At 67.1% G+C, this 112,905-nt stretch carries 104 protein-coding genes and 2 pseudogenes (1 of these 106 only partly in view); 48 read left to right on the forward strand and 58 right to left on the reverse strand.

Going from position 1 to position 112,905, the window contains the following annotated elements; genetic code table 11:
- Window positions 1-222: hypothetical protein (locus AC1DK4_RS12410; protein WP_477131558.1), on the reverse strand; the 222-nt coding region annotated here is incomplete at its 3' end.
- A 71-nt stretch (window positions 223-293) separates the two neighbouring features.
- Between AC1DK4_RS12410 and AC1DK4_RS12415 the strand changes: the two are divergent.
- Window positions 294-566 (forward strand): annotated as a pseudogene (locus tag AC1DK4_RS12415) (DUF1177 family protein); the annotation flags it as partial.
- Between the two features lie 139 nt (window positions 567-705).
- Window positions 706-1,386, forward strand: a complete 681-nt coding sequence (locus tag AC1DK4_RS12420) for a hypothetical protein (protein ID WP_441617308.1) — start codon at window positions 706-708, stop codon at window positions 1,384-1,386.
- 13 nt (window positions 1,387-1,399) lie between these two features.
- Here the strand turns inward: AC1DK4_RS12420 and AC1DK4_RS12425 are convergent, their stop codons facing one another.
- A complete protein-coding gene (locus tag AC1DK4_RS12425; protein ID WP_441617381.1) occupies window positions 1,400-2,362 on the reverse strand; it encodes a DedA family protein/thiosulfate sulfurtransferase GlpE in 963 nt (320 codons plus the stop codon).
- 201 nt (window positions 2,363-2,563) lie between these two features.
- A complete protein-coding gene (locus AC1DK4_RS12430) occupies window positions 2,564-2,908 on the reverse strand; it encodes a hypothetical protein (RefSeq protein ID WP_441617306.1) in 345 nt (114 codons plus the stop codon).
- Window positions 2,909-3,205: 297 nt separating this feature from the next.
- Between AC1DK4_RS12430 and AC1DK4_RS12435 the strand changes: the two genes are divergently transcribed.
- Both AC1DK4_RS12435 and AC1DK4_RS12440 read left to right on the forward strand, forming a co-directional pair.
- The gene (locus tag AC1DK4_RS12435; protein ID WP_441650108.1) at window positions 3,206-3,730 is read left to right on the forward strand and encodes a cupin domain-containing protein; all 525 of its coding nucleotides are present in this window, start codon (window positions 3,206-3,208) and stop codon (window positions 3,728-3,730) included.
- A gap of 132 nt (window positions 3,731-3,862) precedes the next feature.
- Window positions 3,863-4,219: a DUF1304 domain-containing protein gene (locus AC1DK4_RS12440; RefSeq protein ID WP_441617302.1), complete on the forward strand. Its 357-nt coding sequence runs from the start codon at window positions 3,863-3,865 to the stop codon at window positions 4,217-4,219.
- A 4-nt stretch (window positions 4,220-4,223) separates the two neighbouring features.
- Here AC1DK4_RS12440 and AC1DK4_RS12445 read toward each other — a convergent pair whose 3' ends face one another.
- Window positions 4,224-4,730, reverse strand: coding sequence for a hypothetical protein (locus AC1DK4_RS12445; RefSeq protein WP_441650107.1), 507 nt, complete (start codon window positions 4,728-4,730; stop codon window positions 4,224-4,226).
- A 322-nt stretch (window positions 4,731-5,052) separates the two neighbouring features.
- Between AC1DK4_RS12445 and AC1DK4_RS12450 the strand changes: the two genes are divergently transcribed.
- Entirely contained in the window at window positions 5,053-5,901 is an 849-nt protein-coding gene (locus AC1DK4_RS12450; protein WP_441617298.1) for an IclR family transcriptional regulator domain-containing protein, read from the forward strand.
- A 15-nt stretch (window positions 5,902-5,916) separates the two neighbouring features.
- Here the strand turns inward: AC1DK4_RS12450 and AC1DK4_RS12455 are convergent, their stop codons facing one another.
- The 3 genes from AC1DK4_RS12455 to AC1DK4_RS12465 form a co-directional block, all read right to left on the reverse strand.
- Window positions 5,917-7,053 carry an NAD(P)/FAD-dependent oxidoreductase gene (locus AC1DK4_RS12455; RefSeq protein ID WP_441650106.1) on the reverse strand — a complete coding sequence of 379 codons (1,137 nt, stop codon included), beginning with the start codon at window positions 7,051-7,053 and terminating at the stop codon, window positions 5,917-5,919.
- A 27-nt stretch (window positions 7,054-7,080) separates the two neighbouring features.
- On the reverse strand, window positions 7,081-7,830 hold the full coding sequence (locus tag AC1DK4_RS12460; RefSeq protein WP_441617294.1) for a flagellar brake protein: 750 nt from the start codon (window positions 7,828-7,830) through the stop codon (window positions 7,081-7,083).
- A 204-nt stretch (window positions 7,831-8,034) separates the two neighbouring features.
- Entirely contained in the window at window positions 8,035-9,000 is a 966-nt protein-coding gene (locus tag AC1DK4_RS12465) for a LysR substrate-binding domain-containing protein (RefSeq protein ID WP_441650105.1), read from the reverse strand.
- A 180-nt stretch (window positions 9,001-9,180) separates the two neighbouring features.
- Here AC1DK4_RS12465 and AC1DK4_RS12470 point away from each other — a divergent pair, with 180 nt between their 5' ends.
- Entirely contained in the window at window positions 9,181-9,819 is a 639-nt protein-coding gene (locus AC1DK4_RS12470) for a LysE family translocator (RefSeq protein ID WP_441650104.1), read from the forward strand.
- Between the two features lie 21 nt (window positions 9,820-9,840).
- On the opposite strand, the gene thpR is transcribed toward AC1DK4_RS12470, so the two are convergent.
- Window positions 9,841-10,422 carry an RNA 2',3'-cyclic phosphodiesterase gene (thpR, locus tag AC1DK4_RS12475; protein ID WP_441650103.1) on the reverse strand — a complete coding sequence of 194 codons (582 nt, stop codon included), beginning with the start codon at window positions 10,420-10,422 and terminating at the stop codon, window positions 9,841-9,843.
- 36 nt (window positions 10,423-10,458) lie between these two features.
- Window positions 10,459-11,373 (reverse strand): 2OG-Fe(II) oxygenase, encoded by a 915-nt coding sequence (locus AC1DK4_RS12480; protein ID WP_441650102.1) that lies wholly within the window; start codon window positions 11,371-11,373, stop codon window positions 10,459-10,461.
- A 362-nt stretch (window positions 11,374-11,735) separates the two neighbouring features.
- On the opposite strand from AC1DK4_RS12480, the gene AC1DK4_RS12485 reads away from it, so the two are divergent.
- From AC1DK4_RS12485 to AC1DK4_RS12495, 3 genes are all read left to right on the forward strand, one after another.
- Entirely contained in the window at window positions 11,736-13,970 is a 2,235-nt protein-coding gene (locus AC1DK4_RS12485) for an alkaline phosphatase family protein (RefSeq protein ID WP_441650101.1), read from the forward strand.
- An 89-nt stretch (window positions 13,971-14,059) separates the two neighbouring features.
- Entirely contained in the window at window positions 14,060-15,421 is a 1,362-nt protein-coding gene (locus AC1DK4_RS12490) for a cytochrome-c peroxidase (RefSeq protein WP_441650100.1), read from the forward strand.
- Window positions 15,418-16,065, forward strand: coding sequence for a hypothetical protein (locus AC1DK4_RS12495; RefSeq protein WP_441650099.1), 648 nt, complete (start codon window positions 15,418-15,420; stop codon window positions 16,063-16,065). The genes AC1DK4_RS12490 and AC1DK4_RS12495 overlap by 4 nt, the downstream gene beginning before the upstream one ends.
- Before the next feature lie 49 nt (window positions 16,066-16,114).
- Here AC1DK4_RS12495 and AC1DK4_RS12500 read toward each other — a convergent pair whose 3' ends face one another.
- From AC1DK4_RS12500 to AC1DK4_RS12510, 3 genes are all read right to left on the reverse strand, one after another.
- A complete protein-coding gene (locus AC1DK4_RS12500; RefSeq protein ID WP_441650098.1) occupies window positions 16,115-17,581 on the reverse strand; it encodes a mechanosensitive ion channel family protein in 1,467 nt (488 codons plus the stop codon).
- A 175-nt stretch (window positions 17,582-17,756) separates the two neighbouring features.
- A complete protein-coding gene (locus tag AC1DK4_RS12505) occupies window positions 17,757-18,293 on the reverse strand; it encodes a methylated-DNA--[protein]-cysteine S-methyltransferase (RefSeq protein WP_441617278.1) in 537 nt (178 codons plus the stop codon).
- Window positions 18,290-19,765: an AlkA N-terminal domain-containing protein gene (locus AC1DK4_RS12510; RefSeq protein ID WP_441650111.1), complete on the reverse strand. Its 1,476-nt coding sequence runs from the start codon at window positions 19,763-19,765 to the stop codon at window positions 18,290-18,292. The genes AC1DK4_RS12505 and AC1DK4_RS12510 overlap by 4 nt, the downstream gene beginning before the upstream one ends.
- Window positions 19,766-19,994: 229 nt before the next feature.
- On the opposite strand from AC1DK4_RS12510, the gene AC1DK4_RS12515 reads away from it, so the two are divergent.
- The 4 genes and pseudogenes from AC1DK4_RS12515 (at window position 19,995) to AC1DK4_RS12530 (ending at window position 25,152) form a co-directional block, all read left to right on the forward strand.
- The gene (locus AC1DK4_RS12515) at window positions 19,995-22,832 is read left to right on the forward strand and encodes a M16 family metallopeptidase (RefSeq protein WP_441650097.1); all 2,838 of its coding nucleotides are present in this window, start codon (window positions 19,995-19,997) and stop codon (window positions 22,830-22,832) included.
- A gap of 147 nt (window positions 22,833-22,979) precedes the next feature.
- Complete coding sequence (locus AC1DK4_RS12520; protein WP_441617274.1) at window positions 22,980-23,405, forward strand: PHA-granule associated protein 4; 426 nt, start codon at window positions 22,980-22,982, stop codon at window positions 23,403-23,405.
- Between the two features lie 159 nt (window positions 23,406-23,564).
- Window positions 23,565-23,681, forward strand: a pseudogene (locus tag AC1DK4_RS12525) (Lrp/AsnC ligand binding domain-containing protein); the annotation flags it as partial.
- A 160-nt stretch (window positions 23,682-23,841) separates the two neighbouring features.
- On the forward strand, window positions 23,842-25,152 hold the full coding sequence (locus AC1DK4_RS12530) for an MFS family transporter (protein ID WP_441643344.1): 1,311 nt from the start codon (window positions 23,842-23,844) through the stop codon (window positions 25,150-25,152).
- Between the two features lie 69 nt (window positions 25,153-25,221).
- Here AC1DK4_RS12530 and AC1DK4_RS12535 read toward each other — a convergent pair whose 3' ends face one another.
- The 4 genes from AC1DK4_RS12535 to AC1DK4_RS12550 form a co-directional block, all read right to left on the reverse strand.
- Entirely contained in the window at window positions 25,222-26,037 is an 816-nt protein-coding gene (locus AC1DK4_RS12535; RefSeq protein ID WP_441650096.1) for an ImmA/IrrE family metallo-endopeptidase, read from the reverse strand.
- Window positions 26,038-26,229: 192 nt separating this feature from the next.
- On the reverse strand, window positions 26,230-27,387 hold the full coding sequence (locus tag AC1DK4_RS12540) for an acyl-CoA dehydrogenase family protein (protein WP_477131559.1): 1,158 nt from the start codon (window positions 27,385-27,387) through the stop codon (window positions 26,230-26,232).
- A 95-nt stretch (window positions 27,388-27,482) separates the two neighbouring features.
- Window positions 27,483-27,614, reverse strand: a complete 132-nt coding sequence (locus AC1DK4_RS12545) for a hypothetical protein (RefSeq protein ID WP_477131560.1) — start codon at window positions 27,612-27,614, stop codon at window positions 27,483-27,485.
- Between the two features lie 222 nt (window positions 27,615-27,836).
- Window positions 27,837-28,157, reverse strand: a complete 321-nt coding sequence (locus tag AC1DK4_RS12550; RefSeq protein WP_441617265.1) for an H-NS histone family protein — start codon at window positions 28,155-28,157, stop codon at window positions 27,837-27,839.
- 197 nt (window positions 28,158-28,354) lie between these two features.
- On the opposite strand from AC1DK4_RS12550, the gene AC1DK4_RS12555 reads away from it, so the two are divergent.
- The 4 genes from AC1DK4_RS12555 (at window position 28,355) to AC1DK4_RS12570 (ending at window position 32,251) form a co-directional block, all read left to right on the forward strand.
- Complete coding sequence (locus AC1DK4_RS12555) at window positions 28,355-28,747, forward strand: hypothetical protein (protein WP_441650094.1); 393 nt, start codon at window positions 28,355-28,357, stop codon at window positions 28,745-28,747.
- A gap of 281 nt (window positions 28,748-29,028) precedes the next feature.
- Window positions 29,029-30,570 (forward strand): phospholipase D family protein, encoded by a 1,542-nt coding sequence (locus AC1DK4_RS12560; protein ID WP_477131571.1) that lies wholly within the window; start codon window positions 29,029-29,031, stop codon window positions 30,568-30,570.
- 121 nt (window positions 30,571-30,691) lie between these two features.
- Window positions 30,692-31,654 (forward strand): LysR family transcriptional regulator, encoded by a 963-nt coding sequence (locus AC1DK4_RS12565; protein ID WP_441650093.1) that lies wholly within the window; start codon window positions 30,692-30,694, stop codon window positions 31,652-31,654.
- A 123-nt stretch (window positions 31,655-31,777) separates the two neighbouring features.
- A complete protein-coding gene (locus AC1DK4_RS12570; protein WP_441617259.1) occupies window positions 31,778-32,251 on the forward strand; it encodes an aminoacyl-tRNA deacylase in 474 nt (157 codons plus the stop codon).
- A 72-nt stretch (window positions 32,252-32,323) separates the two neighbouring features.
- Here the strand turns inward: AC1DK4_RS12570 and AC1DK4_RS12575 are convergent, their stop codons facing one another.
- The 13 genes from AC1DK4_RS12575 to AC1DK4_RS12635 form a co-directional block, all read right to left on the reverse strand.
- On the reverse strand, window positions 32,324-33,322 hold the full coding sequence (locus AC1DK4_RS12575; protein ID WP_477115657.1) for a Bug family tripartite tricarboxylate transporter substrate binding protein: 999 nt from the start codon (window positions 33,320-33,322) through the stop codon (window positions 32,324-32,326).
- Between the two features lie 488 nt (window positions 33,323-33,810).
- The gene (locus tag AC1DK4_RS12580; RefSeq protein ID WP_441650091.1) at window positions 33,811-34,740 is read right to left on the reverse strand and encodes a DMT family transporter; all 930 of its coding nucleotides are present in this window, start codon (window positions 34,738-34,740) and stop codon (window positions 33,811-33,813) included.
- Window positions 34,737-35,981, reverse strand: coding sequence for a Zn-dependent hydrolase (locus AC1DK4_RS12585; protein ID WP_441650090.1), 1,245 nt, complete (start codon window positions 35,979-35,981; stop codon window positions 34,737-34,739). The genes AC1DK4_RS12580 and AC1DK4_RS12585 overlap by 4 nt, the downstream gene beginning before the upstream one ends.
- A 22-nt stretch (window positions 35,982-36,003) precedes the next feature.
- A complete protein-coding gene (locus AC1DK4_RS12590; protein WP_441650089.1) occupies window positions 36,004-37,077 on the reverse strand; it encodes a histone deacetylase family protein in 1,074 nt (357 codons plus the stop codon).
- A 108-nt stretch (window positions 37,078-37,185) separates the two neighbouring features.
- The gene (locus AC1DK4_RS12595) at window positions 37,186-38,916 is read right to left on the reverse strand and encodes a thiamine pyrophosphate-binding protein (protein WP_441650088.1); all 1,731 of its coding nucleotides are present in this window, start codon (window positions 38,914-38,916) and stop codon (window positions 37,186-37,188) included.
- Window positions 38,913-39,200 (reverse strand): cupin domain-containing protein, encoded by a 288-nt coding sequence (locus tag AC1DK4_RS12600; RefSeq protein ID WP_441617248.1) that lies wholly within the window; start codon window positions 39,198-39,200, stop codon window positions 38,913-38,915. The genes AC1DK4_RS12595 and AC1DK4_RS12600 overlap by 4 nt, the downstream gene beginning before the upstream one ends.
- Before the next feature lie 43 nt (window positions 39,201-39,243).
- Window positions 39,244-40,710 carry an NAD-dependent succinate-semialdehyde dehydrogenase gene (locus AC1DK4_RS12605; protein ID WP_441650087.1) on the reverse strand — a complete coding sequence of 489 codons (1,467 nt, stop codon included), beginning with the start codon at window positions 40,708-40,710 and terminating at the stop codon, window positions 39,244-39,246.
- A 47-nt stretch (window positions 40,711-40,757) separates the two neighbouring features.
- A complete protein-coding gene (locus AC1DK4_RS12610; protein ID WP_441617244.1) occupies window positions 40,758-42,020 on the reverse strand; it encodes a 4-aminobutyrate--2-oxoglutarate transaminase in 1,263 nt (420 codons plus the stop codon).
- A gap of 53 nt (window positions 42,021-42,073) precedes the next feature.
- Window positions 42,074-43,738 (reverse strand): ABC transporter ATP-binding protein, encoded by a 1,665-nt coding sequence (locus AC1DK4_RS12615; protein ID WP_477131561.1) that lies wholly within the window; start codon window positions 43,736-43,738, stop codon window positions 42,074-42,076.
- A gap of 8 nt (window positions 43,739-43,746) precedes the next feature.
- Entirely contained in the window at window positions 43,747-44,586 is an 840-nt protein-coding gene (locus tag AC1DK4_RS12620) for an ABC transporter permease (RefSeq protein ID WP_441650085.1), read from the reverse strand.
- Complete coding sequence (locus AC1DK4_RS12625; RefSeq protein ID WP_441617238.1) at window positions 44,583-45,587, reverse strand: ABC transporter permease; 1,005 nt, start codon at window positions 45,585-45,587, stop codon at window positions 44,583-44,585. Before AC1DK4_RS12625 ends, AC1DK4_RS12620 begins: the two co-directional genes overlap by 4 nt.
- A gap of 142 nt (window positions 45,588-45,729) precedes the next feature.
- Window positions 45,730-47,346 carry an ABC transporter substrate-binding protein gene (locus AC1DK4_RS12630; RefSeq protein ID WP_441650084.1) on the reverse strand — a complete coding sequence of 539 codons (1,617 nt, stop codon included), beginning with the start codon at window positions 47,344-47,346 and terminating at the stop codon, window positions 45,730-45,732.
- Window positions 47,347-47,575: 229 nt separating this feature from the next.
- Window positions 47,576-48,919 (reverse strand): ArgE/DapE family deacylase, encoded by a 1,344-nt coding sequence (locus tag AC1DK4_RS12635; protein WP_441650083.1) that lies wholly within the window; start codon window positions 48,917-48,919, stop codon window positions 47,576-47,578.
- A gap of 176 nt (window positions 48,920-49,095) precedes the next feature.
- Between AC1DK4_RS12635 and pdxR the strand changes: the two genes are divergently transcribed.
- The 3 genes from pdxR (at window position 49,096) to AC1DK4_RS12650 (ending at window position 53,338) form a co-directional block, all read left to right on the forward strand.
- The gene (pdxR, locus tag AC1DK4_RS12640) at window positions 49,096-50,694 is read left to right on the forward strand and encodes a MocR-like pyridoxine biosynthesis transcription factor PdxR (protein WP_441650082.1); all 1,599 of its coding nucleotides are present in this window, start codon (window positions 49,096-49,098) and stop codon (window positions 50,692-50,694) included.
- Window positions 50,695-51,097: 403 nt separating this feature from the next.
- A complete protein-coding gene (locus AC1DK4_RS12645; RefSeq protein WP_441650081.1) occupies window positions 51,098-51,811 on the forward strand; it encodes an alpha/beta hydrolase family protein in 714 nt (237 codons plus the stop codon).
- Window positions 51,812-51,916: 105 nt separating this feature from the next.
- Complete coding sequence (locus tag AC1DK4_RS12650; protein ID WP_441650080.1) at window positions 51,917-53,338, forward strand: FAD-binding oxidoreductase; 1,422 nt, start codon at window positions 51,917-51,919, stop codon at window positions 53,336-53,338.
- A gap of 33 nt (window positions 53,339-53,371) precedes the next feature.
- Here the strand turns inward: AC1DK4_RS12650 and eutC are convergent, their stop codons facing one another.
- Window positions 53,372-54,160 carry an ethanolamine ammonia-lyase subunit EutC gene (eutC, locus tag AC1DK4_RS12655; RefSeq protein WP_477131562.1) on the reverse strand — a complete coding sequence of 263 codons (789 nt, stop codon included), beginning with the start codon at window positions 54,158-54,160 and terminating at the stop codon, window positions 53,372-53,374.
- A gap of 65 nt (window positions 54,161-54,225) precedes the next feature.
- Window positions 54,226-55,608: an ethanolamine ammonia-lyase subunit EutB gene (locus AC1DK4_RS12660; protein ID WP_441650306.1), complete on the reverse strand. Its 1,383-nt coding sequence runs from the start codon at window positions 55,606-55,608 to the stop codon at window positions 54,226-54,228.
- Between the two features lie 529 nt (window positions 55,609-56,137).
- On the opposite strand from AC1DK4_RS12660, the gene AC1DK4_RS12665 reads away from it, so the two are divergent.
- Complete coding sequence (locus AC1DK4_RS12665) at window positions 56,138-57,175, forward strand: AI-2E family transporter (protein WP_441650307.1); 1,038 nt, start codon at window positions 56,138-56,140, stop codon at window positions 57,173-57,175.
- A 50-nt stretch (window positions 57,176-57,225) separates the two neighbouring features.
- On the opposite strand, the gene AC1DK4_RS12670 is transcribed toward AC1DK4_RS12665, so the two are convergent.
- A complete protein-coding gene (locus tag AC1DK4_RS12670) occupies window positions 57,226-57,918 on the reverse strand; it encodes a FadR/GntR family transcriptional regulator (protein ID WP_441650308.1) in 693 nt (230 codons plus the stop codon).
- Window positions 57,919-58,085: 167 nt separating this feature from the next.
- On the opposite strand from AC1DK4_RS12670, the gene AC1DK4_RS12675 reads away from it, so the two are divergent.
- The 4 genes from AC1DK4_RS12675 to AC1DK4_RS12690 all read left to right on the forward strand — a co-directional run bounded on the left by AC1DK4_RS12675 (window position 58,086) and on the right by AC1DK4_RS12690 (window position 62,986).
- Window positions 58,086-58,880: a (Fe-S)-binding protein gene (locus AC1DK4_RS12675; RefSeq protein WP_441650309.1), complete on the forward strand. Its 795-nt coding sequence runs from the start codon at window positions 58,086-58,088 to the stop codon at window positions 58,878-58,880.
- Complete coding sequence (locus tag AC1DK4_RS12680) at window positions 58,877-59,590, forward strand: LutC/YkgG family protein (protein ID WP_441617214.1); 714 nt, start codon at window positions 58,877-58,879, stop codon at window positions 59,588-59,590. Before AC1DK4_RS12675 ends, AC1DK4_RS12680 begins: the two co-directional genes overlap by 4 nt.
- Complete coding sequence (locus AC1DK4_RS12685; protein ID WP_441650310.1) at window positions 59,587-61,077, forward strand: LutB/LldF family L-lactate oxidation iron-sulfur protein; 1,491 nt, start codon at window positions 59,587-59,589, stop codon at window positions 61,075-61,077. The genes AC1DK4_RS12680 and AC1DK4_RS12685 overlap by 4 nt, the downstream gene beginning before the upstream one ends.
- A 184-nt stretch (window positions 61,078-61,261) precedes the next feature.
- Window positions 61,262-62,986 (forward strand): lactate permease LctP family transporter, encoded by a 1,725-nt coding sequence (locus AC1DK4_RS12690; protein ID WP_477131563.1) that lies wholly within the window; start codon window positions 61,262-61,264, stop codon window positions 62,984-62,986.
- Window positions 62,987-63,147: 161 nt separating this feature from the next.
- Here the strand turns inward: AC1DK4_RS12690 and AC1DK4_RS12695 are convergent, their stop codons facing one another.
- The 4 genes from AC1DK4_RS12695 to AC1DK4_RS12710 form a co-directional block, all read right to left on the reverse strand.
- Window positions 63,148-64,299: a CaiB/BaiF CoA transferase family protein gene (locus AC1DK4_RS12695; protein WP_441617208.1), complete on the reverse strand. Its 1,152-nt coding sequence runs from the start codon at window positions 64,297-64,299 to the stop codon at window positions 63,148-63,150.
- 78 nt (window positions 64,300-64,377) lie between these two features.
- On the reverse strand, window positions 64,378-64,827 hold the full coding sequence (locus tag AC1DK4_RS12700) for a PaaI family thioesterase (protein ID WP_441617206.1): 450 nt from the start codon (window positions 64,825-64,827) through the stop codon (window positions 64,378-64,380).
- Between the two features lie 219 nt (window positions 64,828-65,046).
- Complete coding sequence (locus AC1DK4_RS12705; RefSeq protein WP_441617204.1) at window positions 65,047-66,027, reverse strand: Bug family tripartite tricarboxylate transporter substrate binding protein; 981 nt, start codon at window positions 66,025-66,027, stop codon at window positions 65,047-65,049.
- 221 nt (window positions 66,028-66,248) lie between these two features.
- On the reverse strand, window positions 66,249-68,075 hold the full coding sequence (locus AC1DK4_RS12710; protein WP_477131564.1) for an acyl-CoA dehydrogenase family protein: 1,827 nt from the start codon (window positions 68,073-68,075) through the stop codon (window positions 66,249-66,251).
- Between the two features lie 294 nt (window positions 68,076-68,369).
- On the opposite strand from AC1DK4_RS12710, the gene AC1DK4_RS12715 reads away from it, so the two are divergent.
- The 10 genes from AC1DK4_RS12715 to AC1DK4_RS12760 all read left to right on the forward strand — a co-directional run bounded on the left by AC1DK4_RS12715 (window position 68,370) and on the right by AC1DK4_RS12760 (window position 76,680).
- On the forward strand, window positions 68,370-69,245 hold the full coding sequence (locus tag AC1DK4_RS12715; RefSeq protein ID WP_441617200.1) for a LysR family transcriptional regulator: 876 nt from the start codon (window positions 68,370-68,372) through the stop codon (window positions 69,243-69,245).
- Window positions 69,246-69,451: 206 nt separating this feature from the next.
- Window positions 69,452-70,735: a tyrosine-type recombinase/integrase gene (locus AC1DK4_RS12720; protein WP_477115649.1), complete on the forward strand. Its 1,284-nt coding sequence runs from the start codon at window positions 69,452-69,454 to the stop codon at window positions 70,733-70,735.
- On the forward strand, window positions 70,732-71,319 hold the full coding sequence (locus AC1DK4_RS12725; RefSeq protein WP_477115648.1) for a helix-turn-helix domain-containing protein: 588 nt from the start codon (window positions 70,732-70,734) through the stop codon (window positions 71,317-71,319). The genes AC1DK4_RS12720 and AC1DK4_RS12725 overlap by 4 nt, the downstream gene beginning before the upstream one ends.
- A 236-nt stretch (window positions 71,320-71,555) precedes the next feature.
- The gene (locus AC1DK4_RS12730) at window positions 71,556-71,873 is read left to right on the forward strand and encodes a hypothetical protein (protein WP_477115647.1); all 318 of its coding nucleotides are present in this window, start codon (window positions 71,556-71,558) and stop codon (window positions 71,871-71,873) included.
- 373 nt (window positions 71,874-72,246) lie between these two features.
- A complete protein-coding gene (locus AC1DK4_RS12735; RefSeq protein WP_477115646.1) occupies window positions 72,247-72,540 on the forward strand; it encodes a hypothetical protein in 294 nt (97 codons plus the stop codon).
- On the forward strand, window positions 72,537-72,767 hold the full coding sequence (locus tag AC1DK4_RS12740) for a hypothetical protein (protein ID WP_477115645.1): 231 nt from the start codon (window positions 72,537-72,539) through the stop codon (window positions 72,765-72,767). Before AC1DK4_RS12735 ends, AC1DK4_RS12740 begins: the two co-directional genes overlap by 4 nt.
- The gene (locus tag AC1DK4_RS12745; protein ID WP_477115644.1) at window positions 72,764-73,225 is read left to right on the forward strand and encodes a hypothetical protein; all 462 of its coding nucleotides are present in this window, start codon (window positions 72,764-72,766) and stop codon (window positions 73,223-73,225) included. The genes AC1DK4_RS12740 and AC1DK4_RS12745 overlap by 4 nt, the downstream gene beginning before the upstream one ends.
- 243 nt (window positions 73,226-73,468) lie before the next feature.
- Complete coding sequence (locus tag AC1DK4_RS12750; protein WP_477131565.1) at window positions 73,469-74,863, forward strand: primase-helicase family protein; 1,395 nt, start codon at window positions 73,469-73,471, stop codon at window positions 74,861-74,863.
- Window positions 74,864-75,061: 198 nt separating this feature from the next.
- The gene (locus tag AC1DK4_RS12755; protein WP_477131566.1) at window positions 75,062-75,682 is read left to right on the forward strand and encodes a hypothetical protein; all 621 of its coding nucleotides are present in this window, start codon (window positions 75,062-75,064) and stop codon (window positions 75,680-75,682) included.
- A 365-nt stretch (window positions 75,683-76,047) separates the two neighbouring features.
- The gene (locus AC1DK4_RS12760; protein ID WP_477115641.1) at window positions 76,048-76,680 is read left to right on the forward strand and encodes a recombinase family protein; all 633 of its coding nucleotides are present in this window, start codon (window positions 76,048-76,050) and stop codon (window positions 76,678-76,680) included.
- Between the two features lie 649 nt (window positions 76,681-77,329).
- Here AC1DK4_RS12760 and AC1DK4_RS12765 read toward each other — a convergent pair.
- The 5 genes from AC1DK4_RS12765 to AC1DK4_RS12785 form a co-directional block, all read right to left on the reverse strand.
- On the reverse strand, window positions 77,330-77,914 hold the full coding sequence (locus AC1DK4_RS12765; RefSeq protein ID WP_441650315.1) for an abortive infection family protein: 585 nt from the start codon (window positions 77,912-77,914) through the stop codon (window positions 77,330-77,332).
- Window positions 77,915-78,108: 194 nt separating this feature from the next.
- A complete protein-coding gene (locus AC1DK4_RS12770; RefSeq protein ID WP_441650316.1) occupies window positions 78,109-79,812 on the reverse strand; it encodes an ATP-dependent nuclease in 1,704 nt (567 codons plus the stop codon).
- Between the two features lie 138 nt (window positions 79,813-79,950).
- Entirely contained in the window at window positions 79,951-80,787 is an 837-nt protein-coding gene (locus tag AC1DK4_RS12775; RefSeq protein ID WP_441650317.1) for a DUF4393 domain-containing protein, read from the reverse strand.
- A 114-nt stretch (window positions 80,788-80,901) separates the two neighbouring features.
- Entirely contained in the window at window positions 80,902-81,246 is a 345-nt protein-coding gene (locus tag AC1DK4_RS12780; protein ID WP_441650318.1) for a hypothetical protein, read from the reverse strand.
- Between the two features lie 411 nt (window positions 81,247-81,657).
- A complete protein-coding gene (locus AC1DK4_RS12785) occupies window positions 81,658-81,957 on the reverse strand; it encodes an antibiotic biosynthesis monooxygenase family protein (RefSeq protein WP_441617198.1) in 300 nt (99 codons plus the stop codon).
- A 302-nt stretch (window positions 81,958-82,259) separates the two neighbouring features.
- On the opposite strand from AC1DK4_RS12785, the gene AC1DK4_RS12790 reads away from it, so the two are divergent.
- The 4 genes from AC1DK4_RS12790 (at window position 82,260) to leuA (ending at window position 87,263) form a co-directional block, all read left to right on the forward strand.
- Window positions 82,260-82,565, forward strand: a complete 306-nt coding sequence (locus tag AC1DK4_RS12790) for a FeoA family protein (protein WP_441617196.1) — start codon at window positions 82,260-82,262, stop codon at window positions 82,563-82,565.
- Between the two features lie 19 nt (window positions 82,566-82,584).
- Window positions 82,585-84,456: a ferrous iron transport protein B gene (gene feoB / locus AC1DK4_RS12795; protein ID WP_441617194.1), complete on the forward strand. Its 1,872-nt coding sequence runs from the start codon at window positions 82,585-82,587 to the stop codon at window positions 84,454-84,456.
- Between the two features lie 18 nt (window positions 84,457-84,474).
- Window positions 84,475-84,789 (forward strand): DUF6587 family protein, encoded by a 315-nt coding sequence (locus AC1DK4_RS12800; protein ID WP_441643341.1) that lies wholly within the window; start codon window positions 84,475-84,477, stop codon window positions 84,787-84,789.
- Between the two features lie 776 nt (window positions 84,790-85,565).
- Window positions 85,566-87,263 carry a 2-isopropylmalate synthase gene (leuA, locus tag AC1DK4_RS12805; protein WP_441617375.1) on the forward strand — a complete coding sequence of 566 codons (1,698 nt, stop codon included), beginning with the start codon at window positions 85,566-85,568 and terminating at the stop codon, window positions 87,261-87,263.
- 187 nt (window positions 87,264-87,450) lie between these two features.
- Here the strand turns inward: leuA and AC1DK4_RS12810 are convergent, their stop codons facing one another.
- A complete protein-coding gene (locus tag AC1DK4_RS12810; protein ID WP_441617190.1) occupies window positions 87,451-87,618 on the reverse strand; it encodes a hypothetical protein in 168 nt (55 codons plus the stop codon).
- On the opposite strand from AC1DK4_RS12810, the gene AC1DK4_RS12815 reads away from it, so the two are divergent.
- Window positions 87,617-88,267, forward strand: a complete 651-nt coding sequence (locus tag AC1DK4_RS12815; RefSeq protein WP_441617188.1) for an OmpW/AlkL family protein — start codon at window positions 87,617-87,619, stop codon at window positions 88,265-88,267. The two genes, AC1DK4_RS12810 and AC1DK4_RS12815, sit on opposite strands and share 2 nt — an antisense overlap.
- Window positions 88,268-88,422: 155 nt before the next feature.
- On the opposite strand, the gene AC1DK4_RS12820 is transcribed toward AC1DK4_RS12815, so the two are convergent.
- Entirely contained in the window at window positions 88,423-89,919 is a 1,497-nt protein-coding gene (locus tag AC1DK4_RS12820; RefSeq protein ID WP_441617186.1) for an AMP nucleosidase, read from the reverse strand.
- A gap of 172 nt (window positions 89,920-90,091) precedes the next feature.
- Between AC1DK4_RS12820 and AC1DK4_RS12825 the strand changes: the two genes are divergently transcribed.
- Both AC1DK4_RS12825 and AC1DK4_RS12830 read left to right on the forward strand, forming a co-directional pair.
- Window positions 90,092-90,481 (forward strand): GNAT family N-acetyltransferase, encoded by a 390-nt coding sequence (locus tag AC1DK4_RS12825; RefSeq protein ID WP_420997467.1) that lies wholly within the window; start codon window positions 90,092-90,094, stop codon window positions 90,479-90,481.
- A 30-nt stretch (window positions 90,482-90,511) separates the two neighbouring features.
- Window positions 90,512-90,946, forward strand: coding sequence for an EamA family transporter (locus tag AC1DK4_RS12830; RefSeq protein WP_441617183.1), 435 nt, complete (start codon window positions 90,512-90,514; stop codon window positions 90,944-90,946).
- A 25-nt stretch (window positions 90,947-90,971) separates the two neighbouring features.
- Here the strand turns inward: AC1DK4_RS12830 and AC1DK4_RS12835 are convergent, their stop codons facing one another.
- The 4 genes from AC1DK4_RS12835 to AC1DK4_RS12850 all read right to left on the reverse strand — a co-directional run bounded on the left by AC1DK4_RS12835 (window position 90,972) and on the right by AC1DK4_RS12850 (window position 95,052).
- Window positions 90,972-91,982, reverse strand: coding sequence for an MBL fold metallo-hydrolase (locus AC1DK4_RS12835; protein ID WP_441617181.1), 1,011 nt, complete (start codon window positions 91,980-91,982; stop codon window positions 90,972-90,974).
- Window positions 91,983-92,216: 234 nt separating this feature from the next.
- Complete coding sequence (locus tag AC1DK4_RS12840) at window positions 92,217-93,203, reverse strand: Bug family tripartite tricarboxylate transporter substrate binding protein (protein WP_441617179.1); 987 nt, start codon at window positions 93,201-93,203, stop codon at window positions 92,217-92,219.
- Window positions 93,204-93,313: 110 nt separating this feature from the next.
- On the reverse strand, window positions 93,314-93,676 hold the full coding sequence (locus AC1DK4_RS12845; protein ID WP_441617177.1) for an AtuA-related protein: 363 nt from the start codon (window positions 93,674-93,676) through the stop codon (window positions 93,314-93,316).
- Window positions 93,673-95,052, reverse strand: a complete 1,380-nt coding sequence (locus AC1DK4_RS12850; RefSeq protein ID WP_477131567.1) for an acyclic terpene utilization AtuA family protein — start codon at window positions 95,050-95,052, stop codon at window positions 93,673-93,675. The genes AC1DK4_RS12845 and AC1DK4_RS12850 overlap by 4 nt, the downstream gene beginning before the upstream one ends.
- Before the next feature lie 259 nt (window positions 95,053-95,311).
- Between AC1DK4_RS12850 and AC1DK4_RS12855 the strand changes: the two genes are divergently transcribed.
- Complete coding sequence (locus tag AC1DK4_RS12855; protein WP_441617173.1) at window positions 95,312-96,208, forward strand: LysR family transcriptional regulator; 897 nt, start codon at window positions 95,312-95,314, stop codon at window positions 96,206-96,208.
- Between the two features lie 14 nt (window positions 96,209-96,222).
- Here the strand turns inward: AC1DK4_RS12855 and AC1DK4_RS12860 are convergent, their stop codons facing one another.
- The 8 genes from AC1DK4_RS12860 to AC1DK4_RS12895 all read right to left on the reverse strand — a co-directional run bounded on the left by AC1DK4_RS12860 (window position 96,223) and on the right by AC1DK4_RS12895 (window position 105,093).
- A complete protein-coding gene (locus tag AC1DK4_RS12860) occupies window positions 96,223-97,026 on the reverse strand; it encodes an SDR family oxidoreductase (RefSeq protein WP_441617172.1) in 804 nt (267 codons plus the stop codon).
- A 66-nt stretch (window positions 97,027-97,092) separates the two neighbouring features.
- Complete coding sequence (locus AC1DK4_RS12865) at window positions 97,093-98,229, reverse strand: ABC transporter substrate-binding protein (protein WP_441617170.1); 1,137 nt, start codon at window positions 98,227-98,229, stop codon at window positions 97,093-97,095.
- Between the two features lie 305 nt (window positions 98,230-98,534).
- Window positions 98,535-99,047: a DUF1269 domain-containing protein gene (locus tag AC1DK4_RS12870; RefSeq protein WP_441617168.1), complete on the reverse strand. Its 513-nt coding sequence runs from the start codon at window positions 99,045-99,047 to the stop codon at window positions 98,535-98,537.
- A 244-nt stretch (window positions 99,048-99,291) separates the two neighbouring features.
- Window positions 99,292-100,713 carry an acetate kinase gene (locus tag AC1DK4_RS12875; RefSeq protein ID WP_441617166.1) on the reverse strand — a complete coding sequence of 474 codons (1,422 nt, stop codon included), beginning with the start codon at window positions 100,711-100,713 and terminating at the stop codon, window positions 99,292-99,294.
- Window positions 100,714-100,883: 170 nt separating this feature from the next.
- A complete protein-coding gene (locus AC1DK4_RS12880) occupies window positions 100,884-102,212 on the reverse strand; it encodes a hypothetical protein (RefSeq protein ID WP_441643340.1) in 1,329 nt (442 codons plus the stop codon).
- A 10-nt stretch (window positions 102,213-102,222) separates the two neighbouring features.
- A complete protein-coding gene (locus AC1DK4_RS12885; protein WP_441643339.1) occupies window positions 102,223-102,918 on the reverse strand; it encodes a C39 family peptidase in 696 nt (231 codons plus the stop codon).
- On the reverse strand, window positions 102,915-103,370 hold the full coding sequence (locus AC1DK4_RS12890) for a hypothetical protein (protein ID WP_441617160.1): 456 nt from the start codon (window positions 103,368-103,370) through the stop codon (window positions 102,915-102,917). The genes AC1DK4_RS12885 and AC1DK4_RS12890 overlap by 4 nt, the downstream gene beginning before the upstream one ends.
- 196 nt (window positions 103,371-103,566) lie before the next feature.
- A complete protein-coding gene (locus AC1DK4_RS12895; protein WP_441617158.1) occupies window positions 103,567-105,093 on the reverse strand; it encodes a hypothetical protein in 1,527 nt (508 codons plus the stop codon).
- A gap of 662 nt (window positions 105,094-105,755) precedes the next feature.
- Here AC1DK4_RS12895 and AC1DK4_RS12900 point away from each other — a divergent pair.
- From AC1DK4_RS12900 to AC1DK4_RS12915, 4 genes are read left to right on the forward strand one after another with little or no spacing between them, the layout of a single operon-like run.
- Window positions 105,756-106,535 (forward strand): GntR family transcriptional regulator, encoded by a 780-nt coding sequence (locus tag AC1DK4_RS12900; protein WP_441617156.1) that lies wholly within the window; start codon window positions 105,756-105,758, stop codon window positions 106,533-106,535.
- Between the two features lie 52 nt (window positions 106,536-106,587).
- Window positions 106,588-107,610: a tripartite tricarboxylate transporter substrate binding protein gene (locus AC1DK4_RS12905; RefSeq protein ID WP_441617154.1), complete on the forward strand. Its 1,023-nt coding sequence runs from the start codon at window positions 106,588-106,590 to the stop codon at window positions 107,608-107,610.
- A complete protein-coding gene (locus tag AC1DK4_RS12910; protein WP_441617152.1) occupies window positions 107,607-108,914 on the forward strand; it encodes a 3-isopropylmalate dehydratase large subunit in 1,308 nt (435 codons plus the stop codon). Before AC1DK4_RS12905 ends, AC1DK4_RS12910 begins: the two co-directional genes overlap by 4 nt.
- A complete protein-coding gene (locus tag AC1DK4_RS12915) occupies window positions 108,911-109,426 on the forward strand; it encodes a LeuD/DmdB family oxidoreductase small subunit (RefSeq protein WP_441617150.1) in 516 nt (171 codons plus the stop codon). The genes AC1DK4_RS12910 and AC1DK4_RS12915 overlap by 4 nt, the downstream gene beginning before the upstream one ends.
- A 39-nt stretch (window positions 109,427-109,465) precedes the next feature.
- On the opposite strand, the gene AC1DK4_RS12920 is transcribed toward AC1DK4_RS12915, so the two are convergent.
- Window positions 109,466-110,161, reverse strand: coding sequence for a phosphoribosyltransferase (locus AC1DK4_RS12920; protein ID WP_477131572.1), 696 nt, complete (start codon window positions 110,159-110,161; stop codon window positions 109,466-109,468).
- A 409-nt stretch (window positions 110,162-110,570) separates the two neighbouring features.
- On the opposite strand from AC1DK4_RS12920, the gene AC1DK4_RS12925 reads away from it, so the two are divergent.
- Window positions 110,571-110,750 carry a hypothetical protein gene (locus AC1DK4_RS12925; protein ID WP_441617148.1) on the forward strand — a complete coding sequence of 60 codons (180 nt, stop codon included), beginning with the start codon at window positions 110,571-110,573 and terminating at the stop codon, window positions 110,748-110,750.
- A 178-nt stretch (window positions 110,751-110,928) separates the two neighbouring features.
- On the opposite strand, the gene AC1DK4_RS12930 is transcribed toward AC1DK4_RS12925, so the two are convergent.
- Both AC1DK4_RS12930 and AC1DK4_RS12935 read right to left on the reverse strand, forming a co-directional pair.
- Window positions 110,929-111,105, reverse strand: a complete 177-nt coding sequence (locus tag AC1DK4_RS12930; protein ID WP_441617146.1) for a CsbD family protein — start codon at window positions 111,103-111,105, stop codon at window positions 110,929-110,931.
- A gap of 416 nt (window positions 111,106-111,521) precedes the next feature.
- Window positions 111,522-112,905, reverse strand: partial view of an EAL domain-containing protein gene (locus AC1DK4_RS12935; protein WP_441617371.1) — the 3' portion only. 278 nt of this gene lie beyond the right edge of the window; only the last 1,384 of its 1,662 coding nucleotides appear in the window; its start codon lies off the right edge, out of view; its stop codon occupies window positions 111,522-111,524.

The raw sequence follows: 112,905 nt of genomic DNA on the forward strand, positions 1-112,905 counted from the left end.
GTGCGGCGTGGCGCCGGCCAGCCCCGCCAGCGCCGGCGGCGGCGCCTTGGCCAGCGCCTGCATCACGCCCAGGCAGAAGGTGGCGCTGCGGATGCCTCCGCCGGACAGGGCCAGCGCCCAGTTGCCGTCGCCGTCGCGCATCCGCCTGGCGATACCGAGTTGCCGGCGCCGCCGCGCGATGCGCGCCGATTCGTCACCGGAAGGCTGGTCTTCGGCTGGCATGCGGCTCTCCCTCGCAGATACCCGCCCCAGTATAGGCAACGCCACCTTGTATCCAAGTCCGCACGCAGCCAGGCCTGTACCATTTCAACAGCATCATGCAGCCGCATGTGGCCACTTCCGCGCCGGTGGTGGGCGTGGCGCTGACCGCGCAATCGGTGGTCTCGGGCAGCGCCACCAGCGCCAACCACGAGATCGACATCGCCGAGGCGGTGCGCTTCTGCGTGGAAGTGGCCAAGCGCTTCGGCCAGGACAAGTGCCGCTTCTTCAACGCGGTGGAGTGGGACAAGATCCGCGCGATCTATCCCGACATGACGGCCTTCCAGCGCGCCGGCACGGCACGCTGAAGACCGGCGCCTGCCGGCGCGAGGCCGCGCTGGTGGCGCCGTGCGTGCGGCAGGCCACATGGAGGATGTTCAGAGCGCCCGCTTCAGTGTATGGTTGCGCACCTGACGCGGTCCCAGCCCCAGCGGCTATTCTTTTTGCATGAAGTCCTGCCTCAACGCCCCCGCCAGCGCGCCGCTGCTGCGCTGCCTGTCCATCCTCGCCGCCTGCGCCGCGCTGACGGCGCTGACGGGCTGCGAACGCGAGCAGCCGGCACCGGCTGCCCCGGCGGCGGCCGACGCCTCGACCGCGCGCGCCGACGATGCCGGCCAGCCCGACGACTCGCCCGCCTTCGCTCCGGCCCCGCTGGCGCGCCCGCTGGTGGCGCTGCGCGGGCTATCCAGCATGGCGGACGTGCAGGCTGCCTGGGGCAAGCCGCCCAATATCACGCCCAACCAGGAAGAATGCGGTACGGCACTCGACGAAGAGAACCTGGTGGACTACCGCTACCCGGACGCGCTGATCGAAGTGGGCCGCAGCGGCGACGCCGTGATCCGTTCCCTGCACGGCATTCCGGCGGGACTGACGCTCAAGCTCGAGGGCCACGACATCGCCGCGACCACGACGCTCAGCGAACTCAACTCGGCCCTGCGCAAGAACCCGCGCTGGAAAATGGCGGAGGCACCCGGCAAGGTGCGCAGCCCGGCCGACCGCGACGAAGACGATCCGCTCGAGCACCTCGCCTACACCACGCTGTACACGCTGGATGGCGACGGCGACCAGTACCGGCTGTATTTCCTTGGCGAGCGGCTGGTCGGGTACGCCTACTGGGTCGGCTGCTAGCGCAGGCGGATCGCTAGGACGTGCGCGGGGCGGGCTCCCGCGCGGCGAGGTCGTCCGCGGCGGACGCCGCGTCGTGCAGGCGTTTCCATTCGTCGAAGCCGCCGGCCAGCGCCCACGTGTTGAGATAGCCCGCGCCTTGCAGCCGCTCGGCCAGGATGGCGGCGGACACCTCGTTCGGACATGCGCAGTAGATGACGATCTCGACGTTGGCCGGATGGGTCGACAGCAGGTCCAGCGGCGCGTGCAGATCCATCGTCAGCGCACCGGGAATCCTTTCGATGGCTTCGGTGCGCACGTCCACCACCAGCGGGGAAGCGTCGCCCTGGCGCCGCGCCTCGAGCTCGCCCACCGTCATGCGGCGCACCAGGCGGGTCCGGCGCAGCAGCCGCACCCGCCGCACGAACTTGTACGCGACGAAGGCCGCGAAAGCGGCCAGCACCACCGCCACCGCCACCGGGCCATAGGTGCTGAAGGCAAGCAGGATGGCTTCCACGAAATCGGTAAACACCACGCCGATCAGCAGCGCCCCGCCGGCCCACACCAGCGCGCCCAGCGCATCGTAGAACAGGAATATCGCGAACGGCGTGGCGGTCATGCCCGCCATGGCGGTGGACAGCGCGCCGGCGCCCGGCAGCAGCTTGGAGAACACCAGGCTGCGCGGGCCCACGCGCAGATACAGCGACTGCGTCTGGCGGATGCAGCTGTCGGGGGAAATCGAGACGCGGCAGATGGTGCGCAGCATCGGCTGGCCCAGGCGCTTGCCGGCAAAGTACCACGCGGTATCTGCAATCAGGCAGGCCAGGATGACCGCCCCCAGCACCAGCCCGATCGACGGCCCGGTGTCGCGCATGCCGAGCGCCCCGGCCACGAACAGCATCGGCACGGCCGGCACCGGCAGCCCGGCCTGCTCGGCCAGCACATTGAGAAACACCAGCATCACGCCGTGGTTCTCAAGCAAGGTCTTCAATTCGCCCAAACTGCCCACGCCACTCTCCGCGCTTTTCTGCCCCTCAACTCAGGCGGCGCGGGCGGGATGCCCGCGCCGGCGGGCATAGGCGTAGTGTGCCACCATGGCGGCACCGTGCGGCGCAGAGTCTTGCATGGCGGCCTCAAAAACCCTGAATGAAGAGCCGCCGGCCAGCCGCTGCTGTCGCCGCGCGCATCGTCCCGATGCACCTCAGGCGTGGGCGCCGTCCTGGAACGTGTCGATCTTGCGTGCCGGGTCGGACGACACGCCGGTGCGATCCCAGCCGGCCAGCTTCTGCGCGCCATCGGAGTACGGGTCCGGCCTGCGCAGCTGGCTGGCGGACGCCACGGGGACGGGCGGCGCGGCGGGGTCGAGGCGCGCGCCGTCGCTGTACACGTCGAAGCGCGACGCGTGGAACGCGTGGAATACATAGCCATAGCGGTCGGCGGACACGGCGCTGTCCCTGGGGCCGGTGGCCTGCGCCGGGATCGCCAGCGTGGCGAGGCCCGCAAGTGCGGCAGACGTCATCAGGAGCTTCAGGCTGGGGGTCTTCATGATGCTCTCCTTCTTGGCGATCGGCGGATCGCAGTATTGCTAGCAAGGCGCAGCGCGTTGCGCTGTTCCGGCCACACGTGAATCGCGCGGTTGAAGACAGATACGCCGCGCGGCGCGCGGTGGATGCAGCCAATCGCGATGCCGGCGCGGGTCAGGCTTGCAGGTCAGGCTTGCAGGTCGATCCCGGCCGCGCCGGCCGGGCGCCGGACCAGCCTTCGCCGCTGACTTCTCCCCGGCCAGCAGGCATCATGTCGGCTATCCGTTTCCCGTCCCGCCTTGCCTGTCCCGGAGCCACGCATGCCCGCCCGACCCGCCCTGCAAGACCAACTGATCCAGCGCTTCGGCCTGCAGGCACATCCCGAAGGCGGCTACTACCGCGAGACCCATCGCGACACCGCGCGCGTGGCGCGCGAAGGCGGCCCGGCCGGCGTGGCCACGCACGCCGCGTCCACGGCGATCTACTACCTGCTGTGCGACGAGGCGTACTCCGCCTGGCATCGCATCCGCGCCGACGAGGTTTGGCACTTCTATGCGGGCTGCCCGCTGCATGTGCACGTGCTGGAAGCCGATGGCAGTCTCACCACGCACCGGCTAGGCGATGCGCTTGCGCATGAGGACACGGTGTTCCAGGCGGTAGTCAGGGCGGGTTGCTGGTTCGCCGCCGAGCGCAGCGATCCGGACGGATTCTCGCTGGTCGGCTGCACGGTGGCGCCCGGCTTCGAATTCAGCGAATTCGAGCTGGCCGACGCCGCCAGCCTGCAGAAGGCACACCCGCGCCACGCCGCGCTGATCGCGCGGCTCGCGCCTGCCGTGGCGGGCTGAACACGCGTGGCGGCGACGCCGGCGCCGAATACCCGCCGAATACCCGCCGAATACCCGCCGAATACCCGCAGAGTACCCGCCGGGTACCGGAACGATTCCCAACCCTGCCGTACTTTCCCGAGAGCCTTGGCTATGAAATGGTTGTCCCTCGCAGCGGTCGCGCTGGTGGCGCTGGAGCATGTCTACATCATGGTGCTGGAGATGTGCCTGTGGGACAAACCCCGCGGCATGCGCGCCTTCGGGCTAACGCAGGAATTCGCCACCGCGACCCGGGCGCTGGCGGCCAACCAGGGGCTCTACAACGGCTTCCTTGCCGCCGGGCTGCTGTGGGGCCTGGCCAGCGCGGCGGTGCCGGTGCAGTTGTTCTTCCTGGGCTGCGTGCTGGTGGCCGGCGTGTTCGGGGCCTGCACGGCGAGCCGGAAGATCCTGTGGATTCAGGCCGTGCCGGCGGCGGTGGCCATCGGACTGGTGCTGCTGGCCCGCGCCTGAAAGCTCAGTTCGGCCGGCGGTATGCGTTGTCGATCCACGCCGCCGCGCTGGCCTTGCTCAGCTTGAACGCGGGAGATACGCGCACCTGCGCCAGTTCCGCGCCGAGTTCGTCGCAGGCGCGCAGCACGGCGTAGGGATTGTCTTCGTCGGGCACGATATCGAGCGTCACGGCGATGCGGGCCGTGTCGGTATCCACCATCACGCTCTTGTGCAGCATGGCGTGGAGCTGCTGTTCGTGGCGGCGCAGCACCTCGGAGGCAGTCTTGACCAGGGTCGAGAACGCACCGGTGTCCAGCGGCTTGGGATTCTTCTTGTCCCGGCCCATGGTCCACGGGCCCACCAGGGCGGGCTCGGGCTCGCCGTCCTTGATCATGGCCACGGCCCAGCCGTCGTCGTCCTCGTTCTTGATCACGCGGGCGGTCCAGCCGTCGGCGCGCCACAGGCGGGCTTCCTGGATCTTCTCGGCGTCTTCCCCGGCTTGGTCTTGGGACAGTTCGGGCTGGTCGGTCATGGCGGCATCTGCATCGGAAACAAGGGCGCGATTCTACCCGTCCCGGCCCGTGCCGGCAGTGAGACGGATCCCATACATCGATCCCCTCAAAAGTTGTATTTAATGTCTGCGCACCGCGTCCTATGCTGGGAACGTCGCCGAGACCCCCGTCTTGATGACACCCCTTCGATGTCGCCGCCACCTTGGAACGGCGACGTTTTTTTGTGCGCAGGCGCCGCGCGTGGCACCAAAGCGGGGCCGGCGGCACAAGAAAAGCGCTGGCCGGGCGGGCCGAGGCAGTTTAAGATGCGCGATTATCGAACAACACGCGCGCACCCGCCCAATGGACGCCTCCATTCCCAGCAGCCCTGGCCAGGCACCGGCCGCCACTGTCCGCGTCGCCCGTCCCCAGGCCGACCTTCTCAACAGCTTCGCCGGCGACCCCAATTTCATGCTGTCGCTGGCGCGGGGCCTGAGCGTGCTCGAGGCCTTTTCGGAGCGTAAGCGCCCGCTCACCATCTCCCAGGTCGCGCAGCGCACCCAGCTGTCGCGAGCCTCGGTGCGGCGTTGCCTGTACACGCTGGAGCAGCTCGGCTACGTGAGCCAGCAAGGCGGGCAGTTCGCCCTGCGTCCGCGCGTGCTGCACCTGGGACATGCGTATTTCTCGTCCACGGCGCTGGTATCGCTGGCCCAGCCCATCCTCGACGGCCTGAGCGCGCGGATCCAGCAGACCTCCGCGCTGGCCATCCTCGACGACACCGACATCCTTTACCTGGTGCGCTCGGAAGTGCAGCGCGTACTCACTTATTCGCTCGGCATGGGCAGCCGGCTGCCGGCCTACTGCACCTCGATCGGGCGCCTGCTGCTGGCCCACCTGGCGGAGCCGGCGCTGGAAGATTACTTCGACCACGTCGACCTGCGCCCGCGCACCCTGCAGACCAAGATCTCCCGCCCCGAGCTGGAGGCCAGCTTCGCCAACGCGCGCGAGCTGGACTACATCATGGTGGACGAGGAACTGGAGCCGGGCCTGCGCGCCATCGCGGTGCCGGTGCGGGGGATTTCCGGCAGCGTGATGGCCGGCATCAGCGTCAGCATGAAGGCGACGCAGGTATCCGAGGCGGAGATGGTGTCGCGGCTGCTGCCGCCGATGCGCGAAGCCGCCGTGGCCATCGGCAAGCTGATTGCCGCCTGAGCGGCCCTGCACCGCCTAGCGGTGCAGGCGAGCCGGCCCGAGCATGGCCGCGTCGAGGCCGAAATCCACGATGCGCTGCGGCAGTGGCTTGCCCTGCACCAGCGCCGCGCAGGCCTCGCCCATCGCGGCCGAGGTCTGGATGCCGTAGCCGCCTTGCGCGGCCACCCAGAAAAAGCCCGGGGCCTGGTCGTCGAAGCCGCCCACCAGGTCGCCGTCGGCGACGAAGGAGCGCAGGCCGGCCCAGGTGCGGGCCGGGCGGCGGATTTCCAGCGTGGTCATGTCCTCGATATGGTGGATGCCCAGCGCGATATCCATTTCCTCGGGCTGCACGTCGTGCGGCGACACGGGGTCGGCATTGGCCGGCGAACCCAGCAGCATGCCGGCGTCCGGCTTGAGGTACCAGCTCTCGTCGAAGCACATGAACATCGGCCACCGGGCGATCTCCAGTCCCGCCGGCGGCGCGAACACGAAGGCCGAGCGGCGCTTGGGGGTGAGCCCCAGCGGCCTCGCGCCGGCCAGTCCCGCCACCACGTCGCACCAGGCGCCGGCCGCATTGACCACCACCGGGGCGCGCCAGGTACGCCCGCCCGCCTGCACTTCCCAGATGCCCTGGCTGCGTTCGATGGCGGTAACCTCTGCGTCGCAGACGAGGGTGCCGCCGCGCTGGCGCATGCCGCGCAGGTAGCCCTGGTGCAGGACATGTACGTCCATGTCGGCTGCGTCGGGCTCGAGCACGGCGCCCAGCACCTTCTCCCCGCGCAACACCGGCACCAGGGCGCAGGTGGCGTCGCGGTGCAGGCGCGCGGCGCGCGCGCCGAGCCTGCGCAAGCCGTCGAAATGCTGGTCCAGCTCGGCGCCCTCGCCGGGCTTGCCGATGGTCATGGCGCCGCGCGGGCTGAGCACGGGGTGTTCGGAAAAGCCTGCTGGCGGCGCATCGAAGAACGCGCGGCTGGCCATGGTGAGAGCGCGCACCTGCCGGGGGCCGTAGCTCTCCATGAAGAGCGCGGCTGAACGGCCTGTCGAGTGATAGCCGGGCTGCGCTTCGCGCTCGAGCACCACTACCCGTCCGGCCTGGGCCAGCCAGTAGGCCAGCGACGCGCCGGCAATACCGCCCCCGATAACGAGGAAATCCGCGCAACCCGTCTCTTCCATGCGCTGCCTCCTTGCGCCTGGCCGGTCCTAACCGCGGCTGGCGAGTTCCAGGGAAAACACCAGGCGCTGCAGGAAATTCTCCATGCGGCCGTCCAGGTTGGAGAAGGCGCAGCCGAAGTGGTGGATGGCGCTGTCGTCGCGTCCTGCCAGCCAGTGGCCGACTACCTGCAGGCTCAGATCGAGCTTGCCCAGCGGGCCGAAGTCCAGCTTCGCGCCGGCCACCGTGGTGCCGACCGGCAGGTGCGTGGCATCCACCGTCTTCGAGCGCAAGCCTACGCCTGAAAGCGACAGGTCGGCAATGTCGAGCTTGAGCGCGGCGCCGTCCGACATCTTGATGGTGCAGCCGTAGCCCTTGGTGACCAGCGTGCGCGCGCGGAAATGGCGGCGGCGCTGGAAGTGATACAGCTTCTCCGGGAACGGTGCGACAAACGCCGGGCCGCCCTGGAACTGGGTGGCTTCGGGCGTGCCGATCACGAAGTTCACGGGCACGCCGCGCAGCGAGGCGGAGAACGCGTTCTCGGGCGAGGCCAGCAAGGCCTGCCGCTCCGGCTCGGTGCGGCACCAGTCGAAGACAAAGGTGCGGTTGGCCGGATCGACATGCAGGACCGTGGTGACCATCTCGTGCGCGGTACGCGCCCGCACGTTGATGACGCACTTCTGCCAGGCGAGGTCGCGCAGCACGGTGCCGATCTGCGAGGAATGGGTAAGGCGATAGCGGTCGTCTGGCAACGCGCCCGCGTCTAGCTCGGATTGCTCCGGGGAATCTTGGAGACTCATGAAATCACGCAAACGTCTGTGAGAGGCCTGCGTCGCGCCAGACTGGCTTGCGACGGGAAAACGGGCTGGCCGCGAACATGGAGCGGGCGGCCAGCGCCGCATGTTAAGCGTGGCGCTGGTCGCTGCGCAAGCTCTTGTTCGGTCTACGGCGAAATGTGGCAAAACTTGAGCCAGACTTCCGTGGGGTAGCCCGCCGGGCCGCGTTCAGGCGTCGCCCGCGGCGCCGGGCCGGCCGGTGATGCCCGCCGCCCTGCGCGGGCGCGCAACCCCGCCAGGCGCGGTGGCGCGATGTGCCGGCACGGTCACCTTGGCCGGCTCGGCGCCCAGCGATGCCAGCGCCTCGCGGCACAACCAGTCGCGCACCGCGCGCCGCCGTTCGTCGCGCTCGAAGGCCACCGGCGAGAGCAGATGGTAGGAGGAGCCGTCCCGCACGAAGCCGTGCGGCGCGGCAATGCGGCCGTCGGCCATCTCGTCGGCCACCATCAGGCGCGAGGCGATGGCACAGCCGAGCCCGGCCGCGGCAGCCTGGATGCTCAGGTAGAAATGCTCATACCACGCGTCGGCGCCAAAGCGATGCCTGCCGCCGGCAGCCTGTGCCCAGCGCTGCCACGCGTCGGGGCGCGAGCGCGTGTGCAGGCGCGGCTGCCCGGCCAGGTTCGCGGTGCCGGCGCGGCACACCACGCCCACCCATTCCTCGGCCACCTCATGCGTATGCAGCTGCGCGCCGAAGCGGAAATCGTCGCGCCGCAGCGCGAGGTCCACGCCGCTGCGCGCGAAATCGAGCGGACCACCCGCGGCCATCAGGTGCAGCGTGATATCCGGATGCGCCTCGGCAAAGCGAGGCAGCCGCGGAATCAGCCAGCGCATGGCGATGGTGGGCTCGCACGACAACACCAGCGTCTGTTGCCGGCTCTGCGCGCGGATGCGGTCCACGGCGCCGGCCAGCAGCTCGAGCGACTGTGTGGCGGCCGCATGCAGGGCGTGCCCGGCCTCGGTCAGGAACACCGCGCGGTTGCGCCGCTCGAACAGCGCCACGCCGAGCGCGTCCTCGAGCTGGCGGATCTGCCGGCTGACCGCGCCGTGGGTCAGGTGCAGTTCGTCGGCGGCGCGCATGAAGCTCTGGTGCCGCGCCGCGGCCTCGAAGAAACGGATCCAGCCAAGCCAGTGCATGCGGCGCCCCAGTCAATGAGATACGTGAATTTTCCTGACGGAATTGCAGCAGTATAAATCGGTTGTGAGGGACCCGCCCGGCCGGGAGAATGGCGCAATTGCAGCAGTATTTCCTGCGCTTCCGGCTGCACGGGCCGTGCCTCGCGGCATGCCATCACCATCAGGTAACCTCACACGAATATGCACCCGTTCACCGAACTGCTGGCCGTCGCGACCATCACCGTGCTGGCCGTCATCAGCCCCGGCCCCGATTTCGCCATGGTGATGCGCAACAGCTACCTGCACGGCCGTCGCGCGGGCCTGCTCAGCGCACTGGGCATTGCGCTGGGCGTGCAGGTGCACGTGTTCTACACGATGTTCGGGGTGGCCCTGCTGATGGAACATGCCCACGGCCTGCTCGGCGTGGTCAAGGTGCTGGGGGCCGCCTACCTGGTCTGGATCGGCATCCAGACCTTGCGCAAGCGTGCTCCCGCCGCGGCTGCCGCGGCTGCCGATAGCGCGACCGCGGCGCCGGCGCTGTCGGCGAGCGCGGCGCTCAAGATGGGCTTTCTCACCAATGCGCTCAATCCCAAGACCACCTTGTTCGTGGTGAGCACCTATACGCAGGTGGTGGATGCGGGAACGCCGCTGCCGGTGCAGTTCGGCTACGGGCTGTTCATGTCGCTGGCGCACCTGGCGTGGTTCGGCCTGATCGCCTGCTGCTTCACCACGCCGGCGCTGCGCTGCGCCATGCAGCGCCGCCAGCGCCTGCTGGACCGCGTCATCGGCGGCGCACTGCTGGGACTCGGGCTGGCGCTGGGGCTCGGCAATCTCGCCTGAGATGCGCCGCCGGCCCGGGCCTCAGCCGGTGACGGCAAGCGCGTAGGCCCGCCGGCAGACATGCTGCGCGCCGCCGGGGCGCAGGTAGCTTTGGTAGAGCACGAAGCGCTCGACTGTAAGCGGCGCGCCGACCTGGTCCATCTGCGCGGCGCGCCATGCCCGCAGCGCGTTGTCCGGCACCGCTTGCATGCTGCGCGCGAGCGTGATGTGCGGCAGGAAGCCGGCATGCCGGCGGTGTGTGGAGGGTGGGGCCGGCGACTGTGCGCCGGCATCGCCGTCGCAGCCGGCCAGGGCATCCTCGACCGCCGCGTGAAGCGCATCGAGCGCGGCGCAGCGTGCGACGCCCGCCCACAGCACGCTCGCGCGGCGGCCACGAAAACATCCGGCCTGCTGCACGCTGAGCGCGAACGGCGTGCACGAGACTGCCTGCAGCGCCTGCTCGATGCATACCGCCGTGTCCTCGTCCCGCTCGCCAAGGAAGTGCAGCGTCAGGTGGACCTGATGCGGGGCTGCCAGGCGAACGCCCGCCACGCGCGGCACGCGCGCGAGCAACGCGTCTGCCAGCACCGCGGGAACTTCGATCGCCACGAACAGGCGTGCCATGCCATTCACCTCTTGTGCGCGCCCTGCCGCGCCGGGCTAGCCCGCCATCCTCTGCGGCGCGCCGCCGGCAGGCACGAAGCGCCGCTGCCGCATCCACTTGGTCACGACCCATTTCTCGCCGGCCTGCACCGGCGCGCCCGCGTGCAGCGTCCTGCCATCGAGCTGGTTGGCCGCATCGCAATATTCAAAGTACACCGCATTGCCCTTGCGCGGCGAAACCGCGAAGCCGATTTCGGGGAAGGCGGTCTCGCCACCGGCCGGCACGTCGTTGAGATACACCACCAGGGTGCTCACGCGCTGCCCGCTGCGCGCCAGCGAAGCCTGGTTGGCCGCGTTGGTCGGCATCAGGAAATCGTAGTGCGGCGTACTCTGCGCGCCCACCCCGTAGCGCAGCACCTGCAAGCCTTCGCCGTTCTCCACGGGCAGTTGCATCAGCGCGGCGATGCGCTGGTCGAGCCGCGCGACCAGCGCATTTTCCTGCAGGCGAAAGAACATGCCATGGCTGGAGCGGTCGTCGCTGACCACGGTGAAGCCGGTCGAGGGATCGACGGTGGTGGAAGGCGCCAGGCGCGGCTGCGCCATGGCCACCAGCGCATCGCATTCGTCGTGGCTCAACACGCCCTCGAGCACGGCGATCACCGGCCGGTCCATGCGCGACAGCACGCGCACGTCGCGATCGGCGGCGCGCAGCAGCGAACCCGGCCCCAGGCGCGCGCCGGGTGCCGCCGGCCTGGGCCGGGGCATGGTGATGCTGTCCTGCGGCGCGGGGCGGCCGTCGCGGCGCGCGCGCGCGAACGCTGCCACCAGTTCTCGCGCGACCAGCGCATCGTAGCCCTGCGCGCAGAGCGCCTGCGCCATCTTGTCTGGCGCCGCGCCGCGCTGCAGTCCCTGCGTGATCCAGTCGCGCAGCGCGGGGGGGAAATGGATGGTGGCAAGCGTGGTGTCTGACATGGCGGGCAGGTGGCGGGGAGGAAGCGAAATGGCGCCGCGAGTATGGCGCCACGGCGCCCATGTACGCAAATCACTACATACGGACATTAGCGCGTCACATAGTTTCAAATGAAATTAAATTGTCACTTAACGCCGATAGTATCCCGCCTGCCGCAACCTTGGCGTGGCGCGTAGCCCATTTTCCGCTCACCCGGCGGGGCCCGCGACCATGGCGACGGATGCATCCGTACGGCCTGTGAAGAGCGGGTGCGCATCGGCATCCGGCGCGCCTTCATGCAGATGCCACGGACGCGCCAGCCGGCATGTCGCGCAGGCTTGCCGGTGCCGGTTCCATCCTTGCCACAGTCCCCTCGAGGTCAACAATGAAGAAGAATGCAAGCCCACACCGCCTGATCCCCGCCGTCACGGCGCTTGCCGCCGCCGCCATGCTGGCGGCTTGCGGCAGCGACGGCACCGGCACCGCCAGCACCCCGGGCAGCGTCACGCCGACGCAATCCGCCGTGCAGGGCAGCGTGATCGGCGCGGCAGTGAAAAACCCCACCGGCGCGGCCAACTCCAGCGCCGCCGGTGGCGTCGACTACGCCTTGAGCACCACCGGCGTTGCCGTGTCGCAAACCTTCCAGCTCGTGGCCTACGGCAACGCCAAGGTGTGCGCGGACACCAACGGCAACGGCCTGTGCGACGGCGGCGAGGCCTCCACGCTGAGCGCGGCCGACGGCAGCTTCACGCTGCCCGCCGGCACCACCGGCAGCCTGGCCGCGGTGGTGGGCACCGACGCTACCTTTACCGATCCCAACACCGGCAGCAGCGCCAAGGTGGCGCAGAAGATGATCCTGCGCAGCGCGGGCGAGCAGAACGTGGCGGGCGCCAAGGTTGTGATCAGCCCGCTGTCGACCGAAGTCGTGCGCAATATGGAAGCCGGCAAGCAGTCCTTCGCCGACGCCAAGGCCGCGCTGGCCGGCCGCCTGAGCCTGCAGAACACCCCGGCGCTGCCGACCGACGTGACGGTGCAAGCGGACAGCGTGGTGGCCGACGTGGCCGCCGTGACCGACAGCCGAGCGCAGGCGGCGCTGCTGGGCGAGGCAAACATGCTGGCCAGCCGCTTCGCCCTGGCCAGCACCATCCTCGACCGCGGCTATGTCACCAGCGCGGCGACCGATGCCGTGCAGACGCTGCAAGTGGCGCAGGACAACGCCTTCAACCCCGAAGGCATCCCGCGCTATGACCACCTGTTCGTGGTGGTGTTCGAGAACCACAGCAACCAGACGGTCGACAGCGCCTCGTATCCCAATTTCTACAAATACCTCAACGTCGAAGGCAACAAGGCCTCGAACTACTTCTCCACCGGCAACCCCAGCGAGCCGAACTACATCTCGCTGGCCAGCGCCGACGACTGGGGCGTGGCCGACGACAATGCCTGGAATTGCCTGCCGGCCGGCGACACCGCCAACCAGCCGACCGACGCCTACATGCCGCTGGTCGCCTGCAACGGCGACACCAAGGTGCATAACCTGAAGGGCCGCCGCAATATGTTCACGGCGCTGTACAAGGCAGGCATCGGCACGCGCGTCTACAGCGAATCGATGGACCCGGGCCAGGACCCGCGCAAGGATGGCGCCGGCAATGTGGCCATCACCGCGGTCAACACCACCTCGGGGCTGGGCGCGACCGAACCGATGATCGCCAGCCTGTACAAGACCAAGCACCATCCGGCGGTGAACTTCGACGACGTGCGCACCCGCCCCGACTTCTTCAAGAACCTGAGCCGCACCGTGGGCGGCGGCCAGTGGGATGCAGCGATCGCAAGCTATGCCAAGGCGCACGGCATCACCTGGAACACGCACCAGTTCGAGGATGACCTGCTCAGCGGCGACATCGGCGCGCTGAACTACATCGTGCCCGACCAGTGCGATGACATCCACGGCACCGGCGTCGCGGTGGCCGACTGCGTGTCCGGCCCGACCGGCATCGCGCGCGGCGACAAGTACGCCAAGTACCTGGTCGAGACCATCAAGGCCTCGCCGGTCTGGAAGAACACCAACCGCCGCTCGGCCATCGTGCTGCTGTTCGACGAAGGCAGCAGCTTCTTCGGCAGCTCCTCGTGCTGCGGCTGGAACGTGGGCGGCGGCGCCACCAGCGGCGCGCCGCTGGGCGAAGGCATCACCACCGCGGTGCCGAAGTACAACGGCAGCAACAAGGGTGACGGTCCCACCATCTTCGCGGTGCTGACCAACCAGGCGAGCGCGCCCAAGGGCGTGGCGGATTCCGACTCCTACAGCCACTTCTCCTTCGTGCGCACCATGCAGGACATGTTCGCCCTGGCCGACCCGGGCGTGAATACGTCCTACATGAACCGCTCCAAGTACACGGAGTCGTACATCGCCGCCAACCTCGCCAGCCTGGCCGAATACTCGGGCAGCGCCGACACGCACTTCGACGCCGTGCGTCCGATGAACCACCGCTACGTGGTGAAGGCCGGCGACCGCCAGTCGGGCGGCGCCACGCCAGGCGCGGGCGGCAGCGGCCTGTTCAACAACGGCAACGTGGCCGCCGGCCCGGACACCACCCAGATCAACATCTGGGCTCAGCACTCGTAACGCGATGCGGGCCGCGCTGCGGCGCGGCCCCTTCCTTGTTCCCGCAACACCTTGACGGGCGCGCGGCGGTGACGCCGCGCGCCGCAACCATGCGCACTTCCCTCATCGCCGCCTGCCTGCTCGCCGCCGCCCTCGCGGCATGCAAGGACCGGCAGGTCACCAGCGGGGCCACGGCCCAGGCGACACCGGCACCGGCAACGGTCCAGGCCACGGCCTCGCAGACGCTCGCCCCGCCCGCACCGCTTTCGCTCGCCGCCCAGGCCGGCGCCAAGATGTTCTTCGATCCCGCGCTGTCCGGCTCGGGCAGGATGTCCTGCGCCAGCTGCCATGATCCGGCGCACGCCTACGGCCCGCCGAACAAGCTGGCGGTACAGCTCGGCGGCCGCGATCTCACGCTGGCCGGCACGCGCGCGGTGCCCACGCTGATGTACAAGGACTACACCAAGGCGTACTCCGATACCTACGAAAACCCGGACGCGATCAGCCCGCCCGGACCCGGCGGCGGCTTTGCCTGGGACGGGCGCGCCGACACGCTGGCCGCGCAGGCCGCGATTCCGCTGCTGGCACCCAACGAGATGGCCAACGACAGCCCGGCCGCGGTGGTGGAAGCCATCCGCCACGCGCCCTACGCTGCGCTGTTCCGCCAGGCCTTCGGCGCCGATGCGCTCGACCAGCCCGAACGCGCCTTCGCACTGGCGGGCGCCGCGCTGCAGGCCTTCCAGGTCGAGGACAAGAGCTTCCATCCGTACAGCAGCAAGTTCGACCGCTACCGCAACAACAAGACCGGCGGCACGCTGACCGAAGCCGAGGCACGCGGCCTGCGCGTGTTCCTGGACCCAAAGAAGGGCAACTGCATGGCCTGCCACCTGCTCGGCGGCGGCAACGACGGCAGCCTGGACATCACCAGCGACTACTCGTTCGCCGCCATCGGCGTGCCGCGCAACAAGGACATCCCGGCCAACGCCGATCCCGCGCATTTCGACCTGGGCCTGTGCGGACCGCTGCGCACCGACCACCTTCCGGGCAAGGGCAAGGGCAAGGGCAAGGGCAAGGATGCCGCGAGCGGTTGCGGCATGTTCAAGACACCGGTCCTGCGCAACATCGCCACGCGCCACGTATTCATGCACAACGGCGTGTTCAAGTCACTCGAAGACGTAGTCAAGTTCTACAACACGCGCGATACCCGGCCCGAGCTGTGGTACCCCAGGGACGCCCGCGGCAAGGTGCGCAAGTTCGACGACCTGCCCGCGCGCTACCGCGCCAACCTGGACGACCAGATGCCGCTGGACCAGCGCCGCGCCGGCAGCAAGCCGCCCATGACCGACGCGGAAATGGCGGACCTGCTCAAGTTCCTCGCCACGCTGACCGACGGCTACGACCCCGCGCGCGCCGCCACGCCGGCCGCCGCGCCGGCCACCACGCCGGCCACCACTACCCAGGCTTCACGATGAACATCTCCTCCCGGCCCGCGCACGCGATCGCCTGCGCCCTGTCACTCACGCTGCTGGCCGCCTGCCAGCAAGCCTCCGACCCGAGCGAGCGCAATTTCGGCGCGGCGCTGCAGCAGTATTTCGAAGGGCACGGCGAGCTGTGCATCGGCCGCCACCTGTGGCCCGTGGACGTACCCGATACGCCTGCTGCGAGCGGATTGCGCGACGGCATCCAGATGCCGGCGCTGGAACGTGCCGGCCTGGTCGCGCACACGCCGGCGGAAATGACCTTGCATCACCAGGACGGCAGCAGCGAGACCGTGAAGGCGCGCCGCTACCAGCTGACCGACAAGGGCCGCGAGTATTTCCGCGAACACCCCCAGGTCAGCACCGCGCAGGCCGGCGCCGCGCAGGCCGATCTCTGCTACGGCAAGATCAGCCTGGCGCGCGTGCTCGACTGGGAACCGCCGCGCGCCGGCGAGGGCGCGCGGCCGCGGCAAACCACCACGGTGCGCTATACCTACGTCATCGATGCCGCGCCATGGACGCGCGAGCCCGCCGTCCAGCAAGCCTTTCCGGTGCTGGCGCGGGTGGTGAAGGGCAGCGGCAGCATGCCGCTCACGCAGGCGCTAACGCTGACCGACGCAGGCTGGGCAGTGCAATAGCCGGATGCGGCTATCGCGCCGGCAATCGCGCCGGCAATCGCGCGTCACTTCATGCCATATCGTGCAGGGCATGCATTTTTGCCTGCAGCCACTGCAGGATGCTGGTCTTCTGTGCTTCCGGCGCGACTCGCATCTTCGCCAGCGTATCGTTCGATTCCTTGCGCTGGGAGAGCAGGTTGCACATCCTCGACCCCACTTCCGGGCGCGCCTGGAGAATCGGCGTGAGATCCGTCTTCTCCAGCCGGTAGAGCACTACGCTGGTGATGGCCTCGATGGTGACTTGCATGGGAATGCCGGCGAGCACGCCGAACTCCCCGAAGGTATCGCCGGGGCCGAGCCGCGCGGTCTCGACGCGCTCGCCCCCCCGGTTCGCCGTCACGGAGAGCACGCCGGCGTCCACCAGCAGGAGGTAGTCGGTGATATCGGTACTCGCGACGACCTCCTGTCCTGACTCGTATTCATGCCGCGACAGGCGCTTGGCCAGACGCGAAAGCTCATCCGCATCGAGCTCCTGGAAGATGTTCACCGTGGAGAGCAGCCGCAGGCGACGGTCGGAAGCGGAAGGCGGCTTGCTGTAGGTGGTGGCCAGCGAGCGCAGGTCGATGCCGGCGGAAGCCAGGTGTCGGTATGCGAGATCGAAGAGCTGGTTCGCCGCGGTTGCCTTGCTCGCCAGGGAGGCCACGTAGCACGTCATCTCGTACTCGATCGCGTTCGTGTTCATGCGCTTGACCATGACGGATGGCTCCGGCTTCGGCAGTGCCACCCGGCAGCCCCTGATGGCACGTTCAAGCGCATCGAGGATCAGTTGCGGGCGCGCCTCCGGTGTCACCTCGATGATCACGTTGACGCCATGAAGCTCCGAAGGCCGGCTGAAGTTGGTGATCTTGGCGCGCGCGGTTGCGTTGTTGGGAATGACGATCAGGTTGCCTTGCGCGCTCAGCAGATGGGTGGCGCGCCAGTTGATCTCGAGCACCTTCCCGTCGACGCCATCGATGGATACCAGGTCGCCAAGGTGGTAGGGCTGGGTGGTGTTGAGGACAAGGCCGGAGAACACGTCGCTCAAGGTGCTCTGGATGGCCAGCCCGACAATGATCGCCAGCGCCCCCGATGTCGCCAGCAGGCCGCTCACCGGAAGCTCCAGCACATAGGCAACGGCGGCGACGGCGGCGGCAACGAAGATCAGCGCGCCGAGAACGTCCTGGAAGAGGCGCTCGCCTTGCCAGGCCTTGGGCAGGAACAGGGCGCCCGAGAGCGCCGCGAGGACCCGGGCGCCGAGCAGCCACCAGGTGATCTCCAGCGCCTGCGCGAGAAAATGCCGGACTGGCTGGTCAGGCCACGGAGCGGCATCGAGCGGGACCATGCCGCCCCGGAACAGGACGATGGTCAGGAGCGCGAAGATGGCCAGACGGACGAAGAGGCGCAGCCTTTGGCGTTCGGCGCGGATAAGGCGCCAGGCGAGAATATCGCAGACGACGATACCCAGCCCAAGGAACAGCGGATCCAGCCGATATGCCATGGTGAGCCACCCCTGCCGAGATTCGAAACCACGCTCCGCTGAAGCCAGCCGGTGGCTTCAATCGATTCGGCCCTCGCATGGTTGCCCGGGCAACTTGCCGGCCAGGCCACTTCCGGGTCCGCTCCCTATCGTACAGGAGCGGAAATACCGGCGAAAGGCGGCGGCGGCCTGCCGCTCATTCGAACGCCAGCGCTGACTGGCGCAGGATGGGCAGGGCAGCCGCGGCGGCGGTGCCCTCGAGGCGCAGCAGCGCGCGCTTGCGGTCGGTGCCGCCGGCGTAGCCGGTGAGGTCTCCGCTGGCGCCGAGCACGCGGTGGCATGGCACGATCACCGACAGCGGATTGCGTCCCACCGCGCCCCCGACCGCGCGCGCATGCGTGGGTGGCAGGCCCAGGCCCGCGGCTAGTTCGCCGTACGAGAGCGTCTCGCCGAACGGGATCGCGCGCAGCGCGTCCCAGACCGAGCGCTGGAAAGCGCTGCCGGCCAGCACCATGGGCACGGTGAATGCCTGCAGCCGTTCGGCGAAGTAGTCGTCCAGTTCGTCGGCGGCCTGCTCGAAGACGGCCTTGGCCGCGGCCGGCACGATCGCGGCCGGAGTGGCCGTCGCGGGATAATGCTTCTGCCCGGCAAAGAAGAGCCCGCTCAGGCGCGCCCCGTCGGCGCGCAGCAGCACCTCGCCCAGCGGGCTGGGGATAATGCGATAGGCAATCATGGCGTGGCCTTCTCCTTGTCTCTCGACTCTTGTTCCTTGCGCTCTTCATAGCGCCGCCACAGATGGATGGCGGCGTAGGCGCGCCAGGGCGCCCACTGCGCAACGTGTTCGTTCATGGCACGCACGGTAGCAATGCCGAGCACCTTGCGCAAGGCGTAGTCGGTACCGGGGAATGCGTCAGGCCAGCCCAGCGCGCGCATGGCCACGTATTGCGCGGTCCAGTCGCCCACCCCTTCGATCGCGCACAGGCCCGCGATGGCGTCCTCGGGCGCGGCACTCGGTTCGAGCTTCAGCTCGCCCGCCGCCACGCGGCTGGCGATGGCGTGAATCGCCCGGCCCTTGGCCAGCGGGATGCCGATCTCGCGCAACGCTTCGGGCGCCACCAGCGCCAGCGCGGCAGCGCCTGGAAAGCCGTAGCGCAGGCCCGGCAGCGGCTGCGCCAGCGCGGGGCCGTGGTGCTCTGCCAGCCGCGCCAGCAAGGTGCGCGCATGCTTGACCGAAATCACCTGCCCGACCACCGCGCGCACGGCGATCTCGAAACCGTCCACCGCGCCGGGAAGGCGCATGCCGGGGGCTTGCGCCGCGAGCGGCCCCAGGTGCTGGTCCACCACATCGGGACGACAGCCGAGGTCGCACAGGCGGCGCACGCGACCCAGCGCTTGCGGGATGACGTGCGCCAGCGAGCCGGACAGCGTCACGCGGATCACGTGGCGGCGCGCTACATGTTCGAGCCGCAGCCAGCCAAGATGGGTGCGGCCGCCGACGTCGATGGCCAGCGTGCGCGCGTAGGTGCCGTCGCCGAGCTGCTCGACGCCGTCCACCGCCCGCACGCCGATGAACTGCAGCCACGACGCCCATGCCAGCGGCGGGCGGTAGCCCAGCTCGAACACCAGTTCGTCGGCCATGTTGTCGGCAGCGCGCTTGCGCATCGCCAGCGGCGTGAGCCCGTAGCGCGTCTTGAGCACGTCGTTGAAACGCCGCACGCTGCCAAAGCCGGCGGCGTGCGCCACGTCGGTCACCGTCAGCGCGGTATCGGTCAGCAGGCGCTTGGCCAGCAGCAGCCGCTGGGTCTGCGCGTACTCCAGCACCGAGACCCCGAACTGGGCGTCGAACAGCCGCCGCAGATGGCGCTCGGTGACGCCGATGCGCGCGGCCAGCGCGGCCACGCCGGCATCGGCCATGAAGCCGTCATCGATCAGCGTGGCCGCCGCCTGTGCCAGCCGCCCGGACAGATCGGACAAGCCGTGCCCCGGCGCCAGTTCGGGCCGGCAGCGCAGGCAGGGCCGGAAGCCGCGCTTCTCGGCCGCGGCGGCGGTCTCGTAGAAGGTGCAGTTCTCGCGCTTGGGCGTGCGCACCGCGCACACGGGGCGACAGTACACCCCGGTGGACGACACGCCGACAAAGAAGCGTCCGTCGAAGCGGCGGTCGTGCGAGGCCACGGCCTTGTAGCAGGTGTCCGGATCGAGTTTCATAGGGTGCATGCTACTCCGTCGGCGGCACCGGACTGGCTGGATTCGGACATTTGCCCCGGCACTCGCGGGTGCCGGCGGCATGCGGAAATGTCGGAAAGCGCGACGGCATGCCGCCACAGGGCGCGGCAACGGCTAGAATCGGCCTCCGGACCTTCCTTGCCGCAGGTGGCGCAGCCTGTTCCTGCCGTCCGCCCGCGCCGGAGCAAACCCATTCCAAGCCGAATTCCGCATGCGTCTTATCCTCAAGCGCCTCACCTGCCTGCTGGCCCTGGCCTTCAGCGTCTCCACGCCTGCTGCTCCCGCCGGCACGCAGCCTGCCGCGGCAACCCCGGCCCAGGTAGCCAGCGCCGAGGGCATCACCGAGTACCGCCTGCCCAACGGCCTGCGCGTGCTGCTGGCGCCCGACGACGCCCAGCCGGTGACCACCGTCAACATGACTTACCTGGTGGGCAGCCGCCACGAGAACTACGGCGAGACCGGCATGGCGCATTTGCTCGAGCACTTGCTGTTCAAGGGCACGCCGGCCTTGCCCGGCAACACCATCGCGCAGGAACTCACGCGCCGCGGCATGCAGTTCAACGGCACCACCGGCTTCGACCGCACCAATTACTTCGAGAGCTTCTCCGCCAGCGAGGAGAACCTGGACTGGGCGCTGAAGATGGAAGCGGACCGCATGGTCAACAGCTTCATCGCGCGCGAGGCGCTCGACAGCGAGATGACGGTGGTGCGCAACGAGATGGAGCGCTCCGAGAACGAACCCGGCGCCATGCTCGCGCAGCAGATGCGCGCGGCGGCCTACCGCTGGCACAACTATGGCAAGGCGCCGATCGGTGCGCGCAGCGACGTGGAGCATGTCTCCATCGGCAACCTGCAGGCCTTCTACCGTCGCTACTACCAGCCCGACAACGCGGTGCTGGTGGTGGCAGGCAAGTTCGACGTGCCCGCCACGCTGGCCCGCATCGGCACGTTTTTCGGCGCGATCCCGAAGCCGGCGCGCACGCTGCCGGCGGAGTACACCGTGGAGCCGCCGCAGGAAGGCGCGCGCGAGATCACCCTGCGCCGCAAGGGTGACGCGCAGATGGTGGCGATTCAGTACCACATCGCGCCGGGCGCGCACCCGGATGCCGTGGCGATGCAACTGCTGGCCGACATCCTGACCGACGGGGCGGGCGGCCGCCTGTACAAGGCGCTGGTCGAAAGCGGCAAGGCCAACTGGCAGTCGGGCTCGGTGTCGGCCATGCGCGATCCCGGCTCGGTGCTGTTCGCCGCGGGCCTGGGCAAGACGCAGGATCTCGAGGCCGCGCAGCGGGCATTGCTGGCGCAGGTGGAGGGCTTTGCCGAACGGCCGGTGACCCAGGCGGAACTGGAGCGCGCCCGCACCCGGCTGCTCAATGCCTACGAGCGCCTGCTGGAGAACCCCTCCGGCTACGCCGTGGCCTTGTCCGATGCCATCGCCAAGGGCGACTGGCGCCTGCTGCTGATCGCGCGCGACCAGGCCGGGCGCGTCACCCTGGACGACCTGCAGCGCGTGGCGCAGAACTACCTGCGCCCAAGCAACCGCACGCTCGGCCGCTTTATCCCCGTCGACATGCCCGGCGAGACCGCCACGGCCGCGCTGGCGCCCGCCGCCATGCCCGCCGCGCCGGATGTCGCCGCCATGGTGGCGGGCTTCCAGGCCAAGCCGGCCAGGGCCGCGGTGGCGGCCTTCGACCCGAGCCCGGAGAATATCGAAGCGCACACGCTGCGCGGCAAGCTCGCCAACGGCATGCAGTTCGCCCTGCTGCCCAAGCCCAGCCGCGGACAGACCGTGAGCGGCCGGGTGGTCCTGCGCACGGGCGAGCTGAGTAGCCTGCAGGGCCTCGACGCCACGGGCGACATCACGGCCGCCATGCTGATGCGGGGCACGGTCACGATGGACCGGCAACAGATCTCCGACCGGCTGGCCGCGCTCAAGGCCTCRGTGTCGCTGCAGGGCGATGCGGAGGGTGTCACGGTGCGCTTCGAGGCGCGGCGCGACACGCTGGCGCAGACGCTGGCACTGATCCGCGACGTGCTGCGCGAGCCCAGCCTGCCTGTCGCCGAGTTCGAGACCCTGCGCGCCAACGCCATCGCCGGCATCGAAGGCGGGCTGGGGCGCCCGGAAACGCTCGCTTCGCTCGCGCTGGGGCGGCACGGCAATCCCTACCCTGCCGGGGATCCCCGTTACGTGGCCACGCCGCAGGAAGACATCGCCGCCCTCAGGCGACTGACGCTCGACGAGGTCCGCGCCTTCCACGCGCGCTTCTACGGGGCCGGCGACGGCCAGGTCACGCTGGTCGGCGATTTCGACCAGCCGGCCGCCCGCGCCCAGCTGGCCAGCCTGTTCGGCGACTGGCGCGCACAGGCGCCGTATGCACGCATCGCGCGGCCGTTCGTGGCGCTGCCGCCGGCGAGCCTCACGCGCGAGACAACGGGCAAGGCCAACGCCGTGTATCTGGCCGCGCTGCCGGTGGAGCTGACCAGCGACGCCCCCGACTATCCGGCCCTGGTGATCGCCAACCGCGTCTTCGGCGGCAACCCGCTCAAGAGCCGGCTGGCCGACCGCCTGCGCCAGCAGGACGGAATCAGCTACAGTGTGGGCAGCTTCGTTCAGGTTGGCGCGCTCGATACCAATGGGCGCCTCGGCATGCAAGCGGCGTATGCGCCGCAAAACCTCGACAAGCTCAAGCGGGGCGTCGCGGAAGAACTGGCTCGGCTGACGGCCCAAGGCATCACGCCGGAGGAACTGGCGCAGGCCAGGAGCGGCCTGTTGCAGCAAGGCGCGCTCGCGCGCACCAGCGACTCGGCCCTGGCCGGCACGCTGGCCGGCCAGCTGTTTCTCGGGCGCACCATGCGCTATGTCACGGAGTTCGAGCAAGCTATCGCCACGGCGAGCGTCGAGCAGGTCAACGCCGCGATCCGCAAGTATGTGGATCCGGCCAGGGTGGTCCAGGTATACGCAGGAGATTTTTCTGTCACGGCAGCGCAAGATGGCGCAGCCACCATAAAGGCAGGCAACACCCCTGCGGTAGCAACGCCATCCCCCTGAAACCGCGAGAGTGGAGGAAAATGGAGGTTGCCCGGGTGTCGCAGGACGCCCGCGGTGCGGCAGCGTGGCCGGCCGGGGGGCGACCCCTTGCCGCAACAGCGCGTTGACTGTATATTCGTACAGTATAAGTTGATATAAGAGGTGTGGATGTCAATAGTGCGAGCTAGCAGCAAGGCAGAAGCGCTTCGGCTTCTCGCATCGAAAGATGTGCTGGCCCTTGAGCTGGACTATGAGACCGGATGGCAGGACGCCGTCGAACTGGGCCGGCTCGGAGAGAAACGCGGCATTAAAGTGCAGTACCGGGGACAGGAAAGCATCGCTGTCCATTCGCGCGAAGCCCTGATCGAAGGGCTTGCCAAAACCAAGACTACCTTCCGCCAACGCAACCTGTATTGCCAGTTCGACCTCGGCACGCTGGCCGATCACGAACTGCTCGATCTCGAAGCCAAGGCCACCCGACTGGGCGACTATATCCTGGCAGGCCATCTGCTGAGGGATGTGGACGGCGTTTGGCCGCAGGAAGCACAGGATGCGCAGGAGCCGCGCCAGGAATCGCGGCAAGAACCGCAGTAAATCCGCGGAAAGACAGGCGGCAAGCGATACGCGCGGCATTGCGCGCGATCACCCGGGAGGCCCTCATTCGCGCGACGCCCGCAGGCATYGCGCGACAGGCGCGTGCCCCCGGCGTGCGCGGCGTTCGTGCGCCGCCCAGGTATTCCCTCCCCTTCAGCCGTGCCGGACCGCCCCGCGCCCATATCCTTCGCGGGCTTCGAAAAGGCCGCGCAGAACGTCCCGGGCTGCATGGAATGTCACGTCGTGACAGGAGAGTTCGACTACTTCATGGTGCTCTAGCAGGTCCTGTCGACCACGCAGATTCCGCTCCGAATGCACCTTTGCGCACACCGCCGCAGAGCCGGCGCAATCGCACTACACTGGAAACCTGCGTGCCTGCCCGGCCCCGCGGCCGTCTTCAGCGCGGGGCCTCAGGACGAAAAGCAAGAGGCAAACCATGACCGACCTGTCCGCCCCCGCCCTGAACGCCCCCCCGACTGCCGAAGAAAAACGCAAGCGCATCTACGCCATCGTCGCCGCCTCGTCAGGCAACCTGGTCGAGTGGTTCGACTTCTATGTCTACGCGTTCTGCGCGATCTATTTTGCCGGGTCCTTCTTCCCCAAATCCGATCCCACCGCGCAACTGCTCAACACCGCAGGCGTGTTTGCCGCCGGCTTCCTGATGCGGCCGATCGGGGGTTGGATATTCGGGCGCATCGCCGACCGGCATGGCCGCAAGAACTCGCTGCTGATCTCGGTGCTGATGATGTGCTGCGGCTCGCTGCTGATCGCCAGCCTGCCGACCTACAACACCATCGGGGCGTGGGCGCCCGCGCTGCTGCTGGTGGCGCGCCTGCTGCAAGGCCTTTCGGTGGGCGGTGAGTACGGCACCACCGCAACCTATATGAGCGAAGTCGCGCTCAAGGGCCAGCGCGGTTTCTATTCTTCGTTCCAGTACGTCACGCTGATCGGCGGCCAGTTGCTGGCCGTGCTGGTGGTCGTGCTGCTGCAGCAGTTCCTCGACGAGCAGGAGCTCAAATCCTGGGGCTGGCGCATTCCCTTCGTGATCGGCGCGATCACCGCCATCGTCGCGCTCTTCCTGCGCCGCACGCTGCATGAAACCACCTCTGCCGCCACGCGCGCAAGCAAGGAGGCCGGCACGCTGACCGAGCTGTTCCGCCATCACAAGGCAGCCTTCTTCACGGTGCTCGGCTACACCGCGGGCGGTTCGCTGATCTTCTATACGTTCACCACGTACATGCAGAAGTACCTGGTCAACACGGCCGGCATGTCGATCAAGACAGCCAGCTACGTGATGACCGGCTGCCTGTTCGTGTATATGTGCATGCAGCCGGTCTTCGGCATGCTGTCGGACCGCATCGGGCGGCGCAACAACATGCTGATGTTCGGCGCGCTGGGCGCGCTGGCCACGGTGCCGGTGATGACGGCGCTCAAGAGCGTGCACAGCCCCTTCGCCGCCTTCGTGCTGATCTGCATCGCGCTGGCGATCGTCAGTCTCTACACCTCCATCAGCGGCATCGTGAAGGCGGAGATGTTCCCCACCGAGATCCGGGCGCTGGGCGTGGGGCTAGCGTATGCGGTGGCCAATGCCGTGTTCGGCGGCTCGGCCGAGTACGTTGCACTGGACCTCAAATCGCTCGGCCACGAATCGAGCTTCTATTGGTACGTGACGGTGATGATGGTGATCGTGTTCCTTGTCGCCTTCCGCCTGCCGCGGCAGGCGAAGTACCTGCACCACGAACACTGACGCGCCCGCGCGCGCGTCCACGGACCCTCGCGCGCATTGCCGGGCGGGGGCCCGGCCCGCGTTGCGCGGCTAGCGCGGAAACGCCGCAGGCCTGCGCGACTGCCCGCGCACGGCGGCATGCCTGGGCCAGATGGACAGGCCGATGCCGATGCCATCCGCAAGCACCATGCGCGTGCCGCCCAGCCGCTCGGCGCACAGGCCGAACGCGGTTTCGCTGGCCCAGCTGCCCAGCCTGCGGCCCTGATGCTCGAGCGTAAGCACCGCCTTTTGCGCGGTATAGGACAGCCAGCGCCGCGCCACATGCGTCAATGGCAGGCCAAGGCGGCCGGCCAGCGCGGCCAGCGCGTCGAGGTCGACCGCGCCGGGCAAGGTGCGGCGGCACACGTCGAGCGGCATCAGCAGGCGGCCGGCGAAGGCATAGGCCTGGCCGCCCGCCGATTCGTCGTCGGGCATGGCCATCAGCGCCTCGTTGGCGCACTCGACGAAATCCAGGTCGGTGCCGCCCAGCAGATGCCTGCCGAGCAGGTAGGCAATCATGAAGCGCGCGTCCGGCGCGGCCAGGCGGTCGCTGTAGAGAATGGTCCAGGCACGGGCGCCAGTGCGATAGAGCGCGCCGTCGAAGCTCTGCAGCCGGCTCGGCTGTACGGAGCACACCTGATCGGCGCGGTGCAGCGCGCGGCCGGCGCCAAGCGCCAGGCGAATGCAGTCGAGCGGCGCGTCCGCCGGCTGCAGGGCGGCCATCAGCGCTTCGATGATGGGATAGCACGGCGCGCTGCCGGGCCCCGCATTGTCATTGGCGGCCAGGAGCGCATGGCGGCCGGGCGTATTGCCCGCTGCCACAAGGTCGGGGCTGCGCGCGGGCACGCCGGAAGCGACGAATGCCATCGTGGGTGGTCTCCGTTGAAGCGACGGGGCGGTGCGCGCCCGCGGGCCGTGAAGCAGGCCATGAAGCAGGCCGCGGATGCAAGCCGTGGATGCAAGCCGTGGATGCGAGCGGTGGATGCGAACCGGCGGCGCAGGCCGCCGCGCGCGCGGCGGGACGGACGTGGTGCCCGCCCCCGCCTGCGCGCGGCGCGATCAGTCGCGCAGGAGCTGCTTGGCGATGATCAGTTGCTGGATCTGCGTGGTGCCTTCGTACAGGCGCAGCAGGCGCACGTCGCGGTAGAAACGCTCGGCCTTGTACTCGGCGATATAGCCGGCGCCGCCGTGGATCTGCACGGCGCGGTCGGCCACGCGGCCCACCATCTCGGTACAGAACATCTTGGTGCAGGAGGCCAGCATGCTGACTTCCGGATCGCTCTTGCCGGGCGTCTTGGCGTCATAGCGCGCAGCGCAGTCGCGCACCATCGACAGGCCCGCGTACAGCTCGGCCTGGCTGTCGGCCAGCATGGCCTGGATCAGCTGGAAATCGCCGATCGGCTGGCCGAACTGCTTGCGCTCCTTGGCATAGGCCACGGCGTCCGTGATCAGGCGGTGCGCCATGCCGCAGGCCAGCGCCGAGAGATGCAGGCGGCCGCGGTCAAGCACCTTCATGGCAGTCTTGAAGCCCACGCCCGGCACGCCGCCGATGATGTTGGCCGCCGGCACGCGCACGTTCTCCAGCACCACGTCGCAGGTCTTGGTGCCGCGCTGGCCCATCTTCTTGTCCGGCTTGCCCAGCGAGATGCCCGGGGTATCGGCCGGCACGACGAACGACGAGATGCCCGAGGCGCCGGCACCGCCGGTGCGGGCCATCAGCGTGAAGGCGCCCGCGCGCGGCGCGTTGGTGATGAAGCGCTTGGTGCCGTTGATGRCGTAGTGGTCGCCGTCGAGCTCGGCCCGGGTCTGCAGCGAAGCCGCGTCGGAACCGGCATTCGGCTCGGTCAGCGCGAACGAGATGATCAGCTCGCCGCTGGCGATCTTGGGCAGGTAGGCCTGCTTCTGCTCCTCGGTGCCATCCATCAGGATGCCCTGCGAGCCGATGCCCACATTGGTGCCGAACACCGAGCGGAAGGCGAAGGCGGTGTGGCCGAGGTCGTAGACCACATCGCATTCCTGCGACATCGAAAGGCCGATGCCGCCGTAGTTCTCGGGGATGGAGATCCCGAACAGGCCCATCTCCTTCATGTCGGCGACGATCTCGGCCGGTACGTCGTCAATTTCCTCGAGCGTGTCTTCGGCCGGCTTCAGGCGTTCGTCGATAAAACGCTGCACCGACGCGCGCAGCAGCGAAAAGGATTCTGCATCCAGGCTCATGGGAAATCTCCGGTCAAGGCAAACAACGATGTGGCCATCATGGTACGCCGTCACCTGGCTTTGACAATCCCCCATGTCTTGAACAGAATGGATAGTTATTTTTTACAATCAGAAAAATGTGATTGCKGCATTTCTTTTGGCAAGCGGAAAACAGCAGCCTGGTGCGCCGTCTCCACCGCGATGCAGTCATGCATGCCGGCGGTGGTGGTGATGCCAGCCTTGTTCATGCAAGTCGCGTACTGCTTCGACAACAGCTTCTCGTGCGCATGAGCGCCAGCGGGACGCAGCCAGCAGCGACGATGCGCGGACGGCTTTTTCATGGAAACAGGGGGGGAAGCCCGAACAAGGGCGGGACAGGCAACGTCAGGCACGCCGATCGCGGCGCGCGGAGCGCCGCAACCGGGTTGATGGCAGGAAAACCGGGCGGCACCCAGGCGCCGCCGCGTCAATCAGGCTTCCGCGATCAGGAAGCGCGTGCGGTTCTTGCCCAGCCATGCCGGAGCGCGGCCACGGCCGGTCCAGGTGGCCCCGGTCTTGGGGTCGCGGTACTTCGGGGGCAGCGCGCTCTTGGGCTTGGCGGCCTTGCCATTGGCGCCGGCTGCCGGACGGCCGCGGCGGCGCTTGGGAGCGATATCGTCGAGCGTCAGTTCATATTCCGACATGAGACCCTGGATCTGGGCAATGACGCCGGACACTTCACTGGCGCGCATCTCCGTCAGTTTTGCCTCGAGCGCTTCCTTCTCCGCGATCAGCTGCTTGTACGTCGCCATTTTGATTCTCCTGGGTCAGGGTTAATTGAATGATAGGGAAAATTTGCTGCCACAGCCTACCACGTTTGATTAATAAAGAAATAGCAACGTAAGAACTTGATACAACCGTCCGAATTTCGCTGCCATTTGGGGCATGCCCCGCGGCCGTGCCGATTGGGCGGAATGGTCCGATTGCCGTGATTGGCAACGGCCAATGCGTGTCCCTGAAGATTCCGGATTCACGTATTAGCGCCACGGATATTGCGGTTTCCTATCCCCGCTTTGACCGCCGCCATGCTGGTGTATTCAAGCAACCCGCGGCGGCAAGAAAGGGGTTTGAAAGCCGAAAGCAGGGCCAATGGGCCCGCAATTGCCGCCGGCAGGCCGCTACCGGCCATCGCCTCGCCACCATGGATTGGATCAAATCCCGGCCATCGGACAGTTCCTGGACAATGCGCGAAGCGGCATGGAAATTGGCGAAGACCTTCAAAGCCGATGCTAAGCAATATCCACTTTCGCGCCGCATGCGTATCGCACCGGGCGGATGGCCGGTGCCCCCGATGCGGAAGTTTTTTTGCAAGGAAAGGCCCCGGCATGCCCACGGCACTTGAATCGCAATGCATTGCCTGCTTTGATTCAAACGCGCGCCAGCGCGGCATTGCCAATTGGTGCCCGCCCGGTCGTACGCTGGCCGGCCTCGTTCTTTGCCTGCCGCATCAAACCGGTGGTAACGTGCAATTCGCGCGTCCATTGGGAACCGGGCCACTTCAATTCGGGGGAATACGAGATGCCGCTTGCGCTGCGAGATAAACCCCATTCACACGTGAGCGGTGCCGTGGATCCCGTCGAAGCGCTCCGGTGCCGCCCCGGCTGGCTCGGCACGCGCGTCGGCATGGCGATGATGCTGGCGCTGTTGACAGCCTGCGCCAGCCTGCCGCAGCCGCCCGGCGGCACGCCCTCGCATGCGCTGACCGATACGGCCAGCACGAGGCTCGGCCAGGCGCTGGCGCCGGGGCAGGCGCAACACCCCGGCGAATCGGTGTTCTATCCCTTGTCATCCGGCCCCGACGCGCTGGTGGCGCGGCTCGCGCTGGCGCGCGGCGCCGAGCGCAGCCTGGACCTGCAGTACTACATCTTCGACGCCGACCTCACCGGCAAGACCCTGCTCGGCGCCGTGGTGGCGGCGGCCGACCGCGGGGTGCGCGTGCGGCTGCTGCTCGACGACCTTCACCTGTCGGGGCAGGACCGTGCGCTGGCGGCCATCGACGCGCATCCCAATATCGAGGTACGGCTGTTCAACCCGTTTGCGAATCGCGGCGCGCGCTGGCTCGATTTCGCCACGAGCTTCCGGCGCCTGGACCGGCGCATGCACAATAAATCGATGACCGCCGACAATCAGCTCGCGGTGGTGGGCGGACGCAATATCGGCGACCCGTACTTCTCCGCCGACGCCGCCAGCGACTTCACGGATTTCGACGTGCTGGCCGGCGGCCCCGTGGTGCAACAGGTGTCCGCCGTCTTCGACGACTACTGGAACGGCGCCGCGAGCTATCCGGCGGCAGCGCTGCTGCCCGCGCCGGACGACGCGCAGGCCGAAGTGGAGGCCTTGCGCAAATACCTGGACCGCGAGGCGGAGCAGGCCAGGGGAGGCGAGTATGCGCAGGAACTCTTCACCTCCGGCATCGTGCGCGCCCTCGAAGCCGGCAAGCTGCCCGCCTACTGGGGACGTGGCACGGTGATCGCCGACCAGGCCGTCAAGGTCACGCTACCGCCCGAGGACGACTCCACCCACGCCATCCCGAAGCTGGCGCGGCTGCTGGGAAGCGCGCAACAGGAGCTATCCCTGGTCTCGCCCTACTTCGTGCCCGACCGCAAATCCGTCGAGTGGCTTGCCGCCCYGGCGCAGCGCGGCGTGCATGTGCGCATCCTCACCAATTCCTACGCCGCCACCGATGTCAGCGCGGTGCATGCCGGCTATGCGCCCACGCGCCAGGCACTGCTCGAAGCCGGCGTCGAGCTGTATGAACTCAAGCCGTCGGCCTACGCGGAGATGGCCCGCACCGGCCACCGCAGCCTGATCAGCAAGAGCCGGGCGAGCCTGCACGCCAAGAGCTATATGGTGGACCGCCACCTGCTGTTCGTCGGCTCGCTCAACCTGGACCCCCGCTCGGCACGGCTGAACACCGAGATGGGCGTGGTGCTCGACAGCGCCGCGCTGTGCGCCACGCTCAGCACGGGACTGGACGACAAGCTGCTCGACGTCGCCTACAAGGTCATGCTGGAGGCAGATCCCGCCAGCGGGCAGCAGCAGATGGTCTGGGTCACGCGCGAGGACGGCCTGCTTCGGACCTATCGCAGCGAGCCGGACATGGGCTTCTTCCAGCATCTCGGGCAGGGGCTGTTGCGCCTGCTGCCGCTGCAGGAGGAACTATAGGCAGGCRGCGCGTGCGCGCCAGGCGCGCGGGCGATCAACGCTAAACTCCCTGCCGTGCCGACGCCCGCTGCCCGCTGCCCGCTGCACGCTGCACGCTTTCATAAAGGATTTCAAGCGCCACATGGATCTCAATGCCCTTCGCCTGTTCGTGGACATCGTCGACGCCGGCAACCTGTCGGCCGCCGCGCGCAAGCTCAAGATGACGCGCGCCAACGTGAGCTACCACCTCAAGGCGCTGGAGGAGGCGCTCGGCGTGCAGCTGCTGCGCCGGACCACGCGCCATGTGGAACCCACGCCGGTGGGCGCCGGCCTGTACGAGCACGGCCGCAATATCCTGGGCGAGGTGGCAGCGGCCAACGCGTTGATCAACAGCATGGGCAAGAGCCTGCAAGGCCATGTGCGCCTGTCGGTGCCGACCGGGCTGGGCCACGCGATGCTGTCGCCGCTGCTCGTGAAGTTCAAGCACCGCTACCCCGACATCACGCTCGACGTGGTGTTCGACAACCGCATCCACAACCTGGTCTCCGAGGATGTGGAAGTGGCCTTGCGCATCATCTCGACACCCCCCGATTCGGTGGTGGCCACCGAGATCGGCGTGGTCGAATGGATAGTGTGCGGCTCGCCGGGCTACCTGGCCACGCAGCCCGCCCCGCGCGAGCTGGCCGATCTCAAGGACCATGCGATCGTGTGTGCCTCGCCCATCGGCCAGAAGCTCAAGGCGTTCGGCTCGCGCGGCCAGGGCGCCGATTCCGTGCGCGAGCAGGTGGCGCTGGAGCCCACGCTCAGCTCGGAGAACTTCGCCTTCCTCAAGGACGGCGTGCTGGGCGATCTCGGCCTCGGCATCTTCCCCCTCTACGCCATTGGCGCCGAGCTCGAGGCGGGCACGCTGGTAGCGCTGCTGCCGGACTACCACATCAGTGTGTTCGGCAGCCGCCTCTACATGCTGACCATGCCCAACCGCTACCAGACCATGGCCACGCGCTACCTGCTGAACTTTCTCAAGACCGAGTTGCAGGCCCTGTGGCCCGCACCCCGGCAGACGCCACCCGCCGGCGAGCCCGACGAAGCACCCGACGAGCCGTGACCCCCGCATGACGCCGGCGTCACCGGTGCGCACAGCGGCTTGGCAGCCCGGCAACGCCGTCTATAGTAGGAAACGCAGGGGTCAACCGGCCCGGACTGCAACGTACAGCGAAGGAGACGCATCATGGCCTTGGCTACCACCCTGGCAAATTGCCTGAACAGCAGGAACAGCCGTTTCGATACCATCCGCCATCCCTACACCCTCAGCAGCATGGCCACTGCCGAGGCAGCACACGTTCCCGGAGACCGCCTGGCCAAGACCCTGTTGCTGGAGGACGAAATCGGCTACGTGGCCGTGGTCATCCCGTCCAGCCATCACCTGAACCTGGCGGCGCTGTGCGCGCAGACAGGCCGCACGCTGATCCTCGCGCAGGAAGACGAGATCCGCGAAGTCTTCAAGGACTGCGACTTCGGCGCCATTCCTCCCGTGGCCATGGCGTATGGCATGCACACCTATCTCGACGAGAGCCTGCTGGCGCAGCCGGAAGTGTTCTTCGAGGCAGGCGATCACCAACAGCTGGTCCACATGACCTGCGAGCAGTTCACCGACCTGATGGCCGGTGCCGAGCAAGGACATTTCTCCCACCACATGATGTAGTCCCCGAGGGGCGCTTGCTGCCTTGCGCGTGGCGCGCCCCCGTCCTTTCCCGCAGCCCGGGCGCCACCATCACTATTGCAGGCTGATGCCCGACTGCTTCACCAGCTTCTCCGTGCGCGGGATTTCCGCGCCGACCATTGCGCCGAAATCCGCGACCGAGCCGCCACGCGGCTCTGCCCCGGTGGCCGCCAGCTTCTCGCGGAAGCCCGGATCCTTGAGCAGCTTGTTGATCGATGCATTGAGCTTGCCGACCACCTCGGGCGGCGTGCCCTTGGGGGCGACGATGCCGTACCAGGGCGCGATATCGAAGCCCGGGTAGCCCTGCTCCGCGATGGTGGGGATATCCGGCGCAATCGCCGAGCGCCTGGCGTTGGACATGCCCAGCGCACGCAGCTTGCCGGCCTTCACATAGGGCAGCCCGGTCATGATGGTGTCGAAGTACATCGACACCTGGCCCGACAGCAGCGCCGGGATCGCCTCGCCCGCCCCCTTGTACGGCACGTGCACGATATCGATGCCGGCCAGCGCCTTGAGCATTTCTCCGGCCATGTGCGAGGTGGTGCCGGCACCGAACGACGCATAGGTCAGCTTGCCCGGATTGGCCTTGGCGTAAGCGATCATCTCGGGCAAGGTCTTGAACGGCAGGTCCGGGCTGGACAGCAGGATGTTGGGCGTGAACGCCACCACCGCGACCTTCTCGAAGGCGTCGGGATCGTAGCTGAGTTTCTTGTAGAGGAAGCGGTTGGTCACCAGCGAAGCCGGGCCGGACATCAGCAAGGTGTAGCCGTCGCCGGGCGCGCGCGCGGCGGCCTCGCTGCCGATCATCGCCGCCGCGCCCGGGCGGTTCTCCACCACGAAGGTCTGCCCGTACTCCTTGCCCAGCCCGATGCCGAGCTGGCGCGTGATGAGGTCGGTGGCGGAGCCGGCCTGGAACGGCACCACGATACGCACGGGCTGCGTGGGCCAGTCGCGCGCTGTCTGGGCAAACAGCGAGGGTGCGGCGGCGAGGCCGGCGCCCAGCAGGATGGCGAGCGTGGCTGCGCGTCGTTTCTTGAACGGATGATTGTGCATGGTGTGGCTTGCCTCTAGGAGATGGGATCGTCCCGGCTGGGGTTAAGGATCAATGAAGCAATTGCCATGCCACTTGGAAACGGATTTCCCCGGAACCGGCATACCGTTTTCAGCGAAATCTGCACCTGATTGGATGCGCAATCAAGAATCATGCACTCCGATGGAATTTTCGATATGAATTCCATCATGAAGACACGGTATCCTCCTGCCCGCTCCAACGGCATCGATACGACAAAAAGCATGGCTATCCCGCATGAAAGGCGACATTGTCATCCCGTCATGCGATCAGTCAACGTCCTTCACATGAAAATAAAGCGATACCTCCTTTCCAATTTATTTAAATAGATTCACTCAACCAAATTTAATCCAGGCCGTCTTTATGTCAGTGCATTTATCGAACGCATGCAATGACTTGTCGTGGCCGTTGCCTGATTGCCCGACCCCGCCGAACGGCATCCGGTGGGCGAGGTCGTGCGATCCACTCACGATCATTCCGCGCTTGAGGTGGAACGAAAGCGCCCACGCCCGTGGGCCGTGGCGCGCGTTGGCAAGGTCAGGGACAGGCCGGCTGCGATGATCAGCGCGATGCCCGCCATGGCGGGCCCGTCAGGCCAGCGGCCGAACCACAGCGCGCTGTACACCAGCGCCAGCAGCAGGTGGCAATAGTTGAGCGGCGCCAGGGTGGAGGCCGGCGCGCGCTGCAGCGCCAGGATCAGCAGCACCTGCGCGCCGGCGCTCATGAAACCCATGGCGAGGATGGCCAGCCAGTCCGCCGCGCCGGGCCACACGGCCGGCAGGAAGAACGGCGCCGGCAGGCCGGTGGCGATCATGCAGATCACCGCGGCGAAGCCGTACTGCACGCCGGCATCGGCCTTGCCGGCCAGGCGCCGCGTGAGCAGTTGCAGCAGTGCATACGCGAAGGCTGCCGCCACCATCAGCAAGGTGCCCAGCGGCGACAACTGCGAGCCTGGCCGCACGATCAGCAGCATGCCGGCAAAGCCCGCACCCACCGCCAGCCACTTGCGCGAGCCCACATGCTCGCCCAGCAGCCACGGCGACAGCGCGACGATCACCAGCGGCGACATGAAGTAGATCGCGGTGGCCTCGGCCAGCGGCATCCACAGCAGCGCGGTCATGAAGCAGGTGCCGACCAGCGCCAGCATCACGCCGCGCAGCGCCAGCAGGCCGCGGTGCGGCGTGCGCCAGAAGCGCAGGCGTCCCGAGCGCGCCAGCATCAGCACCGCCACCGTGGCGGTGGCGGCGTAGCGCACCGCGTTCAGGAAGGGCGCCGGGTAGCGCCCCACCAGGTGCTTGGCGGTGGCGTCCACGGTGGCGAACAAGGCCACCGCGCACAGGAAGATCAGGCCGCCGCGCCACCAGCCCGCCGCGCTGCCGCCCGCCGGCGCGGCGGCCCTCATGCGCCGGCCTGCGCCACCATCGCGCCCAGCAGCACGTTGGCGCCGGCTTCCAGGTGCTCGGGCTTGGCATCTTCCACCTCGTTGTGGCTGATGCCGTCCTTGCACGGTACGAAGATCATCGCGGTGGGCGCCACCGTGGCGATGTACACCGCGTCGTGACCCGCGCCGGTGACGATGTCCTGGTGCGCATGACCCAGCGCCGCGGCCTGACTGCGCACATGGCCCACCAGCTCCGGCGCGAATGGCGTGGGCGGGAAATACTGCACGTCCTCGATCTTCACGCCGAGCGGCGCGCCGGTGGTCTCGCCGCGCGCCAGCGCCGCGCAGGCCGCGCGCAGGCGCGCGTCCATCTCCGCCAGGCGATCCGCATCCTGGTGGCGCAGGTCCACGGTGAACTTCACTTCGCCCGGGATCACGTTGCGCGAGGCGGGATGCACGTCGAGCACGCCCACCGTGCCGCGCCCGTGCGGCGCGAAATCATGGGCGATGCGCACCACCTCCTGCAGGATGAAGGACGCGCCGTACAGCGCGTCGCGCCGCAGCGGCATCGGCGTGGGGCCGGCATGCGCTTCCATGCCGGTCACGGTCAGGTCGTACCAGCGCAGGCCCAGCGACCCCGTCACCACGCCGATCACGTTGCCGGCGTCTTCCAGTACCGGACCCTGCTCGATATGCGCCTCGAAATACGCGCCCACCTGCCGCCCGCCCACTTCGGCGTCGCCGGCGTAGCCGATGGCGCGCAGTTCGTCGGCCACGCGCTTGCCTTCGTTGTCGGTGGCGTCCAGCGCGGTCTGCAGCGGGAAGATGCCGGCGAACACGCCCGAGCCCATCATCACCGGCACGAAGCGCGTGCCTTCCTCGTTGGTCCAGATCGCCAGCTCGAGCGGCGCCTCGGTCTGCACCCCGTGGTCGTCGAGGGTGCGCATCACTTCCAGCCCGGCCAGCACGCCAAAGCAGCCGTCGAACTTGCCGCCGGTGGGCTGGGTGTCGATATGGCTGCCGGTCATCACCGGCGGCAGGCTGTCGTTGCGCCCGGCGCGGCGGCCGAAGATATTGCCCACGCGGTCCACGGTCACGCTCAGGCCGGCATCGCGCATCCAGCCCGTCACCAGGTCGCGGCCCTGCCCGTCCAGCGCGGTCAGCGCCAGGCGCGCATTGCCGCCGCGCGGCGTGGCGCCGACGCGGGCCAGGTCCATCAGCGATTGCCACAGGCGCTCGCCGTTGATCTTCAGTGCGGTCATCTCGGGTCTCCTTGTTCTTGTCTCAGGCCATCGCGGGGACGAGGCCGCACAGAAACGCATCCAGCGCCGGGCCGATCGCTTCCACCTCGTAGCCGCCTTCCTGCACCACCACGGTGGGCACGCCCAGCGCGTTGATGCGCTCGCCGATGCCGCGGTAGGCGTCCAAGCCCACGCGCAGCACGCTGATGGGGTCGTGAATATAGGTATCGAAGCCCAGCGCCAGCACCAGCGCCTGCGGGCGGTAGTCGCGCAGTGCGTCGAGCGCATTGTCCAGCGCGGCCAGGAAGCCGTCGTCCTCGGTGCCGTGCGCCAGCGGGAAGTTCAGGTTGTAGCCATAGCCGGCGCCGTAGCCGCGCTCGTTGGCGTAGCCGGTATAGAAGGGGTAGTAGCCGCTCGGATCGGCGTGCAGCGAGATCGTCATCACGTCGGAGCGCTGGTAGAAGATCTGCTGGGTGCCGTCACCGTGGTGGGCGTCCACGTCCAGCACCGCCACCTTGCCGAAGCGCTTGAGCAACGTCTGCGCCGCGATGGCCGAGTTGTTGACGTAGCAGAAGCCCGCCGCGCGGTCGCTGTGCGCGTGGTGGCCGGACGGGCGCGACAGCGAATAGGCGATGCCCTGGCGGTCCTGCTGCTCGCACACATACTGCGCGGCGGCCACCGCGCTGTGCGCCGAGCGCAGGATGGCGCGCCAGCTCTGTGGCCCGAGCGGCGCGCTCAGGTCACCGAGGTAGTAACCGGCCTGCGCGATGATGGAATCGGTCGGGCAAGGCACGCGGCGCGGCTGCTCGACGCGGCCGTTGTAGTAGGGCGAGAGATTCGGCAGCACCTCGATGCCGGGCTCGAAGCCGGGCCGCGCCAGCGCCATCCAGCGCTCGTGGGCGTAGCCGAGGAAATCGAGATAAGCCGGGCTGTGCACAGCCTCGAGCGGCGCGCGGCCGAAGTCGGCCGGCTCGGCCAGTTCGATGCCGCGCCCGGCCAGCGCGCGTTGCAGCGCATGCGCCCGCGCAGGCACGTCGGTCGGCTCGCACAGGCGGCCCGCGCGCATGAACTGGCGGGGCTGGTGCAGCAGTTGGTCATCCGAGAAGAAGGCGCGCATGATTGTTTTGTGGTGAGACTTGTTGGTCTTCGTCAGGGTGGTGGTCGACCGAAGGTTTTCTCCCCTCGCCCACGCCAGCGAGAGAGGGGCAAAGCAATGGCAATGCGCCTATGCCTGCGCCCGCTGCAGGGCGAACGCCGCTTCGCGGATCTCCGTCAGCGTCACGCCGGGCGCAATGCCATCGGCGTCATAGCGCAGCTCGAGCAGTGCCGGCAGCCGCTCCTTGTCGGCGAAGGCCCGCGCACGCGCGAACGCCGGGCCGAAGGCCTCGTCGCTGTCCACCACCTCGCCATAGCCGCGGTAAGCGCGGATCAGCTCGGTGAACTCGGGGTTGTCGAAGCCGAGCGCAATCGTGCGGCCCGGGAATTCGCGCTCCTGATGGGCGCGGATGGTGCCCCAGATGCCGTTGTTGAACACCAGGATCACGATGCCGAGCCGGTACTGCATGGCCACGCCGAGTTCCTGCAGGTTCATCTGGAAGCAGCCGTCGCCGGCATAGCAGACCACGGTGCGTTCCGGGTTCTCCAGCTTGGCCGAAATCGCGGCCGGCAGGCCGTAGCCCATCGAGCCCACCGTGGGCGCCAGGCTGGTGCCCACGCCCTTGAAGCGGTAGTAGGTATGCGGGAACACGGCGTAGTTGCCGGCGCCCACGGTGATGCAGGCGTCCTGCGGCAGCACGTCGCGCACATGGCACGCGGCACGGTTCAGGTTGAGGCTGCCCGGCGCCTGCCTGGGCTCCTGCGCGGCCAGGTATTCGTGGCGCGCCGTGCGCGTGCGCGCGGCCCAGGCCGGCGCGCGCGCGGGCGACAAGCCATCGAGCGCCGCCGCGAAGGCATTGACGTCCGACACGACCGGCAGCGCCGGGTGGAACACGCGGCCCAGCTCGCCGGCATCCGGGTACACATGCACCAGCCGCTGGCGCGGCAGCGGGCTTTCCACCAGCGTGTAACCCTCCGTGGTGGCCTCGCCCATGCGGGTGCCCACCGCGATCAGCAGGTCGGCCTCGCGGATGCGCTGCTGCAGCGCCGCGCCCATGCCCCAGCCCACATGGCCGGCGTAGTTCGGATGATGGTTGTCGAAGCACTCCAGCCGGCGCCACGCCACGCCCACCGGCAACGCGAAGCGCTCGGCGAATGCCTCGAGCCGGCGCTGCGCCTGCGCGCTCCAGCCCGAGCCGCCCACCAGCATGAACGGGCGCTCGGCGCGCGCCAGCAGGCCGGACAATTCGGCCAGCGCCTGCGGCGTGGGCGCGCCGTGCGCGCGCTGGTAGCGCGGCATGTCGGCCACCGCGGCCTTGCCCCACAGCGTATCTTCGGGCAGCGCCAGCACCACCGGGCCGGGCCGGCCGCTGGTGGCCACGGCGAAGGCGCGCGCGATGAACTCGGGGATGCGCTCGGTGCGGTCGATCTGCGCCACCCACTTGGCCATCTGGCCGAACATGCGGCGGTAATCGATCTCCTGGAAGGCCTCGCGCTCGCTGAAATCGTTGCCGACCTGCCCGACGAACAGGATCATCGGCGTCGAGTCCTGGAACGCCGTATGCACGGCAATGCTGGCATTGGTGGCGCCGGGCCCGCGCGTGACGAAGCACACGCCGGGCTCGCCGGTGAGCTTGCCGTAGGCCTCCGCCATGTAGCCCGCGCCGCTTTCCTGCCGGCACACGATGGGCTGGATCGCGTCCTGGTGGTCGTACAGCGCATCGATGCAAGGCAGATAGCTTTCGCCCGGCACCAGGAACACGCGCCTGACGCCCTGGAGGCGCAGTTGCTCGATCAGGATCTGGCCGCCGTTGCGCTCGCGCGGCGCGGCGGACGATGCCTGGGACAGGGGTGCATTCATCGCTTGATCTCGATTTCCACGAACACGCATTCGCCGTCGTGCGCGTTGATGACGTTGTGCTCCACACCCGCCGCGCGGTAGTAGGCCCGGCCCGCCACCAGCTGGCTGACCACCTCGCCGGCCGGCGTTTCCAGCCGCAGCGCGCCGGTGGTCATCGGCACCACCACGTAGTCATGGCCATGGCGGTGATGCCCGGTCTCGGCGCCCGGCGCGAAGCGCCACTCGGTGACGGCCACGCGGTCGTTGTCGACCTGCACGGTGGGTACGGCTTGGGGTCTGCTCATGGCGGCCTCGGCTCAAAGGGGTGTGCGGGTGCGGTGCCCGGGCTCAGCGGTCCACGCCGCCCATGCACAGGTACTTGGTTTCCAGGTATTCCTCGATGCCGTAGCTGGAGCCCTCGCGGCCCAGGCCGGACTGCTTGACGCCGCCGAACGGTGCCACCTCGTTGGAGATCAGCCCGGTATTGATGCCCACCATGCCGTACTCCAGCGCCTCGGCCACGCGCCACACGCGGCCGATATCGCGGCTGAAGAAGTACGAGGCCAGGCCGAACTCGGTGTCGTTGGCCATGTCGATCACTTCCTGGTCGCTGGAGAAGCGGAACAGCGGCGCGAGCGGACCGAAGGTTTCTTCCTTCGCCACCAGCATGTCCGGCGTCACGCCGGCCAGCACCGTGGGTTCGAAGAAGGTGCCGCCCAGGCCGTGGCGCTTGCCGCCGGCGAGCACCCGCGCGCCCTTGCCCACGGCATCGGCGATGTGCTGCTCCACCTTGGCCACCGCGTCCTCATTGATCAGCGGGCCCTGCAGCACGCCGGGCTCGAGGCCGTGGCCTACCTTGAGCTTTGCCACCGCGGCCACCAGCTTCTGTGCGAAGGCGTCATACACCTTGTCGTGCACGTAGAGGCGGTTGGCGCAGACGCAGGTCTGGCCGGCATTGCGGTACTTGGAAGCCATGGCGCCTTCCACGGCGGCATCGAGATCCGCATCGTCAAAGACGATGAACGGCGCATTGCCGCCCAGCTCCAGCGAGAGCTTCTTGATGGTGGGCGCGGACTGGCGCATCAGGATGCGGCCCACTTCGGTGGAGCCGGTGAAGCTGAGCTTGCGCACCACGGCGCTGCCGGTCAGCTCGCCGCCGATCTCGATCGAGCTGGCGGCGTCGCCGGTCACCACGCTCAGCAGGCCGGCAGGCAGGCCGGCGCGCTCCGCCAGCAGCGCAAGCGCCAGCGCGGACAGCGGCGTATCCTCGGCGGGCTTGAGCACCATGGCGCAGCCGGCGGCCAGCGCCGGGCCGGCCTTGCGCGTGATCATGGCGAGCGGGAAATTCCACGGCGTGATGGCCGCGCACACGCCCACCGGCTCCTTGACCACCAGCAGGCGCTTGTCGGCCGCGGGCGTAGCCAGCACGTCGCCATTCACGCGCTTGGCTTCCTCGGCGAACCATTCCAGGAAGGACGCGGCATAGACCGCCTCGCCGCGCGCCTCGGCCAGCGGCTTGCCCTGCTCGCTGGTCATCAGCACGGCGAGGTCGTCGGCGTTGGCCAGCATCAGGTCGTACCAGGCGCGCAGCACCTGGGCGCGCTCGCGTGCGGTCTTGCGGCGCCACGCGCCCTGCGCCACGCGCGCGGCCTCGATGGCGCGGCGCGTCTCCGCCGCGCCCATCAGCGGCACGGTAGCGATCAGCGAGCCGTCGGCGGGATTGGTGACGGCGAAGGTGGCGCCGTTGTCGGCGTCCTGCCACTGTCCGCCGATGAAGGCCTGCGAGCGCAGCAGGCTGGAGTCCTTGAGTTGCATGATGTCTTGTCTCTCTGTCTTGGTTGGTGTTGGCCCGCGTGCGATGCTCAGCGCGTGAGCACGTCGGCCAGGATGTCCAGCCCTTCGTCCATCACCGCGTCCTGGATCGTGAGCGGGAACAGGAAGCGGATCACGTTGCCGTACACGCCGCACGACAGCAGCAGCAGGCCCTGCTCCAGCGCGCGGTTCTGCACTTCGCGCGTGAACTCGGCGTCGGGGCTGCCGTCGGCCTTGCGGAATTCCACGGCCACCATCGCGCCCAGGCCGCGCACTTCCGCGATCTGCGGCACGCGCGGCTTCAGGCCTTCCAGCCGCTCGACCAGGCGCTGGCCGAGCGCGGCGCCGCGCGGGATCAGTTGCTCGCCTTCGAGCACGTCCAGCACGGCCAGCGCGGAGGCCACCGCCAGCGGGTTGCCGGCATAGGTGCCGCCCAGCCCGCCGGGCGCGGGCGCGTCCATCACCTCGGCGCGGCCGCACACGGCCGACAGCGGCATGCCGCCGGCCAGGCTCTTGGCCATGGTGGTGAGGTCCGGCGCCGCCTCATAGTGCTCCATGGCGAACAGGCGGCCGGTGCGGCCGAAGCCGGTCTGCACCTCGTCGGCGACCAGCAGGATGCCGTGCTCGTCGCAGACCGCGCGCAGCGCCTTGACGAAGGCCGGCGGCGCCACGTTGAAACCACCCTCGCCCTGCACCGGCTCGAAGATGATGGCGGCCACGCGCTTGGGATCGACGTCGGCCTTGAACAGGTGCTGCAGCGCCTTGAGCGAATCTTCCACCGACACGCCATGCAGGGCGCATGGATACGGCGCGTGGAAAACCTCGCCCGGGAACGGGCCGAATCCCACCTTGTACGGCACCACCTTGCCGGTCAGCGCCATGCCCATCATGGTGCGGCCGTGGAAGCCGCCCGAGAAGGCGATCACGCCGGGCCGGCCGGTGGCGGCGCGGGCGATCTTGATGGCGTTCTCCACGGCTTCCGCGCCGGTGGTGAAGAAAGCGGTCTTCTTGGCCGAGCGGCCGGGCGCGCGCGCGTTGATCTTCTCGGCCAGCTCGATGTAGCTGGCATACGGCACGATCTGGTAGGCCGTGTGCGTAAAGCGATCGAGCTGGCGCCGCACGGCATCGACCAGGCGCGGATGGCGGTGGCCCGTGTTGAGCACGGCGATGCCGGCGGCGAAGTCGATATAGCGCTTGCCCTCCACATCCCAGATCTCCGAGTTCTCGGCGCGCTCGGCGTAGAAATTGCACATCACGCCCACGCCACGCGGGGTGGCGGCGTCCTTGCGGCGGACCAGTTCGGCGTTCTTCATCTGTTGTTGCTCCATCTTGGTATGGGTTGTGCTGCTGTCTGGATGGCGCGCGCTCAGGCGGCGGCGCGGATCAGGGTCGGGTCCCATTCCTTGCCGGGGACCGCGGCAATCAGGCGCTGCGTGTATTCGTGGCGCGGCGCGTCGAAAATCTGGTCGGGCGGGCCGGACTCCACCACCCGCCCCTTGTGCATCACCATCACGTGGTGGCAGATCTGCGCGGCCACGCGCAGGTCGTGGGTGATGAAGATCAGCCCGATGTTCAGCCGCTTCTGCAGGTCGGCCAGCAATTGCAGCACCTGCGCCTGCACCGAGACGTCGAGCGCGGAGACCGATTCGTCGGCCACCAGCAGCTTGGGCTCCAGCGCGAGCGCGCGCGCGATGCCGATGCGCTGGCGCTGCCCGCCGGAGAACTGGTTGGGGTAGCGGTCGAACGCGGACGGCTCCAGCCCCACCAGCTGCAGCAGTTCGCGCGCGCGCGCCTGTGCCTTTGCCAGCGGCACGCCGTTGGCGACCGGGCCGTCGGTGATGATGCGGCCCACCGTGTGGCGCGGGTTGAGCGAGGCGAAGGGGTCCTGGAAGATCATCTGCACGTCGCTGCGCAGCGGGCGGAACTGCCGCTCCGACAGTCGCGCGATGTCCTGCCCGTCGAACAGCAGCTCGCCCCCGTCGATGCCGGTCAGCTTGAGCAGGCATTTGCCGATGGTGGACTTGCCCGAGCCGGACTCGCCGACGATCCCGAGCGTCTGCCCGCGGCGCACGCTGAAGCTCACACCGTCCACGGCGTTGACCACGCGCTTCTTGCTGAATAGCCCGCCGCCGGAGACATAGGTCTTGCGCAGGTCGCGCACTTCCAGCACGGTCTCGGCCGCGTCCGCCCGACGCTCCTTGGCGCGCCCGTGCGGCACCGCGCTGATCAGGCGGCGCGTGTAAGGATGCTGCGGGTGGTTGAGCACCTGCTGCGCCGGGCCCATCTCCACCAGCACGCCTTTTTCCATCACCGCCACGCGGTCGGCGATCTCCGCCACCACGCCGAAGTCGTGCGTGACGAACATCACGCCCATGCCCTTCTCGGCCTGGATGCGCTTGATCAGCGCCAGGATCTGCGCCTGCGTGGTGACGTCCAGCGCGGTGGTCGGCTCGTCGGCGATCAGCAGCGCGGGTTCGAGCGCGAGCGCCATGGCGATCACCACGCGCTGGCGCTGCCCGCCCGACAGGCGGAAGGGATAGCTGTGCGTCAGCGTGGCGGGGTCGGGCAGGCCGAYGAACTCCAGCAGTTCCAGCACGCGGCGGTTGCGCGCCTCGCCGGGATAGGCGCCGTGCACGCGCATCACCTCGGCGATCTGCTCGCCCACCGTCATCACAGGGTTGAGCGCCGACAGCGGCTCCTGGAACACCATGGCCATGTCCTTGCCGCGCATCGACAGCAGGGTGTCTTCATCCAGCGCCAGCAGGTCGCGGCCCCGGAACAGGATCTGCCCGCCCTGCGGCTTCAGGTAGGGCGGCAGCAGGCCCATGATGGCGTTGGCGCTCATCGACTTGCCCGAACCGGACTCGCCGACGATGCACAGGATCTCGCCGGCGTGCAGGTCGTAGCTCACGTCCTTGACCGCGTGCGCGCGGTCGCCGCCGGCGGGCAGCGCGATGGTGAGGTCGCGCACGGACAGCAGCGGCGCGGTGTTCTGCGGGGATTTCTGGTCTGGTGCTTGCATGAACGGCATCCTTTGACTTACTCGCCGCGGCGGCGGAGTTGGGGATTCATGGCGTCGTTCAGCCCTTCGCCAATCAGGTTGATGGACAGCACCGTGAGCAGGATCGCCACGCCCGGCCACACGCTCATCCACCAGGCTTCGCGGATCATGGTGCGGGCCGCGCCGATCATGAAGCCCCAGCTCATCATGTTGCGGTCGCCCAGGCCCAGGAAGGACAGCGCCGACTCGGTCAGGATCGCCGTGGCCACCATGAAAGAGGCGGACACGATGATGGGCGACATGGCGTTGGGCAGGATCTGGGTGACGATGATGCGCAGCGGCTTCTGCCCGATCACCACCGCCGCCTGCACGAACTCGCGCTGCTTCAGCGTGAGGAACTCGCCGCGCACCAGGCGCGCCACCGGCGGCCACGACACCACCGAGATGGCCGCCACGATGGAGTAGATGGTGGGATTGAAGATCGCCACGATCACCACCGCCATGGCCAGTTGCGGGATGGTCTGGAAGAACTCGGTGAAACGCATCAGCGCGTCGTCGATGCGGCCGCCGCAATAGCCGGCCACCGAGCCGATCAGGATGCCGAACCCCAGCGCCACGCCGGTGGAGATCACGCCCACCAGCAGCGACACGCGCGCGCCGTACAGCATGCCGGCGGTGATGTCGCGGCCGAGCATGTCGGTGCCGAAGGGATAGGCCGCGTCAGCGAACGGGCGCACCAGCGGCTCGCCCACCATCAGCCAGGGCGATTCCTCGTACAGCACCGGCGCCAGCAGCGCCACCGCCACCACGGCCAGCAGCACCAGCAGGCCGATCACCGCGCCGTAGTTGCGCGCATAACGTCGTGCGAAGGCTTTCATGCCGTGGCTCCCTTGCCGCCCACCGCGATGCGGGGGTCGATGAAGCGGTAGACGATGTCCGTCACCAGGTTGAAGAACACCACCAGCGCCGAGGTGACGAAGAAAATGCCCAGCAGCAACTGGTAGTCCCGCTGCAGCAGCGCGTCGAACATCAGGCGGCCGATGCCGGGCCACGAGAACACGGTCTCGGTCAGCACCGCGCCGCCGGCCATCTGGCCAAGCTGGATGCCGGCGAAGGTGATCACCGGCAGCAGCGCGTTGCGCAGCACGTGCACGCGGATCACGCGCCCGGCCGGCACGCCCTTGGCGCGCGCGGTCTTGACGAAGTCCATGCCCATCACTTCCAGCATCGAAGCACGCGTGAGGCGCACATACACCGCCATGAAGAAGCAGCCCAGCGAGATGGTGGGCAGGATCATGTGCAGCGCCACGTCCTGCACGCGCGCCAGGCCCGTGTAGCCCGCGCCGATGGTTTCCATGCCGAAGGCGGGCAGCCACCCCAGCACCACCGAGAACAGGATGATTGCCATCAGCGACAGCCAGAACAGCGGCGTGGCGTACAGGAGCAGCGCACCGGACATCACCGCGCTGTCGATCCAGCGGCGCTTGTTCTCGTAGCGCGTGCGCGCCGAGATCACGCCCAGCAGCACGCCAAGCACGAGCGAGAACAGGAACGCGCCGCTCATCAGCACGAAGGTAGCGGGCAGGCGGTCCAGGATCAGGTCCAGCACCGGCAGGTGGTTGCGGTAGGAGTAGCCCAGGTCGAGCCTGGCCACGCCCTTGAGATAGATGCCGAGCTGGGTCAGCACCGGCTGGTCCAGCCCGAACTGCTCGCGCAGCTGGTTGACGAAGGCGGCGTCGCCGGCCCCGGCCTCGCCCGCCATGACGGTGGCCGGGTCGCCGGGCGCCATGCGGATCAGGAAGAAGTTGATGATGACCACGCCAAGGACGACCACCAGGGCCTTCCACAGGCGGGACAACAGGAAAGAGAGAAAATTCACGGCATGCTCCACGCGGGCAAGGACTGGGCCCGGGCGCCATCGCGCCCACATTGCGGCGTCACCCCGCCAGCGCGGGCATGACCGGGGGGCGAGCCCGGATTCGCGCAGAACCCGGGACCGCCCCGCCATACGACTCGACGACTCAGTTCTTCTCGATGGAAACGTTGTCGAACGACTCGTTCAGCCCGATCGCGGTGGTCACGAGGTTCCTGACGTTCTTGCGGTACAGCGTGGGGAACTCCAGCTCGAACAGGTTGCCGGCGGCCACCTCGGTCACCAGGATCTTCTGCACTTCGCTGTACAGCTTCTGGCGCTCGCCCGCGTCCAGCGCCACGCCGGCCTGGGCCCACAGCGTGTCGGCCTGCGCGTTGCTATAGCCCTGCACGTTGGCGAACGGCGTGCCCTTGACGATGTTCCTGGTCACGTAGAGCCGTTCCACGCCCAGCGCCGGATCGCCGTACTGGTAGGTGTAGGTGGCGGTCAGGTCGAAGTCCCAGTTGCTGACGCGCGCAGACCACGTGCCGGCATCGGCCGACTCGATGCTGACCTTGAAGCCGAGCTGCTCGAGCATCTGCTTCATGTACTCGTCGAGGCGGTCCCAGTTGGCGCCGTAGGAGGTCGACAGGATCTTGACCGGGTACTGGCCGACGTTGACGCCCGACTCCTTGATGAGGTCGCGCGCCTTCTTCAGGTTGAAGTCGTAGGCGGGCATGTTCTTGTCGAAGAACAGCGTGGCCGAGGCGAACGGGCTCACCGCCGGCTTGCCCATGCCGAAGAAGATGTTGTCCACGATCATCTTGCGGTTGAGCGCGTGCATCACCGCCTGGCGCACCTTGACGTTGTTGAACGGCGGCTTGCGCTCGTTCATCAGCAGGCTCGACATCGGCGAGAACATCTCCCAGCCCTTGGTGGTGTATTCCACGTTGGGCAGCGCGCGCAGGCGCTTGACGTCCACGTTGTCGACGTCGCCGCCACGCAGCACCTGCACGTCGCCCTTCTCGAAGGCCACCGCGCGCGAAGCCGAATCGGGGATCACGTAGAACACCAGCTCGTCCAGGTAGGGCTTGCCTTTCTTCCAGTAGTTCGGGTTCTTGGCCAGCTTGATGTAGGCGCCCTTCTTCCATTCCTTGAACATGAAGGGGCCGGTGCCCACCGGCTTCTGGTTGGCCGGGTTGCTGCGGTAGTCAGTGCCGTCGTAGATGTGCTTGGGCATCATCGGCATGGTGCCGGTCTCGAACATGGAGATGAACGGCGGGAACGGTTCCTTGAGCTTGATCTCCACGGTGCTGTCGTTCACCGCGCGGATCGAGTCCACGTACTTGTTGAGCACCGCGCGCGTGCGCACATGCACCTCGCGCAGCATCTTGTCGATCGAGAACACCACGTCGGCCGAGCCGAAGGGCTTGCCGTCATGCCACTTCACGCCCTGCTGCAGCTCGAAGGTGTAGGTCAGGCCGTCCGCCGAGATCTTCCACGACTTGGCCAGCTCGGCGCGCGGCTTGAGGTCCGGGCCATAGGTCAGCAGGCCCTGGTAGATCTTGCCGGCGATGTACTGGGTGGGTGCCTGCGAGTTCAGCGCGCTCACCAGGATCGGCGGCTCGGGCTGGACGATGCCGGACAAGGTGCCGCCCGCGGTCTGCGCGACGGCGTTGCCCGCCGGCAGCAGGACCGGCGCCAGCGCCAGGCCGGCGCTGGCCAGCGCCATCGACACCAGGCTTTTGCCAAAGCTCTTTTTCAGGTGTTGGGTGAAGGATTTCATCGGTCAGTTTCCTGTGGTAGTGATCGTGCTCTGCGGATACGGAAGGTACGAAGGACGCGTTGCTGCGACTGCCGTGACTACGACTTTCATTGGCTACTTATCTTTGCCCGACGGTGCAGGGCGGTGGCTTCAAAGCGAAGCGAAGGGGCGCGGCCGCAGGCAGTACAAGCAGAACAAGCGGTACCTGCCGTGCCGCGCAACGACGCCAGGATCTCTTTGAAGCGACCTCTCAGGCAGGTTCGATGCCGCACCAGTCGTGCATGAACTGCGCGAGCGTGGTGGCCACGCGCACCATGCTCTCGATGGAAACCGACTCGTCGATGCCGTGGATATTTCGGGCCTGCGGGCCGTAGCAGGTCACCGGCGTCTCCAGCATCAGGCGGAAATGGCGTGCGTCCGTGGTGGCGGTAGTGGCCTCGCGCCGCACCGCCTCGCCGTTGACCTTGCGGTGCGCTTCGGCCAGCGCCTGCATGCTGGGCACGTCGAGGTCGAACTCGCAGCCCGGGGCATGAAAGCCTTCGTAGCGGATATGGAGCTGCAGGTTGCCGGCCAGGCGCGCCAGCGTGCCGCGCACGCAGGCTTCCACGCGCGCCTTGGCGTCGGCCACGTCCATGCTCGGGTAGAAGCCGATGCGCACGCCCAGCGTGCAGGTGCAGGGCACCGACGAATTCCATTCGCCGCCGTGGATCTGGCCGAGGTTGAAGTTGATCGGGTGCGCGTGGTCGCGGTACACGGCCGGGCGGTTTTCGGGCAGGTTCCACTCGGCCTCGAGCTTGCGCAGGTCCGCCATCACTTCGATGCCGGCCTCGACCGGGTTCACGCCGCTGGTCATGTAGGCGGCATGCGCGGGGTGGCCTGTCAGCTCCACGAACATCCAGAACACGCCCATCTGCGCGCTCATCAGGTTTTCGCCCAGCGGCTCGGGAATCACCACCGCGTCGAAGGCGGCCAGCTTGCCCGCGCCCACCGCGCTGCGCAGGGCCGCGACCGTGGCCAGCGCGCCGTTGCCGGTGTTTTCCTCTTCCAGCACGGAGTTGAAGCCGACCGCGCCGGCCGGCTGCACGCCGAGGTCCTTGAGCGCCTTGAACGCGGCCAGCGTGCAGATGATGCCGGCCTTCATGTCGCCCGCGCCGCGGCCGAACAGCCAGCCGTCCTCGACGAACGGCGCGAACGGCGACTGGCGCCACATCGATTCGGGGCCGGTCGGCACCACGTCGAGGTGGCCGTTGAACAGCACCGAGCGCCCGCCCTTCGCGACCGGCCGGTGCGTGGCGAGCAGGTTGTAGCGGCCGCCGTCCGGGCAACATGGCGGAGAGAACAGCGGCAGGTCCTTGAGCGCTTCGCTGCGCAGGTAGATGCGCTCGGACCCCAGGCCGAGTTCGCGCAGCGCGCCTTCCATGAAGGCCACGGCCGGCTGTTCCTGCCCCGACGGGCTCGGCGCGGCCACGAAGTCCGACAGCGTGCGCACCATGTACGGCTCGAGCGCGCGCACGGCGGCAGCGATATCGTCGGTGGTCAGCGCGGGAAGATCGGGCGTGGCGGACATCGCGGCACTGCCGGCGGTACGTTGCATGGTGGCTCCACTGACTGGTCCGGGGTGCGCAAGGGGGCGCGTCCGGAGGGGGATCGAATCAGCCGAATCGGCAAGACGTCGCTGGAAAAACGACGAACCCAACAAGATGTGTGGAAAGTTAGCCGATCATTGGTACCATAGGTAGGTCCATATATCGCTTTTTAGCCGGGGCCACTTTGAAAGAGACGATTCTGTCCGAGCTGCTGCTGCAGCGTATGGAGCGGCCCGCAAATGGTGCGGATGACAAGAACGGCACGCACATGAACCGCCAGCTGTACGAGATCATTCGCCAGGAAATCCTTGCTGGCTCGCTGGTTGCGGGCAGCAAGCTGCCGGCGTCGCGGCTCCTGTCGAAGGAAGTCGGCGTCTCTCGCAACACGGTGCTGTACGCCTATGAACAGCTGCTGGCCGAAGGCTATGTCACGGCATCGAGCGGAAGTGGCACCTTTGTGTCACAGAGTTTTCCCGACCATAGTGCATTGCACAACGGCAGGGCGCGAAATGGCACCATCGCCGTGCCCGCACCGCAGCAAAACCCGAACCGTTTCGCCTTGTCGCGCCGCGGCCAGCACCTGGTGTCGCATTCCGGTGCATCGGACCGGCAATGGGGCGCGTTTGTCGCGGGCGTGCCCGATGTCTCGTTGTTTCCGCACGCGGTCTGGGCACGCCTGCTCAACAAGCACTGGCGCGCGCCGAAGCCGGAACTGCTGACCTACGCGCACAACGGTGGCTATATGCCGCTGCGCCGCGTGCTGGCCGAGCACCTGCGGCTGGTGCGCTCGGTGCGCTGCGAGCCCGAGCAGATCATCCTGACCACCGGGATCCACCAGGCCATCGACCTGATCGCGCGGCTGCTCGGCGATCCCGGCGACAAGGCGTGGATGGAGGATCCCGGCTACTGGGGCACGCGCAGCCTGCTCACCAGCGCCGGCATCGAGACCATCCCGGTGCCGGTGGACAGCGAGGGCATCGCCCCGGACGCGGCCACGCTGCAGAACCCGCCGCGCTTCATCTTCGCCACGCCGTCGCACCAGTATCCGCTAGGCATGGTGATGAGCCTGTCGCGCCGGCGCATGCTGCTCGAATACGCGCGCCAGCGCGGCGCGTGGATCGTGGAGGACGACTACGACAGCGAGTTCCGTTTCGAGGGCCGGCCGCTGGCTTCGCTGCAGGGCCTGGACGAGCACGACCGCGTGATCTACATGGGCACGTTCTCCAAGACGCTGTTCCCGGGGCTGCGCATGGGCTTCATGGTGCTGCCCAAGCCGCTGGCGCCGCATTTCGCCACCGGGCTGTCGGAACTGTTCCGCGAGGGCCAGCTGATGCAGCAGGCGGTGCTGGCCGACTTCATCGAGGAAGGCCACTACGCCACCCACATCCGCCGCGTGCGCCAGCGCTACGCGCAGCGCCAGGGCCTGCTGCGCGAGGCGATCGCCGCGCGGCTCGGCGCGGACTGGCCCACCTCCACGCACGAGGCCGGCCTGCACCTGGTGGTCCACCTGCCGCCCGGCGCCGACGATCTCGGCATCAGCATGGCGGCGCGCACGCAGGGCCTGACCACGCGGCCGCTGTCGCGCTACTTCGCCGATCCCGCGCGAGCGACCAGCCAGGGCCTGCTGCTGGGCTATGCCTGCGTGCCGGACGACCAGATCGCACCGGCCTTCCACAAGCTCGCCGAAGTGATCGAGCCCGCGCTGGAACACCTGGCGCGCACCCGGTCGCCACGGCGCGCGCCGGCCGCGGCCATCAATCGCGAGGCGTGGAGCGGCGCGTAAGCGCGCGCTGCCTGCGCCGACCGCGCGGCCATGCCGCGCAATGCAATCCATAGCAATCCATAGCAATCCATATCCGGAGAGGCCGGCATGAACGCCAAGGAAGACTACGCCCTGTTCGACGCGGGCACCGTGCGGCTGCAATCGGGCCGGGACTTTCCCGGCATGCGACTGGCCTACAAGACCTACGGCACGCTCAACGCCCGCAAGGACAACGTGATCGTCTACCCGACCTCGTTCAGCGCGCAGCACTACGATACCGAGTGGCTGGCCGCGCCGGGCGGCGTGCTCGACACCGATCGCTACTTCGTCATCATCCCCAACCTGTTCGGCAACGGCTTGTCGTCGTCGCCGTCGAACTCGCCGCAGTTCGCGCCGGGCACGTTCCCCGCAGTCACTTATCACGATGCCGTGGCCGTGCAGCGCACGGCTGCTGCAGGAAGTGTTCGGCATCGAGCGCATCGCGCTGGTGTACGGCTGGTCGATGGGCGGCATGCAGGCCTACCACTGGGGCGCCTGCCACGCCGACATGGCCGGGCGCATCGCGGTGGTGTGCGGCAGCGCGCGCTGCTCGCCGTTCAACCAGGTCTTCCTCGAAGGCGTGCGCGCCGCGCTTACGGCCGACCCCGCCTTCCGCGACGGGCACTTCGCCGCGCCGCCTCGCGCGGGCTACCGCGCCATGGGCCGCGTGTACGCGGGATGGGCCCTGTCGCACGCGTTCTACCGCGACGAACTGTGGCGCGCGGCAGGCTTCGAATCGCTCGAGGCGTTCCTCGCCGGCACCTGGGACAGCAACTTCGCGCGCCGCGACGCCAACGACCTGCTTGCCCAGCTGTGGACATGGCAGCACGGCGACATCAGCCGCTGCGACGCCTTCGGCGGCGACCTGGACCGCTCGCTGGCCGCCATCCGCGCCGACGTGCTGCTCATGCCCGGCCGCACCGATGCGTACTTCCAGGCGCAGGACAACGCGGCGGAATTGCCCCGGCTCACCGGCGCGCGCACGGCCGCGCTGCGCCCGATCCCGTCCGACTACGGGCATCGTGCCGGCAACCCGCACAATATCCCGGCGGACCGAGCCTTCCTGCGCGAAACGATCGCCGCCTTCCTGGCGGCGTAGGCCGCGAACCACGCCATGGCGCCATCGTCACGGCGCCGAATGGCCCTTAACGCCAGGGCCGCCTTCGCCTAGCATGGGCACCTTCCTCCTCCGCACGCACCGCATATGGCAAGCACCGCTCCCAACGCCTCTTCCTTGCTGGCCGAACTCGCCACGCGGCTCGACGCCGCGGGCCTGCAGACCGGCGACGCCATCGAGACGCGCTTTCGCAAGGACTGGTACGCACCGCTCGGCGCGGTCGCCCCGCTGGCCGTGGTCCGCCCGCGCAACAGCGCCGAAGTGTCCGCCGTGCTCGCGCTGTGCAACCGCATGCGCCAGCCCGTGGTGCCGCAGGGCGGCCTCACCGGCCTGGCCGGCGCGGCCACGCCGGCAGGCGGCGAAGTCGTGCTGTCGCTCGAGCGCATGCGCGGCGTGGAAGAGATCGACACCCAGGCCGGCACCATGACCGTGATGGCCGGCACCACGCTGCAGGCGGCGCAGGAGGCCGCGCGCGCGGCCGGCTGGCTGCTGGCGGTGGACCTGGGGGCGCGCGGCAGCTGCCAGATCGGCGGCAATATCGCCACCAACGCGGGCGGCAACCGCGTGATCCGCTACGGCATGATGCGCGACCAGGTACTGGGGCTGGAAGCCGTGCTGGCCGACGGCACCGTGGTGTCTTCGCTCAACAAGATGCAGAAGAACAATGCCGGCTACGACGTGCGCCAGCTCTTCATTGGCAGCGAAGGCACGCTGGGCGTGATCACGCGCGCCGTGCTGCGCCTGGCCCCGCTGCCGGCCGCCACGCAGACCGCGCTGTGCGCGCTGTCCGGCTACGACGACGTGGTGCGCATGCTGCGCCATGCCCAGCGCAAGCTCTCGGGCCGCCTCAGCGCGTTCGAAGTGATGTGGGCCGATTTCTACGGCCTAGTCACCACGCGCGTGCCCGGCGTGCGCGCGCCGCTGCCGGCGGGCCATCCCTTCTACGTGCTGCTCGACCTGCAAGGCAACGACGCCGCGCAGGACGCGCCCGCCTTCGAAGGCATGCTGGAATCCGCGATGGAAGCCGGCCTGATCCAGGACGCGGCGGTGGCATCCAGCCACAAGGAAGCGCAGAGCTTCTGGCAACTGCGCGACGCGGTGGCCGAATTCCCGGTGATGTGGGCGCCCAACGCCGCCTTCGACGTCAGCCTGCCGATCGGCGGCATCGGCGCCTTCGCCGATGCGCTGCGCGTGCGCGTGCTGGCCACCTGGCCCGATGCCGAGCTGGTCAACTTCGGCCATGTAGGCGACAGCAACCTGCACGTCAGCGTGCATTTGCCCGGCGCCACCGACGCGGACTTCCCTGAACACGAGATCTCCGATGCGGTATACGGCGTGGTGCAGGCGTTCCAGGGCAGCATCTCGGCCGAGCACGGCATCGGCTTGCACAAGAAGCCCTACCTGCATTGCTCGCGCTCGCCCGAGGAGCTGGCGCTGATGCGCCTGCTCAAGCGCTCGCTGGACCCGAACCATATCCTTAGTCCGGGGCGGGTGTTCGATCCGGGTTGAGTGCGTCGCGGCTGCGGCGGCATGTGCGCCGCTTCATTCGGATGTCGGCAAGGCAGCCGATTCCGGTCCCGTCACGAACGCCGCGCCGCTGTCGTCCTTCAGGTCCACCCCGCTGCGCCCCAGCGCCAGCGCGCCGCGCAGCAGGAAGGCGAGCTTGTCCGCCGCCTGCGCATAGGGCAGCCCTTCGGGCCGCACGTTGGAGATGCAGTTGCGCTCGGCGTCGCTGCGGCCCGTGCGCGGGTCGTAGGTCAGGTAGATACCGAGGCTGTCCGGCGAGCTGAGCCCGGGCCGCTCGCCGATCAGCATCACCACCTGGCGCGCGCCGAGCAGCTGGCCGGCCTCGTCGCCCAGCGCCACGCGCGCCTGCTCGGCCACCACCACGGGGCCGATGCGCCAGCCGGGCAGGCGCTCGCGCGCGGCCAGCAGCAGCGGCACGCCGTGGCGCCCGGCCGCCAGCGCGGAGAGGCCATCGGCGATCACGAAGACCACGTCGGGCACCTCGGCGGGGCGCGCCTGCGCCAGCCGTGCGCGGCTTTCGTCGTCGAGCTGGCGGCCGAGGTCGGGCCGGCGCAGATAGTGCTGGCGGTCCGCGGCGGCGCTGTGCGCGGGCACGCTGGCCAAGCCGGCCTGGTGCAGCGCGCGCTCGATGTCGGCGCGCGCCAGCGGCAGGTGCACGGCGTCGCGCGCCTGGGCATGAGCCAGGCCAAAGGCGAGCACGGTGTCGGTGGTCTGGCTGTTGCCGGCGCGGCCCAGCGCGATGCGCGCGGCGGTGAACTGGCGCAGGCGCTGCCACGGATTGGGCTGGGTCAGTTTGCGGCTCATGGCTGGATCATGGCTGGATCATGGCTGACAGATGGCTGGCTTGTGAGGGGCTTGAGGGACCGCGCTCACAGGGCGTGCGCGAGCTGCAGCAGCGGCTGGCGCTCGGCCAGCTCCAGCAGGCGGCCGTCCTCGCCGAGGATGCCCATGCGCTGCAGCCAGTCCTCGAACTCGGGCGCGGGCCGCAGGCCCAGCGTGTCGCGCAGGTAGAGCGCGTCGTGGAAGGAGGTGCTCTGGTAGTTCAGCATGATGTCGTCGGCGCCGGGCACGCCCATGATGAAGTTGATGCCGGCCACGCCGAACAGCGTCAGCAACGTGTCCATGTCGTCCTGGTCGGCCTCGGCGTGGTTGGTGTAGCAGACATCGCACCCCATCGGCACGCCGAGCAGCTTGCCGCAGAAGTGGTCCTCCAGCCCGGCGCGGATGATCTGCTTGCCATCGTAGAGATACTCGGGGCCGATAAAGCCCACCACGGTATTGACCAGCAGCGGCGAGAACGCGCGCGCCACCGCGTAGGCGCGCGCTTCCATGGTCTGCTGGTCCACGCCGTGGTGCGCGTTGGCGGAGAGCGCGCTGCCCTGGCCGGTCTCGAAGTACATCACGTTGTTGCCCACGGTGCCGCGCGCCAGGCTTTGCGCGGCGTCGTGCGCTTCGGCCAGCAACGCCAGGCTGACGCCGAAGCCGGCATTGGCGCGCTCGCTGCCCGCCACCGACTGGAACACCAGGTCCACCGGCGCGCCCTGCTCGATGGCGCGCACGGTGTTGGTGACGTGGGTCAGCACGCACGATTGCGTGGGCACGTCATAGCGGCAGCGCAGGTCGTCGACCAGGCGCAGCAGGGTGACGATGGCGCCGAGGTTGTCGGTGGCCGGGTTGATGCCGATGGTGGCGTCGCCGCAGCCGTACAGCAGGCCGTCGATCATCGAGGCGGCGATGCCCTTGGGGTCGTCGGTGGGATGGTTGGGCTGCAGCCGCACGGAGAGCCGGCCGGGCAGGCCGATGGTGTTGCGAAAGCGCGTGACCACGCGACACTTGCGCGCCACCGCCACCAGGTCCTGGTTGCGCATGAGCTTGCTCACCGCCGCGGCCATCTCGGGCGTGATGCCCGGCGCCACGCGCGCGAGGGTGGCGGCATCGGTCTGGTGCAGCAGCAGCCAGTTGCGCAGGTCGCCCACGGTCAGCCCGGCGATCTCGCGGAAGGCGGCGCGGTCATGGCGGTCGACGATCAGGCGCGTGACTTCGTCCTCCTCGTAGGGGACCAGGGCTTCCTGCAGGAACCGCGTCAGCGGCAACTCGGCCAGCGCCATGCGCGCGGCCATGCGTTCTTCCTCGCTGGCGGCGGCCAGGCCGGCCAGGTAGTCGCCCGAGCGCGCCGGACTGGCCTTGGCAAGCAAGGTCTTGAGATCGCCGAACAGGTAGCGGCGCGAAGCGACGGTGTGGGTGTAGGCCATGATCGGGTCTCAGTCGGTTGCCGGCGTGGCAGGGGCGCTGCCGGCCAGGTCGCCATGCGCCAGCTGGAACCGCACGCGCCGCTGGCAATGCGCATAGCCCACGATATCAAGTCCCATGAGCACAATATATACGCCTGTCGCGGCAAGCTTGGGGTCGAGCCCCGGGAACTGCACATTGCGACGGGCGCCGATGGAATGGACCTCGCAACGCCCAAGATTGGCCCAGGATTGACCCAAGATTGACGCAGGATTGCCTGGCGTACCCAAATCTTCGTCATGAGCGCCACCTCCGGCACCCTGCCGCCAGCCACGTCGACGAACACGCCGCCAACTGTCGCGCCGGAACCCGGCCTGCGACCGGCTCTCGCCCGCCGGCCCTGCCGATCCGCATCGGAAGCGGACCAGTTTGCCTCCCGCGCGCGAGCGCGCTTGCCTTGGCCGCCCGCCGGACCGACAATCGAGCGCCGTACCATCCACAGATGGCCGGCCGCCCGGATCGCGCGGCCCGGCCGTCCATGCAGGAGACTCGATGAACCAACCCGATCCGCCACGCCTGCCCCGCCTGCCTGAAGCAGCGTGGCTGAACGTTGGCACGGTCGCCTATGTCCTGAGCGCCCTGGCGCTCTGGATGGTGATGCAGGCCAACCTGGTCGCGGCGCTGCTCGCCGGGCTGTTGCTGTATTCGCTGGTGGACGTGCTGGCCCCCAGGCTGGTAGGCCTGCACCAGAAGCACGACGCGCTGGCGGTGGCGATCCTGTCCGCCGTCACGCTGCTTGGACTGACGCTCGGCGGATGGGCGCTGATACGCTTCGTCGGCGGCGACGCCAACCGGCTCGATACCTTGCTGATCCGCGCCGCCGACATCATCGACCAATCGCGTGCGCAGCTGCCGGGCTGGGTCAACGATGCCCTGCCGCGCGGCGTGGATGAACTGGCCAACACGCTGATTGCCTGGCTGCGCGAGCATGCACAGATGGCGCAGAAGTTCGGCGCGGAGGTGCTGCGCACGCTGGCGCATATCCTGATCGGCCTGGTGATCGGCGCCATGGTGGCGCTGTACCGCGCCATCGCCAAGCCAAACCGCCGGCCACTGGCCACCGCGCTGGTGGAGCGCGCGCGCAACCTGCAGCGGGCCTTCGCGCAGTTCATCTTTGCCCAGATACAGATCTCGCTGATCAACACCGTGCTCACCGCGGTCTACCTGCTGGTGGTGCTGCCGCTGTGTGGCGTGCACCTGCCGCTGACCAAGACGCTGGTGGCGCTGACCTTCCTGGTGGGGCTGCTGCCGGTGCTGGGCAACCTGATCTCGAACGCGGGCATCGTGGTGGCGTCGCTGTCGATCTCGCTGCCGATCGCGATCGCCTCGCTGGTCTACCTGGTGGTGATCCACAAGCTCGAGTACTTCCTCAATGCGCGCATCATCGGCGCGCGCATCAACGCCGCCGCATGGGAACTGCTGACCGTGATGCTGCTGATGGAATCGGTCTACGGTATCGCCGGCGTGGTCGCCGGGCCGATCTTCTATGCCTATCTCAAGCGGGAGCTGGCGGCCAAGGGGCTGATCTGAGGCGGGGGAGGTAGGACCAATCCGGGTGCCTGGCGCCCGGCGCCCCTCACTTAGTTCCCCTCCTGTTCGTCCATCCCGCCCTCCTGCTCCACCCGGCTGCGCACGAAATCGATATGTGTCTGCATGGCCGTGCGCGCCTCTTCGGGGCGCCGCGCGAGGATGGCCTCGCACAGCGTGCGGTGCTGCAGCAGCAGTAGCGCCGAGGCGTCCTCGGCCTGGACGCGCAGGCCGGTGCCGTTGATGGTGATGTGCTCGCGCAGCATGCCGATCACGCTGGTGTGCAGGTGCAGGAACATGGTGTTGTGCGAGGCCTGGGCAATGGCCTCGTGCAGCTTGGCGTCGGCTTCGGCCTCGGCGGTCTTGTCGTCCTGCTCGCGCGAGGTTTCGAGCGCGCGCAGCAGGCCGCGGATGCGCTTGAGGTCACCGCTGTCGGCGCGCATCGCGGCGAAATACGCGGTGGCCCCTTCCAGCACGCGGCGGAACTCCAGGATATCGTCGCGCAGCACCGGGTGGTCCGCCACCAGCTGGCGCCACGGCGAGGCAATGCCCGCGCGCAGCTGCTCGGTGACGAACACGCCTGCGCCCTGCCGGCTCTGCAGCAGCCCGCGCGCGGCCAGCCGCTGGATCGCCTCGCGGATGGTATTGCGGGCCACGCCATATTGCTCCGCCAGCGCCCGTTCGGCCGGCAGCCTCGTGCCGGCCGGCCAGGTGCCGTCGAGCAGCGCCGTTTCCAGTTTGCGCATCACCTGTTCCACGCGCCCGCGTGTCTGCATGCCCCCAGCCATTGCCCGCTCCGTCGCCATCCCCGCCTGGCTGGTCCAACCAATTTGAACTGCCGAGCGTCTCGCGGAATTATGCGCCAAACACCGGCGGACCTGACAGCCAGGTATCCGTCCCCACGGAGCGAGACATGAATCCAAGGCGCTACCCCCCTGCCCCGGCGCAGGCCTACCTGTTCGCCACCTGCCTGGTCGACCTGTTCGTGCCGCAAGCCGGCCTGGACGCGGTGCGGCTGCTCGAGCGCGAAGGCCTGACCGTGCACTTCCCGCGCGGCCAGAGCTGCTGCGGCCAGCCGGCCTACAGCAGCGGCAACCCGGAGCAGGCGCGCAAGGTGGCGCTGGCGCAGCTCGACCTGTTCGCCCAGCCCTGGCCGGTGGTCGTGCCGTCGGGCTCGTGCGCGGGCATGATGCGCCACCACTGGCCCCAGCTGTTCGCCGACGACCCGGTGGCCGGGCCCAAGGCGCGCGAGCTGGCCGAGCGCGTCTACGAGCTGAGCGAGTTCCTGCTGCACGTGCTCAAGGTCAGCTTCGACACCGCCGCGCCCGCGCAAGCGGAGGAAACCGTGGTGCTGCATACCTCATGCGCGGCACGTCGAGAAATGGGTACGCGCCAGCATGGCGTGGCCCTGGTCGACGCCCTGCCCGGCGTCACGCGCGTCGAGCATGTGCGCGAATCCGAGTGCTGCGGCTTCGGTGGCACTTTCTCGCTCAAGCATCCCGATATCTCCGGCGCCATGGTGCAGGACAAGATCGCCTCGGCCTGCGCCACCGGTTGCGACCGCCTGGTTTCCGCCGACTGCGGCTGCCTGCTCAATATCGGCCACGCGGCGCGCCACCAGGGCGCGCCGCTGCCGGTAGAGCACCTGGCCAGTTTCTTGTGGCGGCGCACCGGCGGCAAGGCCGACGGCAACGGGGGACAAGCATGAGCGCGCTGACTTCACGCGAGCGCATGCTGGGCCGCCTGCGGGCAGCCGCGCCGGCTGCCCCTGCCGACGACGTCGCCACGCTGGACGCGCGCATCGATGCGCACTTCGACGACCGCCGCGCGGCGGCGCAGGCCACCGCCCGGGACCACGTGCAGGCCATGCAGGCGGCGCTGACCGCCTCCCACGCGCAGGTCTGGTGCGCCGGTAGCGAAGACTGGCCCGCGCAGCTCGCCGACAAGCTCGCCGCCGCCGGCGTGCGCCGGCTGCTGCTGGATCCCGCCGGCGCGCAAGGCGCGGCGCTGGCGCGCGCGCTGCCCGGCAGCGTGTCCACGCTGGCCTACGACCGCCCCATCGAAGCCTGGAAGGCGGAATTGTTCGATACCGTGGACGCGGGCTTTACCGTGGCGCGCTCCGGCATCGCCGCCACCGGCACGCTGATCCTGGCGCCGGACGCGCACACGCCGCGCACGGTCTCGCTGGTGCCGCCGCTGCATGTGGCGCTGGTGTACGCCGATACGCTGCACGCGGACCTGCACGCCGCCGCGCGCGCCGAGCGCTGGCGCGACGGCATGCCGACCAACCTGGTGCTGGTGTCCGGCCCGTCCAAGACCTCGGACATCCAGCAAACGCTGGCCTACGGCGCGCACGGCCCGCGCGAGCTGTGGGTGATCATCGTGACGCGCGGCGCTGCCAACGGAGCCACGCAATGAGCACGCCTGCCACGCCCACCTCGCCCACCCCGCGCAACGCCGCCAGCCCCCTGCATTTCGTGCCGGCGGCCGACTTCAAGGCGCGCACGCGCGCCGCGCTGGACGACCCCAAGCTGCGCAGCAGCTTCCGCGGCGCCATGGACTTCCTGCAGTCCAAGCGCGCCGTGCAGTTCCCCGACGGCGACGAACTCGAGCGCCTGCGCGACCTCGGCGAGGCGATCCGCCAGCACGCGCTGGCGCGCCTGCCGGACCTGCTGGTGCAGCTCGAAGACAAGCTCACCGCGGCCGGCGTGCAGGTGCACTGGGCCGAGACCGCGGAGCAGGCCAACGCCATCGTCCACGGCATCGCGCAGGCACACCGCGCGCGCCGCGTGATCAAGGGCAAGTCGATGGCCAGCGAGGAAATGGAGCTGAACCATTACCTGGCCGAGCGCGGCATCGACTGCATCGAGTCCGACATGGGCGAGTACATCGTGCAGCTGGCCGGCGAAAAGCCGTCGCATATCGTGATGCCGGCCATCCACAAGACGCGCGGCGACATCGCCGCGCTGTTCGAGCAGCATATTCCCGGCACGCCCTATACCGAAGACGTCGACGAACTGATCCAGACCGGACGGCGCGCGCTACGCCAGGAATTCGTCAATGCCGACATCGGCCTGTCCGGCGTGAACTTCGCCGCGGCCGACACCGGCACGCTGTGGCTGGTGGAAAACGAGGGCAACGGCCGCCTTTCCACCACCGTGCCGGACGTGCATATCGCCATCATGGGCATGGAAAAGGTGGTGGCCAGGCTCGAGCACATCGTGCCGCTGGCCAGCCTGCTGACGCGCTCGGCCACCGGCCAGGCCATCACCACCTACTTCAACCTGATCTCGGGCCCGCGCAACGAAAGCCGCGGCGAGCGCGACGGCCCGCGCGAGGTGCACCTGGTGCTGCTCGACAACGGCCGCAGCCAGGCCTATGCCGACGAGCAGCTGCGCGCCACGCTGCAATGCATCCGCTGCGGCGCGTGCATGAACCACTGCCCGGTGTACACGCGCATCGGCGGCCACGCCTACGGCACCACTTACCCGGGACCGATCGGCAAGATCATCTCGCCGCACTTGCTGGGGCTCGAGGCCACCGCGGACCTGGCCACCGCGTCGAGCCTGTGCGGCGCCTGCGGCGAGGTGTGCCCGGTGCGCATCCCGATCCCGCAGTTGCTGATCCGCCTGCGTACCGAGGCCAACCGCGACCCGCAAGAGCAAGTCGCGCATCCGCTGCGCGGCCAGGGCGCGAAGTTCAGCCGCAGCGAACACCTGGTGTGGCGTTTCTGGAGCGGCGCCTTCGCGCATCCGCTGACCTACCGCGTGTTCCGCTGGGCGGCGACGCGCCTGCGCGCCTTCGCACCCTCGCGCCAGCTCGGCTGGACCAGGCACCGCGCGCCGCTGACGCCGGCGCCGCGCAGCCTGTCCGACCTGCTGCGCGAGCGGGGGCAGGCGGAGTAATACGCGTCCGCCGATCGCGGGCGCGGTAGCCCCCCTTTCCCGCTGCGTGGAAAAGGGGAGCAAGCCACGGGCGACAAGGCAGTTCCCCCGGCACGCAAGACCACAAGAACGCAAGCACATAAGCACGCAAGAAGGCGCCCCCTTCCCAGTTCATTCAAACGCATCCATCGGAGGAGACCCGACCATGCAACCCTGGACCCAGATCTATACGCCGCTAGGCAGCTTGTGGCTGTCGGCGCTCGCGGCGGCGCTGCCCATCCTGTTCTTTTTCCTCGCGCTCGCGGTGCTGCGCATGAAGGGCCATATGGCCGCCGCCATCACGCTGGCGCTGGCGCTGGGCGTGGCCGTGTTCGCCTACGGCATGCCGGTGCCGCAGGCGCTGGCCTCGGCCGGCTTCGGCTTTGCCTACGGACTGTGGCCGATCGCGTGGATCATCGTGACCGCGGTGTTCCTCTACAAGATCGTGGTGAAGACCGGGCAGTTCGACATCATCCGCGCCTCCGTGCTGGCCATCACCGATGACCAGCGCCTGCAGATGCTGCTGATCGGCTTTGCCTTCGGCGCCTTCCTGGAAGGCGCGGCGGGCTTCGGCGCGCCGGTGGCGATCACCGCCGCGCTGCTGGTCGGGCTTGGCTTCAACCCGCTCTACGCGGCGGGCCTGTGCCTGATCGCCAATACCGCGCCGGTGGCCTTCGGCGCCATGGGCATCCCCATCATCGTAGCGGGCCAGGTGACCGGCATCGACGCCATGCACATCGGCGCCATGGCGGGCCGGCAGCTGCCGCTGCTGTCGCTGGCCGTGCCGTTCTGGCTGGTCTTCATCATGGACGGCAAGCGCGGCGTGAAGGAAACCTGGCCGGCGGCCCTGGTGACCGGCGCCAGCTTCTCGGTGACGCAGTACTTCACCTCCAACCACATCGGGCCCGAACTGCCGGACATCACCTCGGCACTGGTGAGCCTGGTCTCGCTGACGCTGTTCCTGAAGGTATGGCAGCCGCGCAGCGCCAGCCAGCGCGCCGCCGGCGCCGTGGCGGCAGGCGGCGGCACTGCCGCGCTGGCCCGCATGGGTGGCGGACTGGCCGCGGGCGGGGGCTTGCGCAAGAGCGCCGGCGACGAACGCCGCGCATCGCCCTACAGCACGGCGCAGACCATCCGCGCGTGGGCGCCGTTCGGCATCCTGACGGCCATCGTCACGGTGTGGAGCCTGCCGTCGTTCAAGGCGCTGTTCGCCGGCAACGGCGTACTGGCCGCAACGGTGCTGAAGTTCAAGGTACCCGCGCTGGACCAGCTGGTCATCAAGGCCGYGCCCATCGTGGCGCAGCCCAAGGCCTACGAGGCCGTGCTGAAGCTCGACCTGCTCTCCGCCGTGGGCACCGCCATCCTGCTGACCGCGCTGATCTCGGCAGTGCTGCTGCGCATGAAGCCGCGCGATGCGCTGGTCACCTTCGGCGAGACCGTGGCGGAATTGCGCCGCCCGATCCTGTCGATCGGGCTGGTGCTGGCCTTTGCCTTCGTCGCCAACTATTCGGGCATGTCGTCGACGCTGGCGTTGCTGCTGGCCGGCACCGGCGGCGCCTTCCCGTTCTTCTCGCCCTTCCTGGGCTGGCTGGGGGTGTTCCTGACCGGTTCGGATACCTCGTCCAACGCGCTGTTCTGCTCCTTGCAGAGCACCACCGCGCACCAGATCGGCGTGTCCGACACGCTGCTGGTGGCGGCCAACACCACGGGCGGCGTGACCGGCAAGATGATCTCGCCGCAATCGATCGCGGTGGCCTGCGCGGCGACCGGGCTGGTGGGCAAGGAGTCGGAGTTGTTCCGCTTCACGGTCAAGCACAGCCTGCTGTTCGCGGTGATCGTGGGGGTCATCACAATGCTGCAGGCTTATGTTTTGACGGGGATGGTGCCGTAGTTAATATATTTTAATTATTGATTTCAAAGTCAAATTCAAATTCTTTAAATCAAAGTCAAAGTCAAAGGCTTTGACTTTAATATTTCGACTTTGAAGTCAAGGCTTTAACCCTTCAAGGCCTTTGACCTTGAAGGTAATAAATCCCCAACTCCAAAAAAACCTTATTCCCCATCATTCGCCGCCACCAGCGGCAAAAACCGATCCCCTTCGGCCAGCGGCGCAAACCGATACGTCGCCGGCGTACGGCTAAGCTTCACGGGGGCGCCCAGCCCCTTGTAGCCACCCGGCATCTCCACCACCATCTCGCGGTGCGCGGTGTGCGGATGCTGCAGCGCATCCGCCACCGACAGCACCGGCGCGCACGGCACGCCGGCGGCCACCAGCGTATCGGCCAGGATCTTGCCGTCCAGCTTGCCCATGCGCGCTTCCAGCTCCACCTTCAGCACGGCGCGGTTGACCGAGCGTGCGCCCGCGGTGGCGAAGCGCTCATCGTCGGCATATCCGGCGATGCCGAGGTGCTCGCACAGGATGCGGAACTGGCGGTCGTTGCCCACGGCCAGGAAGATCGGGTCGGTGGCCGTGGCGACGGTGTCGTACGGATAGATGTTCGGGTGCGCGTTGCCGGTGCGTGCCGGTTCCTTGCCGTTCATGAACCAGTTGGCCGCATGCGGGTGCAGCAGCGACAAACCCGAGTCATACAGTGCCGCCTCGACAAACTGGCCGCGGCCGCTGCGCTCGCGCTCCTGCAGCGCCAGCAACACGCCGAGCGTGGCGTTGAGGCCGGTGACCATGTCCACCACCGGCAACCCCACCCGCAGCGGATCGCCGCCGGCTTCGCCGTTGATGCTCATGATGCCGGCCATGGCCTGGATGGCGGCGTCGTAGCCGGGCAGCCCGCCCAGCGGGCCGTCGGCGCCGAAGCCGGACACGCGGCAATGCACCAGGCGCGGGAAGCGCGCGGAGAGCGCATCGAAGCCCAGGCCCCATTTCTCCAGCGTGCCGGTCTTGAAGTTCTCCACCAGCACGTCGGCATCGGCCAGCAGGGCCAGCAGCACTTCGCGGTCGGCCTCGGTGGTGAGATCGAGCCGCATCACGCGCTTGTTGCGGTTCAGGCCGAAGTAGTACGAGGCCACGCCGTCCTTGAACGGGGGGCCCCAGGTGCGGGTGTCGTCGCCCTGGGGCGGCTCGATCTTGAGGACATCGGCACCGTGGTCGCCGAGGATCTGTCCGCAGAACGGACCGCCCAGGATGCGCGAGAGGTCGACCACGCGGATGCCGGCGAGTGCGCCGGGCGATGCAGGGAGTTGGCTCATGAGGGGGCTCCGTTCGTTGCGGGAGTGATCTTGGGGATTGGCCTCGCCGGCGCGGCGAGGCTGCGCTCGGCTATCCGGTTACCTGGCGGGCACGCGCTCCACCAGCTTGAAGGTGCCGGTGGCCAGCGCCAGCAGCTCGCCCTTCTCGTCGCGGATCTCGCCGCGCGCGAAGCACATGGCGCGTCCGCGCCGTTCGCACCAGGCGATGCCGGTCAGCTCGCCGCGGCCAGGCGCGGTGAAGTGCACGGTCAGGTCGATGGTGACCACGCCGAAGCTGCGCGGGTCGTGGCCGCGCGCGGCGCAGGACAGCGCGCAGTCGAGCAGCGTGGCGATGGCGCCGCCGTGGACTTCGCCGCGGCTGTTGGTGTGGTCGGGATGGTAGGCCATGCTCACGCGCGCCTCGCGCGCGTCGATCTGTACGCCGCGCAGGCCGAACACGCGCGCCATCGGCATGGTCAGGCCAAACAGCGTGCCGGGCGGCTCGCCGGCGAATTCGTTGACGTACGTGGCGGTGTCGAGATCGTTCATGGCGTTGCGAATACGAGAGGAAGGGAAGCGGGCCGCGCTGCAGAAGGCAGCGCGCGGTGGAGGTCGATACTACCGCCGATTAGCCCTTCCTTGACCGGGTGGCACGCGGTGCCGCCGTAATGCTGCGCGATGATCGGCCATCGGCAGCATCGCGGGGCGGATGCGCGGCCTGGCCGGGCGCTTGCCTGGCACAAGAAGCCGCGCCGCGCGCCGCATGCGTCAGTCGAGCTGCGCGCCCGATTTCTGCACCACGGCGCGCCACTTGGTGACCTCCGCCTTGACGAAGCCGCCCAGCTGCTCGGGCGTGGTCGACGGCGCGAACTCCAGGCCTTGCGCCTGCAAGGTCTTGCGCACCTCGGGCTGCTTGAGCGCATCGGCGAAGGCCTGATTGAGCCTGGCGATGACTGCGGGCGGCGTGCCGGCCGGCGCCACCACGCCGAAGAACACCGAGACGTCGAAGCCGGGCACGCCCTGCTCGGCCACGGTGGGCACGTCGGGCAAGGCCTGCGAGCGGCCCTTGGTGGTCACGCCGAGCACGCGCACCTTGCCGCCCTTGATGAAGGGCAGCGCGGTCAGCACATCGGTGAAGGTCATGCTGACCTGGCCGCCGAGCAGGTCGTTGAGCGCGGGACCGGTGCCCTTGTACGGGATATGGCGGAAATCGGTGCCGGCCAGGTTGTTGAACAGCACGCCCGCCAGGTGCGAGGACGCGCCGTTGCCGGAGGACGCATAGGTCAGCTGGCCCGGGTGCGCCTTGCCGTAGGCGATCAGCTCGCCGACGGTCTTGGCGGGCACGGAGGGGCTCACCACCAGCACATTGGGCAGTTGCCCGATCTGGATCACCGGCGCGAAGCTCTTGACCGGGTCGTAGTTGATCTTGCGATAGAGGCTGACATTGATGGCCAGCGGGGCGGAGGTGCCGAACATCAGCGTGTAGCCGTCCGGCTCGGCGCGCGCCACCGCTTCGGCGCCGATATTGCCGCCGGCGCCGGCGCGGTTCTCCACCACCACGGTCTGGCCGAGGCTGGTCTTGAGCGCGGCCGCCAGCGTGCGCGCCATCACGTCGGTGGGACCGCCGGGCGGGTAGGTCACGATCATCATGATCGGCTTGGAGGGATAGTCTTTCTGCGCCAGGGCGGGGGCGATGCCCACGCAGAGGGTGCACGCGGCGACAGCGGCAAGGCGTTGCCAGAGGGTCATGGTGGTCTCCTGATGTCGATCATCTTCCACCGGGCAAGCGGCGCCCTGGCGGAATGCGCGGCGCCGGCTGGCGGTGCCGCGAGGGCTTGTCGGTACTGCGGTTCGTTTGCCGGGCGAAGGCGGCATGCGACTGCCTGCCCCCTCCCCCGGCCCCGCGCCCGCGAGCGGGAGAGCGGGAGTGGGGTAAAGCAACAATGCCTTCGTGCGGTCCGCTCCCGCGGTCAGAACAGGTTGACCTGGTCTACCGCGCCGGCGGCTCGCACGGCGCCATCGGCCGGCGGCGCCACGGTATCGGCCAGCCAGTCCGGCTCGGCATCGCCGGCCAGCGGGTCCTGCGGCAGCACGCGGTGCACCAGCACCAGCTGCGCCAGGCGCATGCGCCGCTCGGAGCCGATGCGGCCGGCCTCCCATGCCATCGCGACCGCGCTGGTCACGTGGTAAAGGCCGGAGGCGGCCTGGCGCGCCAGTACGTCGCCGTCGGCGCCGGCATCGGCGGCACGCGCGGCCAGCGCCGTGGCGCGGGCGATCGCGGCGGTGAAGGCGGCCCGCGCGGCGGGATGCAGCGGGGTGTCGCGCAGCAGCCCTTCCAGGTGGGCCTGCAGCACCGGCAGCGCGCCCTCGCGGCGGATCGCGCGCAGTACGTCCAGCGCGACGATATTGCTGGTGCCTTCCCAGATCGAGCCGAGGTGCGCGTCGCGCACCAGGCGCGGGTCGCTCCATTCTTCGATATAGCCGCAACCGCCGCGGATCTCCATGGCGTCGCCGGTGACCTTGCGCGCGTCGCGGCAGGCGCGGAACTTGATCAGCGGCGTGAGCACGCGCATCAGCGGGTAGGCATCGGCCTCGCCAGCGTCGGCGCGGCGCAGGGCCTCGGCGGTCTGGAACACCATGGTGCGGGCCTGCTCGGTGGGCAGCKCGAGCTTGAGCAGCTGGCGGCGCATCAGCGGCATGTCGGCCAGGCGCTTGCCGAAGGCGCGGCGCTCGCGGGCGATGAACTGGCCTTCGGACAGCGCGCGGCGCATCAGGCCGGCGGCGCGCACGCCGTTGGACAGGCGCGAGTTGTTGATCATGTCGGCCATCTGCACGAAGCCGCGGCCGAGCTCGCCCACCAGGTAGGCATGCGCGCCTTCCAGGCGGATCTCGCCGCTGGCCATGGAGCGCGTGCCCAGCTTGTCCTTCAGGCGGATGATGCGGTAGTGGTTGGTGCTGCCATCGGCCAGCGTGCGCGGCAGCAAGAACAGCGACACGCCCTTGATGCCGGGCGCTGCCTGGCCGTTCTCGTCTTCCACGCGTGCCAGCACCATCGCCAGCGCGGCGTCCGGATTGGAGCAGAACCACTTGTCGCCCGACAGGCGCCAGCCGCCCTCGGCGAGCGCGTCGCGCACGGCGCGCGTAGTGGTGGCGGCCACGTCGGAGCCGGCGCCCTGCTCGGTCATGAACATGGCGCCCTGGTACAGGTCCTCGAAGACCTGGGTGGTCAGGTTGGGCAGGTAGCGCTCGACCACGGCCGGGTCGCCGAACTTGCGCAGCGTGCGCGTGAGCGAATCGGTCATCGACAGCGGGCAGCACAGGCCGAACTCGGCCTGCACGAACAGGTAGGTCAGCGCGTACTTGGCCGCGGCCGGCATCGGCTTGTCCCAGCCGAGCACGCCGCCGCGGTGGGAGGCCGCCGCCAGGCCGAACTCGGAGAACGCCACGCGCTCCAGCTCCACGTAGGCCGGGTGCTTGTCGATGGTTTGCGCATCCAGCCCGGTGCGGGTGCGGTGCGAGAGGGTGGGCTTGTTGTGGTCGGCGGTGTGGGCCAGCGTATCCAGCACGCCGCCGGCCATGCCGCCCAGGCGCTCCAGATGGGGCAGCAGGTGGGCGAACAGGTCGGCCGGCAGGTACAGCGGCAGCAGCGCGCGCAGGTCCGGGTCGCTGGTGAACAGGTTCACGCCCTGCTGGTCGGGCACGGGGTGGGCCGGGGTGGCGGCCGGCGGGTTGTCCGTGGCGGAGGAAGCGGAGGAAGCGGAGGAAGCGGCGGGGTGGCGCGCAGCGCTGGTCTGCATGAGGTATCTCCTGTGTTTGCCGGCACGCGCCGGCGGCGCCGGGCCGCGTGGGCAGCGGGCGGCTGGGCGGTGATGCGGTGATGCGGTGTCTGGTGCTTGCTGTCTCTTGGTGCTTGTATTTGTGCTTTTCAAGGCCCTTCATGGCCTTGCGGGGCGGAGCGCCCTGGCTTCGCGCTTCCCGCCGCGATCCGCGGCGCGCTGGTGCGGGACGGATTGCATGTCTCCATTATTCAAAGTGCAGCGATTCGTGTCTAATTCTAAAATTGGCTTGGTCCATATATTTTTTATATCGCCATGGAATTCCGTCACCTGCGCTACTTCCTCGTGCTCGCCGAAGAACTGCACTTTGGCCGCGCCGCCCGCCGCCTGTCGATCTCGCAGCCGCCGCTGTCGCTCAATATCCAGCAGCTGGAGGCCTCGATCGGCGCGCGCCTGTTCGAGCGCGACAGCCGCGGCGTGCGCCTGACGGCGGCCGGCCGCGCCTTTCGCGAATCGGCCGGCGCGCTGCTGGCCCAGGCCGAGGACGCCCGCCAGCAGGCGCGCGAGATCGAAGCCGGCGCCATCGGCCGCTTGCGCATCGGCTTCGTCGGCTCGATGCTGTACCGCGGCCTGCCGCAGCGCCTGCGGGAGTTCCAGGCCAGCTATCCCGGCATCCAGGTGACGCTGACCGAACTCAACTCACAGGAGCAGATCGAGGCCCTGCTGCACGACCGGCTCGACGCCGGCTTTATCCACACCAGCCGCGTGCCCGACGAACTGGCCACGGCGCTGGTCCACAGCGAACCGTTCCTGTGCTGCGTGCCGTCGGACCATCCGCTGGCCGGGCAGGCCAGCGTGGCACTGGGCGCGCTGCGGGGCGAGCCGTTCGTGCTGTTCTCGCGCAATGCCTCGCCTGACTACTACAACCGCATCTTCGAGATGTGCGCGGCGCAGGGCTTTTATCCCCAGATCCGGCACGAGGTGCGTCACTGGCTGTCAGTGGTGTCGCTGGTGTCGCAAGGCACGGGCGTGGCCCTGGTGCCGGCCGCGCTGCAGCGCTCGGCAATGGCGGGCGCGGTATTCCTGCCGCTGGCGCAGGCCGCGGTGCCGTCGGAGGTGTTCTGCGTCTGGAAGGGGGCGGTGGAGGATCCGGCCAGGGAACGGTTCCTTGCGTTGGTGCGCACGGGCTGAACCGTGCCGCGCCGGCGGCCAGTCACCCAAACCAGCGGCCGAAAAGAAAAATGCCACCTGCTTTACCGGCAAGTAGTATCGACGTAGATTGACGTAGATTGACGTAGCATTCTGTGTAAATTCAATGGCTTGCAGAGGCATCACATCGACCTAGAGTAGATCGAAGTGGCTTTATATACTCTAATTTTGCTTACACAGGTGCTTACATGGCACGAATCAACTTCACGGCATCGCGCATCGCCGCCTATGAGTGCGAGGCTGGCAAGACTCAATCTTTCTTGTGGGACGAAGGCTGCCGCTGGCTTGCACTGCGTGCCACTCGCAACGGGGCCAAGGCATACATATTCCAAGCCAAGCTGCACGGCAAAGACATTCGCGTAACTATCGGCTCGCCCGATGCATGGAAGATTCCAGACGCACGAGCCAGAGCCAATGAACTCAAGGTGATGGTTGACAAGGGCATAGACCCGCGCATCGTAGCCGCCGAAACGAAGCAACAAGCCAAGGCCGAAGCCGACGAGAAAGCCGCCCTAAAGCTGCTCGCCCGGGAAGCCTGGAACGCCTACCTTGCAGCGCCTCACCCCAAGTGGGGAGAGATTCACCGCAAGGCACACGCAGAGGCTGCCCAAGAAGGCGGGGAAGTTCTCAAGAGTAGGAAAGCGTTGTCACGCCCCGGCCCCTTGGCACCGCTCCTGTGCCTGCCGCTACATGACATCACAGCCGACGTTGTAGCCGACTGGCTGCGACAAGAATCAGCCACACGATCCACAGCAGCACAGAACGGATTCCGCAAGTTCCGAGCCTTCGTGAACTGGTGCGCTAAACAGCCCCAGTACCGGAACGCCATACAGCCTGATTGCTGCCAAGCCGACAACGTGAAAGACGTAGTGCCACCAGCACGCGCCAGAAAGAACGATTCGCTACAGAAGGATCAATTGGCTTTGTGGTTCGCTCATGTCCGACAGGCTAGCCCCGTCATGAGCGCCTTCCTTCAGGCGCTTCTCCTGACAGGTGCACGCCGTAACGAGATGGTGTTATTGAAATGGTCGGACGTGGATTTCCAGTGGAAGACCATGAGGCTATACGACACGGAAGACGCCAGCGGAGAGCGCACGATCCCGCTCACGCCCTACCTAGCTACGCTACTGGAGGCACTGCCCCCCAAAGACGATTACGTGTTTGCCAGTCCGTACAGCAAGGGTGGGCCACTCGTGAACCCCACTATCCCCCATAACCTCGCCCTACAGGCGGCAGGTCTTCCACACATTACACTGCACGGTTTGCGCCGCTCGTTTGCCACGCTCAGCGAATGGCTGGACACGATCCCTGTCGGCGTAGTGGCACAGATCATGGGACACAAGCCCAGCGCAGTAGCGGAGAAGCACTACAAGCAACGCTCCATCGACCTCTTGCGCATGCACCATGCCAAGATTGAAGCGTGGATGCTTGAACAGGCAGGAATTAAGTTTGCACAGGATGCAGCAGCATGAAGCAGTTTCAGATTGAATTCTTGCGAGACTTCGCAACTGACCACCTGCCCCGCGCACAGGCCGACAGAGAGCAAGTCAGACGCTTTGGCGGCGACGCTGCCGACCTGAACAATAGGCTAGCCGTTACAGCCACGATGGTGCGAAGCAAGGCAGGCACGACCGCTATTGAATTCGCAGCCGCTAATGTGCTTGAGTCAGTCACCTTGCTTTGTGCAGATCGCGTGGAGGTGCCGATATCAAAGCCACAGCGTGCCAGCGTCCTTAAGACGCTCGCCAGCAACGCTCAGGAATTGTGCATGCTGACAGGCACAGCCATACCTTGGCTTACATCGTTGCCCACAGCGCCAGAGGAAGAGGAAGAGGAAGAGCCAGCGCCAGCGCCAGCGACACAGAAGACCCGGCTTCTAGCCGGTAGGCTGTTGACGACAAAGGAAGCCGCTGAGGTGCTGGGGTATGCAGAGCAGACGCTCAGAAAGTGGGCTTCAGATGAATCGGGACCGATCCAGCCGATACGCAACATGGGGCGACATTTGCGGTGGTCGGGGGACGACATACTTGTATTGCAGTCTCGCAAGAAGCCGTAAAGGGCGCCACACCAACTAAATTGTAACCAAATATTACAAAGTGCTCATAAAGTCATTATTGTGAGCCTTTTTCTCGCTCGCACCCCTTGCATACCTATTGCAATTTTGCTAGGGACGTGATACAATATGCATATATTCGAGGTAAAGATTTCCCCGATACAATCTTATGTCAACACAGCCCGCATGTCAACCGGAACACACCATGACACAGCAAGCACATCACAAAGGACTCACCCATGGACCTCACGCCCAAGTATCACCCTAGGACGCAGCACAGCCTGCCCTACTACCAAGCCATCCTACTCAAYCTGATTGAAGGCATCAGCCGCAATCTGTCCCAGCAGCAAATCGCAGATATCCTGAACCAGAAGGCTTTGCTGTCTCCCTACGGCAAACCTTGGACTGTGGCGGCTGTGCGCAAATCCATTTTCAAACTCAGGCACTCTGACACCGAACCCAGCAAGTTACACGCGGCTTTGATGCGCCTGTTCTTCTGCGGAATGATTACGCGCGACCAAGCGAACGTGCTCATCACCCCTAGCCGCGTGCTCTAAGCCTCTGCCGCATTCGCGGCTCCCGCAGTACCTCTTCCATCAATTTCAAATGCATCTCCGTGCGAATCCATCGCTACGGCTGGGCATCCTATTACCTAAAGGAAACAACAATGATTCCACGCGACATTAACAATATCGTCGGCTATATGAGTGTCAAAGACCTGTCTGAGTATCTCAGTCGCAACCCTATCGATACCAACTTATCGTCAATCCAGATTCGCTGGGAACTAGAACAAGAGCTAGGTGCATTCGTCAACATGGGCAGTTTAGTCCTGGCCGCCCTATTGTGCGGGTATTCGTGCAGTCCCGGAGGACATAACCGGGTTTTCAAATTCTCTAAGGCTCACTAATTTCAAATACTAAGGAAAAACTAATGACAATCGTATATCAAAATTGGCGGGACATGGTCCCTGCATCGTACAGTCCTGCATCTGCGGCGTATGCATTCAAGGAACTACAAGAACAGGCAAAGAGTGACGCCACCCGCAAGTTTCTCATAGAAGAATATTATCAGTCTCTCAGGGCTCGACGTCAGATTGACGTTGCAACGCATCTTCAAGCAGGGGCACGGTACGACGCCGCTCTCCGTCTCCTCACCGAGGATTATTATCAGTTTCTCATTTCACAACGTCAATCTGGCGTTGAATCACACAAGGAAAACCAATGAAACCAAATCTTCGTAAGAACGCTGCACCCGCCAGCACGACCAGCAAACCTCAAGCTACAGCTACATCACTGTCATCTACAGAGTTTCTTACTCTCAGCACGTTGATTAGCAAATTGACTGAGCGTATCGACTCGCTCACGGCACAGGTTCAAAAAATCACTGCTGCCCAGCCCAACGAATCAAAAACCATTAAGAAAGTTGTCTACAAACAAGGAATCGCACAATGAACACACCCACAATGCCCTCAGACCTGCCATCGGATCGTTACATCACCCGTGCCGAGCGTCTGGCCCATCAATCTCAGATTGACGACTATGTAGCGCACTGCCGCGACATTGAAGCCAAAGAGCGCGACAAACATAAGCGTGCCGAACCCACCGGACCACGGACGCTTACCGATACAGAGTACGATGACTTTAAGCGCCAGCAATGGGAAGCTGAGCAAGCACGACGAGCCGAACAGCAAGCTGCTGAGAAAGCTGAGACAGATTCTAGGAAAGCTTTCCTAGAATCGACACCAGCGACTGTAAATATCGTATCTGCCAATGACTTCCAATTTTTGATGGAATTTGCACATCGTGTGCGACAAGGTTATGAACTCCATCCGCATAGCGTCACTAGCTTTGTTTTGGGCTGTTACTCCGCAGATATGGTCCTGCCAGCCACCAAGGCTAAAGCCAAGTAATCAACCTGAGGGCCGCATGGTGCGGCCCTTTCTCATTCTACGGACCCATGACCATGACAAAACATAACCACCAGCGCATCACCACCGCTAGCGGCCTGGAACTACTCCGTGCGTATGTCTACCTGCCTGAATCGGTATGGAATGACCTTTACGCCGTCTCCAAGGACTCAGGCATCTCAGCATCACAGTACATCTGCAATCTCATTACCACTGCCAACAATGGCACAGTCGAAAAGGACAAACATGACAGCACAACCCTCTCTGTCGCTCGTTCCGAGTGATGCCACATCGGCCACAGCCGCTCCATCCAAATCCATCACCTTACTTGATCCCAAGGACGCTACAAAGCTGTTTGCCGACTTTCTGGTAGAACAGTCGTGGTGCATCAAAGTTTCCTCATACCCTTTCGAAGCAATCCACACTTCCAGTAATGAGACCGGCGCTGTAGAAGCCTTCAAGCTGGAGTTCACAGCATGGGCTAGGGCTAACAACGTTCGGGTCCGGACAGATGACTACCACGGATTCCTGAAGCAGCTTGATACCCGGCTTCTGTCCCACCTGCCGCGCATCTACGGCAAAGCCTTCAGACCTGTAGGCCAACGCTTTTTTCAGTATCACGGCGTCCTGTTGGCTAACACCTTCGTGCCGTTCAAGCCAGAGCTTCCCGCTAAATTCGAGATGCCCGACATCCTGAGGCGATACCTTCAAGTCGTTCTGATGACTGACCAAGACAGAAAGCACGTCACACAGGTGATGGCTGACATTGTGCAGAATCCCTGCCGTCGCCCTCAGCATGGCCTCATCGTCACTGGTGAGCAGGGCACAGGTAAGTCCACGCTCTTCCGCATCGTCCGCGCCGCCCTTGGTGGCCGCCACGTCTACGATGGAACGTATGGCTCCGCACTCTCTTCATTCTCGGAAGTTTTCGTCAAAAATCTGCTTGTCGTAGTCGATGACGATGTAGGAAGGAAGGACACCTACGAACGTTTGAAAAGCAATATCACCAAGACCGAGACTTCAGTCGAGATCAAAGGCGTTCAGGAACGTGTGCAGCGGGAAGTGTTTGCGAGGGTGTGGGTGTGCTCCAACTCCCGCTGCCCTCTGCCGGGATTCCCTGCCGGCGACAGGCGCTTCTATGTCACGGAGTACAACGAGCATAGGGTTAGCCCGGAAGATACGGCGGCATTCTTCGAAGAGTTCAATGATTGGTTTGAACTGCCCGACACTCCCGCAGTGCTTCGCCACTGGCTGCTGTCGGAAGACCTGTCGGACTTCAAGCCGGGTTCCACCGTCAAGACTGAAGCCCACGCACAGATGGCGGGACTGAGCACACCGCAACTCGATACCTTGATTGCAGAGTACGTGTCTTCCGGCCTCACGGTGCATAACGTTGGACTTGTTACCTATCTCCAAGAGAACGGGCACAAGAGCACTGATCCAGACAAGATCAAGGGGATCATGGGTTCCCTGAACTATGAGGACAGCCGCCGCGTCGTGCCGGGTTGTGGCGAGAAGCAGCAGCCGTTGTGGCAGCCCATCCCGAAGGGTAAGAAACGTGCCCCGCCGCTGACGGAAGAAGAGATTGCCAACATTCAAGCTGTGGCGTGCCCCGACTTTCAGAACCCTGCGAGTCGCTAATGCAACGCTAATGCAGTGCTAATGCACCACTAATGCAAAGCACAGAAAACTGCAATCCCTTGCTGGAAAAGAGTTTCCGGACGATTCGCACGGCTAATGCAGCTAATGCAATGTTGCGCAGACTCTCTATTAATTACGAAGTGCGAAAGCACTGAAGTTGGGCTTGCCCCGAGCTACAGACATACACAGGAAATTTCAATGTTCAAACATACACCCGGCGCCGCTGGCGCTATCCACCGTAGTGCAGCCGAGGCGGGCATGAGCTACGTGCTGATGCCGCGCGGCATCCTTCCCCACGATGCCTACTACCCGCAGACATTCACTGATGCCCATGGCGCTGAGTTCGCAGCCATGTCGGACTTTCAATGTCCCGCCACCGGTATCTACATCGAGTCGAAATCTGGCCTGATGAACGGATTGAAGAACAAGGCCAATGCTGACAAGGCCTTGTCTCGTTTCGAAGCCGACTGTGCCAAAGGTTTCATCACCAGCCGCAACTACAACAAAAAGAAGCTGGAAGCGTCATGGTCAGCCAGTGTCCCCAAGTTCAGTGCTGTCCAGCACCAGCTAGCCGAGGCTGGCGGCTGTGTAGTGCTCATCTTTGACAAGGCGCCAGACGCGAAGACAGTGGGCCGCCTGGACAGAGCAAAGGTGTTCTGGTGCATCGTCGGAGATGAACACTTCCGAAAGTTCATGTCCTTCCACACGTTGGCTCGATATGGCTTCGCCACCAGCTACACCATTGATGGGCATCTCTTCACGACAGAGGCGACAGAAGGAAGATTTGGTTACACCGCTTCGCGCGTTCAATCTTCTTAAAGCAACTCTGTTGCATCTGAGGCGCCTTCTACGGGCAATATCCGCCAAAACAGGCCGATTCCAGCCTCATCGCACCGTCAACGTGCACCCGCAATCCTTGATTACCCATCGATAAATGGCCTAAAACAGCCATAAGAAGGTAAAAAACCTTTAATAATCAATAGGTTACGATTTGTCAAAGCCAGGCATTGCGCATGTACATTGCCACAGCCTAGCCGGGCACTGCTGCTCCCTCAGGCATGGCTCACACGGTATGCCCTGCTGAGCCACTACAAAGAGCCATATTCCTTGGCTCAATAGGGTTGACAGTCTGTGAGCCACCATCTAGTATTGAGCCATTAACCCAGTGAGCTAGGTGAGCCAGCATGAAACTCTACTACGGACGTATCTCCAGCACGGATGGCCAGTCATCGGCCTCTCAGTACGACGACGCGAAGCAACACGGTGTAGACCGCAAGCACGTGCACATCGATGAGGGTGTGTCTGGTTATCACGTTGCTCCCTTGGATCGTGCGGAGTGGAAGCGGATCGAAGACAAGCTGTCGAACGGTGGCGTTCTGGTAGTGCGCTGGGTTGACCGTATCTCGCGCCGCTACGATGAGCTACATGCCACCATGCAGCGCCTTATGGCTAATGGTGTACGGGTGGAGTGCACACTTAACAATATGGTGTTTGATGGCGCTGCTACTGACGCCATCGCTAAGGCCACTCGTGACGCCGTGCTCGCCTTCATGGCTGCCCAAGGCGAAGCCGACTACCTGAACCGTCGTGAGATGCAACGGCGCGGTATCGAGACTGCCAAGCGTACCAATCCTGAGAAGTACCAAGGTCGTGCACGAGCCGCAGACGCTGCCTCTGTAGTGGCATGGCGCCGTGAGCATGGCGCATCCATTGCAGCCACGGCAGAAGAGTTCGGCATCAGCACTGCCACCGTCAAACGGTACATGCTGCTGTCTGTTGCTGCATCCGCTCCCATGCAGGACTGGGCCAGCAAGTGAGGGGCCTCTACGACGCCACCACAGCCCCCTAGCTGCATCAGCCCAGCCCAGCCTACCCACGGCACTCCCGGCAACGATGGCGTGGCTGTGGGCCTTGTATATTTCAGAGTTTTGGCTGATGGCGGCCCCCCTACGCCGTGGCGGTTAAGTGGTCCCACCGCCCTCGCAGATATATTCGCCACAGCGTTTTCCACTTCTGCCAAAAGCCACCCCACCCGCCCAAAATTTGGGAAGACTCATTCGCGCCCACCCTTGCCTGCCTTCGTTCCGACAGCAGCACAGGCTTGCTCAATACACCGCGTATGGTCGTATCAAGTGGTAGGCCGCCGGTATCAAGAACACGCCCAATGTGGGAAGGAGAAATGGTCTTGGTGATGCGTAGGTGTCCGCATAGAACCGTCGCCCTGCCTTGGAAGCAAGAAACCACGCCAACACTCCAGGCACCCATATTAAGTGAGGACCGTCGAGCAGCAGTCCCCATGCAACCCCGTACGCAATGGCGATGGGGATACAAAGGAGGCTGAGGATGATCGGCCTCTTCCTAGTCTCTGAAAACCCAGAGCTATCGCCTTGAGATTTGAGGCAGCCCAAGACGAGTCCGCAAAGGAAGCCGCAGAGCGCAACAAATGCCAGTGCAACAAGATACGTTTCAATTGAGGTCATTGCTTGGATTTCGTGCTTCGAACGTTTGCAGCAAGTAGAGCGCGAGTGCACCAGACAGATTGACTGCAAGTTCTGCATGCCGTGGAGCCGGCTTGACCGCTCGTTTCCCCGTGCCATGCGCATCGCTCAGCCTATTCCTAAGGGCACCAAGCCCCTCTACAACGGAATGGCATCCGCCGAGAATCTGCTTGAAGACGTCCTCAGTATGTTGGCTGGGAGCGAGGTTCAGCGCCTTGGACGTGAGGCGGTACAGGTGCGGCAATTCCGGTGAATCTCCGTAATCTACGGACACCTCATCCAAGATGTGCTTGCATGTTGTCTCAAGCAGAGTGCGAGCAATCGTTATGGCCCCTGCCGGGTCCGTCTGCCTGCGTTCTAACGCTTTCCGCCACGCCGCCTGTAAGTGGTCGGCATCAAACCTCTCAATTGCGGCTGTTACGACATGATCGGCTGGCCCGGATGACGATTGCTCGATCATTTCGATGAGAGGTCGGAATTCATTCCACAGATACGTCCGACGTTCCGCGTACGAGGGGAATTTGTGCTTGATGAACTGCCAGAATTGGGCCAAGTCTCTGCAAGTTCTTACGAATTTCGGAATCAGAGGGGCGTACCCAGTCCGTTCAAGTAGGGAAGCCCGTAAGCCGCCGTAATCGCCCTCATACGCGGGCCCGTTGGTAGCCTGCGACACGAGAATATTCTGAAGTAACTCGACCTCTTCCAACAGCCTCTCTCGTTGATGCATGCCCCCTCCCCGTCCCATTCTCAAACCCTGATGAAGCGGGATACAAACTGCCTCGCCTCCGCCAACTCTGGCGCAGCCTTGAGGTTGTTTCCGTGCTTCTCCAATACAGCGGCAACCCAAGCATTCTTTTCTTCGCTTTCCTCGACAACGAACGATTCAAGCTCACCGTTGGGCACAACGAACAAACCCAATCCCGCAAGGGCATCGAGCAGACGCTGACCGGCCGGCTTTGCGTCGCGCGAAAGAACACCAATTCCGCTTTCCTTTGCTCGCGCATTTCCCACCGAGACTTTGAGAACCTTCTGCATCTCGCTAAGAATTTTTCGTGGCACCTCGTCCTGCCCGACATCTATCCCTCCGAGAACCGCGAGAGCCTTGTCTCGGAACGCCTCTGGCGTTGTCTTCCCTAGCGCATCGATTGATGCCTTAACAGCCCGATAGTCAACCTCAAACGTATCCTTGACGCCGCCAAGCGCCTCSACGATTGGCCACAACTGCGCAGGGGTACACAGTACGTCAAAATCAACCACTGCGGCCACGGGCACGTCAAGGCTCTTTAGTGCTCTGACCAGCTTTGAAATCCCTCCCTTTCCGCCGGACTGAACAAACATCATGTCGCGTGCATAGGGATGCTCGTCCTCGTCCCGCAGAGCATCTGCAATCGCGCCATAAAAACGACAATCTCCCTCGGCCTCACAAATAACCACCTTCTCGTGAAATGCACCGTCTAGGATGTTCGAGTACCTGAGAGCCGGGTCGCCCCAGACTTCCCTGATTTTGTCGGGAGTGAGTTCTGACACATGATTTTTGTCAGCGACCCTGCGAAGGCGCAGCACTCTTAGCGGGCGATCCTTAGCCTCAAGCGCCCCCCTAAGAAAGTCCGCACTGTGTGTCGCAATGAAGACCTGCCCATCTGCGTGTTCCTCAGCGATTCGCTTCCCAAGTTGTCTGGCCTGCGGAGGATGTAGAAAAGCCTCCGGCTCGTCTACTAGCGATATCGCCTGATGGCCCAAAAGTACGTGCATCAAGACCCCGACGAATCCACGCATTCCATCGCCTTGAACATCGAGGCGGGGAGCGTTGCGAAGCCGTTGCCGATAATCATCGTTCATAACATTTTCGCCTTCCTGTGGGACAACATTCGGCCCAACGTGAAGAGGAATTGTTTGTCCCGCAAAATGATCAACAGCGATCTCCGTACCGAACGCCCGTTTGAACCAGCGAGCAAGCTTACCCATTGCAGCATTATCTTGATGGAGATAGTGCATCGGGTGATTCGGCTGTTGCGCTCCAAAATCTATCGACTGCTGTGCCTGAGCAAGGGACAGGCGCGTACTCGCGTCAATATAGACGACAAACCAGTTAAACAACCCTGAAAAACCGGGGTTGCGGAAGAATTCAGTCACCGTGTACGGATTGGCACCCTGCCCCGCCCGAAAGTAGTGATCCGGCGGGGTCCCCGGCATTGGCTTGCCCACCTGCCGGACAAAATCCCACACTGACTGCTCATCCGCTGGCTTACCAACCGTAATGTCAGTCAATACATAGGCCGCCGGAATTCCGCCGACGCTTTGCAGCCTGCCTACCATTTCCCGCAGAGTTGCACTCTTACCCGCGTTATTGGGCCCAACGATGATAATTACATCGTTCTTGCCAAATCGCACGGCCTGCCCACCACTGAAAGAAAGACTTTCAATACTAACACCAACCGTATTCTCTGGCATTACAGTAGCCCTGTAAGATTAAATACCCAACACGACCGGCACTTAATAAAGTATTCGTCGGGGGGGCGGGCAAGACCAAATTCGCAAGGCCACCAGACCCCGCCTCGCGACAATCGCATTTGCGAATTTCCAAGATTTTCAGTCCCTCGGCTGTCCTTCCTTGTCCAAAATGCAAGCTCGACCAAACTGACTTCCAAGGTCTGTCATCTTCACTATGCCTTTCTTGATCTCGCCCTTGCGTCCTGGCGTTTGGGATATGCGTTGCAGTATCTCTTGGACAGTAGCAGCGCTCTCAATTTCTTCGTATGCCTTCGGGTCAGTCAAGAACTGATCGTAGTCAACTTTGATAAGCCCAAGGCGATCAAGATTATCGAGGTATGTCGAAAGCAAACCCGGGTGCTCGCATTGAGCACGCGTTGCGAGGGACGTCACATTCCGGTGCAGCACGTTATAACCGCCGCCATTCTCAATGTTGCTGTGAATACTCGCAATGGCAATGAAGTCCCAAGCGGTGACAAGGTACTTCATGACTTTTGCCTCGTCCGGGCACATGTTCTTGATGATGTCCACAAAGCCCGGATGCGCTCGGTATGCCGTGGCTTTGTCCATCGACGTCGCCAGTAGATTCGCGTACAAATCGGAGAGCGATTCTTCGGCGCCGGTATAGCGAAGGGCCTCAATAGCCGGGACAGCGATGTGCGGCTTGGGCTGCTGGATTTCCCCCGGTGGCACGTTCTCAAGCTTCTTGGCAACCCGCTCACGGACAAAATCCTTGATCTTGTCGACGCCCCATATCAGCCCCTCCACCGGGGCGAGAGCGGCGTTGACGGCCTTGGCTACAACGGCCAAACCCTTCCCTAATTCCTTCGCGGCTGGCTGAAGTGCATCTTCATATACTGGGACTTTGTCGACAATCTGCCCGATTGCTTTTGCGATTTCAGTTACGGAACCGCCGTCTTTTTTGTCTTCGGCCACGCTGACCTCCCAGTCAGTCCGAGTCTTAGAAAATGCACTTTAGCACGCAAGCTGCACACTTCGACTCAGTTGCGGCGCCTGCTTTCACTGGCGCCACTGCCTCCCGGCTTCTTGTTATCTAGGCATGTAATGAAACATGAAGTAGGTCGATACGGGCCAGCCAATGAATGCTGCAACGCTCAGCGGCAGAGTGCCCACCATCCGCTCAACGAGTACACCAGGGAAGCTGGCAGCCAATCCGATAGCGAAGATTACGAACGGTGCCCACCAAGTGACAGCCCAGCCGTAATAGCCGAGATAGACCAGTCCCGTGAGGGTTCCGGCAAGAGCCGACAGGCCCAGCACGAAACCAAAGACTTGATTACGTCCGCGAAAATTCCGTAGATGCAGTTGCTGGTAGAAGATGCAGACTGCGAAGACGCAATAGAAGGCTATCGAAGGCCATGAGAGTACGTTCATCGGTGCCGTTTCCAGTTGAAATCGGAGTGCACCGTACCTCACAGCCTGAGGATTCGCCATAGCACCGTTGCAGGGATTGGTGCGCAGAAAAGGGTACGCACACAAAAGCACACTTCTTACACAGGCGCTTACATGAAATCCAGCACATGCCAACACGCTTACATATTTATCTCATAACCCATTGATTTATAAGCTATTGTCAGATCTACAAAAGAAAAATGCCACCTGCTTTACCGGCAAGTAGCATTGTCAAATACGCGTGGAACGGGGTGTTCAGCGTGTTTCCAGCTTACCCCCTGCGTCCCCCTGGACCAATAACGCAATTGCGTTATTCCCTTCCCCCCGCCAGGGAGGGGGAGCTTTCAGGCGGCTTTCGGGAACCGCAGCCCCGCCGCGGCGGACCTTCCGCGCTCAGAAACCCTCGACCGCGATGCTCACGTGCCCCACGTCGGGCGCCGAGGCGAAGTGTTCGCCGACCAGCTTGCGCCATTCGCTGAAGTCATCCGATTCGCGGAAGTCCACCATATGGTTTTCGACCGTCTCCCACTTCACTTCGAGCGTGAAGCGCGACGGGGTCTCGATCGAGCGGAGCAGGCGCATGCCATGGCAGCCGCGCGCGCGCCTGAACAACGGCGCAGCCTGCGCGACGGCCGCTTCGAATGCCGACTCCGAGCCGGCTTTGATCTGGAATTGCGCGATTTCAAGGATCATGGTCTTCACTCCGTGTCTGTATGTCGTCGTATTGGCCGGCGGACGGCGACGCTGCCGCGCTGCGGCCATGTGCCGACTCGCATTCTATGCCCGGGCAGGATATGCTGTTGCGCCTTTGCCGCCGCACCTCGCGCAGCGGCCTGCCAGAAGCCCCGCAGGGCAATGCCGGGATCGCGACGGGCACGGCGAAAACCAAACGTACAAAGGCAAATCGGCTACAATGGGAACGATTTTCATTTACCAACCCTGGCGTGAGTTTGCCGACCGCGTGCCGTGCCYCGCGCCTACGGACTGGAAGCCCCATGCGGTTGTCTGAACTTCCGCGGCGCACTGCCGCGGTCATCGTCTCTGTCGATGACACCTCTCCCAACGATCCCGTAGCGCGCCGCCTGCGAGAGCTTGGCTTCGTGCCCGGCGAAGCGGTGCAGGTCATCGCGCTGGGCCCGTTCGGCATCGATCCCCTCGTGGCACAGGTGGGCTTCACCCGCTTTGCCCTGCGCCGCTCGGAAGCGGCGCGCATTGCCGTGGAAGCGGTGAGCGCTTCCGTCTCCAGCATCACGCCGGCCGCGCAGCCAGACGCGCCCGCCGCCAAACGCACCGCTGCCTGAGCGGGCACCTGCCAAGAATATGTCCGTCGCTTCTCCGACTTCCGCCGCCCAGCGTCCCGCCTTGCGCGTGGCGCTGGTGGGCAATCCCAACTGCGGCAAGACCGCGTTGTTCAACCGCCTGACCGGCAGCCGCCAGAAGGTAGCCAACTACGCCGGCGTCACCGTCGAGCGCAAGGAAGGCCATTTCGTCTCGCCGGCGGGTCGCCAGGTGCGCGTGCTGGACCTGCCGGGTGCCTACAGCCTGCACGCGGCCAGCCTCGACGAGGCCATCACGCGCGATGTCTGCCTGGGCCGGCGCGCGGGCGAGACGCGCCCGGACCTGCTGGTATCGGTGGTGGACGCCACCAACCTGCGCCTGCACCTACGCTTCGTGCTGGAACTGCGCCGCCTTGGCCTGCCGATGGTGCTGGTGCTCAATATGAGCGACGCGGCGGCGCGGCGCGGCATCCATATCGACCGCGACAAGCTGGCGGCCGCGCTCGGCGTGCCGGTGGTGGAGACCGTCGCCGTCAAGCGCGACGGCGCGGCCAGCCTGCTGGCCGCGCTCGACGCCGCCCTGCCCGATGCTCCGCCGGCGGCCGCCGAACCGGCTTCGGACCTGGACGTGCACCAGGAGGTCAAGCGCCTGCTGGAAGCCGCCGTCACCATGCCGGCGCGCACCGCCGCCATGGACGACCGGCTCGACCGCATCGTGCTGCATCCCGTGTTCGGCCTGGCGATCCTGGCCGTGCTGCTGTTCCTGATGTTCCAGGCCGTGTTCTCGTGGGCCGCGCCGCTGATGGACGGCATCGAAGGCGGCGTGCACTGGTTCGGCGAGCTGATCGGCAGCCACCTGCCCGAAGGCATGCTGCGCAGCCTGCTGGTGGACGGCCTGATCGCCGGCCTGGGCAGCGTGGTGGTGTTCCTGCCGCAGATCCTGATCCTGTTCCTGTTCATCCTCACGCTGGAAGAGTCCGGCTACCTGCCGCGCGCGGCCTTCCTGCTGGACCGCCTGATGATGGGCGCGGGCCTGTCCGGGCGCTCCTTCATCCCGCTGTTGTCGAGCTTCGCCTGCGCCATCCCCGGCATCATGGCCACGCGCACGATCCAGGATCCGCGCGACCGCCTGACCACCATCCTGGTGGCGCCGCTGATGACATGCTCGGCGCGGCTGCCGGTGTATGCGCTGCTGATCGGCGCCTTCATCCCGGCGCGCACGGTGATGGGCATGTTCAACCTGCAGGGGCTGGTGCTGTTCGCGCTGTAYGTGGCGGGCATCGTCAGCGCGCTGGCGGTGGCCTTCGTGCTGAAGTATTTCCGCCGCGACCGCACCGACCACCCGCTGCTGATGGAGCTGCCGTCGTACCGCATCCCCAACCCGCGCGACGTGGCCATCGGCCTGTGGGAACGCGCCCGCATCTTCCTGTCGCGCGTGGGCAAGGTGATCCTGACGCTGACGGTGCTGCTGTGGTTCCTGGCCACCTTCCCGTCGGCGCCGGCGGGTGCCACGGCCCCGGCCATCGACTACAGCTTCGCCGGCATCATCGGCCGCGGGCTGGAGCACATCTTCGCCCCGGTGGGCTTCAACTGGCAGATCTGCATCGCGCTGGTGCCGGGCCTGGCCGCGCGCGAGGTTGCGGTGGGCGCGCTGGCCACCGTCTACGCGCTGTCCGGCAGCGAGGACGCCGTGGCCAGCCAGCTCGCGCCGATGATTGCCACGCAGTGGTCGCTGGCCACCGCGCTGGCGCTGCTGGCGTGGTTCGTGTTCGCGCCGCAGTGCGTCTCCACGATGGCGGTGATCCGTCGCGAGACCAACTCCTGGAAGGTGATGATCGCGTCGACGCTTTACCTGTTCGGCCTGGGTTACCTGGCCGCCTTCGCCACGTACCGCATCGCCTTGCTGTTCAGCTGAAACAACGCCGCCGCTGCCATGAGCCTCTATCACGCCGTCGAAACCCTGCTGGTGCCGCTGATCGTGCTGGTCTGCGCGGTGTCCGTGCTGTCGCGCTACGCGCCGCGCACGCGCGAGCGCCTGAAGGCCTGGCTGGCGATGCAACTGGGCGCGACGGCGGCCACCGGCTGGCGCCGGCGCGCGGTCGCGTGGCTGGCGCCGCAGGCCGCGGCCGGCTGCGCCAGCGGCTGCGACAGCGGCGGCTGCAATACCTGCGGCTCCAGCACGACGGATGCCGGCGCGGCCGAATCCGGCAAGGGCGAACAGGTGGTCCGCTTCGTGACGAAGCGCTGACGAAAGCGCTGACGTAGCGCTGAAGACGCGGCCGCAGCGACCGCCGAGGCGGCGCCGCCGAGGCACAAGAACCGCGCAAAAGCCGCGCGGAACGTGCCCGGGAATGCAGCCCGCCATCCACGCAGAAACGGGTACGCTCTGCGATTCCCGGCCGCCTTTTCACGATCCGCAGCGGCTCTGCTGCGGCATTGGCGCCCTTCTTTTCTCCCGCTTCCTGTTCTTCGGTTGAGCGCGCGGAACTTGCGTGCGTCGCCGCACATGCCCGCCACGGGCGTCGTGGCAGGCGGCTTGTTGACGCTGGCGCGGCCCGTGCACTATGCTTGCGGAACGCCACGTATCGCCGCAGACCCGCAGCACCTTGCTTGCAGGCCCCTTGTCTGCACTGAACCGCGATACCTGTGATACCCGCGCAACCAGACTATCCAGCCGATGCAACAGACCAGCTGCCACCGCCGCCAAGCCGCCGATGCGACCCGCATCGGCGCGGCCGTGCGTGCATCCGGCCTGGCTTGCGCATCGGTGCTGGCCGCTTCGCGTCTGTCCTCCCCGCTACTGCTACAACTACCGATCGGTTGCCGGGCCTAGCGCCTCGTGGCAGTTCGGCAGCCTCGCGCCACCCTTTTTCCCGCCTGAGCGTTCCTGCGCGCGCATTCCGCCGATTCTTCGTGCGCGGATTCTTCGTGCGCGGATTCGTTGTGAATTCCGCGCCCCGCGCGGCACAGGCGCATCCCAGTCTTGCCCCTTGCAGCTCCCCGCGAGGAAGGAGAACCGTCATGATGTTGCGCAACCCCGCCACCAAATATCGCCCCGCCACCGCCGTCGACCTCAAGGACCGCACCTGGCCCAACCAGCGCATCGAGCGCGCGCCGGTCTGGATGAGCACCGACCTGCGCGATGGCAACCAGGCCCTGATCGAGCCGATGAGCCCGCAGCGCAAGCTGCGCTTCTTCGAGCAGCTGGTGAAGATCGGCCTGAAGCAGATCGAGGTGGCCTTCCCCTCCGCGTCGCAGACCGATTTCGATTTCGTGCGCATGCTGATCGAGGAGGACCGCATTCCCGCCGACGTGACCATCGTGGTACTGACGCAGGCGCGCGAAGACCTCATCCGCCGCACCATCGATTCCGTGCGCGGCGCCGCGCGCGCGGCCGTCCACCTCTACAACCCCATCGCGCCCGCATTCCGCCGCATCGTGTTCGGCGCCAGCCGCGAGGAGGTCAGGGAGATCGCACTGGAAGGCACGCGCCTGATCAAGTCGCTCACCGACGCCATGCCCGAGACCGCGTGGACCTACGAGTACTCGCCGGAAACCTTCAGCATGACCGAGCTCGATTTCTCGCTCGAGGTATGCGATGCGGTGTCCGCCATCTGGCAGCCCGGCGCGGCGCGCCCGCTCATCCTGAACCTGCCGACCACGGTGGAATGCAGCACCCCCAATATCTTTGCCGACCAGGTCGAATGGATGCACCGGCACCTGGCCCGGCGCGACGAGATCGTGCTGTCGGTCCACCCGCACAACGACCGCGGCACTGCCGTGGCCGCGGCGGAGCTTGCCGTGATGGCAGGCGCGGACCGCGTGGAAGGCTGCTTGTTCGGCAACGGCGAACGCACCGGCAACGTGGACCTGGTCACGCTGGCGCTCAATCTCTACACGCAAGGCGTAGACCCCGGACTCGACTTCTCCGACATCGACGAAGTGCGCCAGTGCGTGGAGCACTGCAACCAGCTGCCGGTGCATCCGCGCCATCCATACGCAGGCGACCTCGTCTTCACCGCGTTCTCCGGCTCTCATCAGGACGCAATCCGCAAGGGCTTTGCGCAACAGCAGCCCGATACCATCTGGGAGGTGCCATACCTGCCGATCGACCCCGCCGACCTCGGTCGCAGCTACGACGCGGTGATCCGCGTCAACAGCCAGTCAGGCAAGGGCGGCATGGCCTATCTGCTGGAGCAGGTGCATGGCATCTACATGCCGCGCCGCCTGCAGATCGAGTTCAGCCGCGCGGTGCAGGCGATGACCGACGAGAGCGGGCTCGAGGCCAGCGCCGACGACCTCTATGGCCTGTTCGGCCGCGAGTACCTCGACGCGCAGACGCCGCTGCGCTACGTGGGCCACCAGATGGTCTCTGACAACAACGGGCAGGTGGAGATCGAGGTAACGCTGCAGCGCGAGGGCAAGCCCGTGAGCGTGCGCGGCAGCGGCAACGGCCCGATCGATGCGTTTGTCGGGGCGTGCGCGAGCGTGCTGGATATACCGGTACGGGTAATGGACTATCACGAGCACGCGCTGTCGTCCGGGGCCAATGCCAGCGCGGCCAGCTACGTGGAAGTGCGGGTCGGGGATTCCGCCACCGGCTTCGGCGCCGGCGTCGATGCCAATATCGTGGCGGCATCGCTCAAGGCGGTGGTGTCCGGCATCAACCGGCACCTGCGCGCCGCGCAGCCAGTGCGGCGCGAGCGGGAAATGGCTGCCTGAGGGCAGGCCGCCATCCGGGGCATGCAGAAAAACCGGTGTGCCCCGCCCCCACGGGGCACACCCGGAAAGACGCCTTTGCGGGGCGCCCACGACATGCTCCTTGCTGTGACTGTGTGCACAGCGTAAGGCCCGTCGCCGCGCGCGGCCACGAATATTTGCGCATGTCCTTAGAAGTCAGGTCCGGCAATCAAAATGCGTATTTGCGCCGCCGCTCCGCAGGCCGCTGTCGCAGCGTCACGATGCGGCGCGCGCGTGCAAAAAGCCGATGCCGTTCTTCTTGCTCTCGGTCAAGGCTCGCATGGGATCCCTCCGCCACACTGTGCGTGAAGTTTCCCATCACCGAGCCAACCATCATGAAGAATCGCCTGTCTGTCCGCACTCGTCCCGCCACCACCGCTGTCGCCGTCATGGCCATGTTCACTGCGCTCGCCGCCACGCCAGCCGCAGCGGCAGAGGAAGCCCAGGGCAACTGGATGGTGCGCCTGCGCGCCACCTATCTCGACATGGCCGACAAGTCGGATCCCATCGGCGGCGTCGGTCCTTCGGACCTGATCACGGTGAACAACAAGTGGATCCCCGAGCTCGACGTCACCTATTTCTTCACGCCGAACATCGCCGCCGAACTGGTGCTGACGGTGCCGCAGAAGCAGGACGTCTACCTGGGCGGCAGCAAGATCGGCACCTTCTCCCACCTGCCGCCGGCCTTGCTGGTGCAGTACCACTTCCTGCCCAACGGCACCTTCCGTCCCTATGTGGGCGCCGGCATGAACGTCACGCGCATCTGGGGTGCCAACCTGGCCAACAACTCACTCTCGCTGGACCGCTGGAGCGTGGGCCCCGTGCTGCAGATCGGGATGGACTACAAGCTGACGAAGAACTGGTTCCTGAACGCGGATATCAAGAAGACCTGGATCTCGACGGACGTCAAGGCCGCAGGCGTGAAGCTGTCGAACGCGAGCCTGGACCCGTGGCTGTTCAGCATGGGGGCGGGTTACCGCTTCTGATGCGGGCGGTCGTTGCGCAAGATCCGTTGCGCAAGATCCGTTGCGCAAGAGCCGTAGCGCAAGACCCGGCGTGCAGCCGGCCGCCGTCGGCACAGGCAGCGCAGGGGACGTTCATCGCCCGCGCCGCCGGCTTCCGGGGCCTGGCCTGCCGCGCCTTACCTGAAGGCAGGCTCGTCGAAACTGCGCAGCTTGCGCGAATGCAGTTGCTCGGCCCCGGCCTCGCGCAGGATGCGGATCGCCTCCAGGCCGATGGTCATGTGCTGGCTCACGCGCTGGCGGTAGAACGCGTTGGCCATGCCACGCAGCTTGAGCTCGCCGTGCAGCGGCTTGTCGGACACGCACAGCAAGGTGCCATAGGGCACGCGCAGGCGGAAACCGTTGGCCGCCACGGTGGCGCTTTCCATGTCGATCGCAATCGCGCGCGACTGGTTGAAGCGGGCGTATAGCGACTTCGACTTCAGCTCCCAGTTGCGGTCGTCGGTGGAGACCACGGTGCCGGTACGCATGCGCGTCTTCATCTCGCTGCCGGACAGGCCGGTGACGCGTGCCACGGCTTCCTGCAGCGCGACCTGGATCTCGGCGATGGGCGGCACGGGCACCCACGGCGGCAGGTCGTGGTCCAGCACGTGGTCGTCGCGCACGTAGGCGTGCGCCAGCACATAGTCGCCGAGCTGCTGCGAGCGACGCAGGCCGCCGCAGTGGCCCACCATGAGCCAGCAATGCGGGCGCAGCACCGCGAGGTGGTCGGTCATGGTCTTGGCATTGGACGGGCCCACGCCGATGTTGACCAGGGTCACGCCGAGGCGGTCCTCGCGCACCAGGTGATAGGCGGGCATCTGCGGCAGCGCGCGCGGGCGCAGCGCATCGTCGGGCTCGGGCGCGCCGCGTTCCTGCACTACGTCGCCGGGTTCGACGAAGCGCGCGTAGCCGTCGGCGCCCTGCTCGTCCCCGGCCGCCATCAGCGAGCGGCCCAGCGCGATGAACTCGTCGACATAGCGCTGGTAGTTGGTGAACAGCACGAAGCGCTGGAAATGCTGGGGCGCGGTGCCGGTGTAGTGATACAGCCGCTGCAGCGCGAGGTCCACGCGCTCGCCGGTAAACAGCGAGAGCGGCCACGCCTCGCCGGGCACGGGTTCGAAGGTGCCGTTGGCAATGGCATCATCGATGCGGCTCAGCTCGGGCAGCACGAAGGACGCTTCGAGTTCGCGCGCCTGCGTGTAGCTGATATCGGTGGTGGAGGCTTCGATGACGAAAGGCAGCGGGATCGGCCGCCGGCTCACGCCGACCACCACCGGCACTCGGTGGTAGCGCAACAGGCGCTCGATCTGGTCACGGTAGTAGTCGGCCAGCAGGTCGGGCCGCGTCACCGTGGTGCCATACACGCCCGGGTAGGCCACGGTGCCCCACGAGGGCCGGCTGTCCGTCACCATGGTCTCGAGGTTGACCGAGATGCCGAGGTAGGGGTAGCAGGCGTGCGCCGCGGACGGCAGCGGCTGACCGCGCGCGAAGGCGTCGAAGCGCGCGCGTATCGCGCCGACCGAGGCCTCGTAGATTTCGAGGATACGGGCCAACGCCGCGTCGGCGTCGCTGAACTCGGCCAGCTGATCGGCCGGGTGGGCGGAAGAGAAGATCGAGGCATTCATGGCAAACATGATACCCCGCCTCGGAGTGGGCGCAACATGCCAGGCGGCAAATTGACGGGCCTTCGCGCGCTCGCTACACTGCCTGCAGTCTTTGGCGGCCCCCGCGCCGTCCTCGCCTCGAGACGCCCCCCCAAAAGAAGGGCAGCGCCGAGTTGCTGTATGTGCTTGCATGGGAGCCCCGATGGAAATCCGCAATCTGCTGCCCGATGAGATCGAGGCTGCCAGACAATTGCTTGCGGCCAACGGCTGGGCACACAGGGTGGCCAACACCGAGCGCTTCGCCCGCCTGATCGCCAATTCGCAGCGCGTTGCGGTGGCGGTCGACAATGGCGAGATCGTCGGTTTCGCGCGTGCCCTGTGCGACGATATCTCCAACGGCTACCTGTCGATGGTGGCCGTGGCGCCAAGCCACCGGCGCCGCGGCATCGGCCGCGCGCTGGTGCGCCACATCGTCGGCAACGATCCCGATATCACCTGGGTGCTGCGCGCCGGACGGTCCTCCGAGGCGGCCTTCTTCGGCCAGCTCGGCTTCGTGCCCTCGCTCGTGGCCATGGAGCGCCGGCGCCTCTGAGCGCGCCGCAAACCGCACAGACACGATCCTATGGCCTCCTCGACCGGCTGGTTCCACTGGGCGCTGCTCTCGGCGGTGTTCGCCGCGCTGACGGCGATCTTCGCCAAGATCGGCCTGGAGGGCATCAACTCCGACCTTGCCACGCTGGTGCGCACCGCGGTGATCATTGTGGTGCTGAGCGCCTTCGTGGTGTTCACCGGCAAGTGGAGCAACCCGCTGGCGCTGTCGCCCCGTACCTGGGTCTTTCTCGTGCTTTCCGGCCTCGCCACCGGCGCTTCCTGGGTGTGCTACTTCCGCGCGCTCAAGCTCGGCGAGGCATCCAAGGTCGCACCGGTGGACAAGCTGAGCCTGCTGCTGGTGGCGGTGTTCGCCGTGATATTCCTGGGCGAGCGGCCCAGCCTGCGCGAATGGGCCGGCATCCTGCTGGTGGGCGCCGGCGTGCTGGTGCTGGGCTTCAGGCGCTAGCGCGGCACCAGACCGGGGCGGCGCCCTACCTGTCGGTACGCAGCGGCCCGTACTCCACCGGCACCCAGGCGTAGCCCTTGCCCTCCGCGCGCACATGGCCGATGCCCGGGAACGGCAGGTGCGCGCCGGCCACCCACAGCTGGCCGCGCGCGGCTTGCGCAAAAAGCGCCTTGCGCGTGGTCACGGCCTGGCGGCTGTCCACGTCGAACTCCATCGCCACCTCCGGCCGGCGGAACTGCACCGCATGGCTGTGCACGAGATCGCCCCAGAACAACATGCCGTGGTCGGCCGACCTGAACAGGTAGCCGCTGTGGCCAGGTGTATGGCCGTGCGCCGGCACGGCGCTCACGCCGGGTAGCAGTTCGGCTCCGGCGGCATAGGTGCGCAGCCGGCCGCTGGCCTGGTAGGGCGCGACGGCGGCGCGCGCCATGGCAAACAACGGCTGGGCATCCTGCGGCGCGCGCGCCGCCGTGGCTTCGTCCAGCCAGTAGGCCGCGTCGGCCTTGTCGACATACACCGTGGCGTTGGCGAACACCGGCTTGCCGTCGGCCATCAGGCCGCAGGCATGGTCGGGATGCAAGTGGGTGAGCAGCACGGTATCGACCTGCCCGGGCGCATAACCCGCGGCGCGCAGGTTCTCCACGACGCGCCCCAGCGTGGGGCCGAAGCAAGCCGCGGTGCCGGTATCGACCAGCACCAGGTTCTTGCCGGTGTGGACCAGGTAGGCATTGACCGCGGTCTGCATGCCCGGCGTCGTGGCCACGAACATGCGCGCCAGCAAGCGCTGCACTTCGCCGGGGCTGCTGTACTTGAACACCTTGGTGTCGAGGTCGACATAGCCGTCGTACAACGCGGTCACTTCGAACTGGCCGAACATCATGCGGTAATAGCCGGGCACCTGCGTCCTGAGCTGGGCCGGCGGGGACGCCGCCGCCGGGCTCTGGGCGGGCGCCAGGGCGGGCGCGCCGGCAAAGGCAAGGGCTGCGATCAGGGATACTGCGGTCCGGCGACGGCCGGCGGGGCAAGGCACGCTCATGCTGCGCTCCATGGAAATTGGGGGCGACTTCCAGAGCTGCATTATCGGCGCAAAGTGCGCGACGCGGCGGCTCGCGCATATGTGAGCGCGCGCTCCGTGCCGCGCCGGCCATCCGGCACGGGCAGCGCGGCATCGGCGGGCGGGAAGGCTGCCTGCGCACGGCCGGCGGCAACGAAAAACGCCTCCCGGTCACGGGAGGCGTTCATGCATGAAAGGCCGCAGCGCTGCCCCGGTTCACTCCGGCTGGATATTGGCCGCCTTGATGATCTTGCCCCACTTGGCCGATTCCGCGGCCTGGAACTTGGCCAGCTCGGCCGGCGAGCTGGTGAACACATCCGTCCCCGTAGACTGGTAGAAGCTTGCGGCGGTGTCGCTCCTGGCTGCCTTCACCAGCATCGCATGGAGCTTGTCGACGACCGGTTGCGGCGTCTTGGCCGGCGCGTAGGCCGCGAACCAGTAGCTCATCTCATAGCCCTTGACTCCGGCCTCGTCGATGGTCGGTACATTGGGCGCCAGCGGCGAACGCGTCTTGCCCGACACGCCCAGCGCCTTGAGCTTGCCGCTCTTGACCTGCGGCAGGCCGGTGGCGGTGTCGGTGATCATCATCTGGATCTGGTTGCCGAGCAGGTCGGTCACCGCCAGCGGGTTGCTCTTGTACGGCACATGGAGCAACTGCACATGCGCCATCTGCTGGAACAGCTCGCCCGCGATGCGCGAGGAGGAACTGCCGCTGCCGAAGCTGAGCTTGCCGGGTTCCTTCTTGGCCAGCGCGATGAAGTCGCCCACGCTGTTGACCGGCAGTTGCGGATTCACCACCATGATCTGGCCGCCGCGGCCGAGCGCGCTGATGGGCGAGTAGTCCTTGACCGGATCGTAGGGCAGCTTCTTGAACAGGTGCTCGTTGGCGGCATGCGTGGTGTTGGTGGTGATCAGCACGGTGTAGCCGTCCGGGCCGGCCTTGGCCACGTCGCTGGCGGCGATGAAGCCGTTGGCGCCCGGCTTGTTGTCGACCACCACCGTGACCTTGGCGTCCACCGTGATGGCCTGGCCGATCGCGCGCGCGAGCTGGTCGGTGGCGCTGCCGGCAGCGAACGGCACCACGAAGCGGATCGGCTTGTCCGGGAACTCCGCATGCGCAGGCCCCGCCAGCAGCGCGAGCGCCGCGGCGGCGATGCCGGTGACCACCTTCATGGCGGAAGCGGGCTTGGTGTATGCGGACATCTTGAGTCTCCTGTTGGAATCTGGCTTCGTTGTGGTTGTTGAGTGCGAATCTCGTCGCGAATCTCGTCGCGAATGTCGTTGCCAATATCGTTGCGCGTGCGCCTGGCCGTTCAGCCCGCGCCGGCCAGCCTCGGCGGCAAGGGAATCTCCAGCTGCAGCAGCAGGAAGGCCAGTGCCTTGCCATGCGTGTCGAGGTTGAGCGCATCGTTGACGCCGCCGTCCAGCACGCCGTCGATGACGAAGTTCATCGCCTGCAGCGAAGGCACCAGGTAGCGCTTGACGGCCGACGGCTGGCGATGGGCGAACAGCGCGGCCACCGCGTCTTCGGTGACGTGGGCGGCGAGATGATCGAAATCGCGCGGATCGTAGGCAATCACGCTGATATTGGAGCGGTCGCCCTTGTCGCCAGTGCGCCCGTGCGCGAGCTGGTACAGGGCGATATTGTCGGCGGCATCGGTAGTGGCAGTGTTCATGGCAGCAGGGTATGGCTTGCGTTGACGGYGGCGCGCGGCACCAGGCAGGACATGGCGTTCAGGCGTGCGCGCAGCGCGGTACGCACGCCGCCGCCGCCCGCGGGGCCGCAGGTATAGAGCGCATTGACCTCACGCAGCAGCGCCTGCGCCACCGGCTTGTCCTCATGCGCGAGCGCGGCGCGCAGGCGCACGTCCTGCGCCTGCGTCTCACCGGGCAGGGCCTGCTGCAGCAGCCGGCCGCCGTCGTCGGCGAACACGCTGCACACGCCGATCAGGTCGAAGCGTATCGGCACGCTGTAGCCAAGCAGGTTCATGCGCTTGCGCACGATCTCCGCGGCCAGGCGCGCGCGCGCCGCGGCATTGGGGCCGGCATAGGAGATCTCGCCTTCGGCGATCCAGCCGCCCTGGTAGAACAGGTTGGCCTTGAGCTGTTCCGGCCGTTCGCGGCCGCGCACATTGCGCACCGCCACGCGGTCCGGGCCCAGCTGCTCGACGGTGGCCTGGCTGATGTCCGCGACCACGTCGGGGGTGAGGTAGGCGGCGGGGTCGTGCACTTCGTACAGCAACTGCTCCTTGACGGTGCGCAGGTCCACGCAGCCGCCGGTATCCGCGGCCTTGCCGACCTCGATATTGCCGTCGGCATCCAGGCGCACGATCGGGTAGCCGACGGCATGCACATCGGGTACGTCCTTCATGCCGGGATCGGCAAAGTAGCCGCCGGTGACCTGGGCGCCGCACTCGAGCAGGTGGCCGGCCATGGTGGCGCGCGCCAGCCGGTCCCAATCGTCCCACGACCAGCCGAAATGCGCCATGGCCGGGCCGACCGCCAGCGCCGGGTCGGCCACGCGGCCGCACACCACCACCTGCGCGCCGTCGGTGAGCGCGTCCGCGATGCCGCGCGCGCCGATGTAGGCGTTGGCGCAGACGAAGCGCGTCTCCGGAAAGCCGCTGCCGACGATCTGGCGCAGCACGGCGCGGCCGGCATCGTCCGCAAGGTCGTCGCCTTCGACCACCGCCACGCGCGGTGCCGCCAGGCCAAGCTCGGCGGCCAGCGCGCGCACGCGTGCGGCGGCGGCGCGCGGGTTGGCGGCGCCGAAGTTGCCGACGATGGGAATGCCGTTGGCCAGGCACAGCCCCAGGACCGGCGCGAGCAGCGCGTCGAGCAGCGGTTCGTAGCCTTGGGCGGGATCGTTGCGCCGGGCCAGCTGGGCCAGCGCCAGCGTGCGCTCGGCCAGGGTCTCGAACATCAGCACGGCGGGGCCGCCCGCCGCGATCATGGTGCGCACCACGGGGAGGGCGGCATCCGTGCGGTCGCCGGAGAAGCCGGCACCGGAGCCGATCAGCAAAGGTCCGGGGGCGGGAGCGGAAGCAGTCATGGGACGAAGCCTGGTGAGGCGGGCGCAAACCCGGGTGGCAAGGACGGTGCGCACGAGGCCGCCACCGTGAATGGATTCTAGACCTGCCAGCCTGCTCCGAAAAACGGATAATTTGGATTAATCTATCGATTTGGCAGATAAAAGCGGATGCACGGGAAGTACGCTTTGCGCCGCACGCCTGCAGGCGTGCCCCGGGCGCCCGCCAAACGCCCGCCAACCACTGATACCGCCGGTACCGCCAGTACCCTCGCCCCCGCCGATGAACCTGTCCGTCAAACACTTGCGCGCCTTCGTGGCGCTGGTGGAGCATCGAAACTTCACACGCGCCGCGCAGGCCTGCCACCTGTCGCAATCGGCCTTCAGCGCGCTGATCCAGACGCTGGAGGAACAGGCCGGCACGCGCCTGTTCGAGCGCACCACGCGCCATGTGGAACTGAGCGTGGAAGGCCGGCGATTCGAGGAAGTGGCGGTGCGCCTGCTGGCGGATTTCGAGACGGCGTTCGCAGAGCTGCGCGATCATGCCGAGCGCCGCAAGGGGCGGGTATCGATCGCGGCCCTGCCCTCGCTGGCGGCCGGCGACCTGCCGCCGCTGCTGGCCGCGTTCCACCAGCGCTATCCGGGCATCTCCATCGAGCTGTTCGACCTGCTCGCGGACGGCTGCATCGAGATGGTCAGGCGCGGGCGGGCCGATTTCGCGCTGGCGCCCGCGCCGGCGCAGGACAGCGACCTGCGCGTCGAGCCGCTGGTGGCGGACCGCTTCCACCTGGTGTGCCCGGCCAGCCATCCGCTGGCGCGGCGCAAGCGCGTGGCGCCGCAGGCACTGGCGGGGCTGCCCTTCATCCAGCTGTCGCGTACCAGCAGCGTGCGCCAGCACCTGGACGCCGCGCTGCATCCGCTCAAGCTCAACGGCGTGATGGAGGTGGAGCACCTGGCGACCGTGGCGGCGCTGGTGGCCGCGGGGCTGGGCGTGACGGTGGTGCCGGCGCTGGCACTGTTCCAGTTCCAGCAGGAGGGCCTGGCGATCCGTCCGCTGCAGTTGCCATCGCTGGTGCGCGACATCTGCCTGGTACGGCTCAAGGACCGCGGCGATTCCGCGGCCGCCGCGGCGATGATCGAAGCCGTGCAGGCGCACTTCCAGCGCGGACGGGCGCGCTGAGCGGCACCGCTGCCTCAGAAATGCGCGAGATAGCCGCCGTCGACCGCCAGTACATGGCCGGTGACATAGGAGGCGGCCGGCGACGCGAGGAATACCGCCGCGCCGGCGATTTCTTCCGGCTGGCCCCAGCGGCCGAGCGCGGTGCGCTGGCGCAGCCATTCCGACACGCTCGCATCCGCCACCATCGGCTGGTTTGGCTCGGTGGCGAAGTAACCGGGCGCGATCGCATTGACGGTCACGCCATCGCGGCCAAGGTCGGCGGCCATGGCGCGCGTGAGTGCATCGAGGCCGCCCTTGGTGGCGGGGTAGAGCACGTCATTGGCACGTGCAACCTGGCCCGCGATCGAGCTGACATTGATGATGCGGCCGTAGCCGCCGCGGCGCATCAGCTGCGCGGCGTGGCGGCACAGCGCGTAGGGCGCGACCAGGTTGGTCTCCAGCATCTCGCGCAGGTCGGCGGCATCGAGATGCGCCATATTGCTGCGCTTGCGCGCGCCGGCATTGTTGACGAGGATATCGAGCCGGCCGTGGCTGGCGTCGATGCGCGCGAAGGCGGCGGCGCCGGCGGCCTCGTCGGTAATGTCGAGCACCAGCGCTTCGGCGCCGCCGGCGCTGTCTTCGCCTGCTGGCGAGAGCTGCGCCACGGCGGCATGCACGCGCGCGGCGTTGCGCGCGGCAATGATCACGTGGGCGCCGGCCTGGCGCAGGGCGGCCGCGATCGCCAGGCCGAGGCCTTGCGCGCCGCCGGTGACCAGCGCCACGCGGCCGTGCAGCGAGAAGGGCGAGCTGGCGGGTGGGTTCAGGGGTGAGATAGCCATCCGGCGACTATACCGCAGCCCCGCCCCACCCGATCCACCCGACCACCCGACCACCCGAACGGCAGTTCAGCGGATCAGCTTGCCGGTGGACGAGACGATCGACATCTCGACGAACGACGAGCCGGTGTGCCGCGCAGGGCTGTAGCTGATCAGGATGCCGCCCAGGTCGAAGTCGCGCAGGCTCTCGAGCGCGCCGACCAGCCGTTCGCGCGTGGGCTCCGGCCCCGCGCGGCGCAGGCCTTCGACCAGCACCTTGGCCGACATGAAGCCTTCCATGCCGGCATTGCTCGGCTCCACGCCCTGCTGGCGCGCCTGGCTGCGGTATTCGCTGGCAATGCTCATCTGGCTGGAGTTGGTGCCTGGCACCACCTGCGTGATGATCAGGCCGCGCGCGTCTTCGCCAAGCTCCTTGATAAAGGAATCGGCCGCGTTGTTGGACAGCGTGACGAACTGCGCCTGGCTGCCGGCGCGGCGCATCTCCCTGATCAGGCGCGCCGCCTCCGAGCCCGAGCCGATCACCAGCACCGCCTGCGGATTAGCCTTGTTGATGGTGGCCACGCCTGCCTGGATGTCGCCCATCGGGCGCGCGAACGAGGCGCTCGCCGCGGGCTGGACCCCGCGCGCCTGCAGCGCGGTGCTGAAGCCTTCGAATACGTCCTGGCCGAAGCCGTCGCTGGCGTAGTAGATGGCGATGCGGTTCATGCCCGAGGTGGCGAGGTGGTTGATCGCGCGGGCCACCTCGTCCTGGTACTTGGCGCGCACGTTGAACACGTAGCGGTTGACCGGGCGGTGCAGCGTGATGGCACCGGTCAGCGGCGCCACCAGCGGCACCTTCTCGGCGTTGATGATGGGCAGGATGCTTTCGTTCTGCGGCGTGCCGCGCACCATGAACAGCGCGAACACCTTGTCCTCCAGCACCAGCTTGCGCACGTTGCCGGGCGTGCGCTTGGCGTCGAAGCCGTCATCGTAGGTCACCAGCTCGATGCGCCGGCCGGCTACGCCGCCATTGGCGTTGACCGTGCTCAGGTAGACCTGGGCGCCGGCGATCTGCTCCTTGACCGACCCCGCCACCGGGCCGGTGACGCCCGCCGACTGCCCGATCCTGATGGTGCCCTTGCTGATGCCTGGCTCCGCCTGCGCCAGCGGCGCGGCCGCTATCAGCGCGGCGGCCAGCAGGCCGCGCGCGATCCGTGTTGTCCTCATCTCCGACCCCTTTTTTCGCTTGCGAATCGTCTTGCTTTCGCTTTGCTCTGTTTTCATGGCGCGCTTCATGCGATGAAGCGGCTGCACGCAAATTACCTCAAAGACGTGCCATTCGGCAAACTGGCTGTTGCAAACCGGATGACTGCGGCAAGGCGTGCGCGGCGATCGCGCGGCAACGGGAAAGCGAAAGAGAGCGGAGGGAGGAGCAAGGAGGGAGGAAGCCAGGGCGCGGCAGGACGCGCCCGACGCTGGCGCCGGGCGCGTGCAAGGCGGAACGCGGGGCCGGGGCGGCCCCGCGCCGAAACTCAGGGAAAGGCGGGTACGGCGGGATCGAGGCCGGCAAAGCGGGCTTCCGGATGGGCCGCTTCCAGCAGGGCTTCGATTTCTTCGATGCGCCCGCGCGGCACGTCCACCATCAGCAGGATCTTGCCCTCCTCGATTTCTTTTTCGAAGGCCTTGTGGCGGCTGTTCGGCGCGGAGCAGCCGATCATGCTCGAGGCCCACGCCCCGAACACCGCGCCCAGCACGGCGAGCACGCCCACCAGCCCCCATTGTGGCGTATCGCTGACGATGGGAAACATGGCCACCAGCGCGCCGGCGATGATGCCGATGCCGCCGCCGACCATCAGGCCCATCTCGGCAGCATGCACGATGTCGGAGGTCTGGAACAGGTTGGCTTCATGCAGGCCGGTCATATCGGCGCCGTCGCGCGCGATGAAGTGGATATGACTGTTCTCGATGCGCGCCAGCAGCAGATCGTCCATGGTGCGGCGGGCACTCGCCAGATCGGGCAACAACCAGAAGATGCGTTTGCGCATGACTCTCTCCTCGCTTCAGGCCATTACAGGCCATTTTCGGGCCATCCCGGCAGCAGTGTGCATGCGGAGTCGCCATCACGCCTGGACGAGAGAACGTCCGGTGGAGGTGCATCCGTATCCGCCCTGGGGACGGGGTTCTTCATTTGTACGCCAGCCGCGTGGCCAGCGCAAGGCGCCCTCCGTCACATGCCGGCCCGGCGTCACCTCGCGCTGTACCCGCGCTGTACCATGTGCGCCACCTGCCTCAGAACGTGATCGGCAGGCGCAAGGTCACCGTCAGGTTCGGCGTGTCCTGCGTGAGCCCCGCGCCGACGGAGACGTTCAGCGTGTAGCGGCTGTTGAAGCGGTACGAATACCCTACCAGCAGGGTGCCCTGCGTCACGCGCACGGAGCCCGCCACCGTCTGCCCGTTCTGCTTGGTCGGCCAGATGATGCTCTGGTCGTAGCCGATACTGAACGAGGCATGTTCGTTCAGCGACAGGCCGATACCGAAGTTGAAGCCGAAGATGTCGCCCGGCGCGATCTTGCCGAGGTTCTCCTGCTGGCCATTGAGCACGGTGCGGCTGACGTTGTCGCGCGCGAAATTGTGCAGATAGCTGAAGGTGCCGAAGAACACCGCCGGATCGCTTGGCAGCAGCCAGGTGACGCCGGGCTGGATGGCCTGGAAGCCGGTGCCGGTGGGCAGGCCCAGCGGCAGCCCGGTGCCGGTGGTATTGCCCACGCAGCGCGTCACGCAATCGGTCACCACGTCGAACGGGCTCTTGCCGGTGCTGGACTTGTAGCGCAGCCAGCCGACGAAGTACGGCATCTTCTCGTTGCCGTAGTTGATCTGGTAGCGCAGTGTCGCCTCCACGTCGCCGATGCCCTTGCCGCTGGAATTGAAGACGTTGTCGACCGCCGTGCCGGTAAAGACTTCGCGGCTGACAGTCGAGCCCGAGGTCTGTACGTAGGGCACCTTGGCTTCGAGTTCCAGCCGCTTGGTGAGGCCGTAGCGGAACGCCACCGCCTCGATATAGGTCGAGGTCTTGACCTGGCGCACGTCGATGAGGCCGATCAGCAGGGCCGGGATGATGGTATAGCCGACCAGGGCCACGCGATCGTTGGACGAATAGCCATACTGGAAGCTCGGCTCGACCACCAGCTTGCCCACCGGCGTGAGCACGCCGGGCTGGTCGAAGATAGGCGCGATCGCCGGCGGCGGCGTCCTTTCCTCCGGCGGCTTGCCCACGGGCTGCTCGTCGCCGGCCTGCGCCAGCTGCACCTGCGCGGCTTGCGCCGTGGCGTTCTCCTGCATGGCGGCGTTGCCCGCGTCCTGCGCGCCGGGCGTGCCTGGCGCGGCCGCCGGTGCGGCCGCGGCATTGGTGGCCGCGTCTTCGGCCGCTGGCGCGGGGCTAGTGCCCGGCGGGCGCTGGCCGCCACGCTTGCGCGCCAGCACATCCGTGCCCAGTACGCTGCGCAACTCGCGGATGGTGGCTTCCTGCTCCGCCATGGACCGCTTCATCGCCTCGAGCGCGGCGGCCTGCTCGGCCACCGCGCGCTTGAGCTGGTCCAGCTTTGCCGCGGTCGGCCCGTCGTCTGGCGGGGTCTGGCCTTGCGCCATGCCCCCGAGCAACAGCAATGTCGAACACCCGGCCTGCCGGATGCCGCGCAGCGACCCGTTTTTCATTTCGCCTTCCTCCCCCGGACGGCGGACTGCTTGGAGCAGGAGTCCGCAACCTGCTTACCGCATACAGCCTTTCTCCGTACTGCCAGCTTCTCTCTACGGCTCTCTACAGCTTTCTACTGCTTTCTACCGCTTATCCACTGCTTGTCCGTTGCCGTTGCGGCGGCCTGGCTTCAACGCCGGCCTGCTGCGCCTAGCAGCGCGTTGCTTAAGGTCTGGTTGGCCACCTGCGCGCGGAATGCCTGCAAGGTGTTGACTCCAGCGTTGATCGTCACCAGGTTCTGTATCGACTGGTTACTCAGCGAGTTCTGAATTACCGTTGCCGGCGAACCGGCCAGTGCGCTGGCGGCGGCGCTGTTGCCCGGCCCGTTCTGTATCAGGCTCATGACACCGTTGGTCGTCACCGTGGCCGCGCCCGAGGACACCACCGAAGCGGGCAGGCTGGTCATCGCCACGCCCGCCGCGCTGGCGCCCGTGCTGGTACTGCTGCTGCCATTGCCGCCCTGTGCGGCACCGCCGCCGCCGGTCACCGGGTTGGAGGCGAGCGCATGGTTGACCGTCGCGGCGGCCGCGGCACCGGCGCCGGTCGCCACGCCAAGCGCGGCCGCCAGCTGCGAGGCCTGGCTGGCGGTGATGCGGCTTATGTCGGGAATGGTGAGGCTGGTCGACACCACCAGGGCACCGTTGATGTACACGGCACGCTGGATGCCGAACGAAACCTGCAGGCCGGCACCCACGTCGAAGCCGCCGCGCAGGTCGTCGAGGCGGTCCTTCTCCACCGGCTTCCAGCTCGCCATGGTGCTGCGCGCGGCGTGCACATGGGGGGTCTGGGCCTGGGGACTCTCCTGGGCGGCGGGCGGCACCGCCGCTGCCACGATGGCCTCGATCGTCTGCGGCGCCGGGCGTGCCGCTTCGGCGAAGCCGCCGCGCGGATCCTGCAGATGCTGTTGCGGGGCAGCCGGCTTCCGGGCGGCTGTGTCATCTCGTGGCGCGAGCACCGCGCGTTCAGGCGCGGGCGCGGCGGCCTTGGCCACGCTGTCGCCGGTCGCCGCCAAAGCCGGCGGCGTGTCCGGGGCCGGCAGCGCGACCGCCGCGCGCGTGTCCGCGGCATCGGCCATCGCGACGCCGGCCACGGCGGCGGTTGCCGGAGCCATATCTGCTGCATCGGCGGCATGCGCGGTACGCGCGATGAGGGCGGCCGGCGGCTCTTCCGCCTGCGCGGCCGGCAGGGCCTCGATGTCCAGCGACGCCGGGGTCCGCCCGGCCATGTTGCCGAGCGCCGCCGCCAGGTAAGGATTGGAAGGTTCCGCCTGAGCGGCGGGCGTGACCGTGAAGCCGGCGGCATCGGGAGCGCCGCGCGTGTCGAGCGCTTCGAGCCCCGTGCCTTCGTCGGCCCGCGCATGCCCGGCGCAGGCCAGGCCTGCGCCCAGCAGCACCATCGCCGTGGCCGGACCGGCCCCACTGCGGCGGGAGTGCGCGGGCTTCGAGGATGTCTGGAACATGATGCGTTCCTTAGAAGTCGCTACTGCCATGCGAGGGCATGACAGTGAAGAACAGACTATCCCGGTTGATACCCATGGAGTAAGGGCCGGTAGGCGCAATGCGCCAGTCGGCCGCGAGATTGAAGCGCGCCGAATCCTCGCGGTTGTGGATGACGAACAGCAACTGGCTGTCCCAGATCGATTCGAAATGCTCGCGCGAGATTGCGCGCGTACCGAGCGCCGGGTCACCGATCAGCACGCGGTTGCCGTGGACGCCCTTGATCACCACGAAATGGTGGTAGCCGTTCTCGACCACCAGCACGATGGCGGGGATCTGGGTTTCCTCCAGCTTGGACAGCGGCAGCTCATAGCCATCGGCGAGGAAGCCGCGTGACTCGAGGAAGCGCTTCATGTCCAGCAGCGAGAAGCCCTCCTGCCGGATCTTGTTCTGGTCGCCGTTGACGAACATGTTGGCGAATACAACCTGTTCGCTGACCGGATAGCCGTACTGGTAGGTCAGCAACGTGGCCACCGCCGCCGAGCCGCAGCTGAAATCGTACTGCTGGCGGATGGTGGTCTTGTAGCGCGCCTCCTTGAGGCTGGTGACACGCACGCTGAAGAAATTGCTGCCGTCGCCCGGAACGATCGCATAGTCGGCCCACGCCACCGGCGCGCCGGCCGCGGCCAGCAGCAGGGTGGCCTGCAGTAGCAGCTTGCGCAGCGTCATGGCTTGAACTGCACGTTGATGATCGTGGCGTTCTGGATCAGCACGTTGGAGCCCGAGTTCTGTATGACAGTGGGCAGGCCCGAGGCGCTGGCGAACGAGCCGTCGGCGATGCTGTTGGCACCGCTCATGATGCGGTTCGCGCTGTTGTCGGCCACGGTGCCGGCCAGACGCATGTCGTTGACCACCAGTTCGGATCCGCCGCGGATATCGTCGAGCTTGTTGCTGGCAACCGGCTTGCCCAGGCCGGCGAACACGCCGCGCTGCGTACCGCCCGCCGCTGCGGGAGGAACCTGTTCCGGGGCCGCCGCGCTGGTGTTCAGGGCGGGTCCGGTGCTTGCCGCAGGCACTGCGGCGGATGGCCCGGCGGGCAACGGTTCGGCCAGGGCTTGCAAGCCAGGCCAGACCACGATGGCTGTCGCCATGACAGTGACAGCAAAGCGGACCGATCGCATTTTGGTGTCTCCTTCGGCCTCCTGCCCGCCGCCCCATCCGAACGGGCACGCAAGAGACGAGTGGACGCTTCGTCGAATGGGCATCCCGGCACGCGACGCGCGCCGGGATGCCTTGAGTTGCCGGAGTCGAGCCGGGCCGGCAGGGAGCGCGCGCGGGCCATCCACCCGCGGCGCGCGCCCCTGCCGCGCACCTGCCTTACTTGCCGACGTTCAGGTTGGCCTGAACATTGACGCTTTGCTGCACCAGCGACGCCATGCCGCTGTTTTGGTTGGCGATCATGATGCCCGCGGCCGACTGGCCGACACTGCTCATCGCGTTGGACATGTTGAAGGTGCCAGCATCGACATAGTTGGCGCCACCGGCGCCGCCGGCTCCACCCACTGCGCCATTGCCAACACCGCCCGTGCCGCCGTTGCCCGTGCCGCCAGCGCCACCGGCACCGGAAGCCGCGCCGACCGCGCCGCTGCCGGCCGTCGCGCTGCCATTGCTGGCCTGGGTCGAAGCGCCGCCGCTGGTTGCATTGCCGCCATTACCGCCATTGCCGGCCACGCTGACCTGGGAACCGCCATAGCCGCCCGTGCCGGAGCCGGCGCCACCGCTAGCCGTGGACGTGCCGCCAGAGCCGGCTCCGCCATTGCCACCCGTGCCAGTACCTGCACCGCCAGTCGGGCTGGATGCGCCAGCGGTCGAGCCGCCGCCTCCGCCGCCGGTCGCAGTCCCTGCGCCCGCCGTGGTGGTGGTGGCGCCGGTGGAGCCTGCACCGCCCGCACCAGCCGTGCTGGTGCCGCCGGGGCCGCCGTTGCCGAAGAAGCCATTGCCGCCGCTGCCCGACTTCGAGCCGCTGCTGCCGCCCGCCGCTGCCGCCAGGCCGCCAGCGCTGCCGCCACCGGCCCACGCGCCACCTGCCTTGCCGCCGCTGGAGAGGCTGGCACCATAGGCGTCGCCGCCGGAGCCCTTGGCGATGCCGCCGCGCCCGCCTACGCCGACGCTGGCGCTGAGCGCGCCGCCGCCGTAGCCCTTGGCGTCGCCGCCGTCGCCGCCATAGCCCTTGGCGTCGCCACCGCTGCCGCCATGGCCAGCATTGGCGGTGCCTGCGGACGCAGCGCCAGCCGTGGCGCTGCCGTTGGTAGCCGAGCCACCGCTGCCGCCGCTGCCGCCGTTGCCGCTATTGCCACCATTGCCGCCGGTGCCGCCCTTGCCGTCGCCACCATAGCCAGCGCCGCCCTTGCCGCCCCAGCCGCCGTTGGCATTGCCGGAGTTGCTAGCCGTATTGCCGATGCCGTAGACCTTGACGCCGCTGACGGAGCCCGACAGCTTGCTGATGGCAATGGCCTTGCTGCTGTTGAAGGAGTTGCTGAGGTTGGCGGTGGCCGAGCTGCCGTTGTTGGCGCCAGCATTGCCATAGCCTTCGTCAAAGGTCACCTTGCCCTTGTTGTCGGTATTGGTCTTGTTGGAGGTTGAAGTCTTGTTGGAGGTGTAGGTCGAAGTCTTGGTTGAAGTACGGGTATCGGTACTTGTCTTGGTGGCTGTGCTGTTATCCTGCCAGGCATTGGAATTCTCATTTGCCGAAGCCCCACCGCCGGACTGAGTGGACGTCGCAGTGGCCGTCTGCGTGTTGTCGCCGTTCCACTTGACGTCATTGTTATTCGTCGGGTTGGCCATGGCCTGACCGCCAGCCCCAAGGGCTAGGGTGATCGCCGACGCAAGTAAGGTCTTTTTCATACAAAGCTCCCAGGAGGATTTACAGCGGCTCTGCCTCTCGCTGCCGCTCGGGGAGAACGACGGTGGGAGGCGCGGGTCAGGCACTTCGGCCAAACCAGCCTCCCTTTCCGCATAATCGGTGCCAGCGCTTGCGGCCGGCGCGGCAATCCCTTGAAATACAAGGGCTACAAAGCATTCATGGCGGGCAGGGAATCATTTGCGTGCCACCTGCACGTGAGCCGCCGCTGTGAGCCGCACACAACATGTCACATGGCTGTGACAGCGCGTATCCAACGTCACCGCGAATGGTCTGCGCAAGCGCCGCAATAACCCCTGCCGATCAGGCCTTTAAGGCAGGTCGCAAGGGAAAACCCCCGGCAGCGGCCGCTGTATCGCAACTGAAACAGGCCTCCCGGCCGGTGCACTGGTCGCCGCATGCAGCCGATCCGGGCCTGTGGGTGAAGACCGGCAGCACGTGAAGAGGTGCGCTTCGATGGCCTTGCGGTTACCAGACAATACCTCCGTCAATTAGGGCTCAGGCTTCATATGCGGTGCGTGCGCGCAACGATCCGGGGCCAGGCGGGCGTGTAATAAGGCACAACTAGAGACATAACTAGGCTCTATGTCTGATTTAAAGTACATTAAGCCTATTAGAGACTTGTCACCCGCACGCAAGGGAAACCATGAGTGAAGCCGTCGTTCCCCTGTATCACCAGATTTACGTGGTACTACGCCAACAGATCGTCGAAGGGCGGTTCGGCCAGGGCCCCTTGCCCGGCGAAATCGACCTTGCCAAGCAGTTCCACGCATCGCGCGTGACCATGCGCCGCGTGTTCGACCGCCTCGTGCAGGAGGGCCTGGTGCGCCGCCACCGCGGCCTCGGCACGTTCGTCAATCCGCACCCGATCAAGCCTGTCACGCTAGGCGATCGCCCGGGCAGCCTGCTCGACAACATCATCGACATGGGGCAGAAGACCTCGGTCAAGGTGATTTCGATCGATGACGTCCACGCCACCCCGGAAGTGGCCGAGGCACTTGGCCTGCAGCCTGGCGACCCGGTCGTCAAGGTGGTGCGCGTGCGTCACTACGCCAGCCGCCCGCTGTCGCATATCACCGCCTACCTGCCGGCCGAACTGGGCCGCGGCCTGAACCGCAAGGACCTCGAAACCACGCCGATGCTGCGCCTGCTGCAGGGCTCGGGCGTGCAGCTGGGCCGCGCCAGCCAGACGCTGTCGGCCCGCCTGGCCGACGTGGTGGTGGCACCGCTGCTGGACGTGCCGGTGGGCGGCGCCCTGCTGGCAGTGCGCCGCGTGGTGCTGGACAAGGGTGGGCGCCCGGTGCAGTTCCTGCTCGGCCAGTACCGGCCGGACCGCTACGAATATCGCATGGAGCTGTCTCCGGCCGGCGGCGACAGCGCCAACGTCTGGGTGGAGAACGAGGCACGCACGGGGCTGCGCGAATAGGCCGGGACGGGCGATACTGCGCACTCCAGAGCTTTCCCTGAAGGAATCCGCGATGCCAGCTCCCTCCATGGTCCGACCTCCGTTCCCGCGCCTTGACCGTCCGCCGCGACGCACCGCCCTGCTCGCGCTGCTGGGTGCGCTCGCCAGCCTTGCGCTGGCGGGACCCGCGCCGGCAGCCCAGATTGCCGGCGGCAAGCCCATCCGCATCCTGGTGGGCGCACCGGCGGGCGGCACCACCGACACGCTGGCGCGCACCATCGCCCAGGAGATGGCGCGCGAGCTGGAGCAGAGCGTGGTGGTGGAAAACCGCCCGGGAGCCGGCGGCAATATCGCCGCCGACCTGGTTGCCAAGAGCGCGCCGGACGGTACCACCTTGCTGATGAGCTTCACCAGCCACACCATCAACGCCACGCTGTACAAGAAGCTGCCCTTCGACCCGATCCAGGATTTCACCCCGATCACGCTGGTCGCAAGCGTGCCGAGCGTGCTGGTGGCGACGCCCGCCCTGCCCGCCAACAACATCCCCGAACTGATCCGGCTGGCCAGGAGCAAGCCCGGCAAGCTGAACTTCGCCATCGGCTCGGTCGGCTCGTCGGTGCACCTGGCCGGCGACATGTTCAAGATGATGACGGGCACCTATATCGTCAACATTCCCTACAAGGGCACCGCGCCGGCCATCACCGACCTGCTGGCCGGGCAGGTCGACCTGATGTTCGCCAGCACCTTCAACGTGTTGCCCCACGTCAAGAGCGGCAAGCTCAAGGTGCTGGGCGTGACCAGTTCCGCGCCGCTGCCGCAGTTTCCGGGCGCGGCGCCCATCGGCAACACGGTGAAGGGTTTCGAATCGTCCGCCTGGTTCGGCCTGTTCGGCCCGGCCGCGCTGCCGCCGGACGTCCTGCAGGCGCTCTACCAGGCCGCCCACAAGGGCCTGGAATCGCCCTCGGTGCGCAAGCGCCTGGAAACGGACGGCGCGCAACCGGTGGGCAATCCGCCGCAGGCTTTCGCGGCCTTCGTGCGCGATGACATCAAGCGCTGGGCCAAGGTGGTCAAGTACTCGGGAGCCACCCCGGAATGAAGCCGCTCGCCGGGGCGCCCCACGTACCGGCCACGCTCGCCCAGAAGCTGGTGGCCCGGGCCGCCGGACTGGACACGGTCGCGCCGGGCTCGGTGGTGACCTGCCAGGTGGACCTGGCCATGTCGCACGACTCCAGCGGGCCGCGCCGCGTGGCGCCGCTGCTGCGCGAACTGGGCGCCAAGATATGGGATCCCGAGCGCTATGTGGTGGTGACCGACCACTATGTGCCCGCGGCCGATCCCGAGGCCGAGGCCATCGTCCGCTTCACCCGCGACTGGGTGCGCGAGGCGCGCCTGCCTCACTTCATCGACGGCAAGGGCATCTGCCACGTGGTGCTGCCGGAGCATGGCCATGTGCTGCCGGGGCGCTTTATCGTCGGGGGCGACAGCCACAGCCCTACGGGCGGCGCCTTCGGTGCCTATATGTTCGGTATCGGCGCCACCGAGATGGCGGGCGTGCTGGCCACCGGCGAAATCTGGCTGCGCGTGCCGCACACCATCCGCCTGCAGTGGGACGGCAGGCTGGCCACGGGGGTTTGCGCCAAGGACATCATGCTGTTCCTGTGCGGCCGGATGGGCCTGGGCGGCGGTCGCTACGAGGCCATCGAATACGCTGGCGAGGCGGTCGCCGCGCTGCCCATGCAGGAGCGCATGACGCTGTCCAACATGAGCGCCGAACTGGGCGCGCAGACCGGCCTGATCGCGCCGGATGCCACTACCGTGGCGTGGCTGGCCGAGGCCGGCGTGCCGGCCGCCACCCTCGACGCCATTGCCCTTGCGCACTGGCGCACCGACCCCGGCGCCGCGCTGCTGGAAAGCCACCGCTTCGACGCCGGCGCGCTGGCGCCGCAGGTGGCCGCGCCCCATTCGCCGGCCAACACCGGACCGGTCGGCGAGGTTGCCGGCCAGGCGGTGGATATCGCCTACCTCGGCGCCTGCACCGGCGCCAAGCTCGAAGACCTGCGCATGGCCGCCAGCGTGCTGCGCGGCCGGCGCGTGGCGCCGGGCGTGAGCCTGCAGCTGGCGCCCGCCTCGCTGCGCGACCAGCAGCAAGCCGAGCGGGAAGGCACGCTGGCCGCCCTGCTGGACGCCGGCGCGCACCTGCTGCCCAACGCCTGCAACGCCTGCGCCGGGTACGGCGCATCGCGCTTTCCGGCCGGCAGCCGCGCCATCGCCTCCACCGCGCGCAATTTCGCCGGTCGCATGGGCGACAGCGGCAGTGCGGTCTGGCTGGCTTCCCCGCTGACCGTCGCGGCCTCCGCCGTGGCCGGCAAGATCATCGATCCGCGCGAGATGCTGGCATGAGCCCGGTTCCCGTCCCGCCGCCGCCCGGCGGCCGCATCTGGCGCTTCGGCGACAACGTGGACACCGACCAGATGGCGCCCGGGGCCCATATGAAGGACGGCATCGAACAGATCGCGCGCCACTGCCTGGCCGGGCTGCGCCCGGAGTTTCCCGCCGGCGTGCGGCCCGGCGACCTGCTGGTGGGAGGGTGCAACTTCGGCGTGGGCTCTTCGCGCGAACAGGCGCCGCAGGCCTTGCGCCAGCTTGGCGTGGCGGCCGTGGTCGCGACCTCCTTCGCCGGGCTGTTCTATCGCAACGCCATCAACCTGGGCCTGCCGGTGCTGACCTGCGCCGATACCTCGCGGCTGGCCGATGGCGCCCAGGCCCGTCTCGACCTCGACCGTTCGGTGCTGCTGTTGCCCGACGGCAGCCGCGTGGCCTGCGATGCGATTCCCGAATTCCTGCGCGCGCTGCTTCGGGCCGGCGGGCTGGTGCCGCACCTCAAGGCAAGGCTGGCGGCGCCACCACGCTAGCGCGACGGGAACCACACCGGATCCGGTGCCGGGCCATCCTTATGCGGACCGCCCGCACGCGTCCTGGCGCAGGAGCGCAATGACTTCTTCGTCGGTGGTCTGGCGGAAATCCAGGTAGAAGGCGCCCACGGCGCCGAAGCTCGCCGGCACGTTGAGGCAGATCACATGGTCGGCCGCGGCCACCAGGCTGGCCTGCCCGTCCACCGAGGCCACCGGCACGGCCGCGACGACCGTGCGCGCCCCCGCCCCGCGCACGCCCGCCAGCGCGGCACGCATGGTGGCGCCGGTCGCCACGCCGTCGTCCACCACGATCACCGTACGCCCGGCCATGGCCGGTACCGGCGCGCCGCCGCGGTAGCGCTGCTGGCGCCGCGCGATCTCGTCGAGCTGGCGGCCGCGCTCCGCATCGAAGGCACCGCTGTCGAGCGCGCGCCGGGTCCAGGGATCGTCGTTGGCGACCGTATGCGGGGCACCGCCGGCCGCATCGCCTTCCACCACCGCGCCMARYGCCAGTTCCGGRTAGCCSGGCGCGCCGATCTTGCGCACCAGCAGGATGTCCAGCCGGCCTTCGAGCAGGCGCGCCACTTCGAAGGCCACCGGCACGCCGCCGCGCGGCAGCGCCAGCACCAGCGGCGCCTCGCCCAGAACCGCGGCGCTGTAACCCGTCTCGGCCAGGTGCCGGCCAAGGTAGATTCCCGCCTCGCGGCGATCGGCAAAGCACGGCGGCAACGGCATGGAGCGGGGCATGGCCACTTCCTCCGGTTTCAGTGACGCAGTGGACAAGGCCAAATATAGGCCGATCGGACCGACGAATGAAGGCGGGTTTGCACACCGGCGCGCGGCGTGGCGCCCGCGAGGCGCAAAACCCGGCCATCAGCCGGATGGGCCGGGAACGGCACGGCGCGGCCTTTGCAAGGCCGGGAGGTGACGCCGGCAGCGCGGGAGGCCGTTATTGAACGCAATTCAGCAACAGTGTGTTTTGCCGGAGCCGGATTTTCTTTCGGCCGGATTTGGCTACCATGGCCCGTACCGATGGCAGCCACATGAGCACGTTGCCGTTTCAACGGCGTTGCCGCCCCCGATAAGGACGGCACGCATGCATGACCCCCGCTTACGTGTCATGCGAACCCAAGCGAGAACCATCATGAGTACGCATCACAAACCCGCCCTCGAAACCCAGCGCCCTGACGGCGCGACGGAGGCGAACAGCCTGGGCCTGGATATCCCCTTCGGTTCGCTCGACGCAGCCGCGCTTGCCGAACTGCCCTACACGTTCCGCCCGGCCGGCACCTGCACGCGCTACTACAACGAGTGGTTCAGCTGAGCAGGGCGCCGGCCCGCTCGGGCCAGACTGCAGGAACAAAGACAGACGCCGCGCAACGGCCCCTGCCGGGATGGCAGGAGCAGCTTGCGCGGCGTCTGGTCTTTTGCGTCTGAGCTTTTTAGCGGCAGCTTGTTTCATCGGCGCGGGCCAGGCCCTGCCTGGCCGCGCGCCCGGCGTGTCAGCGGGTCCGCTTGGCGTCCTGGCGGGCATCGCCATACGCGGCCTGCGTCTTGCCGGCGATCTGCTGCGCCTTGCCCTTGATCTCGGTGCTGGCGCTGCCAGTGACCTTGCCGGCCACTTCCTTCACCTTGCCCTTGGCTTCCTCGATACGGCCCTTCACCTGGTCCTTGTTCATGATGTGCTCCGGTTAGCGACGGTACAGGATGAACCGCCTTCTTGCCGCAGGCCCGTGGTCACCCGCCGGGCCGGCGCCGCGCCCATCGGCATGAGCGGGAAGGCGCTGGAACCAGCTTAGGCGGGCGCCGTGCCCGCGCCTGTCCGGCGTCGGCTGGAAGGCATGTAGGACGCACGCCTACTTGCGGGCCGCTCCGGCGGCGCGGCCGGTGGCGGCAAGGACGGGAGCAATGAAAGCCGGAGAGGTGAAGACGCCGGCAATGGCGGCGCGGGAAAGCGAAAAGAGCGCCTCGCGTCGGGCACGAGGCGCTGGCCGGCAAGGGGATGTCCGGCAGGGAGGCGCATAGCCCGACGGGGAAGCAAGGCTATGCCCGGCATTCTATATCATTTTTATCATTTTAAAATAGGAAGATGATTTCATATTTGCACGTCGACATGGTTGTCGCGTGCCGGCTCGTGCGGCCCGTGGATCGGCCATGACGACGGCGCCGGCGTCGGCGCCGGTTCGAGCCGCGAAGGCAGCCACTCGCGCAACCCGGCCAGGGTCATCGGGCGCGCGAAATGATATCCCTGCCCCAGGCGCACGCCCTTGTCCGCCAGCAGCGCGCGCTGCTGTTCGCACTCGATGCCTTCGGCCACCACGGCAATATCCAGCGCGTGAGCAAAGCTGAGCGTGGCATCGACGATCTGCCCGCTGACCCTGTCGCCGGGCTCGGCCTGCACGAAGAGGCGGTCGAGCTTGAGGAAATCCACCTCGAACTGCTTGAAGTACGCCAGGCCGCAGTAGCCGGTGCCGAAGTCATCCACGGCGAGCTTGATGCCGCGTGCCTTGGCGCGCTGGATGGCGCTGCGCTGGTGTTCGACCAGCGCGACCGCATCGCGCTCGGTGATCTCCAGCACAGGCGTCACGTTGGCCTGCAACAGCGCAAGCAGCGGGGAGTCTTCTGCCCAGAAGCCGGCGGCGTCGAAATGCTCGGCGGTGATGTTGAAGGCGATATGGAAGGCCGGCGGCAATGCCAGCGATTCGAAGTCGCACCGCACCTGCGGGATCAGGCCCTGCGTGAGCGCCACCGCAAGGCGCTGCTGCTCGATGGCCGGGATGAAGTGCTCGGGCTCGAGCAGGCCGCGGCGCGGATGCTGCCAGCGCGCCAGCACTTCCACTCCCGTGCACAAGCCGCTTTCGAGATCGACCACCGGCTGGTAGTAGGGTATGAACTCGCCATGGCGCAGGCCGCGCTGCAGCTCAGCCGCGAACGAGCGACGCGCGGCGCGGCGCGACCGCAGCGCACACGCGACCAGCGCGGCCAGCGCGGCGGCAAGCGGCGGCAACACCAGGTATTTGAGGCACTCATGCAAGATCACGGCGCGCGGCGCGCTGGCGATCACGGCAATCGGATGCCCCGCCAGCTGGCGCACGTCGACGATCCCGCGCGTGCCGTGCCACAGCGTGTCGCGCGGGACCAGGGTGGGCGCGCCGGCCGCTTCGCCGCCGGCCACGGCCACGGCCACGGCGCCGAGCATGAAGCGCGTGCCGGCAACCTCGATGCCAATGTCGGGAAATCCCAGCCTGCCGGCCGACTGCACCATGTCGGCCAGGTAGCGCCCGTCCACCCACACCAGCACGCCGTTGCCGGGCGTGGTGCCGAGGAATACCGCCAGTGCCGTGGCCTTGCCGGGCCCGGCCGTGGCCAGCCGGTACTGCAGGCCGGGGCGCCAGGCCAGCAGATCGTCCAGCGGCAGCGCAATCTCCCCGCGCACCGCCGAGCAGTAGCGCATGCCGTGCGCCACCAGCACCACGTCG

The sequence above is a fragment of the Cupriavidus sp. 05N38 genome, from assembly GCF_056397345.1.

Bases quoted from the DNA above. Each gene is read 5' to 3' on its own strand.
- AC1DK4_RS12420 (WP_441617308.1), top strand. From the start codon at position 706: ATGAAGTCCTGCCTCAACGCCCCCGCCAGCGCGCCGCTGCTGCGCTGC.
- AC1DK4_RS12430 (WP_441617306.1), bottom strand. From the start codon at position 2,908: ATGAAGACCCCCAGCCTGAAGCTCCTGATGACGTCTGCCGCACTTGCG.
- AC1DK4_RS12435 (WP_441650108.1), top strand. From the start codon at position 3,206: ATGCCCGCCCGACCCGCCCTGCAAGACCAACTGATCCAGCGCTTCGGC.
- AC1DK4_RS12440 (WP_441617302.1), top strand. From the start codon at position 3,863: ATGAAATGGTTGTCCCTCGCAGCGGTCGCGCTGGTGGCGCTGGAGCAT.
- AC1DK4_RS12445 (WP_441650107.1), bottom strand. From the start codon at position 4,730: ATGACCGACCAGCCCGAACTGTCCCAAGACCAAGCCGGGGAAGACGCC.
- AC1DK4_RS12450 (WP_441617298.1), top strand. From the start codon at position 5,053: ATGGACGCCTCCATTCCCAGCAGCCCTGGCCAGGCACCGGCCGCCACT.
- AC1DK4_RS12455 (WP_441650106.1), bottom strand. From the start codon at position 7,053: ATGGAAGAGACGGGTTGCGCGGATTTCCTCGTTATCGGGGGCGGTATT.
- AC1DK4_RS12460 (WP_441617294.1), bottom strand. From the start codon at position 7,830: ATGAGTCTCCAAGATTCCCCGGAGCAATCCGAGCTAGACGCGGGCGCG.
- AC1DK4_RS12465 (WP_441650105.1), bottom strand. From the start codon at position 9,000: ATGCACTGGCTTGGCTGGATCCGTTTCTTCGAGGCCGCGGCGCGGCAC.
- AC1DK4_RS12470 (WP_441650104.1), top strand. From the start codon at position 9,181: ATGCACCCGTTCACCGAACTGCTGGCCGTCGCGACCATCACCGTGCTG.
- thpR (WP_441650103.1), bottom strand. From the start codon at position 10,422: ATGGCACGCCTGTTCGTGGCGATCGAAGTTCCCGCGGTGCTGGCAGAC.
- AC1DK4_RS12480 (WP_441650102.1), bottom strand. From the start codon at position 11,373: ATGTCAGACACCACGCTTGCCACCATCCATTTCCCCCCCGCGCTGCGC.
- AC1DK4_RS12485 (WP_441650101.1), top strand. From the start codon at position 11,736: ATGAAGAAGAATGCAAGCCCACACCGCCTGATCCCCGCCGTCACGGCG.
- AC1DK4_RS12490 (WP_441650100.1), top strand. From the start codon at position 14,060: ATGCGCACTTCCCTCATCGCCGCCTGCCTGCTCGCCGCCGCCCTCGCG.
- AC1DK4_RS12495 (WP_441650099.1), top strand. From the start codon at position 15,418: ATGAACATCTCCTCCCGGCCCGCGCACGCGATCGCCTGCGCCCTGTCA.
- AC1DK4_RS12500 (WP_441650098.1), bottom strand. From the start codon at position 17,581: ATGGCATATCGGCTGGATCCGCTGTTCCTTGGGCTGGGTATCGTCGTC.
- AC1DK4_RS12505 (WP_441617278.1), bottom strand. From the start codon at position 18,293: ATGATTGCCTATCGCATTATCCCCAGCCCGCTGGGCGAGGTGCTGCTG.
- AC1DK4_RS12510 (WP_441650111.1), bottom strand. From the start codon at position 19,765: ATGAAACTCGATCCGGACACCTGCTACAAGGCCGTGGCCTCGCACGAC.
- AC1DK4_RS12520 (WP_441617274.1), top strand. From the start codon at position 22,980: ATGTCAATAGTGCGAGCTAGCAGCAAGGCAGAAGCGCTTCGGCTTCTC.
- AC1DK4_RS12530 (WP_441643344.1), top strand. From the start codon at position 23,842: ATGACCGACCTGTCCGCCCCCGCCCTGAACGCCCCCCCGACTGCCGAA.
- AC1DK4_RS12535 (WP_441650096.1), bottom strand. From the start codon at position 26,037: ATGGCATTCGTCGCTTCCGGCGTGCCCGCGCGCAGCCCCGACCTTGTG.
- AC1DK4_RS12550 (WP_441617265.1), bottom strand. From the start codon at position 28,157: ATGGCGACGTACAAGCAGCTGATCGCGGAGAAGGAAGCGCTCGAGGCA.
- AC1DK4_RS12565 (WP_441650093.1), top strand. From the start codon at position 30,692: ATGGATCTCAATGCCCTTCGCCTGTTCGTGGACATCGTCGACGCCGGC.
- AC1DK4_RS12570 (WP_441617259.1), top strand. From the start codon at position 31,778: ATGGCCTTGGCTACCACCCTGGCAAATTGCCTGAACAGCAGGAACAGC.
- AC1DK4_RS12575 (WP_477115657.1), bottom strand. From the start codon at position 33,322: ATGCACAATCATCCGTTCAAGAAACGACGCGCAGCCACGCTCGCCATC.
- AC1DK4_RS12580 (WP_441650091.1), bottom strand. From the start codon at position 34,740: ATGAGGGCCGCCGCGCCGGCGGGCGGCAGCGCGGCGGGCTGGTGGCGC.
- AC1DK4_RS12585 (WP_441650090.1), bottom strand. From the start codon at position 35,981: ATGACCGCACTGAAGATCAACGGCGAGCGCCTGTGGCAATCGCTGATG.
- AC1DK4_RS12590 (WP_441650089.1), bottom strand. From the start codon at position 37,077: ATGCGCGCCTTCTTCTCGGATGACCAACTGCTGCACCAGCCCCGCCAG.
- AC1DK4_RS12595 (WP_441650088.1), bottom strand. From the start codon at position 38,916: ATGAATGCACCCCTGTCCCAGGCATCGTCCGCCGCGCCGCGCGAGCGC.
- AC1DK4_RS12600 (WP_441617248.1), bottom strand. From the start codon at position 39,200: ATGAGCAGACCCCAAGCCGTACCCACCGTGCAGGTCGACAACGACCGC.
- AC1DK4_RS12605 (WP_441650087.1), bottom strand. From the start codon at position 40,710: ATGCAACTCAAGGACTCCAGCCTGCTGCGCTCGCAGGCCTTCATCGGC.
- AC1DK4_RS12610 (WP_441617244.1), bottom strand. From the start codon at position 42,020: ATGAAGAACGCCGAACTGGTCCGCCGCAAGGACGCCGCCACCCCGCGT.
- AC1DK4_RS12620 (WP_441650085.1), bottom strand. From the start codon at position 44,586: ATGAAAGCCTTCGCACGACGTTATGCGCGCAACTACGGCGCGGTGATC.
- AC1DK4_RS12630 (WP_441650084.1), bottom strand. From the start codon at position 47,346: ATGAAATCCTTCACCCAACACCTGAAAAAGAGCTTTGGCAAAAGCCTG.
- AC1DK4_RS12635 (WP_441650083.1), bottom strand. From the start codon at position 48,919: ATGCAACGTACCGCCGGCAGTGCCGCGATGTCCGCCACGCCCGATCTT.
- AC1DK4_RS12645 (WP_441650081.1), top strand. From the start codon at position 51,098: ATGCCGTGGCCGTGCAGCGCACGGCTGCTGCAGGAAGTGTTCGGCATC.
- AC1DK4_RS12650 (WP_441650080.1), top strand. From the start codon at position 51,917: ATGGCAAGCACCGCTCCCAACGCCTCTTCCTTGCTGGCCGAACTCGCC.
- eutC (WP_477131562.1), bottom strand. From the start codon at position 54,160: ATGAGCCGCAAACTGACCCAGCCCAATCCGTGGCAGCGCCTGCGCCAG.
- AC1DK4_RS12660 (WP_441650306.1), bottom strand. From the start codon at position 55,608: ATGGCCTACACCCACACCGTCGCTTCGCGCCGCTACCTGTTCGGCGAT.
- AC1DK4_RS12665 (WP_441650307.1), top strand. From the start codon at position 56,138: ATGAACCAACCCGATCCGCCACGCCTGCCCCGCCTGCCTGAAGCAGCG.
- AC1DK4_RS12670 (WP_441650308.1), bottom strand. From the start codon at position 57,918: ATGCGCAAACTGGAAACGGCGCTGCTCGACGGCACCTGGCCGGCCGGC.
- AC1DK4_RS12675 (WP_441650309.1), top strand. From the start codon at position 58,086: ATGAATCCAAGGCGCTACCCCCCTGCCCCGGCGCAGGCCTACCTGTTC.
- AC1DK4_RS12680 (WP_441617214.1), top strand. From the start codon at position 58,877: ATGAGCGCGCTGACTTCACGCGAGCGCATGCTGGGCCGCCTGCGGGCA.
- AC1DK4_RS12685 (WP_441650310.1), top strand. From the start codon at position 59,587: ATGAGCACGCCTGCCACGCCCACCTCGCCCACCCCGCGCAACGCCGCC.
- AC1DK4_RS12695 (WP_441617208.1), bottom strand. From the start codon at position 64,299: ATGAGCCAACTCCCTGCATCGCCCGGCGCACTCGCCGGCATCCGCGTG.
- AC1DK4_RS12700 (WP_441617206.1), bottom strand. From the start codon at position 64,827: ATGAACGATCTCGACACCGCCACGTACGTCAACGAATTCGCCGGCGAG.
- AC1DK4_RS12705 (WP_441617204.1), bottom strand. From the start codon at position 66,027: ATGACCCTCTGGCAACGCCTTGCCGCTGTCGCCGCGTGCACCCTCTGC.
- AC1DK4_RS12715 (WP_441617200.1), top strand. From the start codon at position 68,370: ATGGAATTCCGTCACCTGCGCTACTTCCTCGTGCTCGCCGAAGAACTG.
- AC1DK4_RS12720 (WP_477115649.1), top strand. From the start codon at position 69,452: ATGGCACGAATCAACTTCACGGCATCGCGCATCGCCGCCTATGAGTGC.
- AC1DK4_RS12725 (WP_477115648.1), top strand. From the start codon at position 70,732: ATGAAGCAGTTTCAGATTGAATTCTTGCGAGACTTCGCAACTGACCAC.
- AC1DK4_RS12735 (WP_477115646.1), top strand. From the start codon at position 72,247: ATGACAATCGTATATCAAAATTGGCGGGACATGGTCCCTGCATCGTAC.
- AC1DK4_RS12740 (WP_477115645.1), top strand. From the start codon at position 72,537: ATGAAACCAAATCTTCGTAAGAACGCTGCACCCGCCAGCACGACCAGC.
- AC1DK4_RS12745 (WP_477115644.1), top strand. From the start codon at position 72,764: ATGAACACACCCACAATGCCCTCAGACCTGCCATCGGATCGTTACATC.
- AC1DK4_RS12750 (WP_477131565.1), top strand. From the start codon at position 73,469: ATGACAGCACAACCCTCTCTGTCGCTCGTTCCGAGTGATGCCACATCG.
- AC1DK4_RS12755 (WP_477131566.1), top strand. From the start codon at position 75,062: ATGTTCAAACATACACCCGGCGCCGCTGGCGCTATCCACCGTAGTGCA.
- AC1DK4_RS12760 (WP_477115641.1), top strand. From the start codon at position 76,048: ATGAAACTCTACTACGGACGTATCTCCAGCACGGATGGCCAGTCATCG.
- AC1DK4_RS12780 (WP_441650318.1), bottom strand. From the start codon at position 81,246: ATGAACGTACTCTCATGGCCTTCGATAGCCTTCTATTGCGTCTTCGCA.
- AC1DK4_RS12785 (WP_441617198.1), bottom strand. From the start codon at position 81,957: ATGATCCTTGAAATCGCGCAATTCCAGATCAAAGCCGGCTCGGAGTCG.
- AC1DK4_RS12790 (WP_441617196.1), top strand. From the start codon at position 82,260: ATGCGGTTGTCTGAACTTCCGCGGCGCACTGCCGCGGTCATCGTCTCT.
- AC1DK4_RS12800 (WP_441643341.1), top strand. From the start codon at position 84,475: ATGAGCCTCTATCACGCCGTCGAAACCCTGCTGGTGCCGCTGATCGTG.
- leuA (WP_441617375.1), top strand. From the start codon at position 85,566: ATGTTGCGCAACCCCGCCACCAAATATCGCCCCGCCACCGCCGTCGAC.
- AC1DK4_RS12815 (WP_441617188.1), top strand. From the start codon at position 87,617: ATGAAGAATCGCCTGTCTGTCCGCACTCGTCCCGCCACCACCGCTGTC.
- AC1DK4_RS12810 (WP_441617190.1), bottom strand. From the start codon at position 87,618: ATGATGGTTGGCTCGGTGATGGGAAACTTCACGCACAGTGTGGCGGAG.
- AC1DK4_RS12820 (WP_441617186.1), bottom strand. From the start codon at position 89,919: ATGTTTGCCATGAATGCCTCGATCTTCTCTTCCGCCCACCCGGCCGAT.
- AC1DK4_RS12825 (WP_420997467.1), top strand. From the start codon at position 90,092: ATGGAAATCCGCAATCTGCTGCCCGATGAGATCGAGGCTGCCAGACAA.
- AC1DK4_RS12830 (WP_441617183.1), top strand. From the start codon at position 90,512: ATGGCCTCCTCGACCGGCTGGTTCCACTGGGCGCTGCTCTCGGCGGTG.
- AC1DK4_RS12835 (WP_441617181.1), bottom strand. From the start codon at position 91,982: ATGAGCGTGCCTTGCCCCGCCGGCCGTCGCCGGACCGCAGTATCCCTG.
- AC1DK4_RS12840 (WP_441617179.1), bottom strand. From the start codon at position 93,203: ATGTCCGCATACACCAAGCCCGCTTCCGCCATGAAGGTGGTCACCGGC.
- AC1DK4_RS12845 (WP_441617177.1), bottom strand. From the start codon at position 93,676: ATGAACACTGCCACTACCGATGCCGCCGACAATATCGCCCTGTACCAG.
- AC1DK4_RS12855 (WP_441617173.1), top strand. From the start codon at position 95,312: ATGAACCTGTCCGTCAAACACTTGCGCGCCTTCGTGGCGCTGGTGGAG.
- AC1DK4_RS12860 (WP_441617172.1), bottom strand. From the start codon at position 97,026: ATGGCTATCTCACCCCTGAACCCACCCGCCAGCTCGCCCTTCTCGCTG.
- AC1DK4_RS12865 (WP_441617170.1), bottom strand. From the start codon at position 98,229: ATGAGGACAACACGGATCGCGCGCGGCCTGCTGGCCGCCGCGCTGATA.
- AC1DK4_RS12870 (WP_441617168.1), bottom strand. From the start codon at position 99,047: ATGCGCAAACGCATCTTCTGGTTGTTGCCCGATCTGGCGAGTGCCCGC.
- AC1DK4_RS12875 (WP_441617166.1), bottom strand. From the start codon at position 100,713: ATGAAAAACGGGTCGCTGCGCGGCATCCGGCAGGCCGGGTGTTCGACA.
- AC1DK4_RS12880 (WP_441643340.1), bottom strand. From the start codon at position 102,212: ATGTTCCAGACATCCTCGAAGCCCGCGCACTCCCGCCGCAGTGGGGCC.
- AC1DK4_RS12885 (WP_441643339.1), bottom strand. From the start codon at position 102,918: ATGACGCTGCGCAAGCTGCTACTGCAGGCCACCCTGCTGCTGGCCGCG.
- AC1DK4_RS12890 (WP_441617160.1), bottom strand. From the start codon at position 103,370: ATGCGATCGGTCCGCTTTGCTGTCACTGTCATGGCGACAGCCATCGTG.
- AC1DK4_RS12895 (WP_441617158.1), bottom strand. From the start codon at position 105,093: ATGAAAAAGACCTTACTTGCGTCGGCGATCACCCTAGCCCTTGGGGCT.
- AC1DK4_RS12900 (WP_441617156.1), top strand. From the start codon at position 105,756: ATGAGTGAAGCCGTCGTTCCCCTGTATCACCAGATTTACGTGGTACTA.
- AC1DK4_RS12905 (WP_441617154.1), top strand. From the start codon at position 106,588: ATGCCAGCTCCCTCCATGGTCCGACCTCCGTTCCCGCGCCTTGACCGT.
- AC1DK4_RS12910 (WP_441617152.1), top strand. From the start codon at position 107,607: ATGAAGCCGCTCGCCGGGGCGCCCCACGTACCGGCCACGCTCGCCCAG.
- AC1DK4_RS12915 (WP_441617150.1), top strand. From the start codon at position 108,911: ATGAGCCCGGTTCCCGTCCCGCCGCCGCCCGGCGGCCGCATCTGGCGC.
- AC1DK4_RS12925 (WP_441617148.1), top strand. From the start codon at position 110,571: ATGAGTACGCATCACAAACCCGCCCTCGAAACCCAGCGCCCTGACGGC.
- AC1DK4_RS12930 (WP_441617146.1), bottom strand. From the start codon at position 111,105: ATGAACAAGGACCAGGTGAAGGGCCGTATCGAGGAAGCCAAGGGCAAG.